This is a genomic window from Agromyces sp. Y558 (assembly GCF_059445415.1).
Genome location: NZ_JCAIUH010000001.1, coordinates 1 through 113,589, shown reverse-complemented (window position 1 = coordinate 113,589; position 113,589 = coordinate 1). Strand labels below are relative to the sequence as shown.

100 protein-coding genes and 1 pseudogene (1 of these 101 only partly in view) are annotated in these 113,589 nt (G+C 68.5%); 54 read left to right on the top strand and 47 right to left on the bottom strand.

The window, feature by feature from the left end:
- On the bottom strand, nt 1–129 hold the start of the coding sequence (locus AC1C2T_RS00505) for an ABC transporter ATP-binding protein (RefSeq protein ID WP_495383843.1). It extends 1,605 nt beyond the left edge of the window; only the first 129 of its 1,734 coding nucleotides appear in the window; it begins with the start codon at nt 127–129; the stop codon falls past the left edge of the window.
- A gap of 323 nt (nt 130–452) precedes the next feature.
- Between AC1C2T_RS00505 and AC1C2T_RS00500 the strand changes: the two genes are divergently transcribed.
- Nucleotides 453–2,174: an acyl-CoA dehydrogenase family protein gene (locus AC1C2T_RS00500; protein WP_495383842.1), complete on the top strand. Its 1,722-nt coding sequence runs from the start codon at nt 453–455 to the stop codon at nt 2,172–2,174.
- 94 nt (nt 2,175–2,268) lie between these two features.
- Here the strand turns inward: AC1C2T_RS00500 and AC1C2T_RS00495 are convergent, their stop codons facing one another.
- A complete protein-coding gene (locus AC1C2T_RS00495; protein WP_495383841.1) occupies nt 2,269–3,291 on the bottom strand; it encodes an N-acetylglucosamine kinase in 1,023 nt (340 codons plus the stop codon).
- Between the two features lie 106 nt (nt 3,292–3,397).
- Here AC1C2T_RS00495 and AC1C2T_RS00490 point away from each other — a divergent pair, with 106 nt between their 5' ends.
- From AC1C2T_RS00490 to AC1C2T_RS00475, 4 genes are all read left to right on the top strand, one after another.
- The gene (locus tag AC1C2T_RS00490; protein WP_495383840.1) at nt 3,398–4,699 is read left to right on the top strand and encodes a sugar ABC transporter substrate-binding protein; all 1,302 of its coding nucleotides are present in this window, start codon (nt 3,398–3,400) and stop codon (nt 4,697–4,699) included.
- A gap of 88 nt (nt 4,700–4,787) precedes the next feature.
- Entirely contained in the window at nt 4,788–5,723 is a 936-nt protein-coding gene (locus AC1C2T_RS00485; protein ID WP_495383839.1) for a carbohydrate ABC transporter permease, read from the top strand.
- Nucleotides 5,720–6,550 carry a carbohydrate ABC transporter permease gene (locus tag AC1C2T_RS00480; protein ID WP_495352701.1) on the top strand — a complete coding sequence of 277 codons (831 nt, stop codon included), beginning with the start codon at nt 5,720–5,722 and terminating at the stop codon, nt 6,548–6,550. Before AC1C2T_RS00485 ends, AC1C2T_RS00480 begins: the two co-directional genes overlap by 4 nt.
- A gap of 142 nt (nt 6,551–6,692) precedes the next feature.
- Nucleotides 6,693–7,589 (top strand): MurR/RpiR family transcriptional regulator, encoded by an 897-nt coding sequence (locus AC1C2T_RS00475; RefSeq protein ID WP_495363380.1) that lies wholly within the window; start codon nt 6,693–6,695, stop codon nt 7,587–7,589.
- Nucleotides 7,590–7,597: 8 nt separating this feature from the next.
- On the opposite strand, the gene AC1C2T_RS00470 is transcribed toward AC1C2T_RS00475, so the two are convergent.
- The 3 genes from AC1C2T_RS00470 to AC1C2T_RS00460 all read right to left on the bottom strand — a co-directional run bounded on the left by AC1C2T_RS00470 (nt 7,598) and on the right by AC1C2T_RS00460 (nt 10,510).
- Nucleotides 7,598–8,599, bottom strand: coding sequence for a nucleotidyl transferase AbiEii/AbiGii toxin family protein (locus AC1C2T_RS00470; protein ID WP_495383838.1), 1,002 nt, complete (start codon nt 8,597–8,599; stop codon nt 7,598–7,600).
- Nucleotides 8,596–9,183, bottom strand: a complete 588-nt coding sequence (locus AC1C2T_RS00465; RefSeq protein ID WP_495363378.1) for a type IV toxin-antitoxin system AbiEi family antitoxin domain-containing protein — start codon at nt 9,181–9,183, stop codon at nt 8,596–8,598. The genes AC1C2T_RS00470 and AC1C2T_RS00465 overlap by 4 nt, the downstream gene beginning before the upstream one ends.
- Nucleotides 9,184–9,385: 202 nt before the next feature.
- A complete protein-coding gene (locus AC1C2T_RS00460; RefSeq protein WP_495363377.1) occupies nt 9,386–10,510 on the bottom strand; it encodes a carboxylate-amine ligase in 1,125 nt (374 codons plus the stop codon).
- Between the two features lie 158 nt (nt 10,511–10,668).
- On the opposite strand from AC1C2T_RS00460, the gene AC1C2T_RS00455 reads away from it, so the two are divergent.
- Complete coding sequence (locus tag AC1C2T_RS00455) at nt 10,669–11,043, top strand: YciI family protein (protein WP_495383837.1); 375 nt, start codon at nt 10,669–10,671, stop codon at nt 11,041–11,043.
- Nucleotides 11,044–11,048: 5 nt separating this feature from the next.
- Nucleotides 11,049–12,290, top strand: a complete 1,242-nt coding sequence (locus AC1C2T_RS00450) for an RNA polymerase sigma factor (RefSeq protein ID WP_495363375.1) — start codon at nt 11,049–11,051, stop codon at nt 12,288–12,290.
- Nucleotides 12,291–12,559: 269 nt separating this feature from the next.
- On the opposite strand, the gene AC1C2T_RS00445 is transcribed toward AC1C2T_RS00450, so the two are convergent.
- The 3 genes from AC1C2T_RS00445 to AC1C2T_RS00435 form a co-directional block, all read right to left on the bottom strand.
- A complete protein-coding gene (locus tag AC1C2T_RS00445; RefSeq protein WP_495383836.1) occupies nt 12,560–13,384 on the bottom strand; it encodes an NINE protein in 825 nt (274 codons plus the stop codon).
- Nucleotides 13,374–14,216, bottom strand: coding sequence for a sulfite exporter TauE/SafE family protein (locus tag AC1C2T_RS00440; protein ID WP_495383835.1), 843 nt, complete (start codon nt 14,214–14,216; stop codon nt 13,374–13,376). The genes AC1C2T_RS00445 and AC1C2T_RS00440 overlap by 11 nt, the downstream gene beginning before the upstream one ends.
- A gap of 61 nt (nt 14,217–14,277) precedes the next feature.
- A complete protein-coding gene (locus tag AC1C2T_RS00435) occupies nt 14,278–14,859 on the bottom strand; it encodes a VanZ family protein (protein ID WP_495383834.1) in 582 nt (193 codons plus the stop codon).
- 366 nt (nt 14,860–15,225) lie between these two features.
- Here AC1C2T_RS00435 and AC1C2T_RS00430 point away from each other — a divergent pair, with 366 nt between their 5' ends.
- From AC1C2T_RS00430 to AC1C2T_RS00420, 3 genes are all read left to right on the top strand, one after another.
- On the top strand, nt 15,226–15,429 hold the full coding sequence (locus AC1C2T_RS00430; protein ID WP_129520071.1) for a cold-shock protein: 204 nt from the start codon (nt 15,226–15,228) through the stop codon (nt 15,427–15,429).
- Between the two features lie 290 nt (nt 15,430–15,719).
- Nucleotides 15,720–16,787, top strand: coding sequence for a fatty acid desaturase family protein (locus AC1C2T_RS00425; RefSeq protein WP_495385374.1), 1,068 nt, complete (start codon nt 15,720–15,722; stop codon nt 16,785–16,787).
- A 141-nt stretch (nt 16,788–16,928) separates the two neighbouring features.
- On the top strand, nt 16,929–17,135 hold the full coding sequence (locus AC1C2T_RS00420) for a cold-shock protein (RefSeq protein WP_022893778.1): 207 nt from the start codon (nt 16,929–16,931) through the stop codon (nt 17,133–17,135).
- A gap of 188 nt (nt 17,136–17,323) precedes the next feature.
- Here the strand turns inward: AC1C2T_RS00420 and nhaA are convergent, their stop codons facing one another.
- Nucleotides 17,324–19,216: a Na+/H+ antiporter NhaA gene (gene nhaA / locus AC1C2T_RS00415; protein ID WP_495383833.1), complete on the bottom strand. Its 1,893-nt coding sequence runs from the start codon at nt 19,214–19,216 to the stop codon at nt 17,324–17,326.
- 159 nt (nt 19,217–19,375) lie between these two features.
- Here nhaA and AC1C2T_RS00410 point away from each other — a divergent pair, with 159 nt between their 5' ends.
- Entirely contained in the window at nt 19,376–19,777 is a 402-nt protein-coding gene (locus AC1C2T_RS00410) for a TFIIB-type zinc ribbon-containing protein (protein ID WP_495383832.1), read from the top strand.
- 53 nt (nt 19,778–19,830) lie between these two features.
- On the opposite strand, the gene AC1C2T_RS00405 is transcribed toward AC1C2T_RS00410, so the two are convergent.
- Nucleotides 19,831–20,001 (bottom strand): hypothetical protein, encoded by a 171-nt coding sequence (locus AC1C2T_RS00405; RefSeq protein ID WP_495383831.1) that lies wholly within the window; start codon nt 19,999–20,001, stop codon nt 19,831–19,833.
- Nucleotides 20,002–20,248: 247 nt separating this feature from the next.
- Nucleotides 20,249–20,668: a VOC family protein gene (locus tag AC1C2T_RS00400; protein ID WP_495385373.1), complete on the bottom strand. Its 420-nt coding sequence runs from the start codon at nt 20,666–20,668 to the stop codon at nt 20,249–20,251.
- A 292-nt stretch (nt 20,669–20,960) separates the two neighbouring features.
- On the opposite strand from AC1C2T_RS00400, the gene AC1C2T_RS00395 reads away from it, so the two are divergent.
- From AC1C2T_RS00395 to AC1C2T_RS00385, 3 genes are all read left to right on the top strand, one after another.
- Entirely contained in the window at nt 20,961–21,413 is a 453-nt protein-coding gene (locus AC1C2T_RS00395; RefSeq protein ID WP_495383830.1) for an ArsR/SmtB family transcription factor, read from the top strand.
- Nucleotides 21,410–21,883, top strand: coding sequence for an SRPBCC family protein (locus tag AC1C2T_RS00390; protein ID WP_495363364.1), 474 nt, complete (start codon nt 21,410–21,412; stop codon nt 21,881–21,883). The genes AC1C2T_RS00395 and AC1C2T_RS00390 overlap by 4 nt, the downstream gene beginning before the upstream one ends.
- Before the next feature lie 157 nt (nt 21,884–22,040).
- Nucleotides 22,041–22,481: a VOC family protein gene (locus AC1C2T_RS00385; protein WP_495363363.1), complete on the top strand. Its 441-nt coding sequence runs from the start codon at nt 22,041–22,043 to the stop codon at nt 22,479–22,481.
- A gap of 121 nt (nt 22,482–22,602) precedes the next feature.
- Here the strand turns inward: AC1C2T_RS00385 and AC1C2T_RS00380 are convergent, their stop codons facing one another.
- Complete coding sequence (locus AC1C2T_RS00380) at nt 22,603–23,214, bottom strand: GyrI-like domain-containing protein (RefSeq protein WP_495363362.1); 612 nt, start codon at nt 23,212–23,214, stop codon at nt 22,603–22,605.
- Nucleotides 23,207–24,148, bottom strand: coding sequence for an arginase family protein (locus AC1C2T_RS00375; protein WP_495363361.1), 942 nt, complete (start codon nt 24,146–24,148; stop codon nt 23,207–23,209). The genes AC1C2T_RS00380 and AC1C2T_RS00375 overlap by 8 nt, the downstream gene beginning before the upstream one ends.
- A 117-nt stretch (nt 24,149–24,265) precedes the next feature.
- On the opposite strand from AC1C2T_RS00375, the gene AC1C2T_RS00370 reads away from it, so the two are divergent.
- Nucleotides 24,266–25,255, top strand: a complete 990-nt coding sequence (locus AC1C2T_RS00370; RefSeq protein ID WP_495385372.1) for an aldo/keto reductase — start codon at nt 24,266–24,268, stop codon at nt 25,253–25,255.
- An 87-nt stretch (nt 25,256–25,342) separates the two neighbouring features.
- Here AC1C2T_RS00370 and AC1C2T_RS00365 read toward each other — a convergent pair whose 3' ends face one another.
- Complete coding sequence (locus AC1C2T_RS00365; protein ID WP_495383829.1) at nt 25,343–26,455, bottom strand: MFS transporter; 1,113 nt, start codon at nt 26,453–26,455, stop codon at nt 25,343–25,345.
- A 125-nt stretch (nt 26,456–26,580) separates the two neighbouring features.
- Here AC1C2T_RS00365 and AC1C2T_RS00360 point away from each other — a divergent pair, with 125 nt between their 5' ends.
- Entirely contained in the window at nt 26,581–27,375 is a 795-nt protein-coding gene (locus AC1C2T_RS00360; protein WP_495383828.1) for a hypothetical protein, read from the top strand.
- Nucleotides 27,376–27,442: 67 nt separating this feature from the next.
- On the opposite strand, the gene AC1C2T_RS00355 is transcribed toward AC1C2T_RS00360, so the two are convergent.
- Complete coding sequence (locus tag AC1C2T_RS00355; RefSeq protein WP_495383827.1) at nt 27,443–29,950, bottom strand: phosphoketolase family protein; 2,508 nt, start codon at nt 29,948–29,950, stop codon at nt 27,443–27,445.
- 130 nt (nt 29,951–30,080) lie between these two features.
- Here AC1C2T_RS00355 and AC1C2T_RS00350 point away from each other — a divergent pair, with 130 nt between their 5' ends.
- Nucleotides 30,081–31,001, top strand: coding sequence for an AEC family transporter (locus tag AC1C2T_RS00350; RefSeq protein WP_495383826.1), 921 nt, complete (start codon nt 30,081–30,083; stop codon nt 30,999–31,001).
- Between the two features lie 54 nt (nt 31,002–31,055).
- Nucleotides 31,056–31,799 (top strand): DUF1353 domain-containing protein, encoded by a 744-nt coding sequence (locus AC1C2T_RS00345; protein WP_495383825.1) that lies wholly within the window; start codon nt 31,056–31,058, stop codon nt 31,797–31,799.
- 166 nt (nt 31,800–31,965) lie between these two features.
- Here the strand turns inward: AC1C2T_RS00345 and AC1C2T_RS00340 are convergent, their stop codons facing one another.
- A complete protein-coding gene (locus tag AC1C2T_RS00340; protein WP_495383824.1) occupies nt 31,966–34,176 on the bottom strand; it encodes a hypothetical protein in 2,211 nt (736 codons plus the stop codon).
- A gap of 90 nt (nt 34,177–34,266) precedes the next feature.
- Complete coding sequence (locus AC1C2T_RS00335; RefSeq protein ID WP_495363354.1) at nt 34,267–34,566, bottom strand: hypothetical protein; 300 nt, start codon at nt 34,564–34,566, stop codon at nt 34,267–34,269.
- A 97-nt stretch (nt 34,567–34,663) separates the two neighbouring features.
- On the opposite strand from AC1C2T_RS00335, the gene AC1C2T_RS00330 reads away from it, so the two are divergent.
- From AC1C2T_RS00330 to AC1C2T_RS00315, 4 genes are all read left to right on the top strand, one after another.
- Nucleotides 34,664–35,290, top strand: coding sequence for a TetR/AcrR family transcriptional regulator (locus tag AC1C2T_RS00330; RefSeq protein WP_495363353.1), 627 nt, complete (start codon nt 34,664–34,666; stop codon nt 35,288–35,290).
- A gap of 215 nt (nt 35,291–35,505) precedes the next feature.
- A complete protein-coding gene (locus tag AC1C2T_RS00325) occupies nt 35,506–36,261 on the top strand; it encodes an LGFP repeat-containing protein (RefSeq protein ID WP_495363352.1) in 756 nt (251 codons plus the stop codon).
- Between the two features lie 97 nt (nt 36,262–36,358).
- Complete coding sequence (locus AC1C2T_RS00320) at nt 36,359–38,845, top strand: DEAD/DEAH box helicase (RefSeq protein ID WP_495385371.1); 2,487 nt, start codon at nt 36,359–36,361, stop codon at nt 38,843–38,845.
- Nucleotides 38,846–38,931: 86 nt separating this feature from the next.
- Nucleotides 38,932–39,102 (top strand): hypothetical protein, encoded by a 171-nt coding sequence (locus AC1C2T_RS00315; protein ID WP_495383823.1) that lies wholly within the window; start codon nt 38,932–38,934, stop codon nt 39,100–39,102.
- 97 nt (nt 39,103–39,199) lie between these two features.
- Here the strand turns inward: AC1C2T_RS00315 and AC1C2T_RS00310 are convergent, their stop codons facing one another.
- Nucleotides 39,200–40,105: an EamA family transporter gene (locus AC1C2T_RS00310; RefSeq protein WP_495383822.1), complete on the bottom strand. Its 906-nt coding sequence runs from the start codon at nt 40,103–40,105 to the stop codon at nt 39,200–39,202.
- A gap of 229 nt (nt 40,106–40,334) precedes the next feature.
- Here AC1C2T_RS00310 and AC1C2T_RS00305 point away from each other — a divergent pair, with 229 nt between their 5' ends.
- The 3 genes from AC1C2T_RS00305 (at nt 40,335) to AC1C2T_RS00295 (ending at nt 51,200) form a co-directional block, all read left to right on the top strand.
- Entirely contained in the window at nt 40,335–44,888 is a 4,554-nt protein-coding gene (locus AC1C2T_RS00305) for an ExeM/NucH family extracellular endonuclease (protein ID WP_495383821.1), read from the top strand.
- Nucleotides 44,889–45,001: 113 nt separating this feature from the next.
- Nucleotides 45,002–47,083, top strand: coding sequence for a DNA helicase RecQ (recQ, locus tag AC1C2T_RS00300; protein WP_495383820.1), 2,082 nt, complete (start codon nt 45,002–45,004; stop codon nt 47,081–47,083).
- A gap of 421 nt (nt 47,084–47,504) precedes the next feature.
- Entirely contained in the window at nt 47,505–51,200 is a 3,696-nt protein-coding gene (locus AC1C2T_RS00295; RefSeq protein WP_495383819.1) for a S8 family peptidase, read from the top strand.
- 6 nt (nt 51,201–51,206) lie between these two features.
- Here the strand turns inward: AC1C2T_RS00295 and AC1C2T_RS00290 are convergent, their stop codons facing one another.
- Entirely contained in the window at nt 51,207–52,205 is a 999-nt protein-coding gene (locus AC1C2T_RS00290; protein ID WP_495383818.1) for a hypothetical protein, read from the bottom strand.
- Nucleotides 52,206–52,385: 180 nt separating this feature from the next.
- Here AC1C2T_RS00290 and AC1C2T_RS00285 point away from each other — a divergent pair, with 180 nt between their 5' ends.
- The 6 genes from AC1C2T_RS00285 to AC1C2T_RS00260 all read left to right on the top strand — a co-directional run bounded on the left by AC1C2T_RS00285 (nt 52,386) and on the right by AC1C2T_RS00260 (nt 58,525).
- A complete protein-coding gene (locus tag AC1C2T_RS00285; RefSeq protein WP_495383817.1) occupies nt 52,386–53,045 on the top strand; it encodes a PadR family transcriptional regulator in 660 nt (219 codons plus the stop codon).
- Nucleotides 53,046–53,236: 191 nt separating this feature from the next.
- Nucleotides 53,237–54,328 carry an ATP-binding cassette domain-containing protein gene (locus AC1C2T_RS00280; protein ID WP_495383816.1) on the top strand — a complete coding sequence of 364 codons (1,092 nt, stop codon included), beginning with the start codon at nt 53,237–53,239 and terminating at the stop codon, nt 54,326–54,328.
- Complete coding sequence (locus AC1C2T_RS00275) at nt 54,325–55,182, top strand: ABC transporter permease (protein ID WP_495383815.1); 858 nt, start codon at nt 54,325–54,327, stop codon at nt 55,180–55,182. Before AC1C2T_RS00280 ends, AC1C2T_RS00275 begins: the two co-directional genes overlap by 4 nt.
- Nucleotides 55,183–55,344: 162 nt before the next feature.
- A complete protein-coding gene (locus tag AC1C2T_RS00270) occupies nt 55,345–55,758 on the top strand; it encodes a DUF7144 family membrane protein (protein WP_495383814.1) in 414 nt (137 codons plus the stop codon).
- Nucleotides 55,755–56,153, top strand: coding sequence for a DUF7144 family membrane protein (locus AC1C2T_RS00265; protein ID WP_495383813.1), 399 nt, complete (start codon nt 55,755–55,757; stop codon nt 56,151–56,153). The genes AC1C2T_RS00270 and AC1C2T_RS00265 overlap by 4 nt, the downstream gene beginning before the upstream one ends.
- Nucleotides 56,154–56,374: 221 nt before the next feature.
- A complete protein-coding gene (locus tag AC1C2T_RS00260) occupies nt 56,375–58,525 on the top strand; it encodes an acyl-CoA dehydrogenase family protein (RefSeq protein WP_495383812.1) in 2,151 nt (716 codons plus the stop codon).
- Between the two features lie 291 nt (nt 58,526–58,816).
- Here the strand turns inward: AC1C2T_RS00260 and AC1C2T_RS00255 are convergent, their stop codons facing one another.
- Entirely contained in the window at nt 58,817–59,656 is an 840-nt protein-coding gene (locus AC1C2T_RS00255; RefSeq protein WP_495383811.1) for an ABC transporter permease, read from the bottom strand.
- Nucleotides 59,653–60,690, bottom strand: coding sequence for an ATP-binding cassette domain-containing protein (locus AC1C2T_RS00250; RefSeq protein ID WP_495383810.1), 1,038 nt, complete (start codon nt 60,688–60,690; stop codon nt 59,653–59,655). The genes AC1C2T_RS00255 and AC1C2T_RS00250 overlap by 4 nt, the downstream gene beginning before the upstream one ends.
- 84 nt (nt 60,691–60,774) lie before the next feature.
- Here AC1C2T_RS00250 and AC1C2T_RS00245 point away from each other — a divergent pair, with 84 nt between their 5' ends.
- Nucleotides 60,775–61,548 (top strand): TetR/AcrR family transcriptional regulator, encoded by a 774-nt coding sequence (locus AC1C2T_RS00245; protein WP_495383809.1) that lies wholly within the window; start codon nt 60,775–60,777, stop codon nt 61,546–61,548.
- Nucleotides 61,549–61,555: 7 nt separating this feature from the next.
- Here the strand turns inward: AC1C2T_RS00245 and AC1C2T_RS00240 are convergent, their stop codons facing one another.
- A complete protein-coding gene (locus AC1C2T_RS00240) occupies nt 61,556–61,729 on the bottom strand; it encodes an HPP family protein (protein ID WP_495383808.1) in 174 nt (57 codons plus the stop codon).
- 141 nt (nt 61,730–61,870) lie between these two features.
- On the bottom strand, nt 61,871–62,884 hold the full coding sequence (locus AC1C2T_RS00235) for a malate dehydrogenase (protein WP_495383807.1): 1,014 nt from the start codon (nt 62,882–62,884) through the stop codon (nt 61,871–61,873).
- 176 nt (nt 62,885–63,060) lie between these two features.
- Between AC1C2T_RS00235 and AC1C2T_RS00230 the strand changes: the two genes are divergently transcribed.
- From AC1C2T_RS00230 to AC1C2T_RS00220, 3 genes and pseudogenes are all read left to right on the top strand, one after another.
- Complete coding sequence (locus AC1C2T_RS00230; RefSeq protein WP_495383806.1) at nt 63,061–63,663, top strand: hypothetical protein; 603 nt, start codon at nt 63,061–63,063, stop codon at nt 63,661–63,663.
- Between the two features lie 61 nt (nt 63,664–63,724).
- Nucleotides 63,725–64,675, top strand: a pseudogene (gene pip, locus AC1C2T_RS00225) (prolyl aminopeptidase); the annotation flags it as partial.
- A gap of 287 nt (nt 64,676–64,962) precedes the next feature.
- Nucleotides 64,963–65,718, top strand: coding sequence for an alpha/beta hydrolase (locus AC1C2T_RS00220; RefSeq protein WP_495383805.1), 756 nt, complete (start codon nt 64,963–64,965; stop codon nt 65,716–65,718).
- Nucleotides 65,719–66,023: 305 nt separating this feature from the next.
- Here the strand turns inward: AC1C2T_RS00220 and AC1C2T_RS00215 are convergent, their stop codons facing one another.
- From AC1C2T_RS00215 to AC1C2T_RS00195, 5 genes are all read right to left on the bottom strand, one after another.
- The gene (locus AC1C2T_RS00215) at nt 66,024–66,977 is read right to left on the bottom strand and encodes a glycosyltransferase family 2 protein (protein ID WP_495383804.1); all 954 of its coding nucleotides are present in this window, start codon (nt 66,975–66,977) and stop codon (nt 66,024–66,026) included.
- Entirely contained in the window at nt 66,974–68,323 is a 1,350-nt protein-coding gene (locus AC1C2T_RS00210) for a phenylacetate--CoA ligase family protein (RefSeq protein ID WP_495383803.1), read from the bottom strand. Before AC1C2T_RS00210 ends, AC1C2T_RS00215 begins: the two co-directional genes overlap by 4 nt.
- Complete coding sequence (locus AC1C2T_RS00205; RefSeq protein ID WP_495383802.1) at nt 68,320–69,423, bottom strand: glycosyltransferase family protein; 1,104 nt, start codon at nt 69,421–69,423, stop codon at nt 68,320–68,322. Before AC1C2T_RS00205 ends, AC1C2T_RS00210 begins: the two co-directional genes overlap by 4 nt.
- A gap of 105 nt (nt 69,424–69,528) precedes the next feature.
- Nucleotides 69,529–70,248, bottom strand: a complete 720-nt coding sequence (locus tag AC1C2T_RS00200; RefSeq protein ID WP_495383801.1) for an acyltransferase — start codon at nt 70,246–70,248, stop codon at nt 69,529–69,531.
- Nucleotides 70,249–70,252: 4 nt separating this feature from the next.
- On the bottom strand, nt 70,253–70,999 hold the full coding sequence (locus AC1C2T_RS00195; protein ID WP_495383800.1) for a CDP-alcohol phosphatidyltransferase family protein: 747 nt from the start codon (nt 70,997–70,999) through the stop codon (nt 70,253–70,255).
- Between the two features lie 122 nt (nt 71,000–71,121).
- On the opposite strand from AC1C2T_RS00195, the gene AC1C2T_RS00190 reads away from it, so the two are divergent.
- The 4 genes from AC1C2T_RS00190 to AC1C2T_RS00175 all read left to right on the top strand — a co-directional run bounded on the left by AC1C2T_RS00190 (nt 71,122) and on the right by AC1C2T_RS00175 (nt 77,093).
- Nucleotides 71,122–72,090, top strand: coding sequence for a glycosyltransferase family 2 protein (locus AC1C2T_RS00190; RefSeq protein ID WP_495383799.1), 969 nt, complete (start codon nt 71,122–71,124; stop codon nt 72,088–72,090).
- Nucleotides 72,087–72,728, top strand: coding sequence for a hypothetical protein (locus AC1C2T_RS00185; protein WP_495383798.1), 642 nt, complete (start codon nt 72,087–72,089; stop codon nt 72,726–72,728). The genes AC1C2T_RS00190 and AC1C2T_RS00185 overlap by 4 nt, the downstream gene beginning before the upstream one ends.
- A 160-nt stretch (nt 72,729–72,888) precedes the next feature.
- Nucleotides 72,889–76,416 (top strand): PKD domain-containing protein, encoded by a 3,528-nt coding sequence (locus AC1C2T_RS00180; RefSeq protein WP_495383797.1) that lies wholly within the window; start codon nt 72,889–72,891, stop codon nt 76,414–76,416.
- An 80-nt stretch (nt 76,417–76,496) separates the two neighbouring features.
- Complete coding sequence (locus AC1C2T_RS00175) at nt 76,497–77,093, top strand: acyltransferase (protein ID WP_495363317.1); 597 nt, start codon at nt 76,497–76,499, stop codon at nt 77,091–77,093.
- Here the strand turns inward: AC1C2T_RS00175 and AC1C2T_RS00170 are convergent.
- On the bottom strand, nt 77,090–78,334 hold the full coding sequence (locus tag AC1C2T_RS00170) for a hypothetical protein (protein ID WP_495383796.1): 1,245 nt from the start codon (nt 78,332–78,334) through the stop codon (nt 77,090–77,092). The two genes, AC1C2T_RS00175 and AC1C2T_RS00170, sit on opposite strands and share 4 nt — an antisense overlap.
- A 116-nt stretch (nt 78,335–78,450) precedes the next feature.
- Here AC1C2T_RS00170 and AC1C2T_RS00165 point away from each other — a divergent pair, with 116 nt between their 5' ends.
- A complete protein-coding gene (locus tag AC1C2T_RS00165; protein WP_495383795.1) occupies nt 78,451–79,590 on the top strand; it encodes a glycosyltransferase in 1,140 nt (379 codons plus the stop codon).
- Here the strand turns inward: AC1C2T_RS00165 and AC1C2T_RS00160 are convergent.
- Together AC1C2T_RS00160 and AC1C2T_RS00155 are read right to left on the bottom strand one after the other, a co-directional pair.
- Nucleotides 79,571–80,920, bottom strand: coding sequence for a lipopolysaccharide biosynthesis protein (locus tag AC1C2T_RS00160; RefSeq protein WP_495383794.1), 1,350 nt, complete (start codon nt 80,918–80,920; stop codon nt 79,571–79,573). The two genes, AC1C2T_RS00165 and AC1C2T_RS00160, sit on opposite strands and share 20 nt — an antisense overlap.
- Before the next feature lie 15 nt (nt 80,921–80,935).
- The gene (locus AC1C2T_RS00155; RefSeq protein ID WP_495363312.1) at nt 80,936–82,363 is read right to left on the bottom strand and encodes a tyrosine-protein kinase domain-containing protein; all 1,428 of its coding nucleotides are present in this window, start codon (nt 82,361–82,363) and stop codon (nt 80,936–80,938) included.
- Between the two features lie 83 nt (nt 82,364–82,446).
- Here AC1C2T_RS00155 and AC1C2T_RS00150 point away from each other — a divergent pair, with 83 nt between their 5' ends.
- Nucleotides 82,447–83,112 (top strand): arsenate reductase/protein-tyrosine-phosphatase family protein, encoded by a 666-nt coding sequence (locus AC1C2T_RS00150; protein WP_495383793.1) that lies wholly within the window; start codon nt 82,447–82,449, stop codon nt 83,110–83,112.
- 19 nt (nt 83,113–83,131) lie between these two features.
- Here the strand turns inward: AC1C2T_RS00150 and AC1C2T_RS00145 are convergent, their stop codons facing one another.
- Nucleotides 83,132–83,587 (bottom strand): FAD synthase family protein, encoded by a 456-nt coding sequence (locus tag AC1C2T_RS00145; RefSeq protein WP_495363310.1) that lies wholly within the window; start codon nt 83,585–83,587, stop codon nt 83,132–83,134.
- A gap of 278 nt (nt 83,588–83,865) precedes the next feature.
- Here AC1C2T_RS00145 and AC1C2T_RS00140 point away from each other — a divergent pair, with 278 nt between their 5' ends.
- From AC1C2T_RS00140 to AC1C2T_RS00125, 4 genes are read left to right on the top strand one after another with little or no spacing between them, the layout of a single operon-like run.
- Nucleotides 83,866–85,041, top strand: a complete 1,176-nt coding sequence (locus AC1C2T_RS00140; protein WP_495383792.1) for a DUF1972 domain-containing protein — start codon at nt 83,866–83,868, stop codon at nt 85,039–85,041.
- Nucleotides 85,038–86,138, top strand: coding sequence for a Gfo/Idh/MocA family protein (locus AC1C2T_RS00135; protein WP_495383791.1), 1,101 nt, complete (start codon nt 85,038–85,040; stop codon nt 86,136–86,138). The genes AC1C2T_RS00140 and AC1C2T_RS00135 overlap by 4 nt, the downstream gene beginning before the upstream one ends.
- Nucleotides 86,135–87,037: a hypothetical protein gene (locus AC1C2T_RS00130; protein WP_495363307.1), complete on the top strand. Its 903-nt coding sequence runs from the start codon at nt 86,135–86,137 to the stop codon at nt 87,035–87,037. The genes AC1C2T_RS00135 and AC1C2T_RS00130 overlap by 4 nt, the downstream gene beginning before the upstream one ends.
- On the top strand, nt 87,034–88,194 hold the full coding sequence (locus AC1C2T_RS00125) for a glycosyltransferase family 4 protein (RefSeq protein WP_495383790.1): 1,161 nt from the start codon (nt 87,034–87,036) through the stop codon (nt 88,192–88,194). The genes AC1C2T_RS00130 and AC1C2T_RS00125 overlap by 4 nt, the downstream gene beginning before the upstream one ends.
- Here AC1C2T_RS00125 and AC1C2T_RS00120 read toward each other — a convergent pair.
- The 3 genes from AC1C2T_RS00120 to AC1C2T_RS00110 form a co-directional block, all read right to left on the bottom strand.
- On the bottom strand, nt 88,160–89,686 hold the full coding sequence (locus tag AC1C2T_RS00120; protein ID WP_495383789.1) for a sugar transferase: 1,527 nt from the start codon (nt 89,684–89,686) through the stop codon (nt 88,160–88,162). The two genes, AC1C2T_RS00125 and AC1C2T_RS00120, sit on opposite strands and share 35 nt — an antisense overlap.
- 344 nt (nt 89,687–90,030) lie before the next feature.
- A complete protein-coding gene (locus AC1C2T_RS00115; RefSeq protein WP_495383788.1) occupies nt 90,031–90,726 on the bottom strand; it encodes an alpha/beta fold hydrolase in 696 nt (231 codons plus the stop codon).
- 76 nt (nt 90,727–90,802) lie between these two features.
- Nucleotides 90,803–91,786 carry an EamA family transporter gene (locus AC1C2T_RS00110; protein ID WP_495383787.1) on the bottom strand — a complete coding sequence of 328 codons (984 nt, stop codon included), beginning with the start codon at nt 91,784–91,786 and terminating at the stop codon, nt 90,803–90,805.
- Nucleotides 91,787–91,882: 96 nt separating this feature from the next.
- On the opposite strand from AC1C2T_RS00110, the gene AC1C2T_RS00105 reads away from it, so the two are divergent.
- The 7 genes from AC1C2T_RS00105 to AC1C2T_RS00075 all read left to right on the top strand — a co-directional run bounded on the left by AC1C2T_RS00105 (nt 91,883) and on the right by AC1C2T_RS00075 (nt 99,792).
- Nucleotides 91,883–94,357, top strand: coding sequence for an HAD-IC family P-type ATPase (locus AC1C2T_RS00105; protein WP_495363302.1), 2,475 nt, complete (start codon nt 91,883–91,885; stop codon nt 94,355–94,357).
- 179 nt (nt 94,358–94,536) lie between these two features.
- On the top strand, nt 94,537–95,580 hold the full coding sequence (locus tag AC1C2T_RS00100) for an alcohol dehydrogenase catalytic domain-containing protein (protein ID WP_495383786.1): 1,044 nt from the start codon (nt 94,537–94,539) through the stop codon (nt 95,578–95,580).
- 72 nt (nt 95,581–95,652) lie between these two features.
- Nucleotides 95,653–96,027, top strand: a complete 375-nt coding sequence (locus AC1C2T_RS00095) for an ArsR/SmtB family transcription factor (RefSeq protein ID WP_495363300.1) — start codon at nt 95,653–95,655, stop codon at nt 96,025–96,027.
- Complete coding sequence (locus AC1C2T_RS00090; protein ID WP_495363299.1) at nt 96,024–97,100, top strand: cation diffusion facilitator family transporter; 1,077 nt, start codon at nt 96,024–96,026, stop codon at nt 97,098–97,100. The genes AC1C2T_RS00095 and AC1C2T_RS00090 overlap by 4 nt, the downstream gene beginning before the upstream one ends.
- Before the next feature lie 27 nt (nt 97,101–97,127).
- The gene (locus tag AC1C2T_RS00085) at nt 97,128–97,853 is read left to right on the top strand and encodes a DUF2510 domain-containing protein (RefSeq protein ID WP_495383785.1); all 726 of its coding nucleotides are present in this window, start codon (nt 97,128–97,130) and stop codon (nt 97,851–97,853) included.
- 62 nt (nt 97,854–97,915) lie between these two features.
- A complete protein-coding gene (locus AC1C2T_RS00080; protein ID WP_495383784.1) occupies nt 97,916–98,929 on the top strand; it encodes a PHP domain-containing protein in 1,014 nt (337 codons plus the stop codon).
- Entirely contained in the window at nt 98,926–99,792 is an 867-nt protein-coding gene (locus AC1C2T_RS00075; protein ID WP_495383783.1) for a hypothetical protein, read from the top strand. The genes AC1C2T_RS00080 and AC1C2T_RS00075 overlap by 4 nt, the downstream gene beginning before the upstream one ends.
- Nucleotides 99,793–99,812: 20 nt before the next feature.
- Here the strand turns inward: AC1C2T_RS00075 and AC1C2T_RS00070 are convergent, their stop codons facing one another.
- Both AC1C2T_RS00070 and AC1C2T_RS00065 read right to left on the bottom strand, forming a co-directional pair.
- Nucleotides 99,813–100,037 (bottom strand): hypothetical protein, encoded by a 225-nt coding sequence (locus tag AC1C2T_RS00070; protein WP_495363295.1) that lies wholly within the window; start codon nt 100,035–100,037, stop codon nt 99,813–99,815.
- A gap of 92 nt (nt 100,038–100,129) precedes the next feature.
- Nucleotides 100,130–100,522 (bottom strand): (R)-mandelonitrile lyase, encoded by a 393-nt coding sequence (locus AC1C2T_RS00065; protein ID WP_495363294.1) that lies wholly within the window; start codon nt 100,520–100,522, stop codon nt 100,130–100,132.
- A gap of 292 nt (nt 100,523–100,814) precedes the next feature.
- Between AC1C2T_RS00065 and AC1C2T_RS00060 the strand changes: the two genes are divergently transcribed.
- Nucleotides 100,815–101,195 (top strand): DUF2255 family protein, encoded by a 381-nt coding sequence (locus AC1C2T_RS00060; protein WP_495363293.1) that lies wholly within the window; start codon nt 100,815–100,817, stop codon nt 101,193–101,195.
- A gap of 40 nt (nt 101,196–101,235) precedes the next feature.
- Here the strand turns inward: AC1C2T_RS00060 and AC1C2T_RS00055 are convergent, their stop codons facing one another.
- The 8 genes from AC1C2T_RS00055 to AC1C2T_RS00020 form a co-directional block, all read right to left on the bottom strand.
- Nucleotides 101,236–102,120: an alpha/beta fold hydrolase gene (locus AC1C2T_RS00055; protein ID WP_495383782.1), complete on the bottom strand. Its 885-nt coding sequence runs from the start codon at nt 102,118–102,120 to the stop codon at nt 101,236–101,238.
- 78 nt (nt 102,121–102,198) lie between these two features.
- The gene (locus tag AC1C2T_RS00050; protein WP_495383781.1) at nt 102,199–102,465 is read right to left on the bottom strand and encodes a hypothetical protein; all 267 of its coding nucleotides are present in this window, start codon (nt 102,463–102,465) and stop codon (nt 102,199–102,201) included.
- Between the two features lie 80 nt (nt 102,466–102,545).
- Nucleotides 102,546–103,796 carry a type II toxin-antitoxin system HipA family toxin gene (locus AC1C2T_RS00045; protein WP_495383780.1) on the bottom strand — a complete coding sequence of 417 codons (1,251 nt, stop codon included), beginning with the start codon at nt 103,794–103,796 and terminating at the stop codon, nt 102,546–102,548.
- On the bottom strand, nt 103,793–104,089 hold the full coding sequence (locus tag AC1C2T_RS00040) for a helix-turn-helix domain-containing protein (protein ID WP_495383779.1): 297 nt from the start codon (nt 104,087–104,089) through the stop codon (nt 103,793–103,795). The genes AC1C2T_RS00045 and AC1C2T_RS00040 overlap by 4 nt, the downstream gene beginning before the upstream one ends.
- Before the next feature lie 402 nt (nt 104,090–104,491).
- The gene (locus AC1C2T_RS00035) at nt 104,492–104,794 is read right to left on the bottom strand and encodes a hypothetical protein (RefSeq protein ID WP_495383778.1); all 303 of its coding nucleotides are present in this window, start codon (nt 104,792–104,794) and stop codon (nt 104,492–104,494) included.
- Between the two features lie 241 nt (nt 104,795–105,035).
- Nucleotides 105,036–105,200: a hypothetical protein gene (locus AC1C2T_RS00030; RefSeq protein ID WP_495383777.1), complete on the bottom strand. Its 165-nt coding sequence runs from the start codon at nt 105,198–105,200 to the stop codon at nt 105,036–105,038.
- 52 nt (nt 105,201–105,252) lie between these two features.
- Entirely contained in the window at nt 105,253–105,969 is a 717-nt protein-coding gene (locus AC1C2T_RS00025) for a nucleotidyl transferase AbiEii/AbiGii toxin family protein (RefSeq protein WP_495383776.1), read from the bottom strand.
- 196 nt (nt 105,970–106,165) lie between these two features.
- The gene (locus AC1C2T_RS00020; protein WP_495383775.1) at nt 106,166–107,041 is read right to left on the bottom strand and encodes a type IV toxin-antitoxin system AbiEi family antitoxin domain-containing protein; all 876 of its coding nucleotides are present in this window, start codon (nt 107,039–107,041) and stop codon (nt 106,166–106,168) included.
- Between the two features lie 294 nt (nt 107,042–107,335).
- Here AC1C2T_RS00020 and AC1C2T_RS00015 point away from each other — a divergent pair, with 294 nt between their 5' ends.
- Nucleotides 107,336–108,757, top strand: coding sequence for a hypothetical protein (locus AC1C2T_RS00015; protein ID WP_495383774.1), 1,422 nt, complete (start codon nt 107,336–107,338; stop codon nt 108,755–108,757).
- A gap of 60 nt (nt 108,758–108,817) precedes the next feature.
- On the opposite strand, the gene AC1C2T_RS00010 is transcribed toward AC1C2T_RS00015, so the two are convergent.
- Together AC1C2T_RS00010 and mobF are read right to left on the bottom strand one after the other, a co-directional pair.
- Nucleotides 108,818–109,462 carry a PIN domain-containing protein gene (locus AC1C2T_RS00010; RefSeq protein WP_495383773.1) on the bottom strand — a complete coding sequence of 215 codons (645 nt, stop codon included), beginning with the start codon at nt 109,460–109,462 and terminating at the stop codon, nt 108,818–108,820.
- A 1,075-nt stretch (nt 109,463–110,537) separates the two neighbouring features.
- The gene (gene mobF, locus AC1C2T_RS00005; RefSeq protein ID WP_495383772.1) at nt 110,538–113,096 is read right to left on the bottom strand and encodes a MobF family relaxase; all 2,559 of its coding nucleotides are present in this window, start codon (nt 113,094–113,096) and stop codon (nt 110,538–110,540) included.
- Between the last annotated feature and the right edge of the window lie 493 nt (nt 113,097–113,589).

Sequence of the window (113,589 nt, the reverse complement as noted above, 5' to 3'; positions counted from 1 at the left end):
GTCGATGATGTCGGCGTTCAGGCTTGGCAGGTAGAGGCTCGCCAAGGCGGAGATGAACTGGAACACCAGTACACCGAGGAGCAGCCATTTGTAGGGTTTGAGGTAGCGGACGAGGATTCTTCCGAGCATTGCGTCTCCATCGCGGGGAGTCAGTGAACCGAGCGGACACCGCCTGCCGTGGCGCGTTCGTGCGCGCACTGCATCAGCCAGGGCACCCATGCCCCTCGCTCGATCTGCACGATCGCACCCCCGTACGACATTGCAGCGTTTTAGCCTCACATGGCGCGTGACGAGACGCAAGCGCCACCGGCGATCTGTCGCCTGCGTTCACCGAGGGCGAAATCTGCGGCGACCGGCGCTTCGACGCACGTACGTTGGGCCGGCCGATCACGGCGCCCGATGGAACGGCGGCGCGGCCGCCGACCGGCGAGAATGGGCGGCGGAGGCCGACGATGATCAACACGCACGAGGTCGAGAACCAGGTGCCGCCGCGCGAAGCGGTCGACGAGTACACGTCGAACGTGCCGCTCGCCGAATCGGTGGCGCGGTGGGGGCGAGGCGGCACGCATGCCCCGGGCGCTCGCGGTTCGTCACCTGACGGGGATGCCGCGGCATCCGCTCGCACCGCCCTCTCCGAGGCCGGGAGGCTCGTCGCCTCGCCGGCATTCCAGCGAGACGCGGAGCGCGCGAACACCCGCCCTCCGGTACTGCAGACGCACGATCGCTGGGGTCGGCGCATCGACGAGGTCGAGTACGACGACGCATATCACCGAGTGATCGCGGCGGCCGTGGGTGCGGGCGCGCACACGAGTGCCGCGGCGAATCCGGGACCGGGCGCGAACGTCGACCGGGCGGCGGCGTTCTTCCTCTTCGCGCAGGTCGAGCCCGGCCATGCCTGCCCGGTGTCGATGACGCATGCGGCGGTGCCGACCCTCGAGCTCGCGGCATCCGGCCTTCGCGATGAATGGATGCCGCGGCTGCTGAGCCGCTCGTACGACCCCGTGCTCGCGGCGGGCAAGGCTTCGGCGCTCATCGGCATGGCGATGACCGAGAAGCAGGGCGGATCCGATGTGCGCGCGAACACGACGCGCGCCGAGCGGCGCGGCGGCGCGTCGGGCTGGGGCGAGGAGTACGGCCTCACGGGCCACAAGTGGTTCTGCAGCGCACCGATGAGTGACGCGTTCCTCGTGCTCGCGCAGACTCCGCACGGGCTGAGCTGCTTCTTCGTGCCGCGAGTGCTGCCCGACGCATCGCGGAACGTGTTCCGCATCCAGCGGCTGAAGGACAAGCTCGGCAACCGTTCGAATGCGTCGGCCGAGATCGAGCTCGATGCAACGACGGGATGGCTCGTGGGGGAGGAGGGTCGCGGCGTCGCGACGATCGTGCAGATGGTGACGCGCACCCGGCTCGATTGCGTGATCGGGTCTGCGGCGGGCATGCGCCAGTCGGTCGCAGAGGCGGCTTGGCATGTGCGGCATCGCACTGCGTTCGGGTCGTTGCTCGTCGACCAGCCGGCGATGGCGGCGGTCATCGCCGATCTCGCGCTCGAGTCGGAGGCGGCCACGCTCACGTCGATGCGGCTCGCACGAGCATACGACGCCGACGACGACGCGACGGTGCCTGATTCGAGCGGCGGTGCGGAGCAGGCGTTCCGTCGCCTGGCGACCGCGGTCTCGAAGTACTGGATCTGCAAGCGCGGCCCCGGCCATGCCGCCGAAGCGCTCGAGTGCCTCGGCGGGAACGGATACACCGAGGCGTTCCCGCTTGCGCGCCGCTATCGCGAGCAACCGCTGCTCGCGATCTGGGAGGGCTCGGGCAATGTCATCGCGCTCGATGTGCTGCGCGTGCTCGCGCGTGAACCCGAGGCGTTCGAGGCATTCTTCGCCGAGGTCGGGTCGGCGGCGGGCGAGTCGCCGACGTTCGATGCGGCGCTCGCCGGGGTGCACACGCTCGTGCGTGAGCTTGCGATGATGGATGTCGCGGCTGCCGCGGCTCGTGCGCGTGAACTGACCGAGCGGCTCGCGTTGGTACTGCAGGCATCGCTCATGCTGCGGTACGCGCCGGGGCCGGTCTCGGACGCGTTCGTCCGCACGCGGCTCGGCGGCGAGGGCGGCGGGCAGTACGGGGTGCTGCCGCGCGGAGCGGACATTGCCGCGCTGCTCGCGCGCGCCTGAGTGCGCCGGGCGCCGGGGGGATGTGCGTGTGGGGGACCGGACGACTCAGGATCCAGCACAGGGGCCCCGCCCATGGGAACCCGCACTGACCCGCTCAGCGCCAGAGGAACGGCGGATGCCCCGCGGGCACCTCGCCTCGAGCCACGAGCCGGGCCAGCTGCACGGCGCCATCGAGCGGTCCACCGGCTGCGGGCACGAGGGAGGCGTCGGGCGCGAGGCGGGCGAATTCCGCCTCGAACGCCGAGACGAATGCCCCGCCCGCGGCGAACACGCCACCGGTACCGGCGGCGAGCCGCGGTTCGGCCAGCGCGGGGTCGAGTGCGGCGGCGAGGGTGCCGGCGACGAGCGCACCGGCATCCGACATGATGCGGGTCGACGCTGCGTCGCCGACCGAGGCGAGGCCCGCGACATCCGCTGCGAAGCCCGCGAGCACCGAGCCGCGGTCGTCGCGCGTGTAGAGCTGCGCGGGCCAACCCGGCGCCGGGCCGAAGCGCGACTCGGCCGCTGAGAGGAGCGCCGCGGCATCCGTCGTCACACCGTCATGAGTCAGGATCGCCGCCTTCAGGCCCTCGATGCCGATCCACGCGCCCGAACCGCGGTCGTCGTACAGGTGGCCCCAGCCGCCGACCCGCCGCCAAACCTCGTGCAGGTCGGTGCCGATCGCGATGGCGCCGGTGCCCACGGCGACGACCGCGCCCGGGCGGCCGCCGAGCGCGCCGAGATGAGCGGTCAACGCATCGATGGCGAGCGCGATCTGGGCCCCGCCGGCGGCATCGCGCAACGCCGCGACCGATGTGGCGGGCGAAGCGACGAGGGAGGCGAGACCGGTGGCACCGATTCCGACCGCGGTGATCGAGGCATCCGGCCACTCTTCGCGAGCCCGATCGATGAGCGAACCGGCGACCGAGAGCGCCGTGCTGCCACTCGGCGTGATCGCGACCGGCGGCCCCTCGAGCAGGCGTCGTCCGGCGCCGGCAGCACTGCCGACTGCCCCGCTGGAACCGGCACCGGTGGTGGCCGCCGCCGGCTCGAGCGCAGCCCTGCTCCCGGTGCCGCCGATGTCGACACCGAGGACCCATTCCGAACGTTCGGAAGTTTCTTGCAAACCGGCCATCATTCCCGAATACTACTTCCAGAGTGAGTTCTGTTTCAGGTTCATCGTCCGTTTCATATTCCCGGTCGGCGCGCGAGTGCCACCAACGTTTCAACGAGGAGACACCCCTATGAACAAGCGCTTCCTCCCGGTCGCGGCACTCGGCATCACCGCCATGCTCGCGCTGGCAGCCTGCTCCAGCGGCGAGACCCCTGCCGCCGACGACGGCCCGATCGACGCGAAGGGCGAGACCCTCACCGTCTGGATCATGGAAGGCACCAACCCCGACTCCGAGCCCTTCTTCGAGAAGGTCGGCGAGGCATTCACCGAAGAGACCGGTGCGACCCTCGAGGTCGAGTACGTGCAGTGGGCCGATGCCCACGACCGCTTCGTCACGTCGATCGCGGGCGGCACCACCCCCGACGTCGCCGAGACCGGCACCACGTGGACCGCCGAGTTCGCCGACGCCGGCGCGCTCGCCCCGCTCACCGAATTCGTCGCCGCCGAAGACGGCCTGCAAGACGACCTCGTCGACGGGCTCGAGGTCGCCGGCACCTACGACGGCGACCTCTACGGCATGCCGTGGTACGCCGGCGTGCGCTCGATCGTCTATCGCGCCGACGTCTTCGACGAGCTCGGCCTCGAGGCGCCGACCAGCTGGGACGAGATCGTCTCGGCCGGCGAGGCCATCAAGGCGGCTCACCCCGAGATGCTCGCATTCGCGGTTCCCGGCAACGCCGAGTTCGGTGTGTACCCGTGGGTCTGGGGCGCCGGCGGCGAGGTCTCGGAGCTCGACGGCGACGAGTGGACCTCGGGCCTTGCGAGCAAGGAGTCCCAGGAGGGCATCCAGTTCTACACCGACCTCGCACTGAAGCACGGCTTCTCCTCGGCCGGCGCGACCACGTGGAAGGAGACCGACGCGCGCGACGCCTTCACGCAGGGCAGCGTCGCCATGATGCTCTCCGGCTCGTGGACCCCGAAGGCGCTCGTGGAGAAGGCTCCCGACCTCGAAGGCAAGATCGCGGCAGCGGTCATCCCCGGTCAGGAAGACGGCATCTCGCCGTCGGTGCTCGGCGGCTCGCACCTGTCGGTCTTCAACACCTCGAAGAACCAGGAACTCGCGTACGCCTTCGTCGAGCTCATGACCACGGGCGAGTTCGCCGCCGAGTGGGCCGACTCGACCGGATACTTCCCGGGCCTCGAGTCGCTCATGGACGACGCGCTCGCCTCGACTGACCCGCTCGTGCAGCCCTTCGCCCAGCAGATGGTCGAGGGCGGCGCATCCGTGCCCGTCACCCCGACCTTCGGTGCGGTGCAGGCCAAGCAGACGACGAACACCATGATGCAGGCCATCCTCAGCGGTCAGAAGACCGTCGAGCAGGCGACGAAGGATGCCGCTGCCGAGATGGACACCATCATGAACGGCAACTGAGGCGACCGGAACAACCGAGGCATCTGATTTGTCGAACCTCGCACCAACGCTGTCGGTCACGGGTGAGGGCGCTCCAGCGTCCGCATCCGTGACCGGCGGCGTCGGTGGCCGCGACCCCCGCGGCCGCCGTTTCCTGACCTGGGCGAAAGCCCGTCCGTGGGTGCTCCTCGCGCCCGCGCTCATCATCCTCGGCGGCCTCATGCTGTGGCCGCTCATCCGCGTCGTGCTCTTCTCGCTGCAGGACTACGGCCTGCGCGAGATCGTCAGCGGCAAGTCCAACTTCACCGGCCTCGACAACTACGTCGAGGCGTTCACCAATCCGACCCTCTGGTCGGTCGTGCTGCCGAACACGCTGGGCTTCGCCGTGGCATCCGTCGCAGGCACCGTCATCGTCGGCACGCTCGTCGCCCTGCTGCTCGCCTCGCTCGGCACCTTGTCGCGCACCGTCGTCGCGAGCGCCATCATGATCGCCTGGGCGATGCCCGCGGTCACCGGCACCTACGTGTGGGTCTGGATCTTCGACGCCGACAAGGGCATAGTCAACTCGACGCTCATGGCGATGGGCCTCATGGACGAGCCGTACAACTGGTTCACGAACCAGTGGTCGTTCTACGGCATCGTGCTCTTGAACGTCATCCACCACGGCTTCCCGTTCGTGGCGATCACGATTCTCGCGGGCCTGCTCGGCGTGCCGAAAGAGATGCTCGAGGCCGCCGAGATGGACGGCGCCGGCGCGTGGCGACGGTTCTGGAAGATCATCTTCCCGACGCTGAAGCCCGTCTTCTCGGTCGTCATCATCCTGTCGACCATCTGGGACTTCAAGGTGTTCGCGCAGGTCTACCTGATGCCGGGCGGTGCGGGCTCGAACCGATCGGTGCTGAACCTCGGCGTCTGGTCGTACGTCGAGTCGTTCGGGCAGAACCGCTACGGCTTCGGCGCGGCGCTCGCGGTGCTGCTCACGATCGTGCTGCTGGCCATCACGGTCGTCTACATCCGTACGCTCTTCAAGGAGGAACAGCTGTGAGACGGCGTTCCCCCGCACGCAACATCGGCAAGATCATCGCCGTCGTCGCGTTGCTGCTCTTCACCCTCTTCCCGGTGTACTGGATGGTCTCGAGCGCGTTCGACGCGCAGGCGTCGAGCGGCGGCCAGTCGCTCGTGCCCAAGGAGTTCACGTGGGACAACTTCACCTACGTGCTGAGCGAGGGCGGCTTCGACGTCTTCCTCCGCAACTCGGCGCTCGTGGCGGTCGTCACCGTGCTCGCGAGTGCGATCGTGGCACTGCTCGCCTCGGTCGCGGTCGCCCGGTTCAAGTTCAAGTTCCGCACGGCAATGCTGCTCATGATCCTCGTCGTGCAGATGGTGCCGCTCGAAGCTCTCGTGATCCCGCTGTTCGTGCAGGTGCGCGACCTCGGCCTGCTGAACACGCTGCTCGGCCTGATGGTCGTCTACGTGGCACTCTCGCTGCCGTTCGGCATCTGGATGCTGCGCGGCTTCGTCGCCGCCGTACCGGTCGAGCTCGAAGAGGCCGCCTACATCGACGGCGCGAGCTGGTGGCGCATGTTCCGTTCGGTCATGCTGCCGCTCGTGATGCCTGGCCTCGTCGCAACGAGCGTCTTCTCCTTCATCACGGCGTGGAATGAGTTCATCTTCGCGATGACCCTGCTCGGCGGGGCGACGGAGAACTACACGGTCGCGATCGGCCTGAAGTCGTTCTTCGGCCTGCACTCCAACGAATGGGGCTACATCATGGCCGCATCGACGCTCATCACCCTGCCGGTCATGATCTTCTTCATCATCGTTCAGCGTCGCCTCTCGTCGGGCCTCGTCGCCGGCGCCGTCAAGGGCTAGGCGTGGGCACCCCCTCTCAACCCACCACGGTGACCAGAACTGGGGTGGCTCGCCGCGCCGCACAGCCGGGTGGCATCCCCGAGGATGGAAGGCAGGCCGCGGACGCGGGCGCACATTCTCAGCAGGAACCGGGGACCCAGTGATGTCGGCGAACGTGCTCACGGCCGTGCGAGCAGCACTGCCGCGCCTCAGCTCGTCGGAGGCGCGTGTCGCCGAGGCGATCATCGCCGACCCGACGCTCGTCGTCGAGCTCACGATCAACGACCTCGCGCGCGTCTGCGGTACCTCGCTGTCGACCGTCGCCCGCTTCTGCCAGACCCTCGGCTACAGCGGGTATCGCGAGTTCCGCATGGAGGTCGCGAGCGCGGTGAGCCGTGAGGCGGCCGGGCGCGACCGGTTCGGTCTCGCCGACTCCGACATCAATCCGGATGACTCGGCCGACGACGTGCTCGCGAAGATCGCGTTCCAGGAGGTGCTCGCCATCGAGGAGACGGTCGCGGGTCTCGACACCGCGGTGCTCGACGGCGTGGTGTCGGCGATCGATGCGGCGGGGCACGTCGACCTCTATGGATTCGGCGCGAGCGGCCTCACCGCTCAGGACCTGCAGCAGAAGCTCACCCGTATCGGCATCTCCGCGTTCTGCTCGGTCGACATCCACCTCGCGCTGGTCTCCGCGGCGCTTCGGAGGCCGACGGATGTCGCGATCGGCATCTCGCACTCCGGACTCACCACCGAAACGAGCCACGCCCTTTCCGCCGCCCGCGACGCCGGTGCGACGACCGTGGCGATCACCAACTCGCCGGAGTCGCCGATCGCCGAGCTCGCCGAATTCGTGCTCATGACCCGCGCACGCGAGTCGACCTACCGCATGGGCGCGATGTCGAGTCGCATCGCCCAGCTCGCGCTCGTCGACTTCCTCTTCGTGCGGGTCGCGCAGCGAAGGCACGATGACGTGGCGACGCCGTTGCGCCGCACGCACGAGGTCACCGAGAGCCACCGTCTCGCCACCAGGCGCAAGCGCACGGCCAACGGCGAGTAGGGCTCAGCTCACCCGGTACCGCCATCGGGAAGCTCCCGCGATCCCTGCTTTCGCGAGGGATGCCGGGGGCTTTCTCCGAATTGGCCAGTTGCCCACAATTTGCCCGCACCCGCAAAGTTGGACGAGCTACTCCGCCCAGGTCTGCGTTTCCGGGTCCCAGCGGGCGGTGTCGGGCATCTCGCCGGAGTAGACCGGGTCGAGGAACGCGACGATGTCAGCCAACTGGTCGTCGAGGTCCGCTTCGGTTCGTTCTTGCAGTGCTTCCTTGCGCCGCCAGGCGTCCCACTTGGTCTGCATCCCTGGAACCGCCCGTACCCGTCGACGTAGTCGGCGAGCGGTTCGAGGTCGAATCCGCGATGCTGAGCGACCGCTGTCGCGGCGGCGCGGATGTCACCGGCTGTGAACTCCTGGGTGCGTTGGAATCCACGGATGTCCACGTAATCCCGCCATCGGGTGCTTGTGGTGCCACGCTGCAAGATAGTCACGGACTTTTCGGCGATGACCGTAGGGATGGGGTGTCCGAAAACTTCGAGAGTCCCGCCGAGTAGCCGCGGGAGCTCGACGATTTCCGGCTTCGGCCAGATCGGGTCGCCAGTGCTGTCGTCGAGCTGGATCGACACCGATGTGCGGTGAAGAGTTGCAGGCACCGTGACTCGAAGGCCCGTGTACGCGTCGGCGTCGCGGATCTGAGCCACTCGCGTTGCGTCAGCGTCGATTGCGAGCCCGTCTTCGTCGTCGATCGCGGCGACCGCGACGACGACTGCATGTAGATGCTCTTCGTCGAGTTGAAAGTTCAACGCCTGCAGGTCAGCATCTCTGGTTGGGCGGCGGAGCCGGTAGGCGGCCAGCAGTAGGCCCCCTTTGAGGACGAAGTCGCCCGCGTACTCGGTGCGGCCGAGTCGGTCAAGGAACCGTTCGAGCGCGTAAAGCACGTGCGTCTCGTGGGAGTTTTGGCGTTGCTGGCGTGCGAGGTTGGTCAGCTTGGCGCTGATGCTGGCTGCGCTCGTCACGTCAAGAACTCCAAGGCGTGGCGAAGCGGGGCTTCGGATCGGGGGATCTGGCGGGCGATGCTGATGAGCTTCGCGGGACGTGATCCACGAAGCCGGAGCCAGTTTCGGAGTGCCTCCGTCGCGATCTCGTAGCCGGCGTAGCCTCGGAGCCGGAACGCGTCGATGATGGACCGTTCGGCGCTGTAGATGCCGATGGTCAATTCGCTGCCGTCAATCGGTTGCTCACGACGTTCGATGTCGAACGTCGGAGCGTCGAACGAGTGCCAGTGGACTGCGGCTGTTGTCTTCGGGTGGCGGCGGTTGCGGGGGAGCGCGATGTCGATCTTGTCGGGGATCGCGTCGATCAGGTCGTAGCGTGCCAGCGCGCTAGTGAGACAGATTGTTGCGCGCTGAGCTCGGGTAGCGATCTCTATGAGATTCAGGTCGGCGAACGGCGCGTCAGTGCGCCGGTAGCGTCCGCGGCTGACCCGTTCGATCCGGTGGTGTTCGAGGAGCTTCTGCAGGTCTCTGACCTGTAGTCCGGCGTCGCGTGCGTCGGTGAAGGTGAAGGTGTCCGCCGCGATCGCGTCGAGCTTCGTGCTCATCGTGAGCTCCTTTCTGCATCATATTGCATACACATAATACTAACTGTATGCGCTTTGACGCGCGAGGGCATCCTGACTATCACATCGAAGTGCATACAGATAGTCGCATCTGTATGCGGTGTGATTCAAGGGTCCTTGGTCCGAGACCTGGATCTGAACGCGCTGGGCCCGACACCGCTGACCAGGTTCTTGCCAACCGGGCTCAGCTCTCACGCGCGAACGTCTCCTCGTACAGCGAGCGCAGGCCCGCGTTGCCGCTCTCCCTGAACGCGGCTCGCTGTCGCGCCGCGCCCGTGCCCTCTCGCATCAGCCTCGCGATGCCTTCCCGCACCAACTCCAGGTCACCGGCCGCTTCGAGCGCCGGTTGCAGCAGTCGGATGCTCCGCTCCAACGTCTCCTCGGTCGGGCGCAGCTCCCCGAGCACCGGGTCGAGCACCTCCGCGCTGATGCCGGTGTGCGCGGAGTGCAGCAGCGCGGCGTTCAGCAGCTCCGGACCGGGCGCCGATTTCGCGGTCGGCTGCACGGCGTGCGCCCACGCCAGCTCGTCGTCGACGACGGACACGACGAGCGCGCGGCAGAGCGAAGCGAGGAGTACCGATGACCACGCCTCGAGCTGTGCGTCGGCGACGCGGATCTCGATCGTCGGCAGTTTCGGGGAGAGTCGGGCGTTCCACATGATGATCGCCCGGTCCTTCATGCCGCCGATGCCGATGAGTCGCTCGAGTCGCCGGTCGTAGTCGGCGCCGTCACGGAAGACCGGCGGGCATCCGGTGGTCGTCCACCGTCGCTGGGCGACATTGCGCCAGCTCTCGTACCCGGTGTCGTGCCCGCGCCAGATCGGCGAGTTGCCGGTCAACGCGGAGAAGAGCGGCAGCCAGGTGCGCGACGCGTTCAGTGCGCGCACGCCCGCTTCGTGGTCGGGGATGCCGACGTGCACGTGCAGGCCCTGGATCTGGTGGTCGGCGATGACGTCGCCCATGTCGTCCGCGATGCGGAGATATCGGGGCAGGTCGGTGACAGTCGGGAACGGCAGCGCATCCGGCGGTGCCCCGACGCTCGCGACGACCGAGCCGAGCCGCACCGCCTCCGTCGTGAGCTCCCGACGGAACCCGACGAGCGCGGCCTGCGCGTCGGCCATCGAGGTGAACACCACCGAGGCGTGCTCGACCTGCGCGGCGAGGAACTCGTGATGGGTCACCGGCTCCCAGTCGGGTTGCGCGGCGAGGCTGCGGAACGCGCCCGCCGCGACATCCGCCGGGCGTAGCGTCTCGGGGTCGAGGAAGACGAATTCCTCCTCGATGCCGAACGTCGTCGGTTTCTCACCCATCGCGGCCTCCCCGGAGCGCTGTTCGAACTCTCGTCACCTCCGACGATGGTGTCAACCCCCGAATCGGGTGATGCTTGCTGCGGTCGAGAATCGCCCCACAGCCTCGACATACTGATGGGAGCGCGGTTCTGACTCCCCAGATCGAAGGAGCGATTCCGATGAAGTACCTGATCCAGATCTACAGCAACCCAGCGTCGCGTGCTGTGTGGAGCAAGTTCACGCCTGAGCAGCAGGCCGAGGGCTACGTCTACTACCAGCGCATCAGCGAGGAGCTCGCGGCGAGCGGGGACTTCGTGGCGAGCGAGGCGCTCGCTGACATCTCGCTCGCCAAGCGCGTGACGCATGACGACAACGGCACGGTCGCGAGCGACGGTCCGTTCGCCGAGACGAAGGAGCTGCTCGCCGGCTTCTATCTCGTCGACTGCGAGACCGAGGGGCGAGCCGTCGAGATCGCAGCGCGCTTCCCCGAGGCGCAGTTCGGCCTCGTCGAGGTGCGGCCGGTGCTCGAGATGGCCTCGGGCCCCGACGTGTGACTTGGATGCTCGAGAGCGACGCCGTCCGGGCGCTGCGAGCCGCCGCACCGTCGGCGCTCGCGGTGCTCGTGCGGCGCTACGGTGACTTCGCGGCGTGCGAAGACGCCGTGCAGGAGGCGCTCATCGCGGCATCCGATCAATGGCCGCGAGATGGCGTGCCCGATAGCCCCCGTGCGTGGCTCGTGCGGGTCGCCTCGCGGCGCTACATCGACGAGGTGCGAGCGGATGTCGCACGCCGCCGCCGCGAGTCGCGCGCCGCCGAGCTCGAGCCGACGCCGTCGCCGGTGTCCGCGGTCGACGACACGCTCACGTTGTTCCTGCTCTGCTGTCACCCGGCACTCGGTCGCCCGGCGCAGCTCGCACTCACGCTCAGGGCCGTGGGCGGCCTCACGACGGCCGAGATCGGTCGCGCCCTGCTGGTGCCCGAAGCGACGATCGCGCAGCGGATCTCGCGTGCGAAGGCACGGATCAGGGCGAGCGGCGATGGCTTCCGGATGCCGCAGCCGGCCACCCTCGACGGCCGGCTCGCCGCCCTGCGCCAAGTGCTCTACCTGATCTTCACCGAGGGGCACACCGCGAGCTCCGGAGACGAACTCGCCCGTGTGGACCTCTCGGCAGAGGCGATCCGCCTCACGAGGCAGTTGCTTGCGCTCGTGCCCGACGACTCGGGGGAGTCCACCGGGCTCCTCGCCCTCATGCTCCTCACCGACGCGCGTCGTGCCGCGCGCACCGGCGCAGCGGGCGCGCTCGTGCCGCTCGACGAGCAAGACCGCTCGCGCTGGGACCGCCGCATGATCGACGAGGGCGTCGCCCTCATCACCGGGGTGCTCGACCGCGCCCCGATCGGCCCGTACCAACTGCAGGCGGCGATCGCCGCGGTGCACGACGAGGCGGCATCGACCGACGACACCGACTGGATCGAGGTCCTCGGACTCTACGACCTGCTCGAACGCCTCGCGCCTGGCCCCATGGTCACCCTCGGTCGCATCGTGGCGCTCGCCATGGTGGAGGGACCGCAGTCGGGACTCGTCGCGCTCGAGGCATCCGAGGCCTCAGAGGCATCGAGTGGCGGCGCTGCGCTCGCCCAGCATCACCGCACCTGGGCGGTGCGTGCGCACCTGCTCGAGCGGGCAGGGTCGACGGATGCCGCTTCGCTCGCGTTCGCCGAGGCGGCGCGCCGCACCCTCAACGGCCCGGAACAGCGCTACCTCGCGGCGAAGGCCGAACGGTTGCGCGCACCGCGCTGACACTCGGCGGGCTGAGCTTGTCGATGCCGGTTGCGGCCGTTTGTGGGTTGAGCTTGTCGATGCCGGTCGCTGCCGTCTGTGGGCTGAGCTTGTCGAAGCCGGCCGCTGCCGTCTGTGGGCTGAGCTTGTCGAAGCCGGCCGCTGCCGTCTGTGGGTTGAGCTTGTCGATGCCGGTCGCTGCCGTCTGTGGGCTGAGCTTGTCGATGCCGGTCGCGGCCGTTTGTGGGCTGAGCTTGTCGAAGCCAGCCGCTGCCTTCTGTGGGACCTACTCAGCGCACGAGCAGGCCCACGATGCCCGACACGATGCTCGTCAACAGCGCGAGCGCGACGAGCGCCCCGGTCACGATCCACGCGACCCGCTTCTGCTCCTCGTACCCCTCGAGGGGCCGGCCGTCGCGATCGCGCTGCGCACCGGTGAGCACGAGCAGCAGGTCGACGAGCACCCAGACCCCGAGCCCGCCGAGGGTGAGCAACTTCGCGATCGCCGTTCCGTACTTGCCGAGGTAGAAGCGGTCGGCGCCCCAGAATCCGAGCAGCAGGGCGAACAGCCATGTCGCGACGAACGTGCGGCCGGCTGAGCGGTACAGCTCGTACGAGATCGGGGCTGCGGATGTCGCGGCTTCGGGGTAGCCCGGAGGGAGCGGCGCCGTCGTCTGCTCCTCGATTGCGGAACTCGGCGGTGCCGGCAGCGTGTACGAGGGGAACTCGGCTGCAGCGGTCGCTGCCGGCTGGACGGGAGACTGCGGAGGAGGGAACGGCAGCGCAGCGTTGGGGCGGGCCGTCGTCGACTCGTCGATGTCGTCGTACCTCGGAACAGGCGCGGGGTCGAGCGACGGTGCAGCGGGCGGCGCGAACGGCCACGCAGGCGCAGGCGCGACCGCCGGGGCAGCCTGCGCGGGCTGCGGGGTCTGGGGGGTCTGCGCGGGCTGCGGCGGCTGGGGGGCCCGCGCAGGCAACGGGTTCGGAGCGGCACCCGCCGGTCTCGGCGCCGTGTGCGGAGACCAGCCCGCGCCGTCCCAATAGCGCAGCAGCGCGGCATCCGCTTCGTCGTCGTACCAACCGGCGGCACGCCGCGGCTCGGGCTCAAGCGTCACGTTCGCTCCTCTCCTTCTGCTCCTTCTTCTGCAACCGTACGGCCCGCACCGCGAGCTGCACAGCCGCGATGACCACGAGTGCCGCGAACAGCCATGTCGACCACTCTGGCGACAGGAGGTGCGCGAGCGCGACGCCCCCGAACGACGCCACTGTCGCCGCGATACCCGCGATGACGCCGGCGCGAAGATCGACGACCCCGCCGCGAGTGTTGGTGATGGTGCCGCTGATCGCCGTGGGGATCATCACCGCGAGCGAGGTGCCTTTGGCGACGAGGTCGCTCATGCCGAAGAAGAGGATGAACGCCGGCACCATGACGAGCCCGCCGCCGATGCCGAAGAGCCCGGAGGCGACGCCGATGACGAGGCCGAGGCCGACCATGCCGATGATCGTGAGTGCGTCGAGCTCGAGATGTGCGGCGGCACGTGCGGGCACGACGAGCAGCATGCGCACGGCGACGACGACGAGCAGCGCGATGAACATCCAGCGCAGCCAGCCGAGGGGTACGCGGCGCAGCAGCAGTGCGCCCAGCCAGGAGCCGACGATGCCGCCCGCCGCGACGAAGAGCGCCGGAATCACATCGACCTCGCCGGCCAAGAAGTAGGTGATCGACCCGGCGATCGCCGTCGGCACGATCGCCGCGAGTGAGGTGGCCGCGGCTCGGCGCTGGTCCATGCCCGCGAAGGTCACGAGGAGCGGCACCATCAGCAGGCCCCCGCCGACCCCGAACGCACCCGAGAGCAACCCGCCGACGGCGCCGATCAGGGCGAGCCGCAGCCATGACGCGCGTTGGTCTCCAGAAGCCGCCGATGCGGGCGTCACAGGCGAAGTCACCCGCCTACTGTACTGGCGCAGGCGGGGCGGCCCGGCGGCAGACCGTCGGCCGCGCGGAGAGTCACGCCGCGCGGTCGGTCTGCGTCGCGACCAGCGCCGGATCGGGCAGCTGCGCGATCTCGGTCGGGTCGGCGACAGGGTGCTCGGCGACGGGGTGCTCGGCGACGGGGTCGAGTGTGCCGGCGGAATCCATCACCGCGTCGACGTCGACCCTGAGCATGGTGTCGGCGACGATGCCGGCTCGACGCACGCCGCGGGCGACGAGCACGAGCAGCACGCCGAGCATCGCGCCCGCCGTGTTCATCACGAGGTCGCGCGGGTCGGAGATGCGGTCGAGTTCGGGAACCTGCACGAGCTCGATGACGGTCGTGAAGCCGAAGCCCGCGAGCATCGCGAGCGGCCAGCGTCGCCTGTGGATGAGCAGCGCCGCCAGCAGCCCGACCGGAACGAAGAGCGCCACATTGAAGGCGATCTCCGCGAGGTACCCGGTCGTCCACGTGACGGGCGCCGTCCACGCATCAGGGTTCAGGATGCCGCCGTCGACCTGATTGCCCGCGGTGCGCCACGGTGCCGGGCCGACGGTCACCCAGAGCACGACCGCTGCGTAGGCAGCAGCGACGAGACCGAGGGGGCGGCGGTTCATCCCATGATTCTCCACCTTTTGGGGGCCGCCCCGCTGGAATCTTGCCGAGTGTCTGCCCATTGTGAAGAAAATCGGCAGAGGTCTTCCCAGGTCACGATTCGGTCGCGTAGCGTGTGAAGCTGAACATCGCCCGATAGGGTTTTGTTCACTGATTCCTCCATCAAGCGGGCGCTCGCCCGTGCCTCCATCTGATTGCCCGGAGGCGGACCGATCCGCGTGGCATGACCCGATACGAGACGGCGGATGCCTCCGCGCACACCCGCCCCTCGCCCCCGCTCCGTCGGCAACCCGCCGTGCGGGGCAGCGGTCGACCGTCGACCGCATCGGGTTCGCACTCTGCGGCCCAGACGACAGAAGGACAGCAGTATGGCAACCGGAACCGTCAAGTGGTTCAACGCCGAAAAGGGCTTCGGCTTCATCGCTCCTGACGACGGCAGCGCCGACGTCTTCGCGCACTTCAGCGCCATCACGGGCAACGGCTACCGTTCGCTCGAAGAGGGTCAGAAGGTCGAGTTCGAGGTCGCGCAGGGCCCGAAGGGTCTGCAGGCGGAGAACATCCGCGGGCTCTGAGCCGGCACAGGTACCACGAGAACGCCGCCGCAGCACAAATGTGCTGCGGCGGCGTTCGCTGTTCTCACTCCGAGATCTTCGCTGTTCTCGCTCCGCCCGCCCCCCGGTGACGACGATGCGCATGCATCCGAAGTGGCACCGGGCGGCTGGTGAAGATTTCTCAGCGCCTTCCCATGCGCCCGCGGTAGACTCAGGGCATCTGCAGCGGGTGGTTACCCGCGTGACACGGCTGGGAAGTCGATTACCAGTCGGGACGAAGAAACATCTCTCACACCGAAGCTCTCGGTGCGATTCGGGCAACGAAGCCCCGCACCGGTTCCGCGGATGTCACGCGGAGCTACACCGCCCTCTCCCGGGTCGTTCGTGAGTCCGGCCTTCTGAACCGCACTCGCTGGTTCTACCTCGCACTCGTCTCACTGCTCACGCTCGCTCTCGGCGGCGCGATCGCCGGCTTCATCCTGCTGGGCGACTCGTGGTTCCAGCTGCTCATCGCAGGCGCGCTCGGCCTCATCTTCACGCAGTTCGCGTTCCTCGCCCACGAGGCATCCCACCGCCAGGTGCTCGAGTCGGGCCCGAACAACGATCGGGTCGGCCGAATCCTCGCCGCCGGCGTCGTCGGCATCAGCTACTCGTGGTGGATGACGAAGCACACGCGTCACCACGCCAACCCCAACAAGGTGGGCAAAGACCCCGACATCGACTTCGACACGATCTCATTCACCGAGACGGATGCCGCGAAGCAGCGGGGGCTGCTCGCCCTCGTCACGCGCAAGCAGGGGTACCTCTTCTTCCCGCTGCTCATGCTCGAGGGGCTGAACCTGCACTACCGTTCGATCGCCACGCTCTTCGAGCGCGGCCGGGTCAAGGGTCGCTGGATCGAGTTGAGCCTCATCGCGGTGCGCTTCACGGTGTACCTCGGCGCGATCTTCTGGGTGCTGCCGCTCGGCATGGCCTTCGCCTTCCTCGGCGTGCAGCTCGCTGTCTTCGGCGTCTACATGGGCGCCTCGTTCGCGCCGAACCACAAGGGCATGCCGATCATCCCGGCCGATGCGAAGCTCGACTTCTTCTCGAAGCAGGTGCTGACCTCGCGCAACGTCTCGGGCGGTCTCTGGGCGAGCGCCCTCCTCGGCGGGCTCAACTACCAGGTCGAACACCACCTGTTCCCGAATATGCCCCGGCCGCACCTCGCCAGGGCCCGTGAGATAGTGCGCGAACACTGCCGCACGCTCGACGTGCCCTACACAGAGACGACACTCGTCAAGTCATACGGTATCGTGATTCAATATCTCAATCGCGTCGGTCTCTCGGCGCGCGACCCCTTCGACTGTCCGATGGTGAACCAATTCCGACGGATCTGATCGAATACATGCTGGTTGAGCTTCGCGAAACCCGCACCACACACTTCCGTCGGCGGACGTCGCCGTCGGAACCCCGCATGGCCTCCGGCCATGCACGTCGCAGCAGCTTCGGCAGCTCGGCTTAATACAGAAGGAAATAACATGGCAACCGGAACCGTCAAGTGGTTCAACGCCGACAAGGGCTTCGGCTTCATCGCTCCTGACGACGGCAGCGCCGACGTCTTCGCGCACTTCAGCGCGATCGCATCGGGCGGCTACCGCTCGCTCGAGGAGAACCAGAAGGTCGAATTCGAGACCGCCCGCGGCCCCAAGGGTCTGCAGGCTGAGAACATCACGGTCATTTCGTAAGTTCTCGCATCCCTTTTGACCGGGGGCCGACGCACTCATCGAGTGAGTTGAAACCTGGTCGACGAGCGGATGTCGCGGCAGCTGCCTCTTCGTGAGGCGTGCGCCGCGGCATCCGCTCTGTGCGTTTTCAGGGGCCTCTGTGCGTTTTCAGGGGCCTCTGTGCGTCTTCGGGCTGAGTCGTCCGAGTACTAGTCCGACGACGCGTCGATCGGGGCAGCTCCTCCAGCGGTCTCCTCGAGCGCGCGAATCAGCGACCGGGCGTCGTACGGGCCGAGGTGCCGTCGCCCGTTGACGAAGAGCGTCGGCACGGCGGTGATGCCCATCGCCTCGGCATCCAGCATGTCGTCGCGCACGCGCCCGGTCACCCTGGGTGACGTCAGGTCCGCTTCGAACCGCTCGACGTCGAGTCCGAGCTCGGTCGCCAGCCGCACGATGTCGGACGGCGCCTGGTGCTCCTGATCGGCGAAGAGACCGCGCTCGAACTCGAAGAACTTGCCCTGCAACGACGCAGCCTCTGCGGCTTCGGCGCCGGCCAGGGCGTTCGGGTGGTACTGCGTGAGCGGCGCATGACGCCAGATGTAGCGGAGCCGGTCGCCGAGCTCGGCGTGCACCTCCTGGATCGACCCCGAGGCCTTCAGGCAGAAGCCGCATTGGAAGTCGCCGTATTCGACGATCGTGTACGGCGCGTCGACAGAACCGAAGATGTGGTCGCGATCGGGGTCGACGGGGCGTGCGAGCGTCTGACCCGCGTCCAGGTCCGGCCGAGCGGCATCCGAGATGCGGAAGATCACGGTGCCGATGAGGAACGCGATGACCGACGCCGCGAGCACCCCGACGCGGGCCTCGTTCTGCGCTGCAGGGTCTTCGATGGCCAGGTCGACGATGAAGAGCGAGATCGTGAAGCCGATTCCGCAGAGCGCGGCGCCGCCCGCGATCCGATCGAGGGTGAGGCCGGCGCCGAACTCGCCGAGGCGGAGCAGCCGAAGCACGGCCGTGGAGCCGAAGACGCCGAGGAGCTTGCCCACGACGAGGCCGACGATGATGCCCCACGTGAGCGGTGAGCCGGCCGCACCGGCCAGGATCTCGGGACTGATCTGCACGCCGGCGTTGGCCAGGGCGAAGAGCGGGAGGATCACGTAGGCGACGTACGGCGCGTACGCGGATTGCAACCGCTCGTTGATGGAGATCGATTCACGCAGGCTGTTCGCGGCCGCGCGCGCGTACTCGGTGTTCGGCGACTGCCGGAAGGTGCGGGCGAGGTCGAGCGCGTGCTCGACGTCTCGCCGGTCGGGGCGGTAGACCGGCACCAGCAGCGCGATGGCGACGCCTGCGAGCGTCGGGTGCACGCCCGACGCGAGGAAGGACATCCACACGATGATCGCAAGGGTCGCGTAAACCGGTCCCCGGCCAGAGGGCAGGTATCGCGTGAAGTACACGCCGGCGAGGCCGACGGCCGCGACGATGAGGGGGAGCGGGTTGAAGTTCTCCGTGTAGACGAAGGCGATGATGCTGAGCGCACCGATGTCATCGACGACCGCGAGGGCCAGCAGGAAGACCCTCAGCCGGCCGGGCACCCGCGGCCCGATGAGGGCGAGTGCCCCGATGAGGAACGCGGTGTCCGTCGAGATCACGATTCCCCACGCATGCTCCTGGCCGGATCCTGCGGCGATGAACACGAACAGCAGCGCCGGAACGACGAGGCCGGCGACCGCGGCCACCACCGGCACCATCGCCCGAGACCAACTCGTGAGCTCGCCGATCGCGAACTCCCGTCGCACTTCGAGCCCCACGGTGAAGAAGAAGATCGCCATCAGCGCGTCGTTGACCAGCGCGTGGAGAGTGAAGTCGAGCTGGATGTCGCCCACGCCAACGGACAGGTGGGTCTCCCAGAAGCTGTCGTACGACCCGGTCGCGACGTTCGCCCAGATGATCGCGGCCACTGTCGCGATGAGGAGCAGCAGGGCACTGATCCGACTCTGCCCCGTCGCACGGATGCGAGCGGCGATCGAGCGACGGGTACGAGACTGGGGGACCACGTCCTCTGGATCGGGTGACCGCTCGATGATGGTCAGGTTGGTCATGGCGAGCATTCTCCTCGGCGTCCGGGTGTGGGACAAGCGCATGGTCGCCGGGGGTCATCGGGCCCGGTGTCCTCAAAGGTTCGTTCTCTAGGCTCGACCACGTCGAATTGACCCGAACAGCCCCGACCTGTCCCGGTCGGCCCCGAAGAAGGAGCCCCCATGCAGTGCCCCAGTGACGGAACCGTGCTCGTGATGAGTGAGCGCAGCGGCATCGAGATCGACTACTGCCCGACGTGTCGCGGCGTGTGGCTCGACCGGGGCGAGCTCGACAAGATCATCGAACGCGGCGCCCGTGAGTTCTCGGCGCCGTTGCAGGCAGCACCTGCCCCTCCTGCCGCCGCGCCAGCCCCGCCCGCCGCTCCAGCCCCGCCCACCGCTCCCGCCCCGCCCACCGCTCCCGCGCAGCCGCAGGCTCCCGCCTACGGGCAGCAGGCCTACCAGCAGCCCTACGACGACAATCGTCGCAACGACAACCGTGGCTACGACAACCGTGGCTACGGCGACCAGGGCTACCCCCGCAAGAAGAAGAAGGAGAGCTGGCTCTCCGAGCTCTTCGACTGATCAGAGTTTCAGTCTGGCGGGGCGTGGGGGAAGGTCGTTGCGCACTTCGCCCATCAGAACCGCTGATAGACGTGGAACGAGGTCGGCGTGCACGTGTAGGTGGACCGGCCCACCTGGTGCACGCCGTCACCGAGCTGCGCGCAGGTCTGCGCCGCGTCGACGAGCGTCGGGTCGGAGGCGGGCGGGTTCGGCTGGGTAGGGCCGACGGCGGTGTCGAGGGGCATGGCGTCAATAGTGGCGGAACCTGCGCATCGGCGATAGCTCGCGTCGCACCCGTGTCGCTTCTCAGGACGGGGGCTGCGCATGAGGCCCTTGTCAGGAGGTTTCGACCTGTCGCGCGAGCTTTCGGCGAAGAACTCCTGAAGAAGCGTCACGCCGAGGTTCCACGGCGTGCCGGTCTGCGAGGGCCGTGGTCGAGGCGCTGCACGGGGCGGGAGGGCTGCCGTCGGATCAGGCCGCGCTGCGGTCGGATCAGGCCGCGCTGCCGGTGATGTTCACGAGCCACGCGATGCCGTATCCGTCGACGCACATGCCGAACGCGTCACCCCACGGCGCGACTTCGAGCGGCACGGTGACCGAGCCGCTGCCCGAGAGCTTCTCCCAGTAGCCGCGCAGCGTCGCGTCATCGTCGACGCCGCCCGACAGTGAGACCGAGACGTTTCCGGCGCCGGCGTACTCCAGGGAGCTCGGGGTGTCGGCGCCCATCAGCACGATGCCGCCGGCCTCGAGCTGGCTGTGCATGATCTTGTCGGCATCGGCCGGATCGTCGGCCTGGCCGAACTCGGCGAAGGTGCTCGACGTGAGTTCGCCGCCGAACACTGACCGGTAGAACTCCATCGCCTCCTTCGCGTTGTCACGGAAGTTGAGGTACGGGTTGAGCGTGACCATGATGCGACCCTTCTCGATGTGTCTCTCAGCGGCGATGTTGCTCGTTCGCGTGGTGCTCCGCAACCCCACGGTGTGAACACTCGGGGGTCGCGATACGGTGCTGCGCGCCCACTCGACCGGGGTGGTTAGAGGCAGCACACGCCGGGTTCGAGTCCCGCGCGACCGCTCGCGCCAGAGAACGGCTCGTGCCAGAGAACCGCTCGTGCCGGAGAGCGGGTCTTGACACCGTCATCCGATCGTCGTATCGTGATCAATCAAATGGTTGATCAATGAAGTGGTTGAGAAAGGAAGAGTGATGATCGTCGATCCGAGCGCAGACGACCGCCTCGACCGTGCCTTCATGGCGCTGGCCGACCCGGTGCGCCGCGGCATCATCGCCCGTCTGAGTCGAGGGCCGGCCACGGTCAACGAACTCGCCGAACCGTTCGCGATCACCAAGCAGGCCGTCTCGAAGCACATCCAGGTGCTCGAGCATGCGGGGCTCGTCACCAGAACGCGTGACGCACAACGCCGACCCGTGCACCTCGACGCGGCCCAGCTCGAAGCCCTCACCGCGTGGATCGACCGCTACCGGCTGATCCACGAGCAGCAGTTCCGCTCTCTGGACGCGCTGCTCGCCACCGACCGCGGTGCAGACGCCGCGGCATCCGTCGCCCTCGATGTGCTGATCGAGAATCACGGCGACACCAGTGACACCCCCGCTGCCGGCGCATCCGCCGGCACCGACACGAAAGAGACAGGACAATGACGAACCCCGTCACCATCACCGCCCCCGAGGGGCTGCCCTTCATCGAGATCGAGCGCGAGTTCGATGCACCCGTCGCGGCCGTGTTCAACGCGCACCGCGACCCGGCGCTCGTCAAGCAATGGCTCGGTCCGAACGGCTACGACATGGCGATCGAGCGCTGGGACTTCGTGCCCCAGGGCGGTTACCGCTACGTGCACACCAACCCCGAGGGCGAGTCCTACGGGTTCAACGGCACCTTCCACTCGGTGCGCGAGAACGAGTTCGCGATCCAGACCTTCGAATTCGAGGGCTACCCCGACGTCGTGGCCATCGAGGCGATGACGTTCGAAGACCTCGGTGGCGGCCGCTCGCGCATCCGCATCCACTCCACCTATCCGAGCGTCGAGGCTCGCGACGGCATGGTGGCGTCGAACATGGAGCACGGCTTGCGCGAGGGCTACGAGCGCCTCGACGCCATCGTCGCCGCTTGAACGAGCTCACCACACCCAGTGAGTCGCCATCCAGTGAGTGGGCGGACCTGGCCGGTTCCGTGGTCGCGGACCACCAAGATCGCCCACTCGAGCGATGTGCAGCTCGCCATCGGTGAGTGAACGACAGAGAAGTGAACGACAGCGAACGGAGCACCTCATGGACTGGACACTGGAAGTCGTCATCGTGCCGGTGAGCGACCTCGACCGATCGATCGCGTTCTACCGCGACCAAGTCGGGTTCGACCTCGACCACAACACCAAGAACGAGCACATGCACGTCGCGCAGCTCACCCCGCGCGGCTCGGGCTGCTCGATCGTGATCGGCACGCTGCCGACGCAGCGCGACATGGCACCTGGCTCGCTGCACGGTGTGCAACTCGTCGTCGCCGATGCCGCGGCCGCCCACGCCGAGCTCGTCGACCGCGGCGTCGAGGTGAGCGAGATCAGCGTCATCGACGAACGCGACGGTGGCACCTTCTTCGGCTTCACCGACCCCGACGGCAACACGTGGGCCGTGCAGCAGCTCAAGGCTCGCGGCGTGACGCCGCTCATCCCCGTCGAGGCGCGGCAGCGCTTCGGCGCCGAGCAAGAGCTCTGAACCGGTGGATGCCGCGTGGCGGCCCCTTCCTCGAAAGGGCTCGCCCGCGGCATCCGTTCGTCGCTTGGGTCAGGCCGGTGCGACCGGTTGTCGCAGGATGGTGCGCAGTTTCCTGCTCGTGTCAGCGCGGTGCGACCGGTTGTCGCAGGATGGTGCGCAGTTTCTCGGGGGCGGTGCGCCGCGGATCGCCGAGGTACACCTCGTGGTGACGGCCGTTGAAGCGCAGACCCTGCTCGGGCATGAACTCGTCGTGCAGGCGCGCAAGCACTGGGCCCTCGTCGTCGTATGAGCCGAGGTGCAGCGTCTGCACCGCGCGGCCCTCGGCGAGCCGCTCGAAGCGCACCTGTTCGGCCGCGGGCGCTTTCGCGACAGCCCGCGACGTGGCATCGGCCACGAACTCGGGCGTCAGCCAGTCGGGCTGCCAGATCATCATCGTCCACGACCAGGCCGACTTCTCGCGCGTGATGAACGTCGACGGGTCGTCGGCGCTCCAGAGCCCCTCGAGCGGTCCGACGACGTAGTCGCGATCGAGCTCGCGCTTGCTCTGGAACTTCGTCGCGTACGAGACGGCGTAGAGGGCTTCGACGGCCGCTGAGTATTCGGGAGCACTGTTGGGGTCGCCGTGCCCGTCGATCATGCAGTACGCGAGTTCGGGCACATCGATGAGCTCGAACCGGCCGCGAGGGGCCGAGTAGCAGGCGAGTTCGCGTTTGACGTCGTATTTGTCAGGCATGGTCGACTCCGGGGTTCTCGTGGGCGGGGGTCGCGCGAGTGCCGAGTTCGGCGAACCCGGTCTCGAGCATGGCGGTCAGCGACTCGGCGTACTCGCCGGTCGGGTCGAGGTCGGGGTCGAAGATCGCGACGTCGGCGCCGATCGCTCCGGGCGCGAGCGCCCGGAGCAGCGCCACCAGTTCGGCCGGTTCGAGACCGCCGGGGTCGACACTGTCGACGGCCGGCATCCACTCGGGGTCGAGGGCATCGACGTCGAGGTGGATCCAGTAGCCGTCGAGACCGGAGGCGTCCACCACGGCGCGCACTCGCTCGACGGCGTCTTCCACCCCGATGCGTCGCACCTCACTCGCGGGCAACAGGGCACCGAGCGTGTCGGCGAGCTCTGCGGCATCGGCTTCGTCGTCGCGGGAGCCGAGCTGCACCGCATCGCCCGCGCGCACCAACGGCCGAAGCCCGTCGAGGTCGCTGAGCGCCGGCGCGTGCAGCCCGACGACGGCAGCCAGGGCCTCACCGCCGAGCGACGCCACGACGTCGCTGTTGCCCGGGTGCCGGAAGTCGCCGTGCCCATCGAGGTAGACGAGCCCGAATCGGCCGCGGCGGCGCAGGGCGAGCGCGGGGGCGAGCATGATGCTGCAGTCGCCGCCGACGACGAACGGGGTGTTGCCCGCGCCGATGGACGCGTCGATGCGACCGGCGAGACGCCGACTGTGATCGATGATCGCGGCTTCGTTGCGCACCGTGTCGCCGGGCTTGACGTTCGCTCGATAGCGAGCGGCGATCACCGTGCCCGCATCGCGCGCGCCGAGACGCCCGAATGCGGTGAAGAGTCCGGCTTCGCGCAGCGCTTCGGGAGCCTTCGCAGTGCCGGGTACACTGCCCGGCTCGGGCGGCCGCAGCCCCAGATTCGACGGCGCGGCGATGATGTCGATACCCATGCGCCCATCCTCACGGGGGCCACCGACACTGTTCCGCAGGCGGCGGATGCGACATCCGCTCGCCCGTGACACCATCGAACAGTGACCGAAGCGCCCGCACCCGACCACTGGAGCATCATGCAGACTCGCACCCTCGGCCGCACCGGCCGCACTGTCTCCGTCATCGGCCTCGGTACCTGGCAGCTCGGCGCCGACTGGGGCGAAATCGCCGAGGCCGACGCGCTCGCCGTGCTCGACGCCGCGTATGAATCGGGCGTCACCTTCTTCGACACCGCCGACGTCTACGGCGACGGGCGCAGCGAATCGCTCATCGGCACGTGGCTGCGTGCGAACCCCGACTCGGGCGTGACGGTCGCCACGAAGATGGGGCGACGGATGCCGCAGCAGCACGCCAACTACTCCCTCGCGAACTTCCGGGAGTGGACCGACCGTTCTCGCGCCAACCTCGGCGTCGAGACCCTCGACCTCGTGCAGCTGCACTGCCCGCCAACGTCGGTGTACGCCGACGACGAGGTCTATGACGCCCTCGACACCCTCGTCGCCGACGGGGCGATCGCCGCATACGGCGTCAGCGTCGAGCGGGTCGACGAAGCCCTCGCCGCGATTGCACGGCCGCACGTTGCATCCGTGCAGATCATTCTGAACGCGTTCCGGCTGAAGCCGCTCGACGAGGTGCTGCCTGCCGCTGCGGCCGCCGGTGTGGGCATCATCGCCCGAGTGCCCCTCGCGAGCGGGCTGCTCTCGGGGCGCTATACGAGCGAGACGATCTTCGCGGCGAACGACCACCGCAGTTTCAACCGTCACGGCGAGTCGTTCGACGTCGGCGAGACCTTCTCGGGCGTCGACTACGAGACGGGCGTGCGTGCGGCCGCTGAGTTCTCCGCGATCGCTCGAGACGCGGTTCCGGATGCCACCGCGGCCCAGGTCGCCCTCGCCTGGGTTGCGGCCCAGACGGGCGTGAGCTCGGTGATTCCGGGCGCGCGTTCACCCCAGCAGGCACGTTCCAACGCCGCGGCGGGATCGTTGCAGCTGCCCCCGTCGGTGGACGTCGCCGTGCGGGAGCTCTACGACCGCGACATCCGCGACTCGGTGCACGCGCGCTGGTAGCCGCCGTTTCGGACCGATCGTGTCGCAACGGACTGTGGATGTCGTGGGCCCGTGCGATACGGGTGGTCCCGACGCCGCACCTCGGGCTCAGCGGGATGCGCTCTCGACGACATCGACATCGACATCGGCGACATCGGCGACATCGGCGGGCCGCCTGCGCACCTGCCCGGCCACGGCGAGGCTCACGAGCATGACCGCGCCGATCGCGAGCAGTGCGTGGCGGGCCCCGACGGTGTCGGCGAGGAGGCCGAGCAGCGGCGGCGCGGCCAGCGAGGAGATCGTCGAGAACGACGTGACCACCGAGACGCGTTGGCCGGCCCTCGATGGCTCGTCGGATGCCGCCGAGATCGCGATCGGGTTGCCGAGGGCCGCGCCGCAGCCGCAGAGCACGATGCCGATCCAGGCCACGGCGAGGTTCGGGCCGAAGACGAAGAGTGCGAGACCCACGAGAGCGGATGCCCCGGACGCTCGCAGCACGGCCACCCTGCCGAAGCGGTCGATGAGTCGAGTGCCGAGAAACCGGAACACGGTCATCGCCCCGACGAAGGTGCCGTAGGCGATCGCGCCGGTCGCCTCGGCGGCCTCGAAGCCGTCGACGACCGCCAGCGAGAGCCAGGTGTTCGCCGAGCCTTCGGCCAGAGATGCGGCGAGGAGCACGACGCCGAGCAGCAGCGTGCGCGGCTCGAGCCACGCGCCGAGCGCCGAGCGCACCGCCCGCCGATTGCGTGCGCCCGTCTCGTGCGCGTTGACCGAGCCGGTCTCCGTCGTGATCGCCGGTCGCGCCGTGAGCGCCGTCGACGGCGCGATCAGCCAGAGCCGCACTGCAGTGACGACGGCGGTGACGATGACGATCTGCAGCGCGATGTGCACCCCTGCGAAGGCGAATGCCGCACCGACGAGGGCGCCGCCGGCCGCGCCGATCGAGAAGGCCGCGTGGAAGTGCGGCAGGATGTTGCGGCCGAGCCGCTGTTCGACGGACGCCGCGTTGATGTTGATGGGCACGTTGATGAGGCCGCCGCAGAGCCCGTTGATGAACATGCCGGCGATGAACTGCGGCAGTCGTGATCGGCACCCGGCGACACTATCGCGGGCCGTCGCCCCGCACCGATATTCGAGAACTCCCCCCAAACAGGGCTCAACGTCGATACGCTGCACAAGTGTTGTGTTAGCGGGGGGCTGGCAGTGACGACATCGGTGCATCGCGGGGGCGAAGGCTCGCCCGGTGCGCCACTCGAACGCACGGGGGTCGCCACATCTCCCTCCTTCGACCGTCGAGACGACGGGCGTAGATCCGAAACATCGGTTCGTACGAAGGAAGGCATCGAATGAATACTCAAAGAGTCACGGCGTTCGGCCACGGCGGGGCGGCGGCGCTCCACCCGAGGACCGGTTCGAGCCGCAGCCGGGTGAACCGGATGCTCGGACTCGCGTTCGCGGGTCTGATCGTGGTCACGCTCGGAGTCGCCAGCCAGGCGCAGAGCGCGCAGGCGGCTGCCGACCTCACGCGAGCCCAGGAGCTCGCCGTCGCCCAAGTCGGCGACCGCGTCGGCATCGGCGCTGCGGGCGTGGACATCAACGGGCTCAGGGATGCCGCGGCGTCGAGTCTGGCCACCGGTGCCGTCGCCGGTGTGCAGGGTCTCATCGGCGAAGCGGGTGCCGAGCTCGGCGCCGCGGGCGTCGCCACGCTCGTGTCACTGCGCGACGGCGTCATCGCCGAGGTCGGTACCGGCGGGTCAGCCGCCGCGGTCACCGCGGCGACCGGCGCGCTGCGCGCAGAGCAGAGCGCGGTTTCGACGGCCCTCGCCGCTCACCGTGAAGCGGTCGCCGCGCAGCTCGCCGCCGAGGCGGCAGCTGCGCAAGCTGCAGAAGCCGCACGAGTCGCGGCCGAGCAGGTCGCCGATGATTCAGGTTCATGGTCGGGCGACTCGGATGCCGCGGCGGCATCGAGTTCCGGAGAGTCGGCCGGGGGCGGCCAAGCCGCTGCCGCCGACCCGTACACCGCCGAGTTCTACCCGGGTCTGCCCGCCGCGCCGCGAGACGAGGACTGCGGGCCGTGCACCGGCAAGCCCATGTACCCCGTGGCGTACAACGGCACGTACGTATGGGGTTGCGCAGCGTAACGACCGAGGTCGAACCGATGGGCGTCCGGGGAACCGGGCGCCCATCGTCGTCGCGGGCCGACCGCGACTACCCCGGAGTGACGGCGCCCGGAGTGACGGCGCCCGGAGTGACGGCGAAGCGCCAGCCGGTGATCCACGCGGGATCCTCCCCGTGCTCGTACGCGTGCTCGCGGGCGGCCGCCCGCGCTGCGTGCCACTCGTCGGCGACCTCGGCGACACCGGGCCGCCCAGCGAGCCCGGGCACGCGGTTGAGCACGTCGAGTGCGAGCCGGTACCGGTCGAGGTCGTTGAGGTGCAGCATGTCGAACGGCGTCGTCGTGGTGCCCCGCTCGATGAAGCCCCGCACGTGCAGGTTCGCGTGATTCGTGCGCCGGTAGGCGAGTTGGTGGATGAGCGACGGGTACCCGTGGAAGGCGAAGATCACGGGCGCCGATCGCGTGAAGATCGCGTCGAACGCCAGGTCGGGCAGTCCGTGCGGGTGATGCGACGGGCCCTGCAGCCGCATCAGGTCGACGACGTTCACGAGCCGCACCCGCAGCTCGGGCAGTCGCTCGCGCAGCAATTGCGCCGCCGCGATCGCCTCGGTCGTCGGCACGTCGCCGGCACACGCGATGACGACGTCGGGCACGGATGCCGCGGCATCCGCTCGCTCGAAACCGGGCTCGTTGCCCGCCCACTCCCACACGCCGAGCCCCGCCTCGACGTGCGCTCGCGCCTCGGCGGGCCCGAGCCACTGCGGCTGCGGCTGCTTGCCGGCGACGACGACGTTGACGCGGTTCTGCGTGTCGAAGGCGTGCCGCATCACCTCGAGCAGGGTGTTGGCGTCGGGCGGCAGGTACACGCGCACGATGTCGGCCTGCTTGTTGACGACGACGTTCAGGAAGCCCGGGTCCTGATGCGAGAAGCCGTTGTGGTCCTGCCGCCAGACGTGCGAGGAGAGCAGGTAGGTGAGGCTCGCGACATCCCCGCGCCATGGCACTTGCTTGGCCGACTCGAGCCACTTCGCGTGCTGGTTGAACATCGAGTCGACGATGTGGATGAACGCCTCGTAGCTCGTGATGAGCCCGTGTCGCCCGGTCAGCAGGTACCCCTCGAGCAGGCCCTGCATGAGGTGCTCGCTGAGCGCTTCGATCACGCGGCCCGAGCGGGCGAGGTGTTCGTCGAGCGGATGCAGCGCCTCGGCCCACACCCGGTCGGTGACCTCGAACACGGCTCCGAGCCGGTTCGAGGCCACTTCGTCGGGGCCGAAGAGACGGAAGTCGGCGGGGTTCGCCCGCATCACCTCGGCGAGCCAGGCGCCGAAGAGCTTCGTCGCCTCGCCGGAGGTGCCGCGCTCGCCGGGTGTCACCTCGATCACGAGCGGTTCGAGCGCCGGCAGGTCGAGCGGAGCCGCGATGCCGCCGTTCACGTGGGCACTCGTGTTCGCGCTCATGCGCAGCACCCCGTCTGGGCGCACGGCGTCGAGCTCGGCGACCGGGCGGCCCTCATCGTCGAAGAGCTCTTCTGGTCGGTAGGAGCGCAGCCACTGTTCGAGCATCGCGAGGTGCTCTGGATTCTCGCGGACGCCTGAGAGCGGCACCTGGTGGGCGTGGAACGTGCCCTCGACCTGCACGCCGTCGACGATGCCGGGGCCGGTCCATCCCTTGGGAGTGCGCAGCACGATCGCCGGCCAGCGCGGTGCGGTCTCGGCGAACGCGCCCGCCGCGGCATCCGCTCGAATGCCGGCGATGCGCGCGTACGCGACGTCGATCGCGTCGGCCATGCGGCCGTGCACGGCCATCGGGTCCTCGCCGTCGAACCCGCCGGTGACGAGGAGCGGTTCGTAGCCGTTGCCGCGGAAGAAGTCGACGAGCTCGGCCTCGGGGATGCGCGCCAGCAGCGTCGGATTCGCGATCTTGAAGCCGTTCAGGTGCAGGATCGGCAGCACCGCGCCATCCGTCACCGGGTTCAGGAAGGAGTGGCCGCGCCAACTCGCCGCGAGCGGCCCGGTCTCGGCCTCGCCGTCGCCGATGACGCACGCGACCACGAGCCCCGGGTTGTCGAGCGCTGCGCCGTACGCGTGCATGAGCGAGTAGCCGAGCTCACCGCCCTCGTTGATCGAGCCGGGCGTTTCGGGTGCAGCATGCGACGGGATTCCGCCCGGGAACGAGAACTGGCGGAAGAGTCGGTGCATGCCCTCGGCGTCGGCGCTCACGGCCGGGAACAGCTCCGAGTACGTGCCGTCGAGCCACGTGTTCGCAACCATCGCCGGGCCACCGTGCCCCGGCCCGCACACATAGATGGTGGGCGTGCCGCGCTCGACGATCGCTCGGTTGAGGTGCGCGTAGACGAGGTTGAGGCCGGGGGAGGTGCCCCAGTGGCCGAGCAGCCGGGGCTTGATGTCGCCGGGCTCGAGCGGCCGGGCGAGCAGCGGGTTCGCCATCAGGTAGATCTGTCCGACGCTCAGGTAGTTCGCCGCGCGCCACCACGCGTCGACGGTCTCGAGGGGCACGGATGCCGCGAGCCGGCGCCCGCCCGACGGTTCGTGCTCGTGCTCGTGCTCGTGCGGCTGTGGTTGCTCTCGTGCTTCGACCATGTCTTCCCCCGTCGACTCGGCGTGCGCTTCGAGCCTAGGTCGAAGCCTGCGGAATGCGGAAGGACCGCGACGGAGTAACGTCGAACGCGATGAGCGCCCCGCACCCACCCGACGAGCGCGGGCGCTACGCATGATCGCGATCTTCACCGGCTTCGCCGTCATCGCGTTCGCCGTGTTCGTCGGCTGGATCGCGGGACGCACTGGTGTGCTCGGCCCAGAGGCGAAGCCGATTCTGGCCCGGCTGAACTTCAACGTGCTGGCGCCGTTCCTGCTCTTCTCCGTGCTCGCGACCGCAGACGTGGGCGCCCTCTTCTCGGCTCTGCTGCCGGTCTCCGCGATCGCCGCGGTCGCCATGATGGTCGTGTTCGCCCTCGTCGCGATGCTGCTGTGGCGGCGCAGCCTCGAGCGCACCGTCATCGGGTCGCTCGCAGCGGGATACGTGAACGGCAACAACTTCGGCATCCCGATCGCCGTGTACATGCTCGGCGACGCCGCGTACTCGGCGCCGGTCGTGCTGCTGCAGTTGCTGTTGTTTGCGCCGGTGGCCCTCGCCGTCCTCGGTGCGCGCGTGCACGGCCACACCTCGGCCTTGGCGATCGTGCGCACGACGCTCACGAACCCGATCATCGTCGGCTCCCTCGCCGGAGTGCTCGTCTCGGTCTCGGGCCTCGAACTGCCGCCGATCGTGCTCGAGCCGATCGAGCTCATCGGCCACGCGGCAGTGCCGCTCATGTTGATCGCGTACGGACTCTCACTGCACGGGCAGCGATTGTTCGAGTCGGGCAGCGGTCGCCGCGAGGTGCTGCTCGCCACGGCGCTGAAGCTCATCGCCATGCCTGTCGTGGCCTGGGTGGTCGGCGCGTTCGTCTTCGGGCTCGACGGCATCGAGCTGTACGCGGTGACCGTGCTCGCGGCGCTGCCGACGGCCCAGAACGTGTTCAACTTCGCACAGCGGTACGACACAGCCGAGGTCGTCGCCCGCGACACGGTGTTCCTCACCACGGTCGGGTCGGTTCCGGTGCTCATCATCGTGGCGCTCCTGCTCGGTTGAGGCCCTCGGCACGGGTGGGTCGGGGCAGGATGGGCAGAAGCGAAGGAGACCGCGATGCCATTCCTCACTGCCGACGACCGGCCCCTCGACGAGTTGCTGCTCGCCCAGCGACCCGCCGACGGGCACCGCTTCCAGGTGCGTGCGCCGTTCGTGTACGTCGATCCGGTCGGCGGTGGGCGCTACGAGGTTCCGGTTCAGGATGCCCCGGCCGGTGACGGTGCTGCGGCCGCATCAGCCGACTCGGACCTCGCCTCGGTGCCGACGCCGCTCTGGGGGCTCATCGCGAGCTACGGTCGCCAATCGGCGCCGGCGCTGCTGCACGACGCCAGATCGGTCATCGCAGCAGAGCTCGGCGACCGGCGTGCGGCCCTACGGCAGCGCCGGGAAGACGACCGGGTCTTCCGCACCGCGCTCCGCGAGCAGGGGGTGCCGCTGCTGCGCGCCTGGATCATGTGGGCGTGGATCTCCGCGGATCGGGAGCGGGAGTTCGGCGGTGCCGCCGGCCTTGTGCTGCTCGTGCAGGCGGTGCTCGGCGGCATCGTCGTGGCCGGGGCATCCGTCGCCGCGTTCTGGAACCCCGTGTGGCTCGTGCTGCTCGTCGTGGTCGCGCTCGCCGCGCTCGCGTGGGGCAGGCTCGGCGGCGTGGTGCTCGTGCTGACCTTCTCGCTCGGCTGGCTGGGGCCGTTCGCGCTCGTGCAACTGGTGGCGCTCGTGCCGTTCCGGCTGGTCGAGGCGCTCGTCGAGCTCGTGACGGGCGGCGACCCCGCGGGCGTGCTCAGGCCGACGATCCGTCGATGACGTTGGTCGAGTAGCGCCCGACGAAGGAGCGTATCGACTCTGCTGGTCGAGTAGCGCCCGACGAAGGAGGACGCGTATCCACTCTGCTGGTCGAGTAGCGCCCGACGAAGGAGGACGCGTATCGAGACCTGAACGGGCAACGTCTCGATACGCTCGCAGGCCCCCGCTACTCGACCTGTGCGGGCGGCGTCGTGGGCGCGCTCCAGTGGTGGAACCAGCGCGCCCAGAGCTGCGCGCGCCAGCCCTGCGGGTCGAGCAGCTCGCGGCGTCGCGCGAGGTCGCGCGTGAACTCCTCGGTGCGCACCGCATCGCGGAGCTTCATCGGCCGAGTGTTCGACAGGATCGTCGGGTCGCCCGCCGCCGTGTCATCGGTGCGAGCGGCGACCACGACCGGAACCGGCGCGTAGAGCGGCTCCACGAAGACGAACACCGCGACGATGATGAGGATCACGGTGTCGACGACCATCCACCCGAGCGGCGGCTTGCTCCACGCGAAGATCGCGAACCAGATGCAGACGAACGCGCCCAGAACGTAGAAGAACCGCGGAATCGAGCTGAGCCTCAGCCAGTGGCGCGGCTCGATCGGGCAGCGGTCCCATTCGCGCGAGCGGCGTGTCGCGCCGGCGAGCAACTGGTTCAGCCAGATGAGCACCGCGAGGGTGAGCCCCGATGCGACGAGCCAACTCCACAGGTTGAGTCCGGCCGGATCCGTGAAGAACGAGGCGGAGGCGATCGCGGCGGGCACCGCCTCCGCGACGTCCTGCCCGCCGGGGAACACGCCGATCATGAAGCCGATCGCTCCGGCGACCCAGCTCGCGACCGTCGCGAAGGCGGCGTAGACCCCGGGCAGTCCGGGCAGGATCGCGGCGATCACGACGGAGGCGAGCATGTTGATGCCGAGCGACTTCTTGTCGATCACCGACAGCCGGTTCTCGACATAGGCGGCCGAAGCGGGCGCGGCGGGGAACTCGGAGCCCAGCAGGTGCCGCGCTGTCGGCTCGACCACCTGGATGGTGTTCTCGAAGTAGGCGGAGTGATCGAGAAACGGCTGGCTCGTATTGTGCACGGCGTGCTCCTCGGGCCCCATCGCGGTCGCGGCGCCGGGGAAGTACGCATTGCGCCAGCGCTCACGACGACCGGGTGCAGTGTCGGCGATCGGGCCGGCCGAGAACGGGTCCCAGATCGCCCAGTGGTTCGCCCACTGCACCTTCTTCTTCTCGTCGTCGACGCCGTCGTTACGCTCGATCCACTTCGCGACGGGCCGGTACTCGTCGGACCGGCCGAGCCATCTCTCGCGGCCGAGCAGCACGACCGCCGCTCCGACCGTGGTGAGACGCCTGACGTTGTAGTCGCTCGGCTCGAGCTCCTCGAAGAGAGTGAACGTCGCCACGGCCGCGCCCTGCGAGTGTGCGAAGAGGTGCACGTCGCCGTCGCCGACGAGCTCTTTCGCCCGTGCCAGGGCGTTGCGCACGACGAGGCGCATGGCGGAGGCGCGCAGCGGCTTCTCCTTCCACGCCGCGACGTCGCCGATCGACTCGATGACGCCGTCGATGGCGCCCTGTGCGAGGTCCTTGAACCACGGAATGATGAGCAGCGGGCTGATGAGCGGGAGGATCGGCGTGAGCACGGCCGCGAGCAGCACGAGGAAGACCCAGGTCACGACGAAGGCGATGGTGCAGACGACGAGCCGGATGGAGTCGATGACGAGGTCGACGGCCCGCGGCAGTTCGCGAGGTTCATCGGGCGACTTCATCAGGTGCCGCACGAGCGTGTACCACGGCACGAGCACCATCGTGCCGAGGAACAGGTCGAGCACTCGCCAGATGGTGCGCCACATGAACACGACGGCCCACTGGAACACCTGCCCACGGCTCATCGGCACGAACGATTCCGACCAGCGCGCTTCGAGGATCGCGACTTTCAGCAGCACGTCGTCGTCGGGGTCGGATGGTTCGCCGCTGGCCTGCGCCCGCGGGCCCGGGTAGCGCACGGTCGCCGTGACCATCGGCACCTCGCCCGAGAGGTCCGACTCGTGGATCTCGACGCCGTGCCGCTCGTCGCCGCCGATCACGCGGTCGCGGGCGAGCCAGTCCATGCGACCGAGCAGTGGTTCGGCCCACTCGAGCAGAATCTGGCTGCGGTATGCGTTGCCCATGCCGTGCACGACGACGAGGGCACGATCGAAGGTGCCGGCATCGACGGTGCTGGTGCCGGCCGGCGCGGAGTCGCCGCTGCTCGCCCCGCCCGAGCGCTCGCGGTCGGTCGAGTCGCGCTCGTTCGCACCTCCCGCGCCGTCGCCGGGTGAGGCGGGAGGAGGCGCTGCGGGCGACTCGTCGGGGGCGGGTGGCTCTGGCGTGGGGCTGGGTGCGATCCGCATGGATTCTCCTCGGGCGAGTTCGTCTGAGCGAACGCTAGCGGCTCGACCCGCCCCGTGTCGCCTGTGCTGTCGAGGAGGTCGTGGTCAGTGTCAGCCCTGACGGGTCGCGCGGCGGCGGCGAAGCGCGGCGTAGGCGCCGATCAGCCTCGGTACCACGACGTAAACGGCGAGCGGCACGACCACGACGGTGAGTGCGAAGGCGCGGAGCACGGGGTGCCATGACTCCGACCATGGCCCGATCAGCATCATGCCGATCGCGACGAGCGGGAAGATCGCGAGCCAGGTGATGACGGTGCGCACGTGCACCGACGGGGGTGCGCCGGGTGCACCGGCCGGCACGGCTGACGGTGTCGCTGTGGTGATGACGGGGGTGGAGGCGGTGCTGTTCATGTCTGCTCCTCGATGATTCTCCAACTGAATGGTTGCAATTGAACCACGCCTCGATGAGTTGTGCAACTATTCAGTTGGAAATGGCTAGACTGGCCACATGGCCTGGGATACCGAGCGAACGAAACGGCTCCTGCTCGAAGCGGCGACCGCCGAGTTCAGTGAGCACGGGCTCGCCGGTGCGCGCATGGATCGCATCGCGGCATCCGCCGGGGTCAACAAAGAGCGCATCTACCAGTACTTCGGCAAGAAAGACGAGCTCTTCGCGACCGTGCTCACGACGCAGTTGCGCGCCACGATGGACGCCGTGCCGATGACCGGCGAGGGACCCGAGGCTGCGGGTGACTACGCGGGCCGCCTCTTCGATCACCACGTCGCCGAGGGGCGAATTCCGCGTCTCATCTTCTGGGAGGGCCTGGAGCGGGGCGAGAACGCCGCGGCGGACGCCGCACGGGTCGAGCACCACGGCGTCAAGGTGGACCGATTCCAAGAGCTGCTGCCCGGCACCGACCGTCACCAGGCCGCCGAGCTGCTGCTCACGATCGTGACACTCGTCAACGCCTGGCCGGTGCTCGGGCAAGTCGACGAACTGCTCGTCGGTGACCCCGGCGCCCGGCGTCGGGCTGCCCGGCGCGCGGCGATCATGCAGACGGTCGTGCTGCTCGCCCGTGCGGCGCAGGGCTCGACGAGCGCCACCAACGCCGCCGCACCCGCCGCCGGCAGCTGAGAGGCGATTCGAAGTTCAGGGATAACCCTGATCCGCTGCATCCAAGCCCTTCGTATCTTGGAAACCGATCACCACCCCGTGGACCGCAGGGGGAACTGTCACCGCGGAGTGGAGATCGGATAGCCGGTCAGTACCGAGTTTCAACACGAGGTGCAGGCCGGCTTCCCCCGTTTCCGGCGGCGAAATGGCGCACACGGCAGAGAAGAGATCGGGCGATGACTGAACGGATGACGCGGCTCGCACGTCACGGCCACGGGCCCGCCCGCGCGGCCCGTACCGAGCTCCGCTCAACGCACCTCGACCGTGCTCTGAGCTGGAGCGACTTCCGCACTGCGGTGCGCTACGACCCAGCCAACCAGTTGCTGCTCGCGGTGCCGGCGATCAGCATGAAGCGCGCCGAGCACTCGTGGCTCGGTGATGCCACTGCACCGCACACGCGCATCGGGGCAGGCGAGATGTACCGTCGCGAATACGAGCGCGGTGCCGTCTACTGGTCGGAGCGCACCGGCGCGCACGAGGTGCACGGGCTCATCGCCGAGCACTGGCACGCGACGGGCGCAGAGACCTCGTTGCTCGGCTTCCCGACGACCGACGAGCAGCCCCTCGCCGCGTCGGAGCTCGGCGGCCGCATCGCCGGCGGGTTCGCCCACTTCGAGGGCGGCTCCATCTACTGGACCCCCGTGCACGGACCCGCGATCGTGTACGGCATGGTGCGCGACATCTGGGCGCTGCTCGGCTGGGAGCGTTCGCCGCTCGGGCTGCCCGTGCGCGACGTCGAGCTCGATCACGAGACGGGGCTGCAGCGCGGATGCTTCGAGCACGGCACCGTCGAGTGGTCGTCGTCGACCGGGCCCGCCGTCGTGATCTCTGCGGCCGAGGCGTCCGCGGCTTTCGAGACGTCCGCGAATCTGGAGCCCGCAGTGCGCGGGGCGCTCGACCGCCTGCAGCTCGACTTCGCCCCCGGGGTGTAACCCGAGCCGCGGCGGCGCGCCTCCAGCCGCGTGACAGACTCGACGGGTGACCCCGACCCTGACCGAGCTGGCCCCGAGCCCGTACGACGCCGACGCGATGTACGACGTCTTCGTCCGCTGGGCCGAGGGGCGCGGCCTCTCGCTGTACCCGGCCCAAGACGAAGCGATCATCGAGATCGTCTCGGGCGCGAACGTCATCCTCTCCACGCCCACGGGCACCGGCAAGTCGCTCGTCGCGGTGGCCGCCCACGCGGCATCCATCGCTCAGGGTGCTCGCAGCTACTACACGGCGCCGATCAAGGCACTCGTCAGCGAGAAGTTCTTCCAGCTCGCCGAGATCTTCGGAGCGGCGAACGTGGGCATGGTCACGGGCGACAGCTCGGTGAACCCGGATGCCCCGATCATCTGCTGCACCGCCGAGATCCTCGCGAACCTCGCCCTGCGTCACGGACCCGACGCCGACGTCGACCAGGTCGTGATGGACGAATTCCATTACTACGGCGACCCCGATCGCGGCTGGGCGTGGCAGGTGCCGCTGCTCACCCTGCACCGGGCCCAGTTCGTGCTCATGTCGGCGACGCTCGGCGACGTCACCGGCATCGCCGCCGACCTGAAGCGCCGCACCGGGCGCGAGACCGCACTCGTCACCGGCGTCGACCGGCCGGTGCCGCTGCACTTCTCGTACGCGAAGACGCCCGTGCAGGAGACGGTCGAAGAGCTCATCGAGACGCGGCAGGCGCCCGTCTACGTCGTGCACTTCTCGCAGGCTGCCGCGATGGAGCGGGCGCAAGCGCTCTCCTCGATCCGCGTCATCACGCGCGAGCAGCGCGACGAGATCGCCGATGCGCTCGGCGGGTTCCGCTTCAACACGGCGTTCGGAAAGACGCTCTCCCGGCTCGTGCGCTCGGGCATCGGGGTGCACCACGCAGGCATGCTGCCGCGCTACCGCCGGCTCGTCGAGACGCTCGCCCAGCGTGGGTTGCTGCGGGTCATCTGCGGCACCGACACCCTCGGTGTGGGTATCAACGTGCCGATTCGCACGGTGCTCATCACCGCGCTCGTGAAATTCGACGGGCAGCGGATGCGGCAGCTGACCGCGCGCGAATTCCACCAGATCGCGGGGCGGGCCGGTCGGGCCGGCTACGACACCGCGGGAACCGTCGTGGTGCTCGCACCCGAGCACGAGATCGAGAACGACGCCGCCGTCCGCAAGGCGGGCGACGATCCGAAGAAGCTCAAGAAGATCGTGCGCAAGAAGGCGCCGGCCGGCCAGATCACCTGGGGCGAGGCCTCGTTCAACCGGCTCGTCGCCGCCGAGCCCGAGCCGCTCGTGCCGCAGCTGAAGCTCACCGCAGCGATGCTGATCAACGTCATCGGGCGCGGGGGAGACGTGATCGGCGACATCCGCTCGCTCGTGTTCGACAACCACGAACCGCGCGCTCGGCAGTTCGAACTCGCCCGGCGTGCGCTCGAGATCTTCCGCACGCTGCGCGACGCGGGCGTCGTCGAACTGCTGCCCGCGGCCGACGGCGTGAGCATGCCGATCGTGCGCCTCACCGTCGACCTGCAACCGAACTTCGCGCTCAACCAGCCGCTGTCCCCGTTCGCGCTCGCCGCGATCGAGCTGCTCGACCCCGACGCCACCGCTGAGAGCGGCGTCGGCACGGGTCACTACGCGCTCGACGTCGTGAGCGTCATCGAATCGACACTCGACGACCCGCGCCCGATCCTCTCGCAGCAGCAGTTCAAGGCTCGCGGCGAAGCCATCGGCCGCATGAAGCAAGAGGGCATCGAGTACGACGAGCGCATGGAGCTCGTCGAACAGGTCACCTGGCCGAAGCCGCTCGACGAGCTGCTCGCGCAGTCGTTCGAGGTCTTCGCGTCGAGCCAGCCGTGGGTGCGCGACTTCGAGCTCTCGCCGAAGTCCGTCGTGCGCGACATGTTCGAGCGCAGCATGTCGTTCGGGGAATACGTCGGCTATTATCAGCTCGCGCGCAGTGAGGGACTCGTGCTGCGCTACCTCTCCGACGCGTTCAGGGCGATTCGCCAGACCGTCCCGACCGAGGCGAAGAACGAAGAGCTGCTCGACATCATCGAGTGGCTCGGCGAGCTCGTGCGCCAGGTTGATTCGAGCCTCGTCGACGAGTGGAACGAGCTCATCGACCCTTCGGCGCATCTGCCCGAGGACGAGACCGCGGTCGTACCGCCGGCCCCACCCTCGGTGGTGACCAATCGGCGCGCGTTCACCGTGCTCGTGCGCAACGAGCTCTTCCGCCGGGTGCAGCTCGCCGCGCTCCAGCGCGATGAGGACCTCGCCGAGCTCGACGCCGAGGTCGACTGGCCCGAAGCGCTCGACCGGTACTACGACGAACACGATTCGATCGGCGTCGGGCCCGCTGCCCGCTCACCGCGGTTGGTCGCGATCGACGAGTCGGATGCCGCAGAGGGAATGTGGCGCGTCGAGCAGACGATCGACGACCCGGCCGGCGATCACGACTGGCGGATCCGGGCCGAGGTCGACCTCGATGCCTCCGCCGAGGAGGGCGCCGCCGTCGTGCGCGTGACCGAGGTCGTGCGTCTCTGACCGCGTTTGTGGGTTGAGCCTGCCGAAACCTTGTGGGTTGAGCAAGCCGAATCCCTTGTGGGTTGAGCTTGCCGAAACCTTGTGGGTTGAGCAAGCCGAATCCCTTGTGGGTTGAGCTTGCCGAAACCTCGTGGGTTGAGCTTGCCGAAACCCTGTGGGTTGAGCTTGCCGAAACCCTGTGGATTGAGCTTGCCGAAACCCTGTGGGTTGAGCTTGCCGAAACCCTGTGGGTTGAGCGCCGAAACCCTGTGGGTTGAGCTCGTCGAAACCCCGTGCAGGCACCGGGTTTCGGCAGGCTCAACCCACAGTCCCGGTCACGCGAGCGCGATCGGCAGGCTCAACCCGCAGTCCCGGTCACGCGAGCGCGAGCATGCCCGCGGCTGCGAGGGCGAGCACGAGGCCGACCCACTGCACGGGGGCGATGCGCTCCTTGAGCACGATCGCCGCGAGCAGGATGGTGCCCGCCGGGTACATCGCCCCGAGCACGGCCGCGACCGAGAGGTCGCCCGCCCTGATGCCCGCGAGCAGCAGACCGTTCGCGATGACGTCGACGACTCCGCAGGCGATCGCGAGACGGATTCCGGCGGCGATCGACGTCTGCTGCGGCATCCGCTCGCCTGCTGACGAGGTTGCAACCGTCGCGGGAGCCGCCCGCCGCCGCCCCACCGCGACCAGCGCGAGCCCGCCGACGACGGTGAACATGATCGCCGCGGTGACCCCGCGGTTGAGGAGCAGCGGCACGACCCCGCTCTCGTCGGAGGTCTGGTCGATCGTGATGTAGAAGCCGCCGATCGCGACGCCCGAGCCGATTGCCATGAGGATGCCGCGCAGGCTCGGGCGCACGGCGCCCTTCTCAGGTACGAACCCGACGAGCACGACCGCGACGAGCGCGAGGCCGAGCGCCCAGTACCCGAGCGATGCGAGTCGCTCGCCGGTGACGAGCCCCCACAGCATCGGCACGACGGCCGAGACCACGGCTGTGAGCGGCGACAGGATCGACATCGGTCCGATCGCGAGACATGCGTACAGCAGGGAGATTGCGACGGCGCCGCTGACGCCCGAGATCACCCCCCAGAACACGTCGTCGGCGCTCCATGCGCCGCCCAGCAACGGGTACGCGACGGCGAGCGCGACGAACCCGGTGACCGCGGCCACCGCGGTGGCGAGCACCGCGCTGACGCGCTTCGCGGCGAGGCCGCCGAGAAAGTCCGCTGCACCGAACACGAGCGCCCCGGTGAGCGAGAAGACGGCCGTGAGCATGGTCGTCACAGCGTAACGAGTGGCGCCGACGTGCTCATTCGAGCAGCAGAACGGATGCCTCGTGCTCTTCTGTGCGGCATCCGTGAACAGTGCGTGAAATCAGGCCGGTCATTGGTCCCCGACCCCTTGGCAGCGTCACGGGCCGCCCATAGGCTACGGGGCAATGGCCCCCGGCGTCTGCGCGTGTTCGCGGCGACATCGCGGGGAACCCGACCGTTCAGGGAGAGTCATGCATCGTCGCCGCACCATCCAACGTCTCGCGGCCGTCTCGGCCGTATCTGTCGGGGCCCTCGTCGTCGGCCTCCTCGGCGCACCGCCGGCGCTCGCCGCCGTCGACGGTTCCGGCGTCGTCATCAACGAGGTGTACGCGCGGGGCGGCAGTGCGAACCAGCCGTTCACGAACAAGTTCGTGGAGCTCTACAACCCGACCGACTCCGCCGTGTCGCTCGCCGGCTGGTCGCTGCAGTACCGTCCGGCGACGAACACCGGACCAGCAACCGGCGTCGGTGCGCTCACCGGCGAGATCGCGGCGAACAGCTACTACCTGATCGGCCTCAACAGCAACGGCACGACCGGCGCGGCACTGCCTGCCACCGACGTGGCGTTCACCATCGCCCCGAGCGGCACCACCGGTTCGCTCTTCCTCGCGAACGTCGCCGGAGCGATCAACCCCGGCACCGGGTCGATCGTCGACAACGCCCAGGTCGTCGACTACGTCGGCTACGGCACCTCGGTCAACTTTGAGGGCGCGCCGGCCGCCTACCAGGGCTCGAACTCGACTCCCGGCAGCATCGTGCGCACCGACTTCGCCGACTCCGACGACAACGCTGCCGACTTCACCTTCTCGGCGACCGTGACGCCGCAGGGTTCCGGTGGCGACACCGAGCCTCCCGTTGCGACCGAGGCGACGATCGGCGAGGTGCAGGGCGCGGGTGACGTGAGCCCGCTCGACGGCGACGCCGTCATCGTCGAAGGCGTCATCACCGCAGATCACCGTTCGGGCGGCTACAACGGCGTGACGATCCAGACGCCCATCGCCGACGAGGCGCCCGACGCCTCCGACGGCGTCTTCATCTTCGGCATGCCCGCCGTCGGCGAGGTCGGCGACCTCGTCCGCGTGACGGGCACGGTCAGCGAGTACTTCGGACTCACCGAGATCACGACGAGCGCGGCAGGTGTCGAGGTGGTCACGCCCGGTGTCGGCGTCCCGGCCGCGACCCCGCTGCCCGACACGACCGTCGGAACCGCTCGCGAGTCGCTCGAGAGCATGCTCGTCGCGCCGACCGGGTCATACCTCGTCTCGAGCAGCCACGAGGCCGCGAGCTTCGGTTCGCTCTGGCTCGCCGCCGGTGACACTCTTCCCGTCAAGAGCACAGAGCAGGTCGACGCCGGCCCCGCCGCCACCGAGATCGCCGCCGCGAACCGGGGTCGTCTGCTCCTGCTCGACGACGGCTGGAGCACTCGCGCCGATGCGGCCGAGCACCTGAACGACCAGCCGTACCTGAACGAGGGCACGATCGTGCGCAACGGCGACCGGGCGATCCTGCCCGCGACGCCGTACGTGCTCAGCTACGGGTTCAACGCCTGGCGCCTGCAGCCGACGACGCCGATCGACAGCACGAGCGACGCCTCGGTCAAGCCCACGTTCGAGACCCTGAACGAGCGCCCGACCGTAGCCCCCGAGGTCGGCGGCGACGTGCAGATCGGCGTCTTCAACGTGCTCAACTACTTCACCACCCTGACGAGCCAGAACCCTGACGCGCGCGGTGCAGCCAGCGCCGAGGCGTTCGCGCTCCAAGAGGAGAAGATCGTCGAGGCGATCAGCGCGATGGACGCGGAGATCGTCGCCCTGCAGGAGATCGAGAACTCGCTGAAGCTCGACGGTGTGGCCGATGAGGCCATCGCGACCCTCGTCGCCGCGCTCAACGAAGCCGAGGGCTCCGAGGTCTGGGACTTCGTTCCCACGCCGGCGATCCTGACAGCGGCGACGACCGACGTCATCCAGAGCGCGATCATCTACCGATCCGACGTCGTGACGCCCAAGGGAGAAGCGCAGACGGTCGTCGACGAGACGGTCTGGGGCAATGCCCGCGAGCCGATCGGTCAGGCCTTCGAGCTCGCCGATGGTACCGACCTCGCGGTGATCGCCAACCACTTCAAGTCCAAGAGCGGCAGCGGCACTGAGCCGGCCGACGGCCAGGGGCACTTCAATGCCGACCGCGTCGCGCAGGCGACCTCGCTGCTCACGCTCGCCGACCAGCTCGCCGAGCAGGCGGGTGAGGTCTTCCTCCTCGGCGACTTCAACTCGTACGCGCAGGAGGACCCGATCCAGGTGCTGACCGGGGCCGGCTACACCGACCTGCTGCCCGCGCTCGCTCCGGGGGAGTACACCTACACCTTCGACGGCGAGCTCGGCTCGCTCGACCACGCGCTCGGCAACGCCGAGGGTCTCGAGGCGGTCACGGGCATCGGCCGCTGGGCGATCAACGCGCCGGAGTGGGGCGAACGCGAGTACGCGGACGCCGCGGCAGACGACGGTTCGGTCTACCGGTCGAGCGACCACGACCCGACCCTCATCGGCATCGACACGGCCGAGCTCGAAGACGTCGTCGACATCTCCGTCGTCACGATCAACGACTTCCACGGTCGCATCGAGAAGTCGGCTCCTTCCGCCGGCATCGCCGAGATCGCGGGTGCCGTGAAGACGGTGCGCGACGCGAACCCGAACACCGTGTTCGCCGCGGCCGGCGACCTCATCGGCGCATCGACCTTCACCTCGTTCATCCAGAACGACAACCCGACGATCGATGCGCTCAACGCGGCAGGCCTCGACGTGAGTGCCGCAGGCAACCACGAGTTCGACCAGGGCTGGGAGGACCTCCGCGATCGCGTGCAGCAGCGCGCCGACTGGGAGTACATCAGCTCCAATGTCTTCTTGAAGGGCACGGATGACACGGCGCTCGCGCCGACGTACACGCAGACCTTCGAGGGGGTGACCGTCGGCTTCATCGGCGCGGTGACCGAAGACCTCGACACGCTCGTCAGCCCGGCGGGCATCCAAGACCTCGAGGTGCGCGGCGTCGTCGACTCTGTGAACGCGGCGGCAGCCGACCTGAAAGACGGCGACCCCGCCAACGGCGAGGCCGACGTGCTCATCCTCCTCGTGCACGAGGGCGCAGCGTCGACGAATATCGCGTCGCTCACCGACGGTTCACCGTTCGCTCAGATCGTCGCCGGCGTCGATGACTCGGTCGCCGCGATCGTGTCTGCGCACACGCACCTGCCGTACAACCACACGGTCGACGGTCGTCCGGTGGTATCGGCCGGCCAGTATGGCGAGCAGTTCGGACTCATGCAGCTCGAGGTCGACCCGAACACGAAGGAGCTGCTCTCGATCACGAACGAGCTGAAGCCCCTCATGACGCGTGAGACGCCGACGTCACCGTACGTCTCGGTGTACCAGCCGGTACCCGAGGTCGCGGCCATCGTCACCGCAGCCACGGCCGCCGCCGATGAGCTGGGCAAGCAGAAGGTCGGCGAGATCACCGGCGACCTCAACCGCGCACAGCAGCCGGGGCTCGATGCGAACGGCAACCCGGTGCTCGTCGAGAACCGCGGCGGCGAGTCCACGATCGGCAACTTCGTCGCTGACGTGCACCTCTGGGCGGCGAACGTCGACGGCCAGGCCGACATCGCCTTCATGAATCCGGGCGGCATCCGCGCGGACCTCAAGTACGCCTCGGGTGGTGCCGAAGACCCCGACGGCAACGTGACCTATCGCGAGGCGGCGACGGTGCAGCCGTTCGCCAACACGCTCGTGACGCTCGACCTCACGGGTGCGCAAGTGAAGCAGGTCTTCGAGGAGCAGTGGCAGACGAGTGTCACGCGGCCGCTCCTGAAGCTGGGCGTCAACGCTGGCGTCGAGGTCGTCTACGACCCGACAGCGCCCACGGGTTCGCACGTCACCTCGGTCACGCTGAACGGCGAGCCACTCGACCCCGCAGCCACATATCGTGTCGTCGCCAACTCGTTCCTCGCGGGCGGTGGCGACAGCTTCACGACCTTCGCAGCGGGTACCAACCGTTCCGACACGGGCAAGGTCGACCTCACCTCGACGGTCGAGTGGTTCGCGGCCAACGGCACGGCGACGCCCGACCTCGCGCAGCGTTCGGTCGGTGCCGTCGTCTCGGCGCCGGCGAACGGCACCGCCTACGTCGCTGGCGAGTCGGTGCAGCTCGACTTGAGCTCGCTCGACTTCAGCACGACCGAGGTTGCGGCCGGTGAGGTGTCGGTGTCGATCGGCGACACCGTGCTCGGCACCGCTGCGGTCGACCGCACACTGCTCGAGAAGTTCGACGAGATCGGGCGGGCGTCGCTCGCGGTGACGATCCCCGAGGGGCTTGAGGGCGCGACTGCCTTCACGGTGTCGGTCGCCGCCACCGGCACGAGTGTCGAGTTGCCGATCACGATCGAGGTCCCCGCGGCCGACGTCGACACGGTGACGATCGGCGCTCCGAACCGTCTGCTCGTGAGGTCGGGCGCCCCGGTGCGGTACCTCGGTCAGGTGTTCGCGCTCGACGGCAGCAAGCCAGTCGGCACGGTCGAGATCCTCGACGGGTCGAAGGTCATCGCGACGGTCGAGCTCGACGGCTCGAGCAAGGGCAAGATCAACGTGCCGCTGCCGAAGCTCTCACGTGGGCTGCACCTGCTGAAGGCGAACTTCGTCGGCTCGGGCTCGTACGGCGATTCGGACTCCTTCCGGGTACCGATCATCGTCTGGTAGCGGTTCGGGTCGAGGGTTGAACTCGTCGACCGCGATCTGAACGTGAACGGGCGGGCGAATTGCGCCCGCCCGTTCCGTGTACCGACGGAGTTTTCCTCCACAGGTGATGGCGGATGCCGCCGCGGCATCCCACACCCGAATGCGGCGACCCGGTCGGCCGCTCTCGTTACACTCGTCAGGTGAGCTGGAACGCCGAACCCGACCAGGCCGAGGAGGTCCCCTGGGATCCCGACGAGCTTGCACCGCCAGAAGACGATTGGGGCGGTCCGCCACCCGACTTCGAGCCGTCGGGTACCCCGCAGGCGCAGGCGCAGGCGTCGGCCCCGCGGCGGAGCGCAGTGCTCAGCCGTCCGGCAGCGGCCGCACCTGCCCGGTTCGACTCCGCTGCCGAGGCACTCCACACCGTTTTCGGTTACGACAGCTTCCGCGGCGAGCAGTCTGAGATCATCGAGCAGCTCGCGGGCGGCGGTGACGCGGTCGTGCTCATGCCGACCGGCGGCGGCAAGAGCCTCTGCTACCAGATCCCGTCGCTCCTTCGCGAGGGCACGGGCATCGTCGTCTCGCCGCTCATCGCGCTCATGCACGACCAGGTCGACGCGCTCATGCGCAACGGCGTGCGCGCGGCGTACCTCAACTCGAGCCAGCAGTCGCACGAGCGCGCCGAGGTCGAGCGCGCCTACCTCGCGGGTGAGCTCGACCTGCTCTATGTCGCGCCAGAGCGCCTGAGCAATGAGCAGACGAAGCGATTCCTCGCACAGGGCACCATCGCACTCTTCGCGATCGACGAGGCCCATTGCGTGGCGCAGTGGGGGCACGACTTCCGGCCCGACTACCTCGCGCTCTCCGAGCTGGCCGACCGCTGGCCCGACGTGCCCCGCATCGCCCTCACCGCCACGGCGACCGACGCAACGCATCGCGAGATCACCGAGCGGCTCAGCCTCGGCGGCGCGAAGCACTTCGTCTCGAGTTTCGATCGGCCGAACATCCAGTACCGCATCGACTCGAAGCTCGAGGTGCGAAAGCAGCTGCTCGACTTCATCCGTACCGAGGGGCGTGACGCCGAAGGCAACCCCGTCGCCGGCATCGTCTACGCACTCTCCCGGGCGAGCACCGAGAAGCTCGCCGCCTTCCTCTCCGAGAACGGCGTGAATGCGCTGCCGTATCACGCGGGTCTCGACGCGGGGGTTCGTCGCAGAACGCAAGAGCGCTTCCTGCGCGAAGACGGTGTGGTGGTGGTCGCGACGATCGCGTTCGGCATGGGCATCGACAAGCCCGACGTGCGCTTCGTCGCCCACGTCGACCTGCCGAAATCGGTCGAGGGCTATTATCAAGAGACCGGTCGCGCTGGCCGCGACGGCGCCCCCGCCACGGCGTGGCTCGCCTACGGCCTGCAAGACGTCGTGCAGCAGCGCCGCATGATCGACGAGAGCCCGGGCGATCTCGCGCACCGTCGCCGGCTCGCACAGCATCTCGATGCGATGCTCGCCCTCTGCGAGACCGTGCAGTGCCGTCGGCAGAACCTGCTCGGCTACTTCGGCCAGCCGAGCGAACCGTGCGGCAATTGCGACACGTGCCTCGAGCCGCCGGCCTCGTGGGACGGCACAGTTCCCGCGCAGAAGCTCATGTCGACCATCGTGCGCCTGCAGCGTGAGCGCCGACAGAAGTTCGGCGCCGGCCACCTCATCGACATCCTGCGCGGCAAAGAGACTCCGCGAGTGCGCCAGTACGGCCACGATGCCCTCTCCACCTGGAGCATCGGCCAAGATCTGAGCGACCAGCAGTGGCGCGGAGTCACCCGTCAGCTGCTCGCCCAGGGCCTGCTCGCCACGCACGGCGAGTACGGCACCCTCGACGTGACCGATGCCGCGACCGAGGTGCTCTCGGGCACGCGCGCCGTGAAGCTGCGCACCGAGCCCGAGCGTGCGACGCGCTCGCGCGGGCCCAAGGCGGCACCGGCGGCCGCCGACCTCGAGCCGGCGCAGGCCGAACTCTTCGAGCAACTCCGGTCGTGGCGCGCGGGGGAGGCGAAAGAGCAGGGCGTGCCCGCCTACATCGTCTTCGGCGACGCCACCCTGCGTGCGGTCGCGGTCGCCCGGCCCGAGAGTCTCACCGAGCTCGACGGCATCACCGGCATCGGCGCGAAGAAGCGCGAGGCCTACGGCGCGTCACTGCTCGCAGTCGTTGCCGCCGCCTGATCGGCGAAGCACCGCTCGAGCACCGCTGGTCGAGGAGCGCCCGACACAGGAGGACGCGTATCGAGACCCTCGCACCGGGTCTCGATACGCTCGCTGAGCTCGCGATTCGACTAACGGGGTGCGGTTGAGACCCTCGCACCGGGTCTCGATACGCTCGCTGAGCTCGCGACTCGACCAACGGGGTGCGGTTGAGACCCTCGCACCGGGTCTCGCTGCGCTCACGTGACGATGCGTGCTGCAGCTCCGCCGCGGCATCCGCTCGTGGCAGGAATCTTTCGATGCGTGGCATTCGCGCCAGTTGCCGGAGCGCACGCGTGAGCTCGGCGTTCGCCTGAAGCTACGGTGACGCGGTTGCGCCATGTCGCACTCTGGGCACCCCGCCGAGCACCGCGCAGGGCGGCGGCGCACCAGACTTCACGGTATGCGTCCACCTCACAGCTCCCGTGCCCGAGCTCTTGCCATTCTGGCCACCGTCACCGCGGTGGTCGTCGGCCTCACCGCCCCGGCCGCCGCCGGCGCTGCGGAGCCGCCCGACTCGACGCAGGAGGCAGGTGCGCTCGGCGAGTCGCACGGCATCACGCTGCTGACCGGCGACCGGGTCGAGGTTGCTCAGGCCGCAGACGGGCGGCGCGCGGCCACGGTCACGCCGGGTCCAGGACGGGAACGGGTCACTTTCCAGACCATCGAGGTGGACGGCGAAATGCAGGTGCTGCCGAGCGACGCCATCCCTTTCCTCGCCTCAGGGGTCATCGACGACAGCCTCTTCGAGGTCAGCACCCTGATCGAGGAAGGATACGCCGATCTCGAGGCGCTGCCGCTCATCGTCTCGTGGTCGCCGGGCATGCGGGCGGAGACGATGACCATCGCGGGCGCCGAGCAGACCAGGGTGCTGCCGAGCATCGACGGCGCGGCGCTCTCGGCCGGGGTCGACGACCTCGGACAGGTGTGGCAGGCGATCACCGGTGGTGCGGTGGCGGAGGCACCCGCGAAGGAGAGCTCCGTGCAGATGGCCGGCGGCATCGAACGCGTGTGGCTCGACGGTCGGGCCTCGACCTCGCTGGACCAGAGCGTCCCGCAGATCGGCGCCCCCGAAGCCTGGGATGCCGGCTACCGCGGCGCCGGCGTCCGAGTGGCGGTGCTCGACACCGGGGTCGACGGGTCGCACCCCGACCTCGCGGGGCAGGTCGATGAGGCGGTCGACTTCACCGACAGCGCGACCGGCACCGCCGACCTGTTCGGCCATGGCACCCACGTCGCGGCCACCATCGCCGGCACCGGCGCGGGCGCTGAAGGCACCCGGCCGGGCGTCGCGCCCGACGCCGACCTGATCGTCGGCAAGGTGCTCAGCGACGACGGCTACGGCTACGACTCCTGGATCATCTCCGGCATGGAGTGGGCGGCGGAGCGTGCGGCGGTCGTCAACATGAGCCTGGGCGGCGGCCCCTCAGACGGGACGGACCCGCTCAGCCTCTCCCTGGAGGCACTCTCGGAAGAAACCGGAGCCCTCTTCGTCGTGGCGGCGGGCAACGACGGTCAGGACGAGGCGGTCGCCACCCCGAGCACCGCGCCGGCTGCGCTGTCGGTCGCCGCGGTCGACCGGGACGAGTCGCTCGCGGAGTTCTCCAGCCGCGGGCCACGCACGGGCGACGGCGGGCTGAAGCCGGAGATCAGTGCGCCGGGTGTGGGCATCGTCGCAGCACGGGCGGCCGGCACTGCCATGGGCTCGCCGGTCGACGCGCTCTACACGGCGTCCTCGGGCACGTCGATGGCGACCCCGCACGTGGCGGGTGCGGCCGTCCTCCTCGCCCAGCAGCACCCCGATTGGTCGGGGGAGCGGCTCAAGGATGCGCTCGTCAGCACCGCGAAGCCCAACCCCGACCTCGGGGTCTACGAGCAGGGCGCAGGGCGGGTCGACATTGCTCGTGCGGTGAGCCAGGAGGTGACCGCCACCGGGATCGCGGACTTCGCGCTTCAGGGCGACGCAGTGGAGGAGGCGGTGCGTGAGCGCACCGTCACCTACCGCAACGAGAGTGACGAGCCGGTCGACCTCGATCTCGCGATCGAGGTCGAGAACCTCGACGACGACGGCTCCGGCACCCGCGCGTTCACCGCACCCGAGCGGGTCACCGTTCCCGCGCACGGTTCCGCCGATGCGGTCGTGGCGATCGATCCGGCCGCCCTCGACCGGGGACGGTGGAGCGGCGCGCTGACCGCGACCGCGGCTGACGGCGTACTCGTGCACACCGCCATCGGTGCGATCAAGCGAGGTCCGCGGCACACGGTGACCATCCGTGCGGTGGGCTTCGACGGCGGCGATACATTCGTGCCGTCCCTCTCGTTGATCGGTGACCACCCGGGCACCGAGTACCTCGGCTATCTGGGCAAGGGCGAGGTCGCCACCGTCGAGGTCGAGGAGGGCGACTACATCGTGCAGGCGATCATCGAGGGCAACGACACCGCGCAAGCCGAGCGGACCGGCACGGTGATTCTGCCCGACGTGCAGGTGACCTCCGACGTCGAGGTGGTGCTCGACGCTCGCAAGACACGCCCGATCGAGATCCGGACCCCGGAACCGGCCGAGCAGCAGAGCATCATCAGCTGGTACACCCACCGGCTTCTCACGAACGGCCGCGACATCCAGCACGGCGTCATGTCGTTCGAGCGGACGATGCCCTGGGTGACCCCGACCGAACCTGTTCGTGAGGGCGAGTTCGAGTTCTCCTCCCGTTGGCAGCTGGTGCGGCCCTCCGCGCTGATCACCGTGCCGGGCACGAAGCTGAAGCCCCAGGCCGGCCTGCTCCCGAATTCCGGGGTGCTCGACCGGGCAACGCGCCTCGAGCTGGTGGCACCGGGACCGGACTTGAAGGGAGTGCGCGGCAAAGCGGTCGTGGTGGATGCCCCTGACCAGGGTCTCGAGGACGCCCAGGTGCAGGCAGCTGCAGCAGCGGGTGCGCGGGCGATCATCCTGGTCCGACCCACGACCAACAGCCTCTTCACTGTGTTCCAGCCGGGCGTCGACCCCGGTCCGATCCCGGCGATGGTCACCACCGCCGAGGACGGCGCGGCGCTGATCCGGCGCGCACAGCGGCCGGGCAAGCAGCAGGTGGTGCTCGAGGCGAGCCGCACGAGCCCCTACCTCTACGACGTCATCCAGGTCTCGACCGACGCGATCCCCGACGAGATCGTCTACCGGGTGACCAAGGCCAACAGCCACCGCGTCACCACGACCTACGTCGAGAGCGGCGGGCGGCCCTACGCCCGCGAGCAGCGCTTCGGCTGGCGCCCGTGGATGACCTACGCGTGGAACGACGCGCAGCGTACGGTCGCCACCGGCGAGAGCCGGGTCGAGTGGATCTCGGCGGGTGACTCGGTGTGGCAGCACCAGGTGCTGCATACCTGGGAGAACTGGATGGGCACGGTCACAGGTGGCATGACCGGACCGGCGCGCAGCTACGAGGCGGGGCACTCGAAGGAGCGCTGGTTCGATCCGGTCGTGCGCCCGGCCGCGGTCGCCTCTTCGCCGTCGACCCGCAGCGGTGACCGGCTTCAGTTGCAGGTGCCCGAGTTCGTCGATGCCGCGGGCCACTTGGAGGTGGGCGGTGCCGCCTCGAGCGCACGGCTCTACCGTGACGGTGAGCTGGTGGAGTCGCTCCCGAATGCACGGCAGGCCCTCGATGTGGTCGCCGAGGAGGCCGACTATCGGCTCGAGCTCGACGTCTCCCGCGACGACGAGGAGTGGCAGCACGGCATCCGCACGTCGACGGCGTGGACCTTCCGGTCCGGCCGACCGGACGAGGGCGAGACGGTGACGCTGCCGCTGCTGCAAGTGGTCTACGACGTGCCGACCGACGACGAGGGATACGCGACCCGTCGGAAGCACACGGTCTCCTTGCAGGTGACCGACCAGCTCGGCGCAGTGCGATCGCGCGCCACGCTGCAGGCGGAGGCATCGTACGACGACGGTGCGAACTGGAAGCCGCTGGCGGTCCGTCGCGACAAGAGGGGCTTCTCCGCGGTGGTGCCGGCCGGCAGCGAGCCGGTCACGTTGCGGGTCACCGCCGTCGACGGCTCGACCACGGTGACCCAAGAGGTGGTTCGCGCGTACGCGCGGCGCTGAGCCGGGTCACAGCCACCCGCGCCGCGCCGCCTGATAGGCGAGCGCGGTGCGGGTGTCGACGCCCGCGATCGCCATCAGCCGGTCGAGGCGGCGCTGCACGGTGCGCCGGCTGATCCCGAGCTGGTTCACGATCGACTTGTCGGGAATCCCGGCGACCACGAGCGAGAGCAGGAGGCGCTCCGCGTCGCCGATCCCGTCGACCTGAACCGCAGTGCTGGTCTCGTCGCCGCCCTCAGCAGCACCAGCGGATGGCAGCGGGCCGGCTCGCTCCCAGTGACCCTCGAACAGATCGAGCAGGGCGTTGAGCAGTTCGCCACCACGGATCACCGCCGCGCTCGGCTCGCCGAGGCCGCGCTCCTGGTCGTGGATCAGGGGACAGATGGCTGTGTGCCGGTCGATGATCGCAAGCCGGATCGGGAGAGCGGGCGCGACCCGCGCCTCCTCGCCCCAGCCGATGCCCTCGAGCACGCTGTCGAGCTCGCCGGGTCCTTCGAGCAGCGCACGTTCGTAGATGGCCCGGTAGCGGACGCCACGCGCGAGGGCGTCGCGTTCCTCGGTGTTATCGGCGCCCTGCATGGCGAGCGGGTTGGCCCGGCAGAACCAGAGGATCTCCTCGCGTGCGGATTGCTGCAGGTCGCGGAGCCGCTCGCGCAGCGCCCCCGCTCCGTTGACGACCTCGACCACGTGGTCGGCGTCGCGGCGGCGGGCGACGGCCCGGAAGTCCTCGCTCAGCGCGGCCACGCGCTGGCGGTCGTCCTCGAGCGACTCCTGGCGTCGAAGCAGGGCGGTGCCGAGCGCAACGTCCGGCGGTTGTGGTCGGAAGACCGGATCCTCACCGTGCCGGACCACGAGGCCCTTCGCTTCCAGCCTGCGCAGGAGGTCACCGGCGTGCTCGGCGGTGAGCCCCGCGACCTCGGCCAGCTGGTCGGCGCGCGCAACGGCGAGGCCGACGAGCAGCCGATAGGTGTTCTCCTCCGCAGGATCGAGCAGCAAAGACTCCTGCATCGGCTCCCTCCCAGGTGCTCGCGTCTGTGTGATTTTAGGACACCGGTCTGCGCATGTGCCGGTTGAGCGGGGTGTGGCAGCGCAACTCGACCAACGGGGTGGGAGCCCCAACCTTGACGAACGCCAACTCGCGATATACTCTGATCAAAGTATTTGGAGGTGAGTATGTCGCGTCGACCGGTGAGCAACCCGCTTGCACTCGCAGTGCTGTCGAGCCTGTGGGAGCGCCCGATGTACCCCTACGAGATCACGACCACGCTGCGCGAGCGCGGCAAAGAAGACAGCATCCGGCTGAACTTCGGCTCGCTCTACGCGATCATCAAGTCGCTCGAGAAGCACGGCCTCATCGAAGAGGCGCGTGTCGAGCGCGAGGGCAATCGCCCCGAACGCATCGTCTACGCGATCACCGACGCAGGCCGGGCCGAGGCCCACGACTGGATGCGCGAGCTCATCGCCGTGCCGGTCAAGGAGTACCCGGCGTTCGAGACCGGGCTCTCGCTCATCGCACTGCTCGCTCCCGACGAGGCGAGCGCCCTGCTGCGCGAGCGTCTCGAACGACTCGATGCCGAGCTCGACCAGCGATCCTCCATGGCCGAGCAGTCGGCGCAGCTCGCGCTTCCAGAGCTCTTCCTCGTCGAGTTCCAGTATCGCGTCGCGATGACCCGCGCCGAGCGCGATTTCGTCGCCACGATGCTCGATCGTCTCGAAGCCGGCGAACTCGGCGGCCTCGACGCCTGGAAGGCCATGCACGAGCTGATCGCTGCCGGCGCGAGCGCCGACGAGATCGAGTCGCAGCTCGCCCGATACCTCGCGGAAGGAGCCGCCGAAGCAGAGCGCTGAGAAATCGTACTGACCAGACGCACTCATGAGGCGTACTGACCAGTACACAAAGATCGATGGCCCGGATGCGGCAACACCCGAGCCATCTCGCAACCGAGTCGTTCAACGTGAATCGAATCCACCCCAGTGCGTGCCGCCATTCTACCGGCCACGCCTCACGACCGAACGGCTCCCCACTGAAGGAGAGCCTCATGGCTGCATCACCCGACGGGATGGCCCTCGCGGCCGTCGATCTCGTCAAGACCTATTCGCAGGGGCGCGGCCCTTCGGCCCGCTCAAGGACCGACAATCGCATCCGAGCCCTCGACGGGCTCACATTCCAGGCCGAGGCGGGCACCGTCTTCGGTCTGCTCGGGCCGAACGGCGCCGGCAAGTCGACGACGGTCAAGATCCTCTCGACGCTCTCGCATGCCGATTCCGGCACGGCGTTCGTCGCCGGCATCGATGTGCGGCGGCATCCGGAGCGGGTGCGCAGCGCTATCGGCTTCGTCGCGCAGAAGCAGGTGTCCGACCCCATGGACACGGGATTGGAGAACCTCGTGCTCGCGGGGCAGATCCATGGCATGTCGACTCGTGCTGCACGGACCCGGGCCGGCGAGTTGCTCGAGCGCTTCGCGCTCACGAGCGCGTCCCGCCGTCAGGTGAAGACGTACTCGGGCGGCATGGCCCGCAAGCTCGACGTCGCGATCGGGCTCATGCACCGCCCGCAGGTGCTCTTCCTCGACGAGCCCACGACGGGCCTCGACCCCGAGGCGCGCACCGAGATGTGGGCCGAGATCGAGCGGATGTCCCGCGAGGAGCGCATGACCGTGCTGCTGACCACCCACTACCTCGAAGAGGCGGATCGGCTCGCGAGCCGGCTCGCGATCGTCGATGCCGGTCGCGTCGTTACCGAGGGCACGCCAGAGCAGTTGAAGAGCGAGCTGCGTGGCGACGCCATCGTGATCGAGTTCCACGAGGCATCCGTCGTCGCCCGAGTAGTCGAGGCGATCGGCCGCCTCGGTGCACTGCGCGAGGTCGCCGTCGAGGGTCGCGCCGTGCGCGCCCGTGCCGACGACGGCGGCGCTGCGCTGCCCCTCGTGCTCAGTGCGCTCGACGCCGAGGGCGTAACCGTGGCATCCGCCACCGTCTCGCGGCCGAGCCTCGACGACGTGTACCTCGCACACACCGGGCATTCGTTCGCCTCGGCGCACGAGCGTTCCTCGCGCGATGTCGAGCGAGACGCCGAGGTCGAGGCCGATGCCGACCGATCCGATGCCGCACGCGAGGAGGTCGCATCATGACCACGATCACCCGCCCGGCCCGCGTGACCGCGGCGCCGACATACGCACGCCCGAACTTCTTCCGACACACGGCATATCTCACGCTCCGGCAGCTTCGGGCGGCCGTGCGCATTCCGGCGTTCATCGTGATGAACGTCGTGCAGCCGCTCATCTGGCTGCTGCTGTTCGGCCAGCTCTTCAAGAGCGTCGTCGAGATCCCGGGCTTCGAGGGCGGCGACAACTATCTCGAGTTCCTGACGCCCGGCATCGTGATGATGATGGCGCTGTTCGGCAGTGCCTGGGCGGGCACGAGCTACATCGAGGACATGGAACGCGGCGTCATGGACCGATTCCTCACCTCGCCGACGAGCCGCGGCGCGATGATGGTCTCGACGCTCGTGTACCAAGCGCTGCTCACGCTCGTGCAGTCGCTCATCGTGCTGGGCGTCGCCTGGCTCGGCGGCGCGCGGTTCGGCGCTTCGACAGGCTCAGGGGAGTTCGGCGGTTCACTCGGCGGCATCCTGATCCTGCTGCTCGCGGCGATGCTGCTCACGGCGGCGTTCTCGGCGCTGTCGAACGCGGCGGCACTGCTCGCGCGCAACCAGAACGTGCTGATCGGCATCTCGCAGCTCATCACGATCCCGCTCATGTTCCTGAGCTCGGCGCTCATGGACACGAGCCTGTCGGCCCATTGGGTCGCGGATGTCGCGCGCTTCAACCCCTTCGAGTGGGCGGTCGTGGCGGGCCGCGAGGCGCTCGGTGCGAGCCCGGACTGGGCGAGCGTGTGGGGCAACCTCGGGCTGCTCGCGGCGTTCACGGCCGTGCTCGCCTGGGTCGCGACGCGCGCGTTCCGCGCATATCAGCGCTCGGCCTGACGCGAGCGCGCGTGGCCCCGGGCGTTCGGGCGTCACCGGTGCTCAGATGGCCCCGGGCGCTCGGGCTGCGCCCCCGCTCCGCGAGTTGTGAGACAGGCGGGCCCCGACAGCGCTAGCATCAGCGCAGAGGCGCTGCGCGGGGTGGCGCAAGGGGGGCTCGGCATGTCCGATCAGTTGACTCGACCGACAGGTGTGACTGTCGTCGCGGTACTCGCGTGGATCGCGGGCGCACTCGACATCGTCTCGGGAACCATACTGCTGTTCCAGGCGGGCGTCACATCCGTCGTCGACGGACTGGGCGGCAGCGGCCCGCTCTACGCCGCCGCGATCGGCTCCATCGTGCTCGGCCTCATCGTGGTGGTCGTCGCCGCAGGCCTCCTCAGCGGCAACTGGGTCTCCCGCATGATCATCACGGTCGCCGAGGTGCTCTCGATCATCGGCTCGCTCTTCCTCGCCTTCGCATACCTTGGCGGTGCGGTCGGCGAATGGCTCGGCATCGTCGTTTCGCTCATCGTGCTGTTCCTGCTCTGGGGGCACAAGTCGAGCGTGTTCTTCGGAAGCCGGAGCCCCGCGTGAACGCGATCGGCCGCCCGGGCGGTGTCACGTTCATCGCGGTGCTCGTCTGGATCGGCGGGCTCCTCGACATCGTCGGCGGCACGATCCTGCTCTTCCAGACGAGCATCGCTGCCACCGTGGAGCAGTTCGGCGGCGCCGGTCAGCTCATCACTTCGGCGATCCTCACGATCCTGATCGGTATCGTCCTCATCGCCGTCGCCGGGGGACTCCTCCGAGGCAGTGCCGGTGCGCGCGTCGTCGTGACGATCTTCCAGGCGCTCTCGATCGTGAGCTCGGTCTTCCTCGCCATCGCCTACCCGGCCGGAGCCATCGGCGAGTACTTCAGCGTCGCCATCTCGGTGATCGTCCTGGCCCTCCTGTGGTCGGGGCGTGCAAACGCGTTCTTCCGCAGCTGAGCACGGCGGCCGTCGACTGCGGCCGTGCTGCCGGGCGTCTCGAGGTTGCCGTTGTGGATTCTCGAATGCGCGGCGGCGGCGAGTTTGTAGGGTTGCCACAGTCGCTCACGAGGCGTCGTCGGGCGGTTTTGTAGGGCACGGATGCAGGGTTTCCCCGCCACGTCGCCCCGTCCTACCTTGGAATGAAGCCCAGACCGCACACGAAGGACGAGACACCGACGATGGTTGACACGGCACCCCGCACGACTTCGAAGCAGCAGCAGCAGCAGACGACGACGCCTGAGCGATCGGCCGACACGGCGCCGCCGACGTCGGCGCGCTCCGCGGCATCTGCACCGTCGCAGAAAGCGGCCGACGGCGTGGCGGCCCAGTCGAAGATCGACGTCGCCACGCTCGGCCGGCAACTGCTCGGCACCTGGCCCGACATCCGCCTCGAGGCGCGAGAGCGCGCCGCGCGCCCCGGCCTGCAGCGCATCGAGGGCCAGCCGATGGCCGAGCATCGCGAGCGCGTGCTGCAGCAAATGAAGATCCTGGTCGAAACGCAAGCCGTGCACCGCGCGTTCCCGACGTCGCTCGGCGGTCACGACGACCACGGCGGCAACATCGCCGCCTTCGAAGAGCTCGTCATCGCCGACCCGAGCCTGCAGATCAAGGCGGGCGTGCAGTGGGGCCTCTTCGGTGCGGCCGTGCTGCACCTCGGCACCGAGTACCACCACGAGACGTTCCTGCCCGACATCATGTCGCTCAAGGTGCCGGGCGCGTTCGCGATGACCGAGACCGGGCACGGTTCGGATGTCGCGGCGATCGGCACGACCGCGACGTACGACGAGGCCAAGCAGCAGTTCGTCATCAACACCCCGTTCCGCGGCGCCTGGAAGGACTACCTCGGCAACGCAGCGGTGCACGGCACCGCGGCAGTCGTGTTCGCGCAGCTCGTCACGAAGGGCGTGAACCACGGCGTGCACGCGTTCTACCTGCCGCTGCGGAACGCGAAAGGCGGGTTCCTCAAGGGAATCGGCGGTGAAGACGACGGCCTGAAGGGCGGGCTCAACGGCATCGACAACGGCCGCCTGCACTTCACGAACGTGCGCGTGCCGCGCGCGAACCTGCTCAACCGCTACGGCTCGGTCGCCGAAGACGGAACGTACTCGAGTCCGATCGCGAGCTCGGGCCGCCGCTTCTTCACGATGCTCGGCACGCTCGTGCAGGGCCGAGTCTCGCTCGACGGCGCGGCGACGACCGCTGCCGCGATGGCCCTCACGATCGCGATCACCTACGGCAACCAGCGTCGCCAGTTCAACGCGGCGAGCGACACCGACGAAGAGGTGCTGCTCGACTACCAGCGTCACCAGCGTCGCCTGCTGCCGAAGCTCGCGACGACGTACGCGCAGATCTTCGCTCACGACGAGTTCCTCGTCAAGTTCGATTCGGTCTTCTCTGGAGCGGCCGACACCGACGACGACCGCCAAGACCTCGAGACGATCGCGGCCGCGCTCAAGCCTCTGTCGACGTGGCACGCGCTCGAGACCTTGCAGGAGGCCCGTGAGGCATCCGGTGGTGCAGGATTCCTCGCCGAGAACCGCATGGTGGGCCTGCGTCAAGACCTCGATGTCTATGCGACCTTCGAGGGCGACAACAACGTGCTGCTGCAGCTCGTGGCCAAGCGCCTGCTGACGGACTTCTCGAAGCAGTTCGCGAATGCCGACGCCGGTGCGATGGCACGATATGTCGTGCAGCAGACCGCCGACCGGGCCTATCACGGCACGGGCCTGCGCAGCCTCGCGCAGACCATCGCCGACTTCGGCTCGACGGCGCGCTCGGTCTCAGAGCTCCGCGACGAGCGGACGCAGCGCGAGCTGCTCACCGACCGGGTCGAAGCCATGATCGCCGAGATCGCCGGGCGACTGCGCGACGCGCGGAAACTGCCGAAGGCCGACGCGGCCGCGGCGTTCAACCGCAACCAGAACGAGCTCATCGAGGCTGCTCGCGCCCACGGCGAGCTCTTGCAGTGGGAGGCGTTCACCCGCGCCCTCGCGAAGACGACCGATCCCGGCACCAAGCAGGTGCTCACCTGGGTGCGCGATCTCTTCGGCCTCGGACTCGTCGAGAAGCACCTCGCGTGGTACCTGATCAACGGCCGGCTCTCGCCGAAGCGCGCGCAGGCGGTTGCGGCGTACATCGACCGGCTCGTCGAGCGCCTGCGCCCCCACGCGCAAGATCTCGTCGATGCGTTCGGCTACCAGCCCGAGCACCTGCGCGCGAAGATCGCGTCGGGCGCCGAGCAGGAGCGTCAAGACGAGGCGCGTGCGTACTACGCCGCGCAGCGCGCTGCCGGCACCCTCCCGGTACCCGAGAAGTCGAAGAAGAGGTAGCACCCTCCTCTCCGTCATCCTTTCGCCCCGCGGGTGCGTTGCAGCTCTCCGCGGTTGCGTTGCATCGCCCCGTGGGTGCGTTTGCTCGCCGCGGGTGCGCTGCATCTCCCCGCGGATGTCTTGCTCCTCGCGATGCTGCTCCGTTCGGATCCCCGGATTGTAGGACGAAGGCCGGTTTGTAGGACGCGAATGCAGTCCAGCGTCCTACAAACCGGCCTATGTCCTACTTTCGCGTGTCCTACTTTCGCGCACGTCGGCGCCCGCTCACGACCTGCGCGGCAGCGAGAGTGGTCAGCGCCGCAGGCGCCGGTAAGCGCCCGCCGCGAGCGGCAGGAACATCGCGGTGATCACGAGCGGCCAGACGGATGCCGCGAGCACGGCGTTCTCCGCGAACCATCCGCTCGTTGTGCCCGTGGGGTTGCCGAACAGTTCGCGCGTCGCGGTCGCGGTCGCCGAGACCGGGTTCCACTCGGCGACGGCGCCGAGCCAGCCGGGCATCGTCTCGGCCGAGACGAACACGGTCGAGAGGAATCCGATCGGCCAGACCAGTACTTGCACCACGGTCGTCGCGCCGGCGCTCCTGAACCGCAGGCCGAGGAAGACGCCGAGCCACAGCAGCGAGAAGCGGAGCCACAGCAGCAGCGCGATGCCGAGCGCGATCTCGCCCGGGCCGGTGGTCGGGCGCCAGCCGATGAGCATGCCGCCGAGCATGAGTACACCGAGGCTCAGGGCTGAGGAGGCCAGGTCGGCGATCGCGCGACCGAGGGCGACGGAAGCGCTCGCGATCGGCAGCGAACGGAATCGATCGGTGATGCCGCGCTTCGCGTCTTCCGCCATCGCGGTCATCGTCGATTCGAGCCCGAACAGCATCGTGAGCGCGAACATGCCGGGCAGCAGGAACGCGATGTAGTCGCCGCCGCCCGGCAGCTCGATCGCGCCGCCGAAGAGGAACCCGAACATCAGGATGAGCATGATGTTGAAGGCGAGTCCGAAGACGATGCCCCAGGGTTCTCGTACCCAGTGCAGCATGTCGCGTCCGGCGATCAGCCAGCCTTCGCGGGCGGCGTTCGGGCGGCGGTCCCGAATGACGGATGCGTCGGCGATGGCGGTGGGTGGGGTGACGGCGGTCATCGTGCCTCCTCGGTGCTTTGTGCCGGGTCTCGATACGGCTCTGGCGGGCCTACTCGGCCAGCGAATGGTGGCGTGGCCTGGCCCGGCCCCGTGAGGTGCAGGAAGACCTCGTCGAGGGTGGGTCGGCGAAGGGAGAGGTCGTCGACGGTGAGGGCGGCGGCGTCGAGAGTGCGCACGATCGGGGCGAGCGCCTTCTGGCCGTCGGCGACCTCGACCGTGACGGTTCGGGTGTCGGTGTCGACGGATGCCTCGACCCCCACGGTTCGCCCGATGAGTTCGGCCGCTTCGTCGAGCCGAGTGGCTTCAGCGATCACGACGGCGACCCGGTCGCCGCCGAGCCTGCGCTTGAGCTCACCGGGCGTGCCTTCGGCGACGACCTTGCCGTGATCCATCACCGAGATGCGATCGGCGAGCTGGTCGGCCTCGTCGAGGTACTGCGTGGTCAGCAGCACGGTCGTGCCGGCGGCCGCGATCTCGCGTACGGCCTGCCAGACGGTGGCCCGACCGCGCGGGTCGAGTCCGGTGGTCGGCTCGTCGAGGAAGAGGATCGCAGGAGTCAGCACGAGGCTCGCCGCGATGTCGAGCCGGCGCCGCATGCCGCCGGAGAATCCGGAGACGGTGCGGGACGCGGCATCCGTCAGCTCGAAGGAACCGAGGAGATCATCGGCGCGACTCCGTGCGCGGGCCTTCGAGAGCCCGCTCAGACGTGCGAAGAGCACGAGGTTCTGGTGGGCGGTGAGTGCCTCGTCGACCGCGTGGAACTGGCCGACGAGGCCGATGCGCTCGCGAACGCGGGCGGGGTGGCGACGCACGTCGATGCCGTCGATCTCGGCGGTGCCGGCGTCGAGATCGGTCAGCGTGGTCAGGCAGCGCACGGCGGTGGTCTTGCCGGCGCCGTTGGGGCCGAGGAGTCCGTGCACCTGGCCGCGGGCGATCTCGAGGTCGAAGCCGTCGAGTGCGTGCTCGCCGCCGTAGCGCTTGCGGAGGCCGACCGCTCGAAGGGCAGTGGATTCAGTGGTTCTGGGCGGAGTCATGAGTGTCATCGCATCCTTCAACGTACGCCGTACGGACTTGTTTCTTGCATACCGTACACCATACGAAGAATGTAGGCTAGCGCCATGTCGACCGAATCCACCGGGCGCGGCGAACCCGACCGCACGCTGCGGCTGCTCTGGCGTGCGCGGCTCGGCGAACCGCTCGGCTCCCGCGGGCCCAAACAGCGTTCCAGCGTCGACGAGGTGGTCGAGGCAGCGATCCAGATCGCCGACGAAGAGGGCATCGACGCGCTCTCCATGCGCCGCATCGCCGATCGCCTGGGCCTCAAGCCGATGTCGGTCTACACCTACGTGCCCGGCAAGGCCGAGCTCATCGACCTCATGGTCGACCAGGTCGCCGGCGAGGTGCTGCTGCCCGCACTCGAGGGCAGCCTGCGCGAGCGGCTCACCGAGATCGCACGACTGCAGTGGGGCGAGTACCTGCGGCATCCGTGGCTGCTCGCGATCGATACGAGCAGGCCGCCACTCGGCCCGAACGTCTCCGACCACTGGGAGTGGTGCCTCGGCGCGATCGACGGGCTCGGCCTCGCCGACCTCGACATGGACCGCGTCATCACGCTGCTGCTCGGGTTCGTCGGCGGGCCAGCACGGGCCTACCTCGATGCCGAACGGCTGCGGCGATCGAGTGCCGAGTCCGACCTCGAGTGGTGGGAGCGCAACGCGCCGCTGCTCGAACAGATCATGGACGGCGAGCGCTACCCGATCTCAGGTCGAGTGGGCCAGGCGGCCGGCGAGGCCTACGAGGCGCCCGCCGATCCGCTCGGAGCGTTCGAATTCGGGCTCGCCCGCGTGATCGACGGCATCGAAGGGTACGTGGCATCGGTGCGCGCCGCCTGAGAGCCGGTCACTGCTCGGACGGCGGCTTCATCAGTGCACCGGCAGCGAGCCCCACCACGACTCCGGCAGCCGACCAGAGCCAGAACCCCGTCCACAGGCTGATGCCGACCCCGACGATCGCGCCGACGATGAGCCCGACGATGAGTTGATTGCGACGTGCGGGAGTCATCCGTAGTGCCATGCACCAAGCCTACGTGCGCACGCGGGTCGACCAGAGCGGCACACGTTGGTCGGGTAGGGGGCGAAGCGAGCGTATCGAGACCGGTCGCGAGGTCTCGACACGGCGCTGGCGGCCTACTCGAACGACGAGGTCGCGAGAAGGTCAGATGAGGCCGAGCGAGCGCACCGCCTCGCGCTCCTCCTCGAGTTCGGCGACGGATGCCGCGATGCGGTGCCGTGCGAACGCGTCGACCTCGAGGCCCTGCACGATGCGCCAAACCCCATCGACCGACTCCACCGGGAACGAGGAGACGAGCCCCTCTGGCACGTCGTAGGACCCGTCGGAGACGACCGCGGCGCTCGTCCACCCGGCCGGAGTACCCGCGACCCAGTCGCGCACATGATCGATCGTGGCGCTCGCCGCAGACCCGACCGACGACGAACCGCGCACCTCGATGATCTCGGCGCCGCGCTTCGCGACCCGGGGGATGAACTCGTCGACGAGCCATTCCCTCGCCGCGTCGACGCCTCCCAGACGGGCGGCGAGCAGAGCCGGCACCGAATCGCCCGCCGCCGTCGCGTGCGCGATGTCGGGGAACTGCGTCGCCGAGTGGTTCCCCCAGATGGTGACGCCGCGGATGTCGCCGACGGGGGTGTCGACCGCCGCCGCGAGCTGGCCCAGCGCACGATTGTGGTCGAGACGGGTGAGCGCGGTGAAACGCGCGGCCGGGACATCCGGAGCATGCGCTGCTGCAATGAGCGCATTGGTGTTCGCCGGATTGCCGACCACGACGACGCGGATGTCGTCGGCGGCTCCGGCGTTGATCGCTTCGCCCTGCGGGCCGAAGATGCCGCCGTTCGCCGCGAGCAGGTCGCCGCGTTCCATACCCGCGGCACGTGGGCGCGCGCCGACGAGAAGCGCGACATTCGAACCGGCGAACGCCGCCCGCGCATCGTCGTAGACCTCGACGTGCGACAGCAGCGGGAAGGCGGAATCCTGCAGCTCGAGCGCGGCACCCTCGGCGGCACGCACCCCCTGGGGAATCTCGAGCAGGTTCAGCCGAACGGATGTCTCGGGGCCGAACAGCGCTCCCGATGCGATGCGGAACAACAGGGCGTATCCGATCTGTCCGCCTGCGCCGGTGAGCGTGACGGTGATCGGCTTCTCAGCAGCCATGCTTCGAGCCTATCCGCGCACGTGCGCTCCCACGTCCACGTGGCGGCACGGATGGGTGCTCCGCACCCCGACGATCCCCGAAGTGGGGGATGAGGCGAGCATCGGGCGCGGGTAGCGTGGCGCGCACGAGGGGTCCCTGCGCCCTGCACGCCGCGGATCGGGGGAATGGGCCGTTCATGCGCGCACGCGAGGAGTCGATCGAACCGGGCGCCGGAAGCCCGTGGGGGCTGGTCGTGCTCGGTGCCGTGATCGGGCTCGCTTGGGCCGCGAGCTTCCGCGGCCTCATGTCGGTGCTCGCCGGCGTCGCGTCGACCGTCGAGTGGTCGGGCACATTCATCCAGATCCTGGCGCCCGCGGCGATCGTCGGCGGCCTGTTCGGCTGGGCCGAGTACCTGCGCCGTTACAACATGCCGCGATGGCGGCGCTGGTTCGCCCTGTCACCCCTCCTCTTCGGGCTCGCCGCATTGACCGGGGTCACTACGTGGGCCGACCTCGGTATGGCCGTCGTCACGGCGATCACCGTCACGCTCATCGGCGTCACGGGCGGATACGCCCTGTCGGGGATCGGGCCGGTTTGGGCGAGGATCCTCACCGGTCTGGTCGCCGCTGCGCCGGTCGTCGTCTTCGCCGTCGTCGTACCCGATGCGGTAGGCCCGGCCTTCGGGCTGGCACGCCCGCGCGGCGTCTGGGCGACGGTGTACTTCGCCGGGCTGCTCGTCGTCTTCTGCCTCGGCAACTCGATCCCGTTCCGGCGCGCGCCCCGCGCCGTCGAGCCGTGAGCCGGTGCCCGATGCGGCGCGGCATCAGCCGGAGCCATCCACTGATCGATACCGTGGCGCCATGAGAGAGATGTATCCGGAGATCGAGCCGCTGGAGACCGGCATGCTCGACGTGGGGGACGGCCAGCACATCTACTGGGAGGTGTCCGGCAACCGGCGGGGGAAGCCGGTCGTGTTCCTGCACGGGGGGCCGGGGGCCGGAACGACGCCCCAGCATCGCCGTCTCTTCGACCCCGATCGCTACCGGATCGTGCTCTTCGACCAGCGTGGTTGCGGACTGTCGATCCCGCACGCGAGCGAACCGGAGGCGAAGCTTTCGGCGAACACGACCTGGCACCTGGTCGCCGACATGGAGCGCTTGCGGGGCCACCTCAGCATCGACCGCTGGCAGGTCTTCGGCGGCTCATGGGGGAGCGCACTCGGACTCGCCTACGCTCAGACCCACCCGGAGCGGGTGACCGAACTGGTGCTGCGCGGCATCTTCACCCTGCGGCGGCAGGAGCTCGACTGGTTCTACGAGGGCGGCGCCTCGGCGGTGTTCCCCGACCTGTGGGAGGACTTCATCGCGCCGGTTCCGGCGCTCGAACGGGGTCACCTCATCGAGGCGTACGCGCGGCTGCTCACCGACCCGAACCCCGAAGTGCACGAGCCCGCCGCCATTGCCTGGGCGCGGTGGGAATCCTCGACGATCACGCTGCTGCCGCAAGCCGCGAACATCGCCCGGTTCACCGCGCCCGAGTACGCGACGGCGTTCGCGCGCATCGAGAATCACTACTTCCGGCACGGCGGGTGGTGGGAGGAAGGGCAACTGATTCGGGATGCCTCGCGGCTCCGCGACATTCCGGCGGTCATCATCCAGGGGCGCTACGACATGTGCACACCCGCGATGACCGCGTGGGACCTGCACCGGGCGTGGCCCGAAGCGGAGCTCACGATCGTCGACGACGCGGGGCATGCCTTCGACGAGCCCGGCATCCTCGACGCGCTGATCACGGCGACCGACCGGTTCGCCGGCGGAGACGAGGGCTTCGGGCCGGCGTTTGCCGATGACAAGCGCGATGCGGAGGTGGTCGACGACCTCGCCGAGGATGACGACGAGCCCGACGATGACGACGACGACGATGAAGGTCTCGATGACGATGACGATGACGATGATGACGACGATGACGATGACGACGATGACGACCTCGACGACGACGGCAAGCGGGGCGCGGAGTAGCGTCGGATCATGACGTTCATTCCCGACGGCGACATCAGCGCAGGCGCGTGCGACACCTTCGCGGTCGGTGCGGCGAAGCTGTGATCGCTCGCCGGTTCGGACGCATCGCACTGGGCGTGCTCGCAGTGCTCGTGCTCGCCGGCGTGATCTTCGCCGCCTGGGCGCACACGGTCATGGCCGGGGAACGCCCTCGTGCGCTCGAGGCCTGGCGCGATTCCGAGATCACGATCCGGCAGACGGATCGCTCGTTCGTGATCGAGCCGGCGGAGGGCGGTTCCGACGTCGGGCTCGTGTTCATTCCGGGAGCTCGAGTCGATCCCGCAGCGTACCTCTGGAAGCTCGGCGGGATCGTGGCGGAATCGGGAGCGACGGTCGTCGTCACGGAACCGACCCTGAACCTCGCGTTCTTCGACACCCGTCCGTTGGAGGAGTTCACCGCCGACGTGCCCGGAATCGAGCGATGGTACGTCGGCGGCCATTCGCTCGGCGGTGTTCGCGCGTGCCAGATGGCGGCTGAGTCATCGGATGCCTCGGGGCCGGAGGTTGCAGGCATCGTCCTGTTCGGCAGCTACTGCGCGAACGACCTGTCGGATTCGGGCCTGCGCGCCCTGTCGCTCGTCGCGGAGTTCGATGGGCTGAGCACTCCCGAGAAGGTCGCTGCCGCGTCGCCACTGCTCCCAGCCGACGCTGTCACCGTCGTGCTCGACGGCGCGAATCACGCGGCGTTCGGGGACTACGGCGTGCAACCGGGTGACGGTACGGCGACGGCCGACGACGAGGCCATTCGAGAGCGAATCGCCGCAGCCGTCTCGGAGTTCCTGCAACCCGCGTCATGATCGGGCCCGCTCTGCGTCTCTCAGATGACGGGCGAAGCATCGGTGCGAGCCCGCAGTCAGATGGGAACCCGACCATGCGACGAAACGACACAACTCCTCATCGCGAATTCATCCGAGCGATCGGCATCGACGAGGTGGTTGCCTGGCCCTGCACCTGCGCGCGAGGCGGCGACCACTGGTACCGCGAAGCGAAGCGTCCGGCCGAGCTCGCCGGGGTGATCTCCGAGAGCCCGGCCACGGCAGACGGACATCGGAGACCGAGCGTGCCTGCGGGACATCCGCTTACGAAGGGCTGACGCGCCGGCTCACTCGCCGGTGTGCAACACCTCGAGTGGGCGCACGTACTCTTCGTGGCGGTGGCCGAAGGACGCCCTCACCATTCCCCAGCCCTTGTAGCTGGTGCGCAACCCGCGCGCATCAGCTGTGAGGTCGCCGGTCACCCGGCCGAGCAGGTGACGGCACATGCCGTAGACCATTCTCGCCGTGCCGCTGAACGCGCCGCGCACTCGAACGAGCGCGCGCGCGCCCGCCCCGGACTGCAGCCTGAGCGCGACCTGCACCGCCGAGTTGCCGCCGTTGAACGCTCGGCGCATCGCCCAGCGTCGGGTCACCCGATCGGCAGGGACGACGTCTTCGGTCTCCGACTCGTTGCACCAGAGGATGCGGCCGCCGGCCCGCCGGAGCTCCCGGGAGAACAGCGTGTCCTCGCCGCCGGCGAGCCCGAGTGATTCGTCGAAGCTGAGCCCCATCTCGCGCACCTGATCGAGGTCGAGCAGCAGGTTCCCGGTGGCGGCCACGTCGATCTCGATGCCGGTGGTGCGCGGTCGGCGGCGGAACACGCCGGTGGCGAGCACCCACTCGTCGGCGTCCTCGTCGAACAGCGAGATGACCCGCCCCATCACGGCCGCGGGCCGGCTCGGCTGCCAGACCCGCACGAGCTCGCGCAGCCAGCCTTCGCGCGGGCGCTCGTCATCGTCGATGAAGGCGAGCAGTCGGGCGTGACCCGACTCCGTCAACGCGCGATTGCGAACCGCCGCAATGCCGGGCTCCGGCTCGACGACGTATCGCAGGGGGAGCTCGCCATGCGCCTCGACGACGGATCGGGCACTTCCGTGCGGATCGTTGTCGACCACGAGCACCTCGACATCGACGAGATCGGCAGCCTCCGCGAGACGCGCCGGCAGCGCATCGAGCAGTTCGTCGAGTTTCGCGGGTCTGCGATAGCTCGGAATGCCGACCACGAGCCTGATGCGATTCACGCCGGATCGACCTCCGCGGTCGTCGTGGCAGCCGCCACCTCGCTTCGGATGAACCGCATCTTGCCGCCCACCTGCGGGATGGATGTGACGCGTTCGACGGTCACGGGCACCAGCCCGCGGGTTGCGACGCGCAAGAGATCCTCTGCACGGCGGATGCCGGCGTCGGCGTCTGCGCCTGGGATGCAGCGGAGTGTGACCGAGTAGTCGGCCGCCTGGACGATCTCGAACTGTCGCACCGACAGCGGCGCTTCATCGAAGATGTGGCCGAGTGCTCCGGCGATCGTCGTGCCGTCGGGCAGGCGCACGGCGTCCGAGCGACGCCCCGAGATCGCGCCGAGGCGCGGGTGGGCGCGACCGCATGCGCAACGGCCGGAGCGGAGGCTGCTGATGTCGCCGAGTCGATAGCGGATGATCGGGAACACACGGTTCGTGAGGTCGCTGACGATCACGTCGCCCTCGACGTCGGCGGGCGCAGGGCGTTCGTGCTCGTCGAGTACCTCGACCCGCCGCACGTCGGAGAAGACGTGAAGTCCCTCGTGCTCGGCGCATTCGCCGGCGATCCACGGCACCTCGGCCGATCGGTAGTGATCGTGGCACGGGGCGCCGAGCGTCGACTCGATCTCGGCACGGACTCCGGGGGTGAGCGGGGCCGCAGTGACCGCGATCGCCGTCGGCGGTGCGAAGCGAAGACCGAGTCGGTCGAGGCGCCTGGCCATGTCGAGCACTCCGCCGCCGTAGCCGAGCAGGAACGGCGGCCGCAACCGGTTCCACTTGCGCACGAACTCCGTGACCGACTCGTCGGTGATGCGGAACGCGTCGAGTTGGATCCGTCGCGAGGGCAGCCATTGCAGATCGTGGCGGAAGCCGGCCGCGCCCGTGAGCATGTGACGGGTGATGATGCCGCGATCGTCCCACGGCTCGACTCCCCACCAGTCGAAGAGCCGCCACTCGAGCGCGCGGGCCGGGAATCGCTCGTCGCGGAGGATGTGGAGCGGAAGCCCGGTGCTGCCACCGGTCTTCGAGACGGCGGAGGTCTGCGCCGTCGCTTCGTCGGTGCGGATGGTGTCGAAGTGATCCCTGAGCATCGACTTGTCGATGAAGGGCAGTGCGGTGAAGGCCTCTGGGTCGCGGAGGTCGTCGAGGGTGAGTCCGGCCGAGGCATAGAGCTCGCGGTAGAACGGGCTGTGCTCCATCGCGAAGCGCGCGTGCGCGATCGAGCGCTCGGCGTTGAGGCGCTCGATTTCTTCGGCGGGCTCGCGGTCGTGGCGACGGAATTCCCGGAGCACTTCGGCGCTCGAACGGCCGACTGTGTTGAGCTTCATCTCGAACGCCAGGCGCTTGATCACGCGGTACTCCCTGCCACCGTGAGCGACGAGCCTCTCTTCGCCGCCACGGCGGCACGATACGCGCGCAGATGGGCGGCTCCCGCCTCGTCCCAGTTCCTGCGGGAGAGGTCGGGTCGGCGTGAGGGGTCGCGCGTCGATGTGGCGCGCACGGCACCGAGTAGCGCCGCGGCATCCAGTGTGCCGTCGTACATGATGATCCAACCCTCGCCGACCTCTTCGGCGAGCGCCTCGTTGACCTCGTTGCGCGGCACGAGCACCGGGCGGTCGAGCGAGAGCGCCGCGAGCACGCTCCCCGAATTGTGCATGAACCGGTAGGCGAGCACGATCAGCTGCGAGCCGGTCACGAGCTCGACCAGATCGGCATCTTCGACGAATCCCAGCTGCAGCTCGACGTCGGGCAGCTCGGCGGCTCGAGCCCGGAGCTGATCGGCGAGCTCGACGCTCGACGGCCGGCCGCCGATGCGAACGCTGAGCGAAGGATCGTCGATCACCGCCCCGGCGTAGGCGTCGAGCAGCGCATCGACGCTCTTGTACCTGCGGATACCGCCGAAGCTGCCGACCCGGCCGCGCACCGTCTCGCTCGGTGCGTACTTCGCGTACCAATCGCGGTAGTGCCCGTGCGGGATCATCGTCGAGGGCGTGCCGTCAGGCGTCGACGTCACCGTGTTGATGGTGATGCGATAGTCGGTGCCGCGGTCGACCGCGCGCAGAATGGCACGGCTGAGCGCGTGCACGTCGGGCAGTTCGACGTTGTGCACCGTGCGCACGACGGCGATGCGAGAGAAGCGATGACGCAGCACGAGTGCGATCGTGAGGAGGCGCTTGCCGGCGGACTTCCACCACGTCGTGCCGTGCAGCTTGCCCTCGGGCCAATGCCAGTGGAACACGTCGTACCGACCGAAGAGCGCCTCCGACCAGTCGAAGCGCCGGTGGCGCAGGCCCGGTGTCGCACTGAGCGCTTCGTCGAGCATCGTGATGTACGGATTCGTCGTATGCCGGGGCGGCCCGAACGACTGCATGACGGTCAGTTCGCCCTCGCGCGTGCGCGCGACGGACGGCAGCTCGGCTTCCGCGGCATGGCCGTGGAGGTGGTTCGACATGGACTTCCCTCACGAGTGTGTGAGCCATCCTAGCCAGACCGGCACCCCGCGCGGCGGGTCTGCGTGGCCCGCATTCGCGGGGGTTTCGTCGGTGCCGGAGGTCGTTCAGCCGTCGTCCCGACGGGCGGTCGGGACCGCCTCGTCTGGCCGTTGCGAGGTCGCCCCCCGGGCACGGACCACCTTCGCAGGAGAGCCCGCTGCAACGGAGAACGGCGGAATGTCGCGGGTGACGACGCTGCCGGCTCCGATGACCGATCCACGGCCGATCGTGACGCCCGCCGTGACGATCGTGTTGGAGCCGATCCAGCAGTCGTCCTCGATGCGGATGAAGCTGCGCACGACGCCCTGTTCCTTGATCGGGCGGCCGGCATCGTCGAATGCGTGATTCTCGGCGTGGAGCTGCACACCCGGTCCGAGCATCACGTCGTCGCCGATCGTGATGAGGCCGGAGCATCCGACGAAGCACCCCGTCGCGAAGCTCGATCGGTCGCCGACCACGAGCCCCTCGCCCACCGGCCCGCCGTAGTAGCTCGAGGGCCTGATGGCGGTGCGTGCCCCGATCGAGACCTGATCTCCGAAGGTGAGCCCCTGCAACGCGAGCCCCTGCACCTCGGCGCCGTCTTCGATGACGAGGCGTCCGGTGTGGCTGACTCCGCGGAGGGCGGTCAGCCGGGTGCGCCGCCCGATGAACAGCAGGCCGTTCGAGCGAGCGAAGAGCAGCTTGCGCGTGAGCCCGCGCAAGAACATCCCGCCCCCGCGGCGCAGCGCAGCGGCATCCGCCGAGCGCTGCCGCGAGGCCGATTCGAAGCCGCTGAACCTCGCCACAGGGTCACCCGACCAGGTTCTCGAAACGGCGCAGGCGGCGATACCAGCGCAGTGCCGACGCCACCAGCAGACCCGCGTTGATCAGGGTCAGCGCGGTGTAGATCGTCACGAAGACGGGTGGCGCCCAGAGAGTCAGGAACACGATGCAGAGCAGCCCGTAGTCGGCGGGTGCCACCGCGAGCGAGTAGACGAACGATGTGCGCGTCGCGGCGGGATGCGCTGCCGCCTCGTTCTCAGGATGCTGCAGGTGGTGCACGCGCCGGAGGATGTCGACGCTCGTCACCCCGAAGAAGAAACCGCTCGCCGCGACGCCGAACACGATCGGAACGAGCAACCACCACACGTCGAGGTCGTAGAAGCGGAACCAGCAGATGAGCACCGCCGAGTGCAGAGTCGCCGCCTTCAGCGCGTCGAAGAAATGATCGAGCCACTCGCCCGAGAGGGTGCCACCGCCGCGCAGACGCGCGAGCTGGCCGTCGGCCGAATCGAGCGCGTAGCCGAGCACCAGGAGCACCGTGACGAGCAGCGACGACCAGATCGTCGGATCGAACAGCGCGATGGCGAGGATGCCGAGTCCGGTGCAGAGCCCGCTGATTGCCGTGACATGGGTCGGCGTCATGCCGAGCACGAACGCGAGCGCCGCCAGCGGACGGCCGAGTGGCCGGTTGACATAGCGCGAATACGCCGGCGCACCGCGTGAGGACTTCTGGGCGTCACGCAACCGGGTCATCGCAGCGTGTAGCTCCGACATCCTGCCTCCCTCCCCGCAGTTCGCCCATCATAGCGACGGCGGCGAGCGCCGGGTCGTACCGGCGTGGCCCCTATACTGGCGCCGTCGGGCGGCAGGCGCTCGCGGTGATTGGGGGGACACTGATGCCCGGTTCCCTCACGATCGTCGTCGTGAACTACGGTTCCTCGGACTTGCTGGCCTCGAACCTCGTCTCCGTCCACGAGGAGATTCCGGGCGCGCGGGTGATCGTCGTCGACAACCCGACGACCGACGACGAACGCGCGCATGCCCGTGAGCTCGCCGCCGAGCACGGATGGTCGTTGCTCGCGCCGCGTGTGAACCTCGGCTTCGGCGGCGGGGTCAACGCGGCCGCCGAGACGGCCTTCGCCGACGGCGCGCACGAGCTGCTCGTGCTGAATCCCGATGCGCGCATCGACGCGGCATCCGTCGATGCGCTCGTGGCAGCGGTCGCCGATGACCGCATGACGCTCGTCTCACCGGTGGTGCTCGACGACAGCGGACGCACCTGGTTCTCAGGTCTCGACCTCGCGCTCGGCGACGGCGTGATCCGCTCGCCGCGACGACGGGCTGAGCATCCCGCCGATGAGTTCGTCGAGTGGCTGAGCGGGGCATGCCTGCTCATCACCCGCGAGGTGTGGGCCGCGAGCGGGGGCTTCGACGACGACTACTTCCTCTACTGGGAGGACGTCGACTTCTCCCGACGGGTCACGGATGCCGGAGGCCGGGTGGCGGTCGTGCGCAGCGCGACCGCCGTGCACGACGAGGGAGCCACGCATCGCACCGCGAACCAGCGGGTCGAGGCGAAGTCGGAGATCTACTACTACTACAACATCCGCAACCGCATGCTGTACGCGGCACGTCACCTCGGCCCCGACGGCATCAGGCGCTGGTCGCGCTCGTCGCGGTCCGCAGCGAAAGCCGTGCTGTTGCGCGGAGGGCGCCGCCAGTTCCTGCGGCCGATCCCGCCGCTGCGAGCCGCGATCCGGGCGCTCCGCGACGGGCGCCGCATCGGCCGTGCAGCGCTCGCCGGGCGTTCGATCGTCGCGGGGCAGTACACTCCCTCCACCACCTCCCGGAAGGCAGCCCCATGAGCGAGACCGAGTCGACTCCGAAGCGCACGCGCTGGATCATCGTGATCTCGGCCGCGGTGATCGCCGTGCTCGTGATCGCCGGCATCGTCTGGGCGGTTGCCGCCGGCGGCAACGGCGACGGTGCGACCCCGACGTCCACCGAGAGTGCGAGCGTGCCATCACCGTCGCCCGGCACCAGTGGCGGCGCGACCCCGGGTGCGACCGCGGAACCGGCGCCGGGCAACGATTCCCCGGTGCCGCCCGAACTCGCACCGGTCGCACCCGACGAGCAAGCGGTCGGCGACGACGGCGTGCGCGTGCGCATCGATCGCATCGAGTCGGTCGAGGGCGAGGCGTTCTCGGCCGGTGAGATCGCCGGCCCGGCAATTCGGGTCACCATCACGATCGAGAACGACACCGACAAACCGCTCGACCTCGGCCTCACCTCGGTCAACGCCTTTGTCGGTGCCGACCGGGCGCCGGCCGGCACCGTGACCGAGCCCGGCGGTGTCCGCTTCGCCGGTGTCCTGGCACCGGGCGAGAGCGGCACCGGCGTCAGCATCTTCACGATCGCCGAGGCCGATCGCGACGACGTCACGATCACGGTCGACTACTCGGCCGAAGTGTCGACAGTCGTATTCCAGGGCTCGGTGCGCTGAACCGAGGCCGTTCCGCCTGCGCGGCACGGTGCCAAGAACCCCTCGATATGGGGGATGACGCCGCGACCTCTCCGATCTAGCCTGTGACCGAGTGAGTTCAACCCGAGGCACTCGCTACCCCGCGCCCCCTGCCTTGGATACCCGACGCGAGGAGCGGCTCGTGACCATCACACAGCCTGAGCAGTCCGAAACCCGACGCACGCGGCCTCGACGACGCCTTTCGGCGGCGGTCGCCGCCGGCGTGCTCGCCGGCCTGCTCGGAACGGCGCTCTTCGCGCCCGCCGCGATCGCCGATACGGCGCCGCCCGCAGGTACGGACCCTGAGACGGTCAGTGCCGACCCGTTGCCCACGGTCCAGATCGACGGCGTCGTCTGGACACAGGCAGCGAGCGCCACCACCGTCTATGCCGGCGGTCAGTTCACGAAGGCCCGTCCGGCAGGCGCGACCGCCGGCACCAACGAGACGGGCCGTGCGAACCTGCTGTCGTACAACATCGAGACCGGGGTGCTGGACTCGAGCTGGAACCCGAGCCCGAACGGGCGGGTGCTCGGTACCGCACTGTCGCCCGACGGCACGCGACTCTACGTCTCCGGCGCGTTCACCTCGATCGCCGGGGAGGCACGTTACCGGCTCGCCGCCTTCGACACCGCCACCGGTGCGCTCATCTCGAACTGGAGGCCGGGCACCAACTCGCTCGTCTACGACATCGTCGCGACCAATACAGCGGTGTACTTCGTCGGCGAGTTCACGAACGTGAACAACACCGCGCGTACGTATGCAGCAGCGGTCAGTGCCTCCACGGGAGCGCTGCTTCCGTTCAACCCCGTGCTCGCGGGCGGATACGGCGCTCGCGCGGTCGTGGCCTCACCCGACGGAGCGAAGGTCGTCGTCGGCGGTTCGTTCACGTCGACGAACGGCTCCACGAACCCGGGTCGCGGTATGGCTGCGCTCGACTCCACGACGGGCGGGTCACTGCCATGGGCCATCAACAGCGTCATTCGCAACGGCGGGGCGAACGCAGCCATCTACTCGCTCGCCTCTGATGGCGACAGCGTCTACGGCAGCGGCTACGATTTCGGCGGGTCCAAGACCCAAGACGACTTCGAAGGCTCCTTCCGGGCGAACTGGTCCGACGGTTCGATGGCCTGGATGGAGGACTGCCACGGTGACACGTATTCCGTGTTCCCCATGGGTGATGTCGTGTACAAGACCGGACACACCCACTACTGCGGCAACATCGGCGAGTTCCCGCAGCTCGATCCGTGGTACCTGAACCACTCGCTCGCATTCGCGAAGGAGCCGTCCGACCGCACCATCACCCCCGACATCTGGGGTTACCGCAGCTTCACGGGCAACCCCGCCGGCAAACTCCTCCACTGGTACCCGACGTGGTTCACCGGATCGGCGACCGGCATCGGCCAAGCAGGCTGGGACGTCACCGGCAATGGGAAGTACGTGCTGTACGGCGGTGAGTTCACGGCCATCAACGGCATGCGTCAGCAGGGTCTCGTGCGGTTCGCGAAGCAGAACGTCGCACCCAACAACATCGGCCCGACGATTCAGGGTGGCCTCTGGGAGATCAACGCGAGTTCGTTCCGTGCCGGCGCGGCGAGGATCAACTGGCAGGCGAACCACGACGCCGACAATGCCGTGCTGAAGTACGAGGTCTTCCGGCAGGGCGTCACTGCGCCGCTGTACACCACCGAGGCCTCTTCGACGTACTGGGTCCGCCCGCTCATGAGCTTCAACGACACGGGTGTCACGGCGGGCCAGACGTACCAGTACCGCGTGCGCGCCACGGATCCGTCCGGCAACTCCACCCAGTCGGACTGGACCGCCGTCACGGTGGCGTCGACGGGGACCAGCACCCCGTACGACGACGCAGTGCTCGACGACGCGCCGAGCACCTACTGGCCGATGAACGAGCCGAGCGGCACTCGCGGCTTCGACTGGGCGACCGGGAACGACGTGACGACTTCCGGATCCGTCACGCGCGGTCAGTCGGGCCCCATCGCGGGCAGTACATCGACCCGTTTCTCGGGCTCGAACAGCTTCGCGGCGACACAGATCCGTGAGACCGGGCCGAACGAGTTCTCAGTCGAGGCGTGGTTCCGAACCACGAGCAACTCGGGCGGGAAGATCATCGGGTTCGGTGACCGCAACACCGGGAACTCGTCGAGCTACGATCGCCACATCTATCTCAGCGGCAACGGCCGGGTCAGCTTCGGCGTGTATCCGGGCGGGGTGCGCACGGTGCAGAGCGGCACGGGCTTCAACGATGGCGACTGGCATCACGTGGTCGGCACCCTGAGTTCGGCGGGTCAGGAGCTGTACGTCGATGGCGAGCGGGTCGGCGTACGCACCGACACCACATCGGCGGAGGCCTACAGCGGCTACTGGCGCATCGGGGGTGACAACGTGGACTCCTGGCCGAACATCGGCAACCGGTACCTCAACGGTTGGATCTCCAACGTCGCGGTGTACCCGACGCCGCTGACGGCGGGCCAGGTCGACGACCACTACCTCGTCGCCAACGGCGGCACGATCAACAACTCGCCGACGGCGACCTTCACCGCGACGCCGACGAACCTCTCGGTCGCCCTCGACGCCTCCGCTTCCGCCGACACCGACGGCACCCTCGTCGGCTACGCATGGGACTTCGGTGACGGCGCAACCGGAACGGGCCAGACCACGTCTCACGACTACGCCGCAGCCGGCACCTACACGGTGAAGCTCACGGTCACCGACGACGATGGCGCAACCGCGACGAAGACCGCGAGCGTCGTCGTCTCGGCACCGGTTCCGAACGCGCCACCTGTGGCCTCCTTCGTGCACTCGGCGAACGGACTCGCGGTCACCGTCGACGGGAGCGGGTCCACCGACTCCGATGGCACCGTGACGGCGTGGAGTTGGGACTTCGACGGCGACGGCACGGCGACCGGTGCGACGGCGTCGCACGAGTTCGACGCGGCCGGCACCTATGACGTCACGCTCACGGTCACGGATGACGACGGAGCCACGCATTCCGCGACTGTGCCGGTCACGGTGGAGGATGCCCCGCCAGTCACCGTGCTCGCAGCCGACGCCTTCACGCGCACCGTCGCTGGCGGCTGGGGCACTGCCGACACCGGCGGCGCATGGACCGCCCTCGGCGGAGCCGCGAGCTTCTCCGTCGCCGACGGCAAGGGCGTCGTCTCCCTGGCTCCGTCCCACACTCGCGAGGGCCGGCTCAACGGGGTCTCGGGCACGAATGCGGTCGTCGATGTGCAGTTCTCATCGGATGTCGCATCGCAGGGCGGCACGGCGAGCGTCACGATCATCGGCCGGCAGGTCGGTGCAGCGGTCTACTCCGCCCGCGTGCGGCTCGAGCCGAACGGCGTGATCCGCCTGTACATCCTGCGGGACGAGACGGTGCTCGGCGGCAACAGCTTCGTTCCCGCCGCCGGGTACACCCCGGGTCAGGTGCTGAACGTGCGGGTGCAGGTGAGTGGCACGAGCCCGACGACGGTGGCGGGCAAGGTCTGGGCCGTCGGCTCGCCCGAGCCGGGCTGGCAGCTCCAGGCGACCGACTCGACTGCCGCTCTGCAGGCGGCCGGTGTGGTCGGCATTCGAATGGCCCTGAGCTCCGTCTCGACGGTGCCGACGACCAAGCTGAGTTTCGACAACTACCGGGTGGCCCAGGGCTAGTCGGCCACGACTGGTGCCGGCGCCGGTGACGGCGTCGGCACCGACCAGCGGTGGCTGCGACATGAGAGGAGAGGCCGAAGATGCGGATCCGATCGATCATCCGTCACCTGCCGTCGTTGCTCAACGCCGCGCTTCAAGGACAGCCGGGTGCGCGTGTCGCACCCTCAGCGAGGCTCGGCGGCGCCGGACGAATCGTGATCGGGCGCGGAGCGGTCATCGGCTCCGGCGTGCGGGTCTGGGTCGGTCCGGGCGCAATGCTCAGCATCGGCCCGGGTGTGCGAATCGGGGATCGTTGCATCCTGAACGTCGAGATGGGCGTCGAGATCGGCGCCCGCACCGAGATCTCGTGGGACGTGCAGCTCCTCGACACCGACTTTCACCGGATCGTCGATGAGTCGGGTACCGTTCGGCCGCACACGGCGCCGATCACGATCGGCGAGCACGTGCTGGTCGGTGCTCGATCGACTGTGCTGAAGGGGGTCACCATCGGTGCGGGTGCCGTGGTGGGCGCGGCATCCGTCGTCGTCAAGGACGTCGAAGCCGGTGCGATCGTCGCAGGCAATCCGGCACGCCGTGTCGAAACCGCGTTGGCGTGGGGTTCGCGCCTCGGCCCGGGCCCGTTCGACGCGGCGCCCGACGCAGCACGGACGACCGTCGCCGACCGCCCCGACGACTAAGTCGACAACGCCCTCGAATGACGCTCCATCGACCATGCCCTCTCGTTCGGTGGGCGAATCGACGGAACCGCCGCGAGCGCCAGCAACAATGCCATCGTGCGATACGAGCTGAGGAACGGGCTGAAGAAGGTGTCCCACAGCGTGAGCACCGTGAGCAGCACGAGCACAGCGCTCGCGGTGCGCAGCGATACGCGGCTCGCGACCGACACGACCGCGTAGACGCAGATGAAGAGCGCGACGGCCGCGCCGAGCGGGCCGAAGCGCAACCAGAGGTCGCCGATGACCGAGTGCACCTCGAACCGGCCGCCGAACATGAACGTCTCGACGTAGCCGTTGTTCGGGTCGTAGTTCAACTCGCTCATGCCCGACTTGGCGAGCCACACGTCGGTCGACGTCGGCAGCGAACCGGCGCCGTACCCCCATGGCTGGTGCATGAGCAACGCGAACGTCGCGCCCATCTCCGGCCGCCCGCCCGTGATCAGCGACCCCGTCGCGTCGATCTGCATCTGGCTGCGCTGCTGGCTCGCCGAGCCCAACACGCCGTCGAGCAGCAGTGCCTGGATGAGGTTGAATATCGCGAGGCCCAGCACGCCGACGCCCAGGATCACGGGCAGTGGGCGGGCACGGATGCCCGCTCGAGGGGTGCTGAGCTGCCAGATCGCGACCACAGCCGCCAAGAGGAGGAACGCGGTGAACGATCGCGAGTCGTTCAGGCCCGAGACCGCAGCGAGCACGACCAGTGCGATGAGCTCCGTGAGCCGGCCGCCGAAGTGCTCGGCGAGCGCGAGCACGAGCAGTGCGATGGGAATCGAGAGCGAGTACTTCCAGAGGTTCACCGGGTTGCCGCCGGTCAGCACGAGGTTCGCGAATCCGCCGACTGCGAAGGCGACGACGGTCCAGGTGCTGCCCACGCATTCGCGCGCCCACAGCAGGGTGCCGATCGCGCCGAGCATCGCAAGGAAGGTCGAGACCTCGATGACGAGCAGGGGGACGCTGAACGTGCGGATCGGATCGAACACGCTCGTCGCCACGCCCCAGACCGTCGCTGCCGCGCCGAGCATCATGAACGCCCGCATCCCTCGGTATCGAGCGAGCGATCCGAGCCAGACCGGTGCGAACACGATCGCGACGATCAGGCAGACGCTGACGCCGACGGCGATCTGGTATCGCACCGCCACCCCGGCCGCGGCCAGGAGTGGGATCACGGTCGGTGTCACGACACTGGTCAGGCGGGCATTCATGACGCACCGACCGTTCGGCGTGCTGCCCCGGCGGGAACCCTAGGATGAGCGCATGCGGCATCGTCGGCACCCGTCTCGGCCGTTCCGAGGCGCGCGCGAGTCGGCGGGGGGCACGGATGCCGCGTCGCCCCGCTGATCGCGCGAAAATCGCGATTCTCCTGGCGTACGAGCAGGACGCCGTCGCATGGGCGGAGCGCTTCGCGCGGGGCGAGACGCTCGATCGCACGCCCTACGGCTACGACCGGGCGGCGTCGCGGTACGAGTTGACCTGGTCGGCGTCGTCGCCCGAGTCCCGGGTGGCCCGTGGCATCCGTGCGAGGGTGTCGCGCATGCTGGGATTCGATCTGGTGCACGCCTGGCGCAATCGCCGGATGCTCTTCGCCGCCGATGCCATCTGGACGCACAGTGAGCGCGAGCACCTGGCCGTCGCGTTCCTGCAACGTTTCCGCCCTCGCCGCCGCCTGGTGCCGGTGCTCGCGCAGTCGGTCTGGCTGTGGGACGAGTGGGAACGGCACGGCCGGCTTCGTCGTGCATTCGTGGCCTGGCTGCTCCGACGGCATCCGGTCGAGGCGGTGCACAGCCGTGTGAACCTCGCCGATGCCCTGACGGTCTCGGGTCGTCCCGCGATCCTGCTGCCGTTCGGTACCGCGCTCGCGGTGCGCGAGACCGACATCGCCGCGAGCCCCGACGGTCTCGTGCCCGACGGTCTTGTGCTCGCCGTCGGCAACGACCGGCATCGCGACTGGGGGACCCTCGCCCGCGCCGCCCGGGAGCTCCCCGAGGTCGGATTCCGCGTGGCGTCGAGCGCGCGCGCGGCCCGCCAGGTCGCCTGGCCGCCGAACGTCACCGTCGCGCCTACGACGTCGAGGTCCGAACTCGCGGGGCTCTATTCCACGGCTGCCGCGATCGTCGTTCCCGTGAAGCCGAACCGGCACGCTTCGGGTGCGACGAGCCTCATCGAGGCGATGGCGAGCGGGCGTCCGCTCGTCGTCACCCGTACCGGTGGGCTCGACGATTACGCGGGCGCGAACGCCCGCTTCGTGGGGGCGGGCGATGACCGCGAACTGGCTCGTGCGCTGCGTGCTGCGCTCGCCGGCGAGGTGGACCCGGCCGACCCCGCCTCGCCTGACGATCGAGGGCTGACTCAGGAGGACTACGTCGCGCGCTACATGCTCGTCACGGAATGGCTTCTCGGGCGATCGCCGCTGGCGCCCGAGGTCTCGGAGTTCGTGAGCGTCAGACCGGTGTCGTCGTAGCATCCTGCTCGGCGGCATCCGTCGCCGCCCCTCCCTTCTGGCCCATCAGGCGCTCGCGATTGCGGGCGATGTAGATCGTGAACGGCACCACTTGGCACACGAGGAGTGCGATCGCGTTCGCCATCGGCGGGCCCGCAGCGCCGAATGCGGGCGCCAGCGCGATGCCGAGCGCGAGACTCGATCCCGCCATCGCGAGCGTCGGGATGACCTGGAAACGGATGCCGGGCTTGTCCATGATGAACATGCCGAGCGGATACACGGCCGCGATGAGCGTGATCATCGCACCGAAGGCGAGGATCGTGGTTCCGGCCACGGTGAGCTCGCCATCGGTGATGAACCCGAACAACCACGGGCCCGCGAGCCAGATGAGGGCGGTCGCGGCGATGATCGCGACCGCGAAGACCGCCGAGAGAGCGAAGGGGCCGCGGCGCAGCTGCCCGGTGTGCCGCCGATTCGCATACAACGGCCAGAGGGCGACCCCGGCCGCCATGACGAGGCCATTGAGCGCGAAGAAGACCTGGCCGGTCACGCCGTACTCCGCGACCTCGGCGGGCGTGCCCCACTGGGCGAGCACGTAGCGCTGGGTCGAGGCGGCGATCGGGAACGAGATCAATTGGGCGAGCATCGGCCAGCCCACGTCCATGACGTGCACACCCGGGTGCCGGCGCGGGTGCAGCACGTAGCTCGAGGCACGTTGCACCAGGGGGCTCGTGAGCCGTGCGGTGACCGAGAGACCGATGACACTGACGATGAAGGATGCCCCGAAGGAGGCGACCGCCAGGAACGACGCCGCACTCGGGTCGTCGATCTGCAGGATGAGCCAGACGCCGAGCAGAGCCAGCGGTGAGAGCATGCCCTGCAGCAGGATCACGATGTGATTCCGTCGCAAGCCCAGCATGATGCGCACCCAGATGCCGACCGGAACGCCCAGGCAGAAGATCGAGAGGCAGACGAACGCGGCGAGCCCGGCTGCCGGCTGGTCGCCCGAGTCGCCGAGCAACGCGACCCATCCGCCGGTGAAGAGCATCGCAGTGTTGACGACCATCGTGACCACCGCGAAGCCGATGAGGATGCGGCCGACCGTCGTCAGCTGCACGAGCACGTCGTCGTCGGTGCGAGCGTCGTCGCTCGTCGCGATGCTGTTGACGATGACCGCGCCGCTGCCGAGATCGGTGAAGGCCAGCAGTGAGGGGATCGTCGCGAGCAGGGTGAAGAGGGCGTAGTTCTCTATACCGGCGTCGCCCATGATCAGCCGCGTCGTGAGCACGCCGCAGACGAGCGACACGCACATCGTGAGCGCTTTGGCTGCCAGGGCGAACAGGGAGTTCATCGGATGCCTCGCGGCTCACGCGTCCGAGGCGACCGGCAGCTCTGCCGCGTCGACAGCCTGCTCTGCGGCTCGCCCGTTGCGAGCCTTCCGCGCGCGGCGGCGGCGTGGCTCGGGTGCGTAGTACGGGCTCTTCGCGATCGACTTGACGTCGTTCATCACGATGCCGAGCACGGGCTTGCGAGTGCTCCGCAGCGCCGCCAGAGCCCGCCGCAGCTCCTCGCGACGGGTACGGTTGGCGCGCACCACGAAGAGCATTCCGTCGCTGATGGGCGCGAGCCAGAGCGCGTCGCTCACCGACAGCACGGGTGCCGTGTCGAGCAGGACGTAGTCGTACTCCTTCCGCGCCTCGTCGACGACGGTGCGGAGTTGCCCGCTCGCCAGGAGCTGGCCGGGGTTCGGCGGCAACGCCCCGCTCGTGAGCACATCGAGCCGCGAATGGCCCCACTGCTGCACGGCTTCGGCGAGGGTCGCCTCACCGATGATCACGGTCGTCAGGCCCACACCGCCCTCGAGGCCGGTATAGCCGGCAACACTCGCGCGACGAAGATCGGCCTCCACGAACAGCACGCGATGCCCGACTTCGGCGAGCGTGAGCGCGAGACCGAGGGCGACCGAGGTCTTGCCTTCGGATGAGGAGCCGGAGGTGATGAGCACGACGCGATGATCGCGATCGACATCCACGAACTTGAAGCCCGCCGTCACCTGACGCAGGGATTCCGCCACCCGTCCATCGGGGGCGGCTCGCAGGGAGGCGGCGACGGTGCGACCGTCGGTCGACGTTGCGACGTCGCCGATCACCGGTGCATCCGTGATGTCGCCGACGTCGGCGGCGGTCGCGATCCGCGTGCCGAACCGGCGGCGGACGAGCGCGTAGGCGACCCCGACGGCGGCACCGGCCACGAGGCCGAGCATGACGTTGAGCCTCGTGTTCGGCGAGACGGGCACCGTCGGAAGCCGTGCGGGGGCGATCGTCTCGACCCGCACCGCCGGGCGCTCGTCGGCGCCTTGGGGAGAGAGCTCGGCGACCGCTGCCGCGAGCTGGCGTGCAGTCGAATTCGCGGTCGCCTGGGCACCTTCGGGCGAGGCATCCGTCGCGCTGATGTCGATGACGACCGTGTTCAACGGGGCTTCGGCGCGCACGCGGCGCGCGAGCCGGTTCGATGTCTCATCGAGATCGAGCTCCTCGATGACCGCGTCGAGCACGACCGGCGAGGTCGCGAGCAACGAGTAGGTCTGCACGAGGTTCTGCACGTAGTTCGAGCCCTGAACGAGCTCATTCGTGTTGTCTCCGCGAACCGGGATCACCATGACGGAGGCCTCGGCCCGATACTCGTCGGGGAGCAACTGCGAGTACCCGTAGGCGGCGCCCGCGCCGAGCACCGTCAGTATCGTGATGGCAAGCCAGTGCTTCCTCAATGCCGTGAGATAGTCATGTAGGGTCATGGTCCGCTCTCTCTTCGACAGGCGAAGGCTGCGCTGCATCCACACACATTCTCGCCTGAACTCGAGAGAAAGGACGGGACGGAGTGAATTCGAAGCTCGTGTTCGTCTGCGAGGCGAACGTCTGCCGCTCGCCGTTCATGGCCTTCACGTTCGCCGACGAGCTCCACCGAACGCAAGATCGACGCGACTGGACCATCGGGAGTTCGGGCATCGACGTCGTCGAGGGCCGTGAGATCTGCACAGAGGTGCGGGCGATCATCGACGGCACCGATGAGGGAACAGCCTTCGCCGACGCGCATCGCGCAACCCCATTGCGCAACGTCGGACTGACCGAGCAATCGCTCATCATCGTCGCCACCCGCGTCGAGCGGGGCGTCATCGCGAAGAGCGCGCCCGAATTGCGTGGCCGGCTGTTCACGTTGCGCGAGGCGATCGCCCTGGGGGCCGCCGACGGCATCGATGAGCTGCCGGTCGGCGCCGACGGTTCGCCCGCCACCCTCGCGGCCTATGCGGCCCGGTTGAACGGCCGGCGCGGTCTCATCCCGACGGCGCGACGTTCGGTGCTCTCCCTGTCGCGAGACGCTGGCGACGCGTGGGACACGCCCGATCGTCACCGTGAACGTCGCGGACGCCACCGAGCGATGCTGGCCAAGCTGCGCGACGACGTGCGGTTGTTCCACGCTCAGGTGAACGCATTCCTCGCCACCCCGACCTCGGGTCGGAATCTCGAGGGAGAGCCGCCGCACTGATCCGAACGGGGTCGTGTGCTCACTCAGCCCGCTCACCGTTGACCTGGGAGACCTGAGGGGTGAGCGCGTCGAGCGCCCGCCGAAGGGCCGTGCTCGACGTGTGCACGGTGTAGGGAAAGTACACGACCTCGACGCCGACCGCAGCGAATTCCCGCTCCAATCGGCGGCCGCGCGGGGTGCCGCGCCAATCGTCGCCTTTGAAGAACACGTCGAAGTGGAGTTCTCGCCAGGTGTCGAGCTTGTCGGGCACGACTTCGGCGTGGACCTCGTCGACGAAGCGGATGTGGCGGACGATCTCGAGGCGTTCGGCGAGTGGCACGACCGGTCCTCGCCCTTTGGTGCGTTCGAGCATTTCGTCGCTCACGACCCCGGCGATGAGGTGGTCGCACTGGTCTTTGGCGTGCTTGAGCACGTTCAGGTGTCCGACGTGGAAGAGGTCGAACGCGCCTGCGGCGTAGCCGATGCGACTGGGCATGCGTCACATTTCCTGTTTCGGGTTCGGAACGCGGTGAAGCGTGGGTTCCGAGTTTTCGGGTGCCTTGACTCTAGAACTGCGTCCGCTCGCGGGGCAGCCCCAAGACGGGGGGCGAAACGAGCCGAGATCGGCGTGATCACGCGGATCGGGCGCAATTCCCCCCTCGATTTGGGGGGCGGCCGGACGGCACTGCCGTCGTTAGACTCGCGACACCGCCCGCGGATGCGGCTGCCGAACGGCCGCAACCCTCTCGACACCGTGGGCGACGGGGCACACGCATGCGAACTGTTGCAGGGCAAGCGGATGCGCGACCCATCGTGCGCATTCTCGGCACCCACGGCGTGCCCGCGAACTACGGCGGATTCGAGACCGCCGCCGAGAACGTCGCGATCCACTTGCGCGACCACGGCTGGCGCCCCGTCGTCTACTGCCAGTCCCAGGGCGACGGACCCATCGTCGAAGACACCTGGAACGGCATCGACCGCATCACCATCCCGGTCGCCGGCGATGGCTGGCTCGGCACGTCGAAGTTCGACCTGCGCTCGATCCGCCACGCGGTCGGCCATCGCGACGTGTGCCTCACCTTCGGATACAACACGGCCGTCTTCAACGTGGCGCAGCGCATTCGCGGAATCCCCAACGTCATCAACATGGATGGCATCGAGTGGTCGCGTGCGCGATGGGGGAAGGCGCGACAGGCGATCCTGTACGTCAACGAACGCATCGCGTGCTGGGTCGGAGACCGCCTGATCGCGGACCATCCGGTCATCGAGGAGTACCTCGCGCGGAAGGCGAAGCGCAGAAAGCTGCACACGATCACCTACGGAGCGCATGCGGTGACGGATGCCCCGACCGAAGCGGTGACGTCGAGAGGCCTTGTACCCGGTGCGTACGCCACGCTCATCTGCCGGCCGATCCCCGAGAACTCGATCCTCGAGCTCGTCGAGGCATTCTCCGCGAAGCCTCGCGAGCAGCGTCTGGTCGTGCTGGGCGACTATCTCGACACCGACTCCTATCACCGTGCCGTCAAGGCCGCCGCGAGCGACGATGTGCTGTTCATCGGACCGGTCTACGACCCCGATGAGCTTGCCGCGATCCGCTTCCACGGCATCGCCTATCTGCACGGCCACACGGTCGGGGGTACGAACCCCTCCTTGGTCGAGGCGATGGCCGCCGGCAACCCGGTGGTCGCCCACGACAACCCCTACAACCGCTGGGTCGCAGGCGACGGTGCGCTGTACTTCGATTCGACTGCCGAGGCGACGACGAGACTCGACGCCTTGCTCGAGTCCGCAGAACTGCGCGCGCAGCTCAGTGGAGCCAGTCGTGCTCGGCACGCCGAGGAGTTCACGTGGGAGCATGTCGCCGGCCAGTACGAGGCGTTGCTCGCCTCGGTGAGCCCGCGCCGTCCGGCCGGCCTCGCCGTCACCCACGCACCAGGAGGAGAAGCATGATCAGGGTCGGGGTCGTCGGGCTCGGAAAGATGGGGCTCTCGCACCTCGCGATGATCCGCGCACATCCCGACGTCGAGGTCGTCGCCGTCGTCGATTCGACCGCGTACATCCTCGACGTGCTCGGCAAGTACACCGGGGTGCCGACGGCGAGCGACTACGAGCAGATGCTCGACTCGGCGCGACCCGACGCTGTGCTCATCGCCACGCCGACCCGGTTCCACGCACCCATGGTGCGGGCCGCGCTCGGGCGCGGCATCCATGTCTTCTGCGAGAAGCCGCTCTGCCTGACCTCGGCCGAGTCGGTCGAACTCGCCGAGCTCGCAGCCGAGCGCGGACTCGTCACGCAAGTGGGCTATCACAACCGCTTCGTGGGGGCCTTCCGTGAAGTACGCAGACTCCTCGACCTGGGTGCGATCGGCACGGTCACCCACCTCCTCGTCGAGGCCTACGGGCCGGTGGTGCTCCGGTCGAAAGGGTCGACCTGGCGCAGCCAGCGAACCGAGGGCGGCGGGGCGCTCTACGACTACGCGGCGCATCCGATCGACCTCGCGACCTGGTACGCCGGGCGCCCGGTCGGGGTCGGCGGCACCGTGCTGGGCAGCGTCTTCTCCGCCGATACCGAAGACGAGGTGTACAGCACCCTCTTCTTCGGCGGCGGCGTCAGCGGGCAGGTGTCGGTGAACTGGTCGGATGAGTCGTACCGCAAGATGACGACTCGCGTGACGCTCACCGGCACAGCCGGCCGCATCCACGCCGACCGCCAGGAGGTGCAGGTGTACCTTCGGGACTCCGCTCCGGCGATCGACGGCTACGAGCCCGGCTGGAACGTGAAGTACACGACGGAGCTCACTGATCCCGTCTGGTACTACCTCCGCGGCGAAGAGTACAGCGCACAGCTCGACCACTTCGTTCGACGGGTGGTCGATCCGGCACTCGCGGCGACGAACGACTTCGCCAGCGCCGCGGTCACGGATCGAGTCATCGAGATGCTCACGATCGACGCGGAGACCGGTCCGTCGGTACTCGACGAGACCGCTGTCCTGAGCCGGCCGGTGGAGCAGCGCAGTCCGTCGCGCTGGAAGAGGAGACGCTCGTGACCCACGGCATGGAGGACACGACGGCCGCGGCGGTTCGCCCGCTCGACCGGCTGCTGTTCGGTGACAACCAGTTCTTCGGTGTGAACCACATGTCCGAAGAGAAGGCGCGCGCGCAGGCGATGCGATTCCAGCACATCGGCGCGGTGATGCAGGTGATCGACGATGCCTACGACGCAGGGGTGACGACGTTCATGTGCACGACGCACGATCGCATCTCCGAGGTCGTCGACCGGGTGCTGGCCGATCCCGCTCGGTACCCCGACTTCACCTTCCTGCCCTGCATGCCGTACGCGCACAAGTACGCCGATGCCGTGACCGAGAGCGGGATGGTGGGCGCGCTGCGCCGCTTCCTGCCCGAAGAGGGGATGGTGAACGCGATGCTCCGCGGTGGTCGCTCGATCGCGAAGAAAGACGTCGAGGGTCTCGTCACGCTGCTCGTCGATGCGGAGATGGCGATGTTCCGGGGCGTCCGCACGCCGGTGATCTGGTTGCAGAACGTCGTCTCGGACCTGATGCTCGGCCTCGGCTTCACTGATGCGTTCGCGATCTTCGCAAACCACGTGCGTGATCGGTACGGTGCTGAGCCCGGCTTCATCACGATGAACCTGCCCATGTTGCTGAACGCCCTCGACGACGCCGGCGTCGCGAATCCGCTCGTCTGCTCGAACATCAACAAGCTCGGGTTCCGGATGTCGGGCGGCACCGAGGCGTACCACGAAGCGCTCGCTGCCCGGCCTTTCCGAGCCGTCGCGATGTCGGTGTTCGCATCAGGAGCGATCCCACCGCGGGAGGCGATCGAGTGGGTGTTCGCCCAGCCGAACATCGAGTCGGTCGTGTTCGGCGCCTCGAGCCGCGCTCATATCGAGCAGACGGTCGAGCTCGTTCGCGAATTCGCATGACACTCCGGCCGACCTCGCATCGCAGTGACGGCCACGGCCCCCTGCGGATCCTGTTCGACGGCTTCTGGTGGGCCAGCGGCCCGACATCGAACCGCCAGGTGATGCGGGAGTTCATCTGGGGGTGGGCTGCGGAGTTTCCCGGCGATGAACTCATCGTGGCCGTTCGGCGCAGAGACCTGGCGACCGCTCGAGCAGAGCTGCCGGCCGGCGTTCGCGTCGTCGGTACGAGGATGTCGCCCCAGGGCGTGAGCGCCATCCTCGAGCTTCCGCTCATCGCGCGCCGCGTGCGCGCCGACATCACGTTGACGCACAATTTCACGCCGTTCGTCGGCCGCTCAGCGGTGTTCGTGCACGACTTCATGTTCCTGAGCAATCCCGAGTGGTTCACCCGCACAGAGCGCGCCTACTTCGCCCTCATGCCGGCCACGATCGGTCGTGCATCGATCGTCTTCAGCTCGTCGGCCACCGAGGCCGCCCGCATCCGGGCATCGGCTCGAGGGCGACGCGTGGTTCCGGTCGGTCTCGCGGTCGGGAGTACGCTTCGCCGGGCGGTACCGCGTCGTCCGACCGCCCTTCGCGACGTCGATGCGTTCCTGCTCGCCGTCGGTCGCCTGAATGTACGGAAGAACCTGGCGAACGTCATCGAGGCCGCCATCGACTCGGAACGGGTCTCAGTGTCGTTCCCGCTCATCGTCGTCGGTGAGCCCGGAGGAAGGACTGCCGACCTGACGGGCGCGGCGGCGGCGGCGGTCGCCGAAGGTGCAGTTCGATTCCTCGGCTTCATCGACGACGACGAGCTCGCGTGGCTCTACATGCACGCGACGGCCCTCATCTTCGTGAGTCTCGACGAGGGCTTCGGAATGCCGACGCTCGAAGCACTCCATTTCGGCACCTCCGTCATCGCGAGCGACATCCCGGTCTTTCGTGAAATCCTGGGCACGGCAGCGACATTCGTGAAGCCCACGGATGTCGCGGCGATCGCCGCGGTCATGCGCGACGTGCCGGCACGGGGCGATGCGGTGGTTCCGACTCCCGAGGAGCTCGGCTTCTCGTGGCAGCGGAGCGTGCGTACGATGCGGGCCGCGATCGTCGAAGGGCCCGCGCGAGCCCGCCGTCAAGAGGTCAGTACGCCCCGCTCGGCCGCACGACCGTCTTGACGGTGCGCCACACGAGCATCAGATCGCCGATGAGCGACCAGTTCTCGACGTAGTAGAGATCGAGACGCACGCTCTCCTCCCAGCTGAGATCCGATCGTCCGCCGACCTGCCAGGGTCCGGTGAGGCCGGGCTTGATCATGAGCCGGCGTTTCGTCGTCGCTTCGTAGCATTCGGCTTCCGTCACGAGGGGCGGCCTCGGTCCGACGACGCTCATGTCACCGATGAGGATGTTCCAGAACTGCGGCAGCTCGTCGATCGAGTACTTGCGCAGGACTCTCCCGAGGCGGGTGACGCGCGGGTCGGACCGGAGCTTGAACAGCATGCCGGAGCCGTCGTTCTGTTCGAGCAGCGCCGCGAGATCCTGTTCGGCGGTCTGAACCATCGAGCGGAACTTGACCATCTCGAACGTGTCGCCGTCACGACCGCACCGGGTCTGTCGGAAGAGCACCGGCCCTGGGCTGTCGAGCTTGATCAGGAGTGCGACCACCGCGAGGAGCGGGCTGAGGAAGAGCAGTGCCGTGCCGGCGAACACGATGTCGAAGCTGCGCTTGATCACGTGCCGCCAGCCGTCGAAGGTTGGGATCTCGACGTGGAGCAGCGGCAGCCCGTCGACCGGCCGGAAGTGGATGCGAGGGCCGGCGACGTCCGTCAGTCGTGATGACAGCACGAGTTCGGTCGCAGTGCCCTCGAGATCCCAGCTGAGCTGGCGGATCGCGTCGTTTCCGTTGGTGTACTGACTCGCGACGATCACCGAGTCCGCGCGGTGCTCTGCCGCCGCGGTCGCGGCGCCGGGGATGTCGGCGACCACCGGAATGCTCTGACCGTCGCTGGTGAGCTCGGACCGGTCGTCGCCGTCGATCGCGGCGCCGACAACGTGGAATCCTGCGCCGGTGTCACGGGCGATCTGGGCCGCGACATATTCTGCGTCGACGCGCGAGCCGACGATGATCGCGCGGGAGAGGAAGTGACCCTGGCTGCGCTGCGTGAAGAGCCATTTGCGCCAGAGCCACCGGCCGGCCAACAAGCCACCGATTCCGACGGGAGCGCCGACGAGGTACCATCGGGCACCCGTCGTCTCGACGAGGAGGAAGACGATCGCCGCGATTCCGAAGGTGGTCGCGGTGGCGTTGAGCACCCGCTTGTACTCGAGGGCGCCGACGCCGAGCACGTGGGCGTCGCGACTGCGGAAGACCACGAGTGCGAGCAGCCAGACTGCCGCCATGAGGGCCGGCACCCCCATGCGCTGGAGCGGTTCTTCGGTGATGAGTTCGCGGCCCACTACTGCGGATCGAACGGCGACGGCGACCAACATGGTGACGGCGACGACGGCCGCGTCCGTGATGCGGAGGCGATCCCGGTACTGGCGTACCCACTGGAGCCCGGACGAAGCAGCGTCGACTCGGTCGATCGCGGCGGCGGGAAGGGCGTCGGTACCGTGGAACCGCCCGGCGTTGCGCGCGGGCGGTTCCAGCGGTGACGGGAGGCCGGTCATGGGCGTGACTCGGTCTCGATGGAGACGAAATCGTCTCTCATGGGTCGACGGAAACGTCGACGGGTTGCAGGCTGCATTGTTCGTTCTTCGTGTCGGATAAACGGTGCGACGCCAAGTCGGTGTTCTTGGCGTCGAGCACCGGCTCGCAACTGAACGAACGTCGACGAGCCGGTCGTGCGACATCCTTTCGGGAGGATGTTGCCCCTGACGCTACTCGCCTGCTAGCGTCGACACCTTACCCAAAACGGGGGGCTTGCGGCGGCTGGTCAGAGCTCGCGAATCCGCGTTCGTCTGCAGTGTGAACGCTGCCGTATGAACGCGAGGATTCGCCTATACGGCTCGAGTCAGGCGATCGCCGCGACGATCGCCTGACCGAGTTGCACCGGCTTGGTGAACTGCGGCCAGTGTCCGGTCGGCACATCGAGGTAGCTCACGTTCTTGATCTTCGCGAGCTCGCGCGTATACGGCGAGCCCGCGGCGATCCACTCGGCGAGGAGCTTGCTCGGGAACTCGCTCGCGATGATCGTGACCGGTACGTCGTAGCGTCGTTCGTCGCTGAGCTGCATCGGTTCGGTGGCGACGGCTGCCGGCTCGGGGATCGCCCGGGCGCGGAATGCTGCGCGAAGTTCATCGTCGAGGTCGACGAGGTCCTCGTCGCCGAACGCCTCCCACGGCGGCAGCGGCAGGTCGGCGCCCTCGCTCGGGAACTCGTCGTTGATCACGTCGCCATCGGCGAGGGGACCGGCGTCGACGTAGACGACCCGCACGATGCGGTCGGGTCGGGCGTCTGCCACGCCGTGCGCGATCGCGCCGCCGCCCGAATGGCCGACGATCACGACCTGGTCTTCGAATGTGTCGACGATGGCGGCGACGGCGTCGATGTGGGTGCGCAGGCCGATGCTCGCTCGGTCGGCATCGGCCGACTCGAGACCGGGAAGGGTCAACGGGTGCGCGCGGTGGCCGGCCTCTTCGAGGACCGGCGTCACCCGCTGCCACGATGATGCGTCGAGCCAGAATCCGGGGATGAGAATGATGTCCATGCAGCGAAGCTAGCGTCGGCAGCAGACATTCGGAACGGGTCGGCGAAGCCCCTTGCGGCGACCACCGCCGCGCGCATCAGGCACCCTTGCGGGGTGACACCGCCGCGGCGCGCGGTGCGCGGCGTCCACCGGCGGTGGCGAGCACGACGATGCCGGCGGCGAGCAGGAGGAGCCCGAGCAGCGCGCCTGGTGGCAGCGCCTCGCCGAGCAGCGCGACGCCGAGGATGCCGGCCGTCAGCGGCTCCGCGAGCGTGAGCGTCGACACCGTTGCGGGGGCCAGCCCGCCGAGCCCGTATCCGAAGAGCAGGTAGGCGAGGGTCGTCGTGACGAGCCCCAACCAGAGGGCCATGGCGAGCCCGGGGCCGGTCGCGAGCCACGCGGCATCCGTCGAAGCAAGCAATGGGAGGCTGAAGACGGCGGCGACGCCGAAGAGTGCTCCCATGCTCGTCGTGCCGCTCCAGCCACGGTCGAGCAGGGCTTTGGCTGCGAGGGTGTAGACCGCGTACGAGGCGCCGGCGCCGAGCGAGGCGGCGAGGCCGAGCGGGTCGGCCCCCGAAACATCCGAAGCTCCCGAACCACCCGACGCGCCACCGCCGGTCGCCGCGGCGAGAATGCCGACGCCGAGGGTCGCGATCGCGGTGGCGACCGCCCAGCGGTGGCCGGGGTAGCGGCGGTGCAGCGCCCAGTCGAGCGCGCCGGTCAGCACGGGAGCCGAGCCGAGAGCGACCACGGTGCCGACGGCCACTCCGTTCGCCGCGGTGCCCGCGAAGAACGCAGGCTGGTAGGCGATGACGGCGGCAGCGCCGATGATGATGATGAGCCAGGCGGGCAGCGGATGCCGCGTGGCCCCGCCGGGCGCCCGAGCGGCGGGTGTCCCGACCGCACCGCGTCGGCGCCCGGCGAAGTGGACGATCACGGCGATGAGCCCGAGGCCGCCGCCGCCGATGAGGATCCGCGCTGCGCCGACCGAGGTCGCGCTCGCCTCGGGACCGAGGGCCTGCGCGGTGCCCGTGGTGCCGAAGCAGACGGCCGCGAGCAGCACGGCGGTCACGAATCGCATGGCACATTGTTACACAATCACCGGTGCTGCGCCTCCCTCCCGTCGGCGCGAACGCTGTGCGAGACTCGATCCGGGGCGGGTCGAACGGGGGCGTCGATGAGCGATGAACAGCTCGTGGTGAAACCTGCCGTGACCGATCCCGACCGTGGCCTCACCGCCGCCGAGGTCGAGGCCCGAGTGCGCGACGGCCGGGTGAACATCTCCAACGACGCGTCGAGCCGCAGCATCTGGAGCATCCTCCGAGCCAACGTCTTGACCCTCTTCAACGGCATCGTGGTCACGGGCTTCCTGCTTCTCCTGATCCTCGGGCGATGGCAGGACGCCCTCTTCGGCATCGCCGCGATCGCGAACGCCGCGATCGGCGTCGTGCAGGAGTACCGCGCCAAACGCGCGCTCGACAAGCTCGCCCTGCTCCACGCCCCGCGCGCCCATGTCGTGCGGGACGGCGTGGAGCGCGAGATCGACGTGCGCGGCGTCGTCGAGGACGACGTGCTCATCCTCCGCTCGGGCGATCAGGTCACGGCCGACGGCCGACTCGTCGACGAGGTGCGACTCGAGGTCGACGAGTCGCTGCTCACGGGCGAGTCCGAGGCGATCGACAAGGGGCCGGGCGACCGCGTGCTCTCGGGTTCGATCGTCATCGGCGGGCGCGGCCGGGCGATCGTCACCGACGTGGGCGACGCGGCCTTCGCGGCCAAGCTCACGGCCGAGGCGAAGCGGTTCTCCCTCGTGAGATCGGAGCTCCGCAGTTCGATCGACCGCATCCTGAAGTGGATCACGTGGGCGATCTTCCCGATCATGCTCCTCGTCGTGAACGCCAACATGGTGGCCGCGGGCGGCTGGAGCCACGCCATCGAGACGGGGCAGTGGCACGAAGCGGCCGTGGCATCCGTCGCCGCCGTCATCGCGATGATTCCGCTCGGCCTCGTGCTCATGACGAGCATCGCCTTCGCGGTCGGCGCGGTCAAACTCGGTTCTCACAACGTGCTCGTGCAGGAGCTGCCGGCCGTCGAAGGGCTCGCACGCGTCGACCTCATCTGCCTCGACAAGACGGGCACGCTCACGAGCGGCGAGGTACGGTTCGACGGCGTGCATCCGCTCGGCGATGCCCCGCCCGAGGGGTGGCGGCTCGCCCTCGCATGGAACGGCGCCGAGCCCGACGCGAACGCGACCGCCAGGAGTCTCGCCGATGAGTTCACGCTCGAGGCGCCGCTCGAGCCTGCAGCGCGCATCGAGTTCTCCTCGGCCCGCAAGTGGAGTGCCGTCGCCTTCGACGAGTCCGTCGGCGCTCCCGGCACGTGGGTGCTCGGCGCCCCCGAGTTCGTCTTGCGCGATTCGGCGGTGACGGATGCCGCGGCATCCGCTGCCCTCGAACGCGCGGGCGAGCTCGCCGAGTCGGGGCGGCGCACCCTGCTGCTCGCTCACGCCCCCATCTCGCTCAGCGAAGCGGATGCCGCCGCCGCGCGCCTGCCCGACGGGCTCACCCCGGTCGCCCTGCTGACCTTCCGTGAGGCGGTGCGCAGCGACGCCGCCTCGACCCTGCGCTACTTCGCGAAGGAGGGCGTCGCCGTGCGGGTCATCTCGGGTGACAACCCGCGCACGGTCGCGGCGGTCGCCCGCGAGGTCGGCCTCGACGCGGGCGAGGGCTTCGACGCGCGAGACCTGCCGGAGGATCTCGACGAGCTCGGCGACGTGCTCGACACGCACCTCGTGTTCGGTCGAGTCACGCCCACGCAGAAGCGGGCGATGGTGCGGGCGCTCCGCGCACGCGGGCACACCGTGGCGATGACGGGCGACGGGGTCAATGACGCGCTCGCGATCAAGGAGGCCGACATCGGCATCGCGATGGAGTCCGGGTCGGCTGCGACGAAGGCGGTCTCCCGTATCGTGCTGCTCGACAGCAGCTTCTCGCACATGCCGGGGGTCGTCGCCGAAGGGCGACGCGTGATCGCGAACATCGAGCGCGTCTCGATGCTCTTCCTCTCCAAGACCGCGTATGCGATCGCGATGGCGGTGCTCTTCGGCATCCTCCTCTGGCCGTTCCCGTTCCTGCCCCGGCAGCTCTCCGTCACCGACGGGCTGACGATCGGCATCCCGGCGTTCCTGCTCGCGCTGCTGCCCAATACGCGGCGCTACGTGCCGGGGTTCCTGCGGCGCTCGCTGTCGTTCGCCATTCCCGCCGGGCTCGTCGTCGCCGTCTCGATCGCCGTCGTCTCGGGTCACGCCCGTGTGCTCGGCTTCGACGAGCAGATCGTGCGCACCGCGTGCACGATCACGCTCGCGCTCATCGGCCTCTGGATCCTCGCCGTGCTCTCCCGGCCGTTCACCTGGATCAAGGCCGGCGTGCTCGCCGCCATGGTCGTGGGGCTCGTGCTCGTGCTCACTGTGCCGATCGCCGTGACGTTCCTCGAGTTCGTGCCGCTGCCGCTCGACACGCTCATCGACGTGGCCATCGTGGTGCCGATCGCGTGGGTGCTCATCGAGGCGATCGGGTTCTGGCATCGCCGCCGCTTCGGCACGGCATCGGAGATCGCCGAGCCCGAGCGGCACCGGCGCCGCACGGCCCCATAGGCCGCATCTCCTCCCGAGTTCAGGCGTCGGCGGGCCGCCGGGCGCGCGAGCACCCCTCCGAAGGCCGATAGGCTCGCGGTTGTCGCGCGCGCGAATCAGGTGACGATGCCATGAGCAGCGCCGCCGACATCCGCTCACCCTGAGCCTGTCGATGGGTGACCCGATACGGAAGGACTCCTGTGCGCGCTGTGCTCTTCAACGCCTTCGGTGAGAAACCCGAACTCGTGGAGGTGGCGGAGCCCGCCTGTCCGCCGAGGGGCGCCGTCATCCGGGTTCGGGCGACGGGTGTGTGCCGCAGCGACTGGCACGCCTGGATGGGTCACGACGACGCCGTGTCGCTGCCGCACGTTCCCGGCCACGAGTTCGCCGGCGAGATCGCGGTGCTCGGCTCAGAGCTCGCAGCAGATTCGGGTTGGGCTGTCGGCGATCGTGTCACGGCACCCTTCATCTGCGCCTGCGGACGCTGCCATGAATGCCGCTCGGGCAACGAGCAGGTGTGCGACGCCCAGTCGCAGCCGGGCTTCACGCACTGGGGGTCGTTCGCCGAGTACGTCGCGATCGACGAGGCCGAGCTCAACCTCATCCGCCTGCCCGAATCGCTCGGCTTCGTCGAGGCGGCTTCGCTCGGCTGCCGATTCGCGACCGCGTACCGGGCGATCGTCTCTCGAAGCAGGCTCGCTCCCGGCGAGCAGATCGCGGTGCACGGATGCGGCGGGGTCGGCCTCTCGGCCATCATGATCGCCGTCGCCGCCGGTGTGAAGGTCTACGGCGTCGACGTCTCCGATGCCGCGCTCGCCGCGGCCGAGGGTCTCGGCGCGGTACCGGTGCAGGGCGGTGAGGGTACGGCAGAACGGATCCTCGAGGCATCCGGCGGCGGGGTGGATGTCTCGGTCGACGCCTTCGGCAGCACCGAGACCTCGTTCGCTTCGGTGCGCAGCCTCAAGAAGCGCGGCCGGCACGTGCAGATCGGGCTCATGGTCGGCGACTCCGCGCTCGCCGCGATGCCCATGGACGCCGTCATCGCGGGTGAACTCGAGATCCTCGGCAGCCACGGCATGGCCGCGCACGAGTACCCGTCGATGCTCGGCGCGGTCGCTTCGGGCGACTTCCGGCCGATCGAGCTCGTCGGCCGTCGCATCACACTCGACGAGGTGCCGAAGGCGCTCGCTGCGATGGGCAAGGCCGGGGGAGCGGGCTCGGGCATGACGGTCGTCGAGCTGTAGCGGCATCCGCTCGCCCGACCGAGACCGCGCTGAATCGAGACAGGCGGACGGTGCCCGTGGCATAATCTGCGTATGGATGCAGGTACGCAGATAGGTGGGGGTTCGCCCGACAGCCAGTACGTCGAACTCGCCGTCGAGGTCTTCTCGATGCTGGCCGATGCCACCCGCATCCGCATCATCCTCACGCTCCGCGACCGCGGCGAACTCTCGGTGAACCTGCTCGCCGACCTCGTCGACAAAGCCCCCGCGGCGGTCTCCCAGCATCTGGCGAAGCTGCGCCTCGCACGAATCGTCGCGACCCGGCACGAGGGCACCAAGGTCTTCTACCGCCTCGAGAACGAACACGCACGCCAGCTCGTCGCCGACGCGATCCTCCAGGCGGAGCACTCGCTCGGCGGCACTCCCCGGCACCACGACATCGAGTCGGCTACGGAGGCGACAGCGTGACGGATGCATCCAAAGCACACGTGCACGGACCGGCCGGCGAGCACGTGCACGATCACGATCATGTGCACGCCCACGACCAGGACCACGTGCACGACCACGACCACCCTCGCGGTATCCGCGGATTCCTGCACGAGCTCTTCCTGCCGCACACCCACGATTCGGCCGACTCGGTCGATGACGCGCTGGAGTCGAGCCGGCAGGGCATCCGTGCCCTCAAGATCAGCCTCTTCGTTCTCCTCGCCACGACGATCCTGCAGTTCGCGATCGTCTTCGTCAGCAACTCGGTTGCGCTCCTCGCCGACACCGTGCACAACTTCTCCGATGCGCTGACTGCAGTGCCGCTCTGGATCGCGTTCGTCCTCGGCCGGCGAGCCGCGTCACGGCGCTACCCGTACGGCTACGGCCGCGCAGAGGATCTCGCCGGTCTCTTCATCGTCCTCGTCATCGCGGCATCCGCCATCGTCGCGGCGTGGCAGTCGATCGATCGGCTGGTGCATCCCCAGCCCGTGGAGAATCTCGGCTGGCTCATGGCGGCGGGTGTGATCGGCTTCCTCGGCAACGAGGCAGTCGCGATCTATCGCATCAGGGTCGGGCAGCGCATCGGCTCTGCCGCACTCGTCGCCGACGGGGTGCACGCCCGCACCGACGGCTTCACGTCGCTCGCGGTCGTGATCGGCGCTGTCGGCGTGATGCTCGGATTCCCTCTCGCGGATCCGATCGTCGGGCTCGTGATCGTCGTGGCGATCCTCGTACTGCTCTGGGGCACGGTGCGCAGCGTCGGCCGCCGACTCATGGACGGCATCGAGCCCGAGCTGCTCGATCGCGCAGAGCATTCGCTCGCACAGACTCCCGGGGTCACCGCGGTCGATGTCGTGCGGCTCCGTTGGAGCGGCCACCGGTTGAGCGGCGACGCGGTCGTCGCGGTGGCCGGCGATCCAACCCTCCACGACGTGGAGGCGATCGCTGTCGATGCCGAGGCGCGGGCACGGCTCGCCCTCCCGAAGCTCGACGCATTCGCAGTGCGCGTGATGAGCGTCTCACCCGCGTCGTCGCGTGAAGCCGGGGGCCCGTAGCATGGCGTGAAACCCTAGGAGGAATCGATGAGCGATGGTCGTTCGGCGCCCGCCGGCTGGTATCCCGATCCGAGCGGCACCGGCGGTCAGCGCTGGTGGAACGGCTTTCAATGGACCGAGCATGTCGCGCCGGTTGTACCTGTCGCGCCGGTCGCCGCGCCGGCGTACGCGGTCGCCCCTGTGGCTCCAGCGACGACGGCGTATCCGGCCGCGCCGGCGTACGTAGCCGGGCAGCCGGCTCCCTACGGAGGAGACCAGCAGGCCCGCGTGCCCGAGGGCACCCCGGTCGACACGCTGTGGATCTGGCTCATGGTGGCGCTGCCCGTGCTCGCCGTGCTCCCGCTCTTCCTCTGGGACGCCAATGGGTACATCGAGCGGTCGATGTATTCGTCGACGTCGAACAGTCCGCTCGCCGCGGCTCTCGGTCCGTACGCCGACCCGTGGTCCCTCCTCGCGACCCTCGCCAGTTGGGTCGCCTACGGATTCGCCGTGTGGTTCGCCTACCGCGACTGGGCAGCCCTCGCGCGACTCGGCTACCAGCGTCGCTTCCACTGGGCCTGGACGTTCCTCTCCTCCCTCGTGTACGTCATCGGCCGATCGGTCGTCGTGCGGCAGCAGGCGGGTCGGGGGTTCCTCCCGATGGCCGCAGCCATCGCACTGACCGTCGTGTTGACGGTCGGCATCATCGCCTGGGTGATCGTCATCGTCACGAACGCGATCAATAGCGCGATCGACATGTACCCGGCGTACTGAGCTGCGGATGCCGCCGACTCAAGCGTGGAGCGGCGGGCACCGATACGCGGCACAATGGGGCCATGGATCCCGTTGAGGCGCTCGAACAGATCGCGTTCCTGCTCGAACGAGACCGCGCCTCGGCGTTCAAGTCGAAGGCGTTCCGTCGCGCTGCCGACGTCATTCGCCCGCTCGGCGCCGACGAGGTCGCCGCTCGCGTCGGCGACGGGCGGCTGCAGCGCACGAAAGGCATCGGCGAGACCACCTTCACCGTCATCGCCCAGGCGACGGGTGGCGCGGTGCCCGATTACCTCGCCGAGCTGCGCTCCCGCGCAGGGCTCGAGCCGGCGGGCGCGCCGACGGGCCTCAGAACGCAGTTGCGCGGCGACCTGCACAGCCATACCGACTGGTCCGACGGCACGACGAGTCTCGAGACGATGGCCCGCGCGGCCGAATCGATCGGCCTCGAGTACCTCGCGGTCACCGATCATTCGCCGAGCCTGCGCGTCGCCAACGGGCTCAGCGCCGAGCGGCTCGTCGCCCAGCAACAGCTGATCGACGATGTGCAGGCCGCGGTCGGTGGCGTCCGGTTGCTGCGTGGTATCGAGGTCGACATCCTGCTCGACGGTGCGCTCGACCAGACTCCCGAGATGCTCGACCGCCTCGACGTCGTGGTTGCGAGCGTGCACTCGAAGCTCCGCACCGAGTCGCCGGAGATGACGAAGCGGATGCTGCGGGCCATCGCCGATCCGCACATGAACGTGCTCGGCCACTGCACGGGCCGACTCGTGGAGGGTTCGCGGGGCACGCGTCCGCAGTCGACCTTCGACGCGCAAGCCGTGTTCGAGTCGTGCGCTGAGCACGGCGTCGCGGTCGAGATCAACTCGCGACCTGAGCGGCAGGACCCGCCCGACGAGCTCATCCAACTCGCGCTCGAAGTCGGCTGCCTCTTCTCGATCGACAGCGACGCGCACGCCCCGGGGCATCTGACGTTCCTCGAACTCGGCGCGGCGCGGGCCGCGGCCAACGGCGTGCCTGCCGAACGCATCGTCACGACCTGGCCGGCCGAACGACTGCTGGAGTGGACCCGCGCATGATGCGCGGTTCCCCGAGCCAGACGCGCGGCGCGCTGCTCGAGTTGCTGCGTGATCAGGCCGGGCGTCGGCGGCCCGTCGACCTGCTCACCCAGTACGTCGACGACGAGTTCGTCGCGGCGAGCGCCGTCGACTTGCGCCTTGCGAACACGCTCGACCGGCTGGCGCTCGAGTCGGCGCCCGACTTCGACGCGCTTCTGCTCTCGCCCGTCGCGCCGCTCGGCACGAACTCGGTCGTCGCCCCGACCTCGCAGGATCGCACGCTCTCGACGATTCGGAACACCGAGGTCGTCTCCGATCCCACGAACGTGCTCGCCCTCGAGAGTGCCAAGCGACTCGCTGGAGCCGATGCGGCGGTGAGTCTCGCCACCGTGCACCAGACTCTGCGGGCGCAGCCGCTCGCCGGCGGCGAAGACGATGACGGCGCCCGCTCGCGACACTTCCGTCTGTTCGCGCTCGCGGAGGCGGGTCGAGGGCTTCCCGACGACGAGTTCGAGGTGCAGGCGGTGGTGAGACAACTCGCGGTATTCGACCGGTTGTTCGACGAATGCGCAACGGCGTTGCCGGTCGAGTTCCCGCATCGGCGCGCGGTCGTGCGCACCGGTGTTCGCGGCGATGCGCTCCGCGAGCGCGTGCTGCGCCGACTCGCGGTGGCCTTGCCGCACGTCGAACTCGTGACCGAACCACTCGAGTCCGACTACTACGACGGACTGCGCGTGGGCTTCGGGGCCGAGGGCCGCTCGGGCGACTTCGTCGAGATCGCAGACCTCGGACGATTCGATTGGGTGTCGAAGCTCACCGGCGACCGTCGCATGCGGTTCGTGTCGAGTGGGCTGGGCATTCAGCTGGTCCCGCTGCTGTTCTGAAGGTCACCCGCCGGGTCGGCTCAATCGCGTGGCTGTTGATTTTCCACGACCGCGACCGCGGCTTCGACGTGCTCGGCGCTCGCCGGCAGGCCGGCGTCTTCGAGGCGTTGTCGCATCATCGTGCGCAAGTCGTCGACGGCGCCGAGGCCGAGGTCGTAGCGGACCTGCGCGATGATGCCGTCACGTTTCTGGTCGTCGCTCGCGTCGTCGTGACCGTCTTGGATCGGTTTGTTCTGCTCGTCCATGCCACGATGCTCGCACCGGTGGTGGAGCCGGCCAACCCCTTGACGGGCGGGTCGTAATGGGCTCGTGATCGCGCGTCGGTGGTTCGCGCAGCTCAGTCGGCCCGTGCCGCGGCGTACTCCTCGTCGGTGACGTGATCGCCCCAGGTGGCGTCGTCGTCCTCCCACATCGCGAGATGGCACATGAACGAGTCGGCGGATGCCCCGTGCCAGTGCCATTCGCCCGGCGGCGTGTACACGGTGTCGCCGGGCCGCATGACGATCACGTCGCCGCCGCGGGCCTGCACGAGGCCGATGCCGTCGGTGACGTGCAAGGTCTGGCCGAGGGAGTGCGAGTGCCACGCGGTGCGGGCACCGGGCGTGAACCGCACGAGGTTGACGCGCAGTCGTGACGGCGCCTCGCCGCGGGCGATCACGTCGAAGTAGACGTCGCCAGTGAACAGCTCGGCGGGGCCCTTTGTGCTGGGAGTCTTCGGTTGGCGTTCCATGGCCCCGACGCTACGCCTGGCGGCGGTCGGCTGGGAGGCACTTGACAGTACCCGGGAGACCCGGCACTCACTCAGACCGGCGAGCACGCGTTCATTGGTTACGTACCGACGAGACATCCGGTACCCAGGAGACATTCGACCGACCGTCAGCCTCGCCGAGACCCCGACGGCTACCGCGCCATGGACGCCCGTGAGGCGCTCGAGGCGCTCATCGCGCCGTTAGTCCGCAGGTGGCACCCATTGCCGCCGGTCGCCGGTCCGCGCAAGAATTATCTCAGCGAGAGGACACGCAATGAGCACATGGACCACCGACGAACTCGACCGCATCGGCCGAGCGGAAGAACTGCAGGTCGCCTCCCGACGATCCGACGGCACGCTGCGCCCGTACGTGACGATCTGGGTCGTACGCGTCGGCGATGAGATCTTCGTGCGCTCGGCGTACGGGCCGGATAATCCGTGGTTCCGTCGCGCGCAGTCGAGCGGCATCGGACGCATCCGCGCAGGCGGCGTCGAACGCGACGTGTCGTTCGTCGAGGCTGCCGCCGACATGCACGACGCGATCGACGCCGCCTACCACGCGAAGTACGACCGCCACGGACCGAAGATCGTCGGCACCGTCGTCGGCCCGCAGGTGGTCGCGACGACGTTCCGGCTGGATCCGGTCGCCGACTGACGGCGTCGACCGACGCCGTCGACCGATGGCGGCGTCGGCCCTACTGCTCCTTCGTGGGCGGATGAAACGCTCCGCGGTGGATCTCGTACGAGCGCGAATGCCCCGGCGAGGCGGGATCGTCGACGATCGGCTGGTCGGCCATGAACAGGCGGATGAGGTGCGCGAGCTCGCCCGGATGGCTGAAGTTGATCGCGTGCGCCGCACCCTCGATCATCACCAGCAGTACATGGTTGTCGGTGCGGCCGGCCACCTCTTTCACGCGGGCCGGGCCCGGCATCAGCGGGTCCCGGTCGCCGATGACCACGAGCGTCGGAATCTGCAGCTCGAGCAACCGCTCGAGTGACGGATACCGGGTGAGGGCGCGGAACATCTTGAACGTGCTCGGCACGCCGAATCGCAGGTAGTCGGGAGTGGCCACCCGCATCATCCGGGGCGGTTCGCGCGTGCCGTCACGGGTGAGCTGGCCCACGGCACGGCGCAGCGGCTGGTTGTGCAGTCCGCCCGCAGGCGAGACGAGAATGGCGCGCTCGAGGCGCTCGGGGTGGTGGTACGCGAGCTCCAAGATGACCGGGCAGCCCATCGAGTTGCCGACCAGCGTGGCCGATTCGATCTGACGGTCGTCGAGGAACCTTGCCGCGGCGTGCGCGAGATCCGGCACGTCGAGTGCGTCCGGCGCCTTCCCGCTCCGGCCGAACCCCGGGAGGTCGGGAACGAGGGTGTGGAACTCGTCCATGAGTCGCTCAGCCGTCGGGAGCAAGTACCGGCCGGAGAGGCCGAAGCCGTGCAGGTGCATCATCGCCGGAGCATCCGGCGGCACGGGCGACTCCCGATAGAAGACGTCGATGCCGTCGACGGTGGTCCATCGCTCGGCCAACCGTGACGCCGGGCGCCTGGGGCGCCGCCGCGGAGCAGTCTTCGTGCCCATGCCGATGATCATCCTCGTCGCCGACGCACTCGTCAACGACCGCTTACGCGGCACGAGATGAGGGTCGATTGGGCACGCTCACTTCGGCTGCAGGGCCCTGGCGATCGATACCTGGTCGATCCCAGCGATTCGCATGAGCTCTTCGAGCAGCGCCTCGCCGTCACCCTTGCGGTGGCCGTTGCGCTCGGCGAGCGGGCTCAGGAGGTTAGCGAGTCGGCTCACATCCAGCAGGGACTGTCTGGCTGCATCACGCAGTGCGTTGCTGACATTACTGAGGTCGTGCCGATCCTCGACCAGGTCGGCGCTCGTGCGCTCGCGGGTCGTCGTGGGCAGGCCCTCTCGCACCGTAAGATCCTGCTTCGGCAGCACTCGGGTTCGGTGTGCGTGACTATCTCAGCACGAAGGTGGGATTTGAGAAGAGGACCTCAGGCTTCGCGGAGAGTGCGAAGCCCGGCAGTGAACGAGTCCTCGAAGCGCGCGAGTTGCGACTGCGGCACGTCGTTCCCGCTCGCGACCTCGCGCCACCCGGCGAGCGCGTCAGCCACATCGGCGAGTACGGCCCGTGCCTCGGCCGCGGACAACCGACAGGCGCGGGCGAGTTCGATCAGCCCGTCTGCTTCGTCGACGGGGAGGTCGGCGCCGGCGATCGTGGTCTGGCGCAACTCGGGGTCGGGGTTCGGGTTCACGTCGAAGGCCGGGCTCAGAGTCCAACCGCCTCGAGCGCGGAGGAAGCCGTGGTTGCGGAGGTGGTCGTCGGTGTTGTTCAGCCCGACGCTGACGGCGACCCTGCGGAAGAGTTGGTGTGCGTCATCCGTCGCGCGAGCACTGATCTCTGCCAGGCGATCGGCGATATCGACGTAGTCAGCGTGTTCTCCGTCGCGGTGCTCGAGCATGGTCATCGCGCTCACATATCCGATGCGGTGGCCGTTGTCATCGCGGTCGAACCGGTCAAGCAGAAGCGCATGTCGGCCATCGACTCGTACAAGACGATGGCGTGCGACCCGAACACCGGCGGCGGCCGCGAGGTCGAGCGCCGTCGCTTCCCAGGCCATGACGTCCCAGGCGTCCTCGTGGTGTGGGAACTTCGCGATCAATTGGCGACCATCCTCGTCGAACACCGCAGCCTTCGGCCGGGCTCCGCCGAGCGAGCCGGTTCCCGCGGCGAGAAGCGCCGTCACCGCCTCGAAGTCGTCGTCGTTGTCACTTGCGGCCGCGTCCGCCGCCCGCAGGAGCTCGGGCAGGCGGATCATCCGCGGCACACCGTGGCCAGGGTCGAGGAACGGCTCAGTCGGGTCTTCACCGGGCCGATATCTGAGCGCGCCTTGGCGGGTGATGTCGCTGACGCCGGCCAGGTAGCCCGCGCCGTCGAAGTCGCGTGGTCTTCGTGACTCCTGGCGGGCGAGGGCCCGCTCGCGCTTCTTGATGAGGTTGCGACCCCAACGATCCGGCGCCGAGTCCGCGAATGCGCCGGGAAGCCCAGACGTCTGCTGCGTGCCGGAGACAAGAGGGAGTGCGGGATCAAGCTGGTACGCCGTCGCGTGCTCGAGGTACGCCCGGTCGTACTGGAAGGTCGTCGAAGTAAGGTTGCCGCGGCTGCGATGGAATTGCGCGCGGCCGGCCAGCACTGTTCTGCCGTCGAGTTCGACGTGGACTTCGAGCGCATCGTAGAGCGTCATCGGATGCGCTTCCGCTCGAGCTGGCCCGCTCGGGCTCGGCCGAGGTCGGTATCGAGCGGATCCAGTGCCGTCGTGAGCGTGTCGAGAATGCCGAGGGCGCGCGCCACGCGCAGCACAACGTGGAAGCTCACGCTCGGATCGCCATGCTCGAGCTTGCGAAGGGTGTCTCGCGTGACGTCGGCCCGGTCTGCGACTTGCGCGGCGGTGAGGCCGAGGACCTTCCGCCAACCGACGAAGTCTTGGCCGATCTCGCGGGCGGACCTCAGGATCACCGCGGGAAGCTCGGACGCCATGGGGTATCCCTTCTAATAGTGACCATTATAGTCGTCATTATACGGGTTAATGGCGATCTTAGTGGTCATTACTTGGCTCGCCACAGTGAAAGCGACCGTGCGCCGAGCGCCTTCCGGACTTGACGAGCTTCGGGCGGGGCGCGTGCATCGGCATACCCGATGTCACCTGCCGAAGTTGATGGCACCGTGACCTCACGATTTTCAGTGAGCCTGGGCCGTTTTCGCTCAATTCTTATGGACATGATATCGCGCTGATCAGGGATTCTTCCGAATGGTCTCAGTTGGTTTCAGTTCGTTTTCGTGCATTTAATGGCACATTAATGGCACAGATTCGATGAGCGCGAGCCTCGCTCGGCGTCGAATCCAACCCGTCTGGCACCGCTGCTGAGACCGTTCGAACGCTCAGAGAGGGTCGAGCACGCTAACGCGATGCTCGACGGACGGGAGTGAGCGCAATGGCACGAACTTGATGGAAACCATCGACCCGTCGCCGCTTCGTTGCAGAACGAGTACTCGCTGAAGTGCGGCGATGAGATTCAGATCGAGCCAACCGAGGACGGCGCCAAGTCTGACGTCCGCGATCCAGCCGACGAGCAGCCAGACTGTGAATCCGACGGGTACGAGAGCCCACAGGAGAAGGCCTCTGACCACGAGCAGCACGAACCATCCGACACCTTGCAGCGCCTTGCCTCCGAGCTGAACCATGCTGCGAGCATAAGCGGCGATGCGCGGAGACGGGATCAAGGAGTTGGTGTCTCCCGGTCAGCACCATCAGGTTCGTCGAGGTACACCGTGCCGTACACGTCCACGCCGAACTCCGCGATGGCTGCCGCAAGGTCGGCAGGCAGCACGAATCCGCCCTGAACCGAATCCGAGTACGCTGACCACCAAATGCGAGGTTCGCAGTCGAGCGGAAGGTTCGGTACCTGCCCGAGCGCAGGCTGGATCAGGGCGACAAGCGCTCGAAGAGCATGAGTGCCCGTCCGGTCTCGGTCGTGTTGCTGACCTCGCCGGTGTCCACGTTCCAGGTGTGGTGATCAGCGACGCGGCCAGACTTTCGATCAGTCTCCGACGACGAGACGGTCAGTGTGGCTCGGCCGGACTGAATCATGAGCCGAGAGTAGAACTCTCGTCGCGTACAGCCGATCGTGCTCGCTGCGAGGTCAAGTCCAAGCGCGGGATTCCGGAGACCACGTGAGGCGGGATGTCTCGCCGCGAATTACCGGGTCGATGAACACGTGCATGAGATCACGCGCGAGGTCGACGGTGCCGAAATCGGCACAGGCGAGGACCTTCGATGCGAGCTTCGCGTACCGGGCGCCCCAGGTTGCAGGGAGGTCGAATGCGTCGGGCAAGGCCAGGGAGCGGACACTGGCCTCGACGTCCAAAGCGCGGCGGAGCTTCGTCGCGTCGACGTTCTGGGTGCGGGCCAAGACCACGAGGTCGACGAGATCCTTCTCGCGGCTCGACGGGCGGCCGTTGTAGAGCGCGAGCGTCGCGCATACCTTGTCGGCGATCTGGTCGACGACCGGGTAGAGCCGGTACGGGTTGCTCGGGAGCTTCGGCAGCTCGAGCGCATTCGCCGGCTGAGCGATCTCGACTTCATCGGTCATGGCGACGTTCACCACGAGGTCGACGTGGAAGTTGTCCTTCTTCTTCGCACCGATGGAGATGTCGAAGCTCACCTGGTAGCCCTCGGTGTACGTCTGCTGGTTGCCATCGACGGCGTTCGAGTACCCGGTGTAGTCGAAGCGGAAGAAGTCGCCGAGGTCGACGGCTGCTAGACGCCGAAGTTCCTCGAGCGCCGCGTTCAAGGAACGGCTGCGACGGAACAGATCGACATCGGTCGTCGTGCGCGCGGAGGCGACGCGAGCCAGCATGCCTGTGCGCCCTTGAGTGTCCAGTCTGAGTCGTCTGCATCGGAGAACACCCGACTGAGGAAGCGGTGGAAGTATTCGAGCCGGACGCGTTCCTGGATCGTGAGGGAGCGGTCCGCGGCGAATGCCTTGCGAGCTGCTGCGGTGATCGCGGCTTCGACGGCGCCGGGGCTTGCGTATCGCTCGGGCTCTGGCTCGGTCACGGCGCCTCCTCGTTCTGGGGTTGCGAGGCCAGCGCGAGTGAGGCCCAATCTGCCGCGCGCAGCTGCTCCGCGAGCTGATCGCGGGCGCTCGCAGCGCCTGACGACGCGATCTCGGCAGCGAGTCCGCTCGTGGTGTCGATCTTCGGCAGGCTATCAAGATACTGCGCTGCGACGAGACCGCCGAGGGAGGGGATCGAGGCGATCTGCTTCGCGATGTTCTCGTGATCGAGCCCGGCGACTCGCATGAGTTCTTCGAGCAGCGCATCACCATCGCCCTTGCGGTGGCCGTTGCGCTCAGCGAGTGGGCTCAGGAGTTCGGTGAGCCGGCCCACGTCCAGGAGGGACTGCCTGGCCGCGTCGCGCAGCGCGTTGCCGACGATGCTGAAGTCGTGGCGATCCTCGACTAGGTCGGCGATCGTACGTTCTCGAGTCGTTGTGGGCAGGCCTTCGCGTACTGTGACGTCCTGATCGGGCAGTGCTCGGGTTCGGTATCGGACGTCTGCTCGCTGGGTCTGCTTGCGGGTCGGGGTTGTGAACTCGCTCTTCATCGCCCGCAGGTCGCCGATGCCGTGGAGTCGAGCTGCTGATTCTCCGGAGACGACGGCGCTCCCCGGGCGTTCGCCGAGTCGCTCGTAGGCGAGCTTCGCGGGCTCGGTTGCCAGCCACGCCGCGCGCAGTTCTTCGTGCTGCCCGCCCGGTGCGCCAGCATCCTTATAGACGCCGTGCGAGAGGCGGACCAGATCCCGGGACTCAGTCAGCCGCGTGAGATTCATATGGCTGACGCCGCGCGCGCTGGCCTGTGCTGAGGTGACCATGCCCCACTGGGACTCGGTTACCTCCGCCAGCACTCGGAGCGCCTCACGCGATCTCATGCTTGGATACTAACGCTCCGGGTGTGATTTTTCAAGAACTCGAAGCCGATTTCGGAGTCATTTCGGGTGAAGGCGTTCCGTGTGACCTCTCGCATCATGCGCAGGCGCACCGCCGGTATGCGGATCTCCAAACGGAGGACCTTGCGGATCAGAACTCCCGGTTCCTTATCAAGTAGTGGGATCTATTCGGCCAAACACCCGCAAGTGGCGCAGGCACAGTGCCCCGCGTACAGGGGCCCTCCCGACATCAGACCAGTTCCGCGTGACCGGACGCCTCACTGACACAATGACTGCGTGACGAATATCCCAGGCTTCTATCTCGGCGTCGGTACGGTTCTCAGTGAGTCCGTCACCAGCAAGATCCGCACTGCCGGCAGTACATATGTCTCGAAGTCGCTGAGCTCCACTCCTAGGAACTGGGGGCGGATCGCCGAGCTCGTTGAGCACCCTGATCTCACAGGAGCCCTCGTGAAGCTGACCGCTCGGGACTTTGCGCGAATCGTCAGCCACGACTACGCCGCTGCCGCCGACGCGATGTTCGAACGCCTTGTGACCAAGCCCTACTTGCTGCTGGTTCACGAAGAGGTCATGAGCCCCCGTGATCTCGAGGTGACATCGGGTGTCAAGATCGAGCGGCAGAGCGATTGGGAGGGCGAAACAGAGTGGGGAGAAGTGTCCGACTGGGACGGCGTCGAGTGGAATGACCTCGCGGCGCGAGAATACTTCGGGAGGCTCCCAAAAGAACTGGGGGAGCGAGTTCAGCAACGCCTCGCTTCGCACGGGCTGACCGTGACGACCTACAAGCGCAATGCTGAGGCCTCCGTCTTCGCGACGGCGTTCGTCGAGGACACGCTCAACAACCTGCTCTTCAGGATCTACGTGCCGGCGGGCCGTCTCTACGAGGACGAGTTCGCGCGCCTGCTCGAGCTGTTCCATGACTGGCTGGGCTCAGTAAAGGGTCAGACCGTGAGGCAGTCCGGATACAGGACCCCAAGCGGCCGCGTTGTCGAGTTCTTCGGCGAGCCGGGGATGACCGCAGACACGATAGGCGATGAGCTCCAGGAGTTCGCGCGGTTTCTGAACCTCGTCGAGGACGCTGCGTCTGCGGAAGAAATGCTCCAGGGCGCGGGCGTGGCGCCGACGCGAGCGAGCGAGCTCGTGCAGAAGTACGCCCGGGCTGCGCGAAGGGTGCTCGTCGACACAAAGCACACGCGGGAACGGCTCATCCTCGGCATCCAGCAGCAGCTCGAGTCGGAGCTCGTCGACGAGGTGCCTGAGGTAGCGTCTTCGGAGCTGGGTGATCTGGTCGGCCAGCTTGTTCCGACGTCGCCGTTCGAGGCGAGCCCTGTGACGAGGGGGCTATCCGGTTCAGCAAATCAGCTGGGAGCGCAGGCCGGCAGTCCGTCAGTGATTAACGTCCAGGTCATACAGCGCGTCGAGGGAATCGTCGCTCAGAATCTGAACGGCCCCGTCACGCTCGGCACGCCAGCGGCGGACATCATCGAACTTATCCGTCAGGTCGGCGGAGACTCCGTCGATGAGCTGGAGACAAGCGCACGCGAGCTAGCGGATACGGGTGCGCCTCCCGCAGCGCGGCTGCGTGCGCGTGAGCGTATCAAGGGTTTCCTCGTCCGTAACGGCGCCCGCATGGAGCAATCCGCGTACAACAGCGCGTGGAAATGGGTCGTCGACAGTCTCGGCGACTGGTTGGCGTAGCCCCAGCAGTTAGACCGTGCATGACCCGGTGCGGATGAGTTGCCATGCGGCCAAGCGCAGTCAGACGTTAGCGTCCTCGCGCGGAGGAATGTGATCGTTTTCGACGTGTACGGCCTTCAGCCCGTAGGCGCGAGCGCGGAAGACCATGCTGTGATCCATCGAGGCGATGAACGTCTCTGACGCGAAGGGCTGCAGTTGTCCCGCTCGATAGATGATGTCGCGGTCGACCTCCGGTAGAGGCGTCCGTTCGTTGTCGTCGACCCACACCCGGATAGTCGCACCGGAATCCGTGTCATCGGGGATGAACTTCGCAGGGCTGTTGCCGGAGTAGACGAGCTCTCCGAGCCATCTCAGTGCGACGCGAGCATTGTTTCGCGTCTGGTCCGGGCCGCGGTCCTTCAGTCGGTCGAGTTCCTCGATGACTTGGATGGGGACGACGAAGTTCGCCCTCCTCGTCGGTTTGTTCACCACGTCATCCCACCGGATCTTGGTCGTTCTGGGCCCAGCAGCGACGAGGACGTTTGTGTCGAGGATGATTGTTGGGTTCCCGCGGCCCCAGCTACTCACTTCGTCGTCGAGCTGCTGCGTCGCGAGATCGAGCGCCTGGATCCGTGCGTCGATCTCTGCGTCGATGAGGAAGCTCAAGCCGGATCCATAGTCCGCGACTGCCATCGTCTGGAGCATCTCGAACTGGGCACCGAGCATGACGTCGCGGATGCTCCGTTCGGTGAACTGCGCTCTGGCGCGAGCCGGCGCCGACGCGCTCCAGCTTCGCCAAGCGTTCAGGCGGCCCACCGGCTGGGCTTCCCCTCCCCGGACGTTCTCTAGCGCGCGCCGGAGTTCGACCTACACAGCACGGGCAGCGGGCGCTTCAGCGCCGACACGGAGCTCGATCACTCTGTCACGTTATCGGTTGAACGATCCTTCACCGACTACTACACCACTACCAGGGGCTTGACCAACTCGTAACCGAGCACCTCCAACTCGACACACTCCCACAGCCGGGCCCGAGTTGCATCCCCTCAAGATGGCATCGCGGAAGGACCCCTATTCAGACCCCCAGCGAATTGACCCCTCCGTCGCGAACCACGAGGATGGCACGTCTCCGCGAAGCCAGCCGATCGCGTCTTCCTGAGCATGCGCAGCTATATTGGCTGCCCTCGCGCGATGATGTCCCATGACCTGCAGATTCTGCTCGCCAAGCCGATCTGCCTGCTCAATCTCGGCGATGATCGCATTTCGCACTCGTCCGATCCAGTACGCCACGTCTCGGTCCTCGAGAGGCATCTTCGCTAGTGCGCGCGTGTGCGTTGTTGTGAGATCGAGCATACGCGAAGCTCGGTTTCCCGGGGGCCAAACGAGCGCAAGTTGCGCTTGCGCGTTGAAGAGCTCAAACGCAAGAGCGAGCGCATCGGACCTGCGGTCGGCGACGCGGTGCCGATCCGTTTGCCGAATCTGCCATGCCACGACCCCGGCTGCTAAGCCGGCCGCGAGAATTGGCACGACGGCAGCCTTCACGAACTCCCAAGTATTGGCCAACAACGGTCCGAGGAGGTGGAGGAGATCGCAATGCATGACCGGACTATATCGGTGCGCAGCCGCCCCGCGGATGCACCCGCTTCCGGGCTAAGCCGCGTATCTGCTGCGCGAGCGGCTATCAGCGTCAAGTGTTGAGCCGTCTAGGACGGTATGTCATCTCCCGCGGAACTCGACGCTCTGAATCGCTGACATTTTCGTGGGTACGTGGCCGCGGGTGCCAAGTCAGCGCGGAACCTGCACCTCATCGGCTCAGGCCGACTTCCGGCGTGCTCCGGGTTGTGGAGTCCCGACTAAAGCTGGTTCCGTCCGGCAGGCGAGCTTCGCGACGCCGCTTCTCCGCCCCGTTCGAGAGGCCGCGCACGGACTCTCGCGCAGCGGCCGTCGCGTTCTCGAGTCCACGATCGGCGCGATCGCGTTCCAGTGCGAGGACGAACTGCTCGCGCGCGTCATCCAGATCGGCTGCGACAGCGTGCAGGCGGTTGGAGTTACGTCCGCGGGTCATGCCCACATAGACGCCTGCCGCGTCCATGGCATCGCCGAGGATCGTGTGGGACTCGCGCACGGTGGCGCCCTGCATTCCGTAAGCGGTCGAGGCGTACGCCAGATGGGTGTGCTCGGCGACGTACGCCGCCGGCAGCCGCACAATGCGTTGTCTCCGACTGGCGGAGTGTTCCTTCGCCCACACCGCGCCGTCGTCGCCCACGCTCTGGACGATCCAACTCTGCCGATTCGCCACGCGCACCACCGAATCGTTCTGCCGGGTCTGGATCACATCGCCGCGTCCGATGCTCAGGCCGTCACGGCCAGTCGCGGTGCGGTGGTCGTCGACTGCCCCAGCCCGCACTCGTTCGTCGCGGACGTGCGCGTTCAGCTCGCGCGCTTCGTCGTTCGTCGCAACGGTGACCGCATCCCCGTCGCGCCATTCACGCGCGAGCGCCTCCTGCATGGCATCCGGGCTTTCATGCATCACAACGAGCCCGAGCGCATGCAGCCGATCGAACAACGCGACCGGATGCTCGCCGCGTCGCATCTGCACGGTGAGCGCGGCATACGCGGGGTCGGCGAAGCGGTGCAAGGTCGTCATGCGGTGCACGCGGGGGAGGAGTTGCGCGGCCATGTCGAGCACCCCACCGCGACCGATCGCCGCGAGTTGCGCACGGTCGCCGACCAGAGCGACGGTGGCGCCGTGCTCATCGGCGACGGTCAGGAGCGCGAGCGCCGTGTCCTGGTCGAGCATGCCCGCTTCATCGACCACGATCCGCTCGCCACGGGCAAGACGAGCGGATGCCGCGGGGCCGGCGTACGAGGCATCCGTCTCGGGGTCGATGTCACCAACGGCCAGCCGGGTCCAGACGCCGTCGCGATTCCAGCGCCAGCCGTGCTCGTGCACGAGCTTCGCGACGCTGTCAGTTGCAACGCCGAGTTCCTGGTGCGCAACTTCGGCGGTCTTCTTCGTCGGCGTGACCACGCGGGTCGCTCGGCCATGCGCGGCGGCGGCCTCGATCGCAGCGGCGAGCATCGTCGTCTTGCCCGCCCCAGCGGCGCCCTCCACGACGACGAGCGGGTCGGTGGATGCCACGGCCGAGGCCGCTCGCGCCTGCGCCGGGTCCAGCCGGTGGCGGCGCGCGGTGTGCATCAGGTTCGGCGCGCGGCCGAAGCCGGCATGCGGGGCGCGTGCCGTGAGCAGGTCGCGCAGCCGGGTCTCGGTGGCGATGACGTGCAGGCTCGTGAGGTGGGCGACGTGCTCGGGATGCGGGCTGTCGGGTGGCAGGACCGACAGGCAATCATCCGCCGCCAACTGTGTCGTGAGATTGACGAGCTCGCGCAGCGGCTCGGGGTCGGCGCGCACGCCGGCTTCCGTGATGATGCGTGCGACGTGCTCCTGGATGTCGTGAACCGTCCAAGTCGACGCGGCAGCCGCGCAACGGTCGAGCGCGCGCGATGCGACATCCCGAATACTCACGTCATCCAGCGACACCGGCGGGTGCGCCGGTGCGCGTTCGAGGTCGGGTCGGTAGCCGGCGCCCTCGAGCTCCACACGCCATGCCGCCTCGCTGCCGAGAGAGGTTGGCCGCTTGTGCGGCCGCTCGTGATCCCACGCCATCGCGATCAGCCGCGACATCGCGGCCGGGCCAGGCTCCGGGTTGGGATGCGTCGTGCGCCACTCCTTCTCGAAGTGCGTCAGGTTGCGCGCGACCTGCTCGGCTCGCTTGCTCATCACGGCGTTGAAGGGCTGCACCTCCGCGACTTCGCCGGTCACAGGATCGAGGGTGAGACCGTGGGCATCGAGGGTGGCCGCAAGCTGCGGGTGTGCGGCGATGACGGCCGTGCCCAGCGAACGGATCGCGCCCTGCTGTCGGAACAGCGCCGCGGTGTCGAGGCCGCGCCATGCGTCGGATGCCCACACTCGCGTCCCGATCTGGAAGTGGATGTGTCGGTGCGGGTCGCCGGCCCGCGATGTCTTGTGCGAGACGCCGACGGTCTCCAGCTGCTCGATCGGCAGCACCCGCTGGCTTCCGCGCGGGCCGACGCGAGTGACGGAATGCTGACCGAGCCAGGCGCGGATCGCGGCGACCGCGTCGCGTTGCGCGACGTCGAGGGCGACGGATACCTCGGGGTGCAAGGCCGCTGCGATCGACAGCGACTTCGGTGCGTTCACGACCATCTCGGCAAACCGCGGCGATCCTTGCCGGCCGTCGCCCGGCAGGCGGGGCCTGCCCATCGACTCGCCGGTGAGCGGGTTGATCCAGTCCACCCACAGCGCGTATTGGTCTGGGGTGAGCGCGCCTTCGCGGATCACCGCGCCATCGCCGCCGACGACCGGAACTCGGCGGGGGATGTCCCGCCCTCGAGGTAGTACTCGTCAGCGCGGGATCGATCGGACTCGAGGTAGCGGCGCGCGTCTACCCCGGAACCCCGGAACAGGATCACGCCGCCTTTCATTGCCGCCCTCCGAGCTAGCTCAGATTCTTGCAACTACCTACGGTAGCATACGTCCATTCAGACTCGGATGGCTTTCGGGAAGAACTTGAGGCTGCTTGGGAGCGTTATATGAGCAGCGAGGTTGGAGTGGAGCGGGCTGCGCAGGTTAACGGGAGGATGTTGTCGGCTGTACGCATGGCTTTCGCGAGAAGTGATGGGGAAGAGATTGCAACCGACGGTGACGCGCAGCCGAGCGCTGATTCCTCGCCGCCGTAGCCACGGCGCGTTGCCATGCCTAGGTGTATTTCCCCGTGAGGTTGTGAACGCGGGCTGAGGGTGTGAGGCCGCCGATGCCGGTGTGGGGTCTGTGG

Excerpts from the sequence above, each read along its gene's own strand:
- AC1C2T_RS00500 (WP_495383842.1), top strand. The coding sequence starts at position 453 with ATGATCAACACGCACGAGGTCGAGAACCAGGTGCCGCCGCGCGAAGCG.
- AC1C2T_RS00495 (WP_495383841.1), bottom strand. The coding sequence starts at position 3,291 with ATGATGGCCGGTTTGCAAGAAACTTCCGAACGTTCGGAATGGGTCCTC.
- AC1C2T_RS00490 (WP_495383840.1), top strand. The coding sequence starts at position 3,398 with ATGAACAAGCGCTTCCTCCCGGTCGCGGCACTCGGCATCACCGCCATG.
- AC1C2T_RS00475 (WP_495363380.1), top strand. The coding sequence starts at position 6,693 with ATGTCGGCGAACGTGCTCACGGCCGTGCGAGCAGCACTGCCGCGCCTC.
- AC1C2T_RS00465 (WP_495363378.1), bottom strand. The coding sequence starts at position 9,183 with ATGAGCACGAAGCTCGACGCGATCGCGGCGGACACCTTCACCTTCACC.
- AC1C2T_RS00460 (WP_495363377.1), bottom strand. The coding sequence starts at position 10,510 with ATGGGTGAGAAACCGACGACGTTCGGCATCGAGGAGGAATTCGTCTTC.
- AC1C2T_RS00455 (WP_495383837.1), top strand. The coding sequence starts at position 10,669 with ATGAAGTACCTGATCCAGATCTACAGCAACCCAGCGTCGCGTGCTGTG.
- AC1C2T_RS00450 (WP_495363375.1), top strand. The coding sequence starts at position 11,049 with ATGCTCGAGAGCGACGCCGTCCGGGCGCTGCGAGCCGCCGCACCGTCG.
- AC1C2T_RS00435 (WP_495383834.1), bottom strand. The coding sequence starts at position 14,859 with ATGAACCGCCGCCCCCTCGGTCTCGTCGCTGCTGCCTACGCAGCGGTC.
- AC1C2T_RS00430 (WP_129520071.1), top strand. The coding sequence starts at position 15,226 with ATGGCAACCGGAACCGTCAAGTGGTTCAACGCCGAAAAGGGCTTCGGC.
- AC1C2T_RS00420 (WP_022893778.1), top strand. The coding sequence starts at position 16,929 with ATGGCAACCGGAACCGTCAAGTGGTTCAACGCCGACAAGGGCTTCGGC.
- nhaA (WP_495383833.1), bottom strand. The coding sequence starts at position 19,216 with ATGACCAACCTGACCATCATCGAGCGGTCACCCGATCCAGAGGACGTG.
- AC1C2T_RS00410 (WP_495383832.1), top strand. The coding sequence starts at position 19,376 with ATGCAGTGCCCCAGTGACGGAACCGTGCTCGTGATGAGTGAGCGCAGC.
- AC1C2T_RS00405 (WP_495383831.1), bottom strand. The coding sequence starts at position 20,001 with ATGCCCCTCGACACCGCCGTCGGCCCTACCCAGCCGAACCCGCCCGCC.
- AC1C2T_RS00395 (WP_495383830.1), top strand. The coding sequence starts at position 20,961 with ATGATCGTCGATCCGAGCGCAGACGACCGCCTCGACCGTGCCTTCATG.
- AC1C2T_RS00390 (WP_495363364.1), top strand. The coding sequence starts at position 21,410 with ATGACGAACCCCGTCACCATCACCGCCCCCGAGGGGCTGCCCTTCATC.
- AC1C2T_RS00385 (WP_495363363.1), top strand. The coding sequence starts at position 22,041 with ATGGACTGGACACTGGAAGTCGTCATCGTGCCGGTGAGCGACCTCGAC.
- AC1C2T_RS00380 (WP_495363362.1), bottom strand. The coding sequence starts at position 23,214 with ATGCCTGACAAATACGACGTCAAACGCGAACTCGCCTGCTACTCGGCC.
- AC1C2T_RS00375 (WP_495363361.1), bottom strand. The coding sequence starts at position 24,148 with ATGGGTATCGACATCATCGCCGCGCCGTCGAATCTGGGGCTGCGGCCG.
- AC1C2T_RS00370 (WP_495385372.1), top strand. The coding sequence starts at position 24,266 with ATGCAGACTCGCACCCTCGGCCGCACCGGCCGCACTGTCTCCGTCATC.
- AC1C2T_RS00365 (WP_495383829.1), bottom strand. The coding sequence starts at position 26,455 with ATGCACCGATGTCGTCACTGCCAGCCCCCCGCTAACACAACACTTGTG.
- AC1C2T_RS00360 (WP_495383828.1), top strand. The coding sequence starts at position 26,581 with ATGAATACTCAAAGAGTCACGGCGTTCGGCCACGGCGGGGCGGCGGCG.
- AC1C2T_RS00355 (WP_495383827.1), bottom strand. The coding sequence starts at position 29,950 with ATGGTCGAAGCACGAGAGCAACCACAGCCGCACGAGCACGAGCACGAG.
- AC1C2T_RS00350 (WP_495383826.1), top strand. The coding sequence starts at position 30,081 with ATGATCGCGATCTTCACCGGCTTCGCCGTCATCGCGTTCGCCGTGTTC.
- AC1C2T_RS00345 (WP_495383825.1), top strand. The coding sequence starts at position 31,056 with ATGCCATTCCTCACTGCCGACGACCGGCCCCTCGACGAGTTGCTGCTC.
- AC1C2T_RS00340 (WP_495383824.1), bottom strand. The coding sequence starts at position 34,176 with ATGCGGATCGCACCCAGCCCCACGCCAGAGCCACCCGCCCCCGACGAG.
- AC1C2T_RS00335 (WP_495363354.1), bottom strand. The coding sequence starts at position 34,566 with ATGAACAGCACCGCCTCCACCCCCGTCATCACCACAGCGACACCGTCA.
- AC1C2T_RS00330 (WP_495363353.1), top strand. The coding sequence starts at position 34,664 with ATGGCCTGGGATACCGAGCGAACGAAACGGCTCCTGCTCGAAGCGGCG.
- AC1C2T_RS00325 (WP_495363352.1), top strand. The coding sequence starts at position 35,506 with ATGACTGAACGGATGACGCGGCTCGCACGTCACGGCCACGGGCCCGCC.
- AC1C2T_RS00320 (WP_495385371.1), top strand. The coding sequence starts at position 36,359 with ATGTACGACGTCTTCGTCCGCTGGGCCGAGGGGCGCGGCCTCTCGCTG.
- AC1C2T_RS00310 (WP_495383822.1), bottom strand. The coding sequence starts at position 40,105 with ATGCTCACGGCCGTCTTCTCGCTCACCGGGGCGCTCGTGTTCGGTGCA.
- AC1C2T_RS00305 (WP_495383821.1), top strand. The coding sequence starts at position 40,335 with ATGCATCGTCGCCGCACCATCCAACGTCTCGCGGCCGTCTCGGCCGTA.
- recQ (WP_495383820.1), top strand. The coding sequence starts at position 45,002 with ATGCCGCCGCGGCATCCCACACCCGAATGCGGCGACCCGGTCGGCCGC.
- AC1C2T_RS00295 (WP_495383819.1), top strand. The coding sequence starts at position 47,505 with ATGCGTCCACCTCACAGCTCCCGTGCCCGAGCTCTTGCCATTCTGGCC.
- AC1C2T_RS00290 (WP_495383818.1), bottom strand. The coding sequence starts at position 52,205 with ATGCAGGAGTCTTTGCTGCTCGATCCTGCGGAGGAGAACACCTATCGG.
- AC1C2T_RS00280 (WP_495383816.1), top strand. The coding sequence starts at position 53,237 with ATGGCTGCATCACCCGACGGGATGGCCCTCGCGGCCGTCGATCTCGTC.
- AC1C2T_RS00275 (WP_495383815.1), top strand. The coding sequence starts at position 54,325 with ATGACCACGATCACCCGCCCGGCCCGCGTGACCGCGGCGCCGACATAC.
- AC1C2T_RS00270 (WP_495383814.1), top strand. The coding sequence starts at position 55,345 with ATGTCCGATCAGTTGACTCGACCGACAGGTGTGACTGTCGTCGCGGTA.
- AC1C2T_RS00260 (WP_495383812.1), top strand. The coding sequence starts at position 56,375 with ATGGTTGACACGGCACCCCGCACGACTTCGAAGCAGCAGCAGCAGCAG.
- AC1C2T_RS00255 (WP_495383811.1), bottom strand. The coding sequence starts at position 59,656 with ATGACCGCCGTCACCCCACCCACCGCCATCGCCGACGCATCCGTCATT.
- AC1C2T_RS00250 (WP_495383810.1), bottom strand. The coding sequence starts at position 60,690 with ATGACTCCGCCCAGAACCACTGAATCCACTGCCCTTCGAGCGGTCGGC.
- AC1C2T_RS00245 (WP_495383809.1), top strand. The coding sequence starts at position 60,775 with ATGTCGACCGAATCCACCGGGCGCGGCGAACCCGACCGCACGCTGCGG.
- AC1C2T_RS00240 (WP_495383808.1), bottom strand. The coding sequence starts at position 61,729 with ATGGCACTACGGATGACTCCCGCACGTCGCAATCAACTCATCGTCGGG.
- AC1C2T_RS00235 (WP_495383807.1), bottom strand. The coding sequence starts at position 62,884 with ATGGCTGCTGAGAAGCCGATCACCGTCACGCTCACCGGCGCAGGCGGA.
- AC1C2T_RS00230 (WP_495383806.1), top strand. The coding sequence starts at position 63,061 with ATGCGCGCACGCGAGGAGTCGATCGAACCGGGCGCCGGAAGCCCGTGG.
- AC1C2T_RS00205 (WP_495383802.1), bottom strand. The coding sequence starts at position 69,423 with ATGTCGAACCACCTCCACGGCCATGCCGCGGAAGCCGAGCTGCCGTCC.
- AC1C2T_RS00195 (WP_495383800.1), bottom strand. The coding sequence starts at position 70,999 with ATGTCGGAGCTACACGCTGCGATGACCCGGTTGCGTGACGCCCAGAAG.
- AC1C2T_RS00190 (WP_495383799.1), top strand. The coding sequence starts at position 71,122 with ATGCCCGGTTCCCTCACGATCGTCGTCGTGAACTACGGTTCCTCGGAC.
- AC1C2T_RS00185 (WP_495383798.1), top strand. The coding sequence starts at position 72,087 with ATGAGCGAGACCGAGTCGACTCCGAAGCGCACGCGCTGGATCATCGTG.
- AC1C2T_RS00175 (WP_495363317.1), top strand. The coding sequence starts at position 76,497 with ATGCGGATCCGATCGATCATCCGTCACCTGCCGTCGTTGCTCAACGCC.
- AC1C2T_RS00170 (WP_495383796.1), bottom strand. The coding sequence starts at position 78,334 with ATGAATGCCCGCCTGACCAGTGTCGTGACACCGACCGTGATCCCACTC.
- AC1C2T_RS00165 (WP_495383795.1), top strand. The coding sequence starts at position 78,451 with ATGCCGCGTCGCCCCGCTGATCGCGCGAAAATCGCGATTCTCCTGGCG.
- AC1C2T_RS00160 (WP_495383794.1), bottom strand. The coding sequence starts at position 80,920 with ATGAACTCCCTGTTCGCCCTGGCAGCCAAAGCGCTCACGATGTGCGTG.
- AC1C2T_RS00155 (WP_495363312.1), bottom strand. The coding sequence starts at position 82,363 with ATGACCCTACATGACTATCTCACGGCATTGAGGAAGCACTGGCTTGCC.
- AC1C2T_RS00145 (WP_495363310.1), bottom strand. The coding sequence starts at position 83,587 with ATGCCCAGTCGCATCGGCTACGCCGCAGGCGCGTTCGACCTCTTCCAC.
- AC1C2T_RS00140 (WP_495383792.1), top strand. The coding sequence starts at position 83,866 with ATGCGAACTGTTGCAGGGCAAGCGGATGCGCGACCCATCGTGCGCATT.
- AC1C2T_RS00135 (WP_495383791.1), top strand. The coding sequence starts at position 85,038 with ATGATCAGGGTCGGGGTCGTCGGGCTCGGAAAGATGGGGCTCTCGCAC.
- AC1C2T_RS00125 (WP_495383790.1), top strand. The coding sequence starts at position 87,034 with ATGACACTCCGGCCGACCTCGCATCGCAGTGACGGCCACGGCCCCCTG.
- AC1C2T_RS00120 (WP_495383789.1), bottom strand. The coding sequence starts at position 89,686 with ATGACCGGCCTCCCGTCACCGCTGGAACCGCCCGCGCGCAACGCCGGG.
- AC1C2T_RS00115 (WP_495383788.1), bottom strand. The coding sequence starts at position 90,726 with ATGGACATCATTCTCATCCCCGGATTCTGGCTCGACGCATCATCGTGG.
- AC1C2T_RS00110 (WP_495383787.1), bottom strand. The coding sequence starts at position 91,786 with ATGCGATTCGTGACCGCCGTGCTGCTCGCGGCCGTCTGCTTCGGCACC.
- AC1C2T_RS00105 (WP_495363302.1), top strand. The coding sequence starts at position 91,883 with ATGAGCGATGAACAGCTCGTGGTGAAACCTGCCGTGACCGATCCCGAC.
- AC1C2T_RS00095 (WP_495363300.1), top strand. The coding sequence starts at position 95,653 with ATGGATGCAGGTACGCAGATAGGTGGGGGTTCGCCCGACAGCCAGTAC.
- AC1C2T_RS00085 (WP_495383785.1), top strand. The coding sequence starts at position 97,128 with ATGAGCGATGGTCGTTCGGCGCCCGCCGGCTGGTATCCCGATCCGAGC.
- AC1C2T_RS00080 (WP_495383784.1), top strand. The coding sequence starts at position 97,916 with ATGGATCCCGTTGAGGCGCTCGAACAGATCGCGTTCCTGCTCGAACGA.
- AC1C2T_RS00075 (WP_495383783.1), top strand. The coding sequence starts at position 98,926 with ATGATGCGCGGTTCCCCGAGCCAGACGCGCGGCGCGCTGCTCGAGTTG.
- AC1C2T_RS00070 (WP_495363295.1), bottom strand. The coding sequence starts at position 100,037 with ATGGACGAGCAGAACAAACCGATCCAAGACGGTCACGACGACGCGAGC.
- AC1C2T_RS00065 (WP_495363294.1), bottom strand. The coding sequence starts at position 100,522 with ATGGAACGCCAACCGAAGACTCCCAGCACAAAGGGCCCCGCCGAGCTG.
- AC1C2T_RS00060 (WP_495363293.1), top strand. The coding sequence starts at position 100,815 with ATGAGCACATGGACCACCGACGAACTCGACCGCATCGGCCGAGCGGAA.
- AC1C2T_RS00055 (WP_495383782.1), bottom strand. The coding sequence starts at position 102,120 with ATGGGCACGAAGACTGCTCCGCGGCGGCGCCCCAGGCGCCCGGCGTCA.
- AC1C2T_RS00045 (WP_495383780.1), bottom strand. The coding sequence starts at position 103,796 with ATGACGCTCTACGATGCGCTCGAAGTCCACGTCGAACTCGACGGCAGA.
- AC1C2T_RS00040 (WP_495383779.1), bottom strand. The coding sequence starts at position 104,089 with ATGGCGTCCGAGCTTCCCGCGGTGATCCTGAGGTCCGCCCGCGAGATC.
- AC1C2T_RS00035 (WP_495383778.1), bottom strand. The coding sequence starts at position 104,794 with ATGGTTCAGCTCGGAGGCAAGGCGCTGCAAGGTGTCGGATGGTTCGTG.
- AC1C2T_RS00030 (WP_495383777.1), bottom strand. The coding sequence starts at position 105,200 with ATGATTCAGTCCGGCCGAGCCACACTGACCGTCTCGTCGTCGGAGACT.
- AC1C2T_RS00025 (WP_495383776.1), bottom strand. The coding sequence starts at position 105,969 with ATGCTGGCTCGCGTCGCCTCCGCGCGCACGACGACCGATGTCGATCTG.
- AC1C2T_RS00020 (WP_495383775.1), bottom strand. The coding sequence starts at position 107,041 with ATGAGATCGCGTGAGGCGCTCCGAGTGCTGGCGGAGGTAACCGAGTCC.
- AC1C2T_RS00010 (WP_495383773.1), bottom strand. The coding sequence starts at position 109,462 with ATGCTCGGTGCCCAGTTCGAGATGCTCCAGACGATGGCAGTCGCGGAC.